Origin of the sequence: Sphingomonas parva (ex Maeng et al. 2020), assembly GCF_004564275.1 — a bacterium.
Lineage (GTDB): Bacteria > Pseudomonadota > Alphaproteobacteria > Sphingomonadales > Sphingomonadaceae > Allosphingosinicella > Allosphingosinicella parva.
This window is the reverse complement of the sequence record NZ_SPDV01000030.1, coordinates 1-92,952: the sequence shown is the minus strand read 5'-3', so window position 1 is coordinate 92,952 and position 92,952 is coordinate 1. Positions and strand designations below refer to the sequence as shown.

General features: G+C 67.3%; 87 protein-coding genes, 1 tRNA gene and 1 pseudogene. 43 read left to right on the top strand and 46 right to left on the bottom strand.

Translation table 11 applies throughout. The features are described from left to right. Nucleotides 1-277 precede the first annotated feature (277 nt). From E2493_RS15040 to E2493_RS14985, 12 genes are all read right to left on the bottom strand, one after another. A complete protein-coding gene (locus tag E2493_RS15040) occupies nt 278-703 on the bottom strand; it encodes a very short patch repair endonuclease (RefSeq protein WP_135088225.1) in 426 nt (141 codons plus the stop codon). A gap of 6 nt (nt 704-709) precedes the next feature. Beyond that, the gene (locus tag E2493_RS15035; RefSeq protein ID WP_135088223.1) at nt 710-6,235 is read right to left on the bottom strand and encodes an ATP-binding protein; all 5,526 of its coding nucleotides are present in this window, start codon (nt 6,233-6,235) and stop codon (nt 710-712) included. Then, nucleotides 6,232-7,752, bottom strand: coding sequence for a hypothetical protein (locus tag E2493_RS15030; protein WP_135088221.1), 1,521 nt, complete (start codon nt 7,750-7,752; stop codon nt 6,232-6,234). Before E2493_RS15030 ends, E2493_RS15035 begins: the two co-directional genes overlap by 4 nt. Then, nucleotides 7,749-9,740 (bottom strand): hypothetical protein, encoded by a 1,992-nt coding sequence (locus E2493_RS15025; RefSeq protein ID WP_225421513.1) that lies wholly within the window; start codon nt 9,738-9,740, stop codon nt 7,749-7,751. Before E2493_RS15025 ends, E2493_RS15030 begins: the two co-directional genes overlap by 4 nt. 123 nt (nt 9,741-9,863) lie before the next feature. Next, complete coding sequence (locus tag E2493_RS15020; protein WP_135088217.1) at nt 9,864-11,189, bottom strand: DNA cytosine methyltransferase; 1,326 nt, start codon at nt 11,187-11,189, stop codon at nt 9,864-9,866. A gap of 637 nt (nt 11,190-11,826) precedes the next feature. Beyond that, nucleotides 11,827-12,735 carry a DUF6615 family protein gene (locus E2493_RS15015; protein ID WP_318531708.1) on the bottom strand — a complete coding sequence of 303 codons (909 nt, stop codon included), beginning with the start codon at nt 12,733-12,735 and terminating at the stop codon, nt 11,827-11,829. 311 nt (nt 12,736-13,046) lie between these two features. After that, nucleotides 13,047-13,634, bottom strand: a complete 588-nt coding sequence (locus E2493_RS15010; protein WP_135088214.1) for a hypothetical protein — start codon at nt 13,632-13,634, stop codon at nt 13,047-13,049. A 146-nt stretch (nt 13,635-13,780) separates the two neighbouring features. Further along, on the bottom strand, nt 13,781-14,191 hold the full coding sequence (locus tag E2493_RS15005; protein WP_225421512.1) for a MobA/MobL family protein: 411 nt from the start codon (nt 14,189-14,191) through the stop codon (nt 13,781-13,783). A gap of 208 nt (nt 14,192-14,399) precedes the next feature. Beyond that, nucleotides 14,400-14,915, bottom strand: a complete 516-nt coding sequence (locus tag E2493_RS15000) for a hypothetical protein (protein WP_135088210.1) — start codon at nt 14,913-14,915, stop codon at nt 14,400-14,402. Nucleotides 14,916-15,096: 181 nt separating this feature from the next. Next, nucleotides 15,097-15,975 carry a plasmid partitioning protein RepB C-terminal domain-containing protein gene (locus E2493_RS14995; protein WP_135088208.1) on the bottom strand — a complete coding sequence of 293 codons (879 nt, stop codon included), beginning with the start codon at nt 15,973-15,975 and terminating at the stop codon, nt 15,097-15,099. Next, nucleotides 15,972-16,868, bottom strand: coding sequence for a plasmid partitioning protein RepB C-terminal domain-containing protein (locus tag E2493_RS14990; protein WP_135088206.1), 897 nt, complete (start codon nt 16,866-16,868; stop codon nt 15,972-15,974). The genes E2493_RS14995 and E2493_RS14990 overlap by 4 nt, the downstream gene beginning before the upstream one ends. Continuing rightward, nucleotides 16,865-18,427, bottom strand: a complete 1,563-nt coding sequence (locus E2493_RS14985) for a recombinase family protein (protein WP_225421511.1) — start codon at nt 18,425-18,427, stop codon at nt 16,865-16,867. Before E2493_RS14985 ends, E2493_RS14990 begins: the two co-directional genes overlap by 4 nt. Before the next feature lie 130 nt (nt 18,428-18,557). Here E2493_RS14985 and E2493_RS14980 point away from each other — a divergent pair, with 130 nt between their 5' ends. Continuing rightward, nucleotides 18,558-18,872, top strand: a complete 315-nt coding sequence (locus tag E2493_RS14980; protein WP_225421510.1) for a hypothetical protein — start codon at nt 18,558-18,560, stop codon at nt 18,870-18,872. A 171-nt stretch (nt 18,873-19,043) separates the two neighbouring features. Here E2493_RS14980 and E2493_RS14975 read toward each other — a convergent pair whose 3' ends face one another. Then, nucleotides 19,044-21,302 (bottom strand): relaxase/mobilization nuclease domain-containing protein, encoded by a 2,259-nt coding sequence (locus tag E2493_RS14975; RefSeq protein WP_135088202.1) that lies wholly within the window; start codon nt 21,300-21,302, stop codon nt 19,044-19,046. Then, nucleotides 21,299-21,601, bottom strand: coding sequence for a hypothetical protein (locus E2493_RS14970; RefSeq protein WP_225421509.1), 303 nt, complete (start codon nt 21,599-21,601; stop codon nt 21,299-21,301). Before E2493_RS14970 ends, E2493_RS14975 begins: the two co-directional genes overlap by 4 nt. A 1,096-nt stretch (nt 21,602-22,697) precedes the next feature. On the opposite strand from E2493_RS14970, the gene E2493_RS21575 reads away from it, so the two are divergent. The 4 genes from E2493_RS21575 to E2493_RS14950 all read left to right on the top strand — a co-directional run bounded on the left by E2493_RS21575 (nt 22,698) and on the right by E2493_RS14950 (nt 25,498). Beyond that, entirely contained in the window at nt 22,698-23,219 is a 522-nt protein-coding gene (locus E2493_RS21575; RefSeq protein ID WP_191993007.1) for a hypothetical protein, read from the top strand. Then, a complete protein-coding gene (locus E2493_RS14960; protein ID WP_135088198.1) occupies nt 23,212-24,219 on the top strand; it encodes a P-loop NTPase family protein in 1,008 nt (335 codons plus the stop codon). Before E2493_RS21575 ends, E2493_RS14960 begins: the two co-directional genes overlap by 8 nt. Nucleotides 24,220-24,273: 54 nt before the next feature. Further along, nucleotides 24,274-25,227, top strand: a complete 954-nt coding sequence (locus E2493_RS14955) for a hypothetical protein (protein ID WP_135088196.1) — start codon at nt 24,274-24,276, stop codon at nt 25,225-25,227. A gap of 76 nt (nt 25,228-25,303) precedes the next feature. Beyond that, nucleotides 25,304-25,498, top strand: a complete 195-nt coding sequence (locus E2493_RS14950; RefSeq protein WP_135088194.1) for a helix-turn-helix transcriptional regulator — start codon at nt 25,304-25,306, stop codon at nt 25,496-25,498. Nucleotides 25,499-25,502: 4 nt separating this feature from the next. Here E2493_RS14950 and E2493_RS14945 read toward each other — a convergent pair whose 3' ends face one another. After that, entirely contained in the window at nt 25,503-26,798 is a 1,296-nt protein-coding gene (locus E2493_RS14945) for a tyrosine-type recombinase/integrase (protein WP_135088192.1), read from the bottom strand. Nucleotides 26,799-27,732: 934 nt separating this feature from the next. After that, nucleotides 27,733-27,822: transfer RNA gene (locus tag E2493_RS14940), tRNA-Ser, on the bottom strand. A 112-nt stretch (nt 27,823-27,934) separates the two neighbouring features. On the opposite strand from E2493_RS14940, the gene hspQ reads away from it, so the two are divergent. From hspQ to E2493_RS14915, 5 genes and pseudogenes are all read left to right on the top strand, one after another. Continuing rightward, entirely contained in the window at nt 27,935-28,330 is a 396-nt protein-coding gene (gene hspQ, locus E2493_RS14935) for a heat shock protein HspQ (protein ID WP_135088190.1), read from the top strand. Nucleotides 28,331-28,495: 165 nt separating this feature from the next. Next, a pseudogene (gene rplU / locus E2493_RS14930) lies at nt 28,496-28,855 on the top strand (50S ribosomal protein L21); the annotation flags it as partial. A 209-nt stretch (nt 28,856-29,064) separates the two neighbouring features. Then, nucleotides 29,065-29,334, top strand: coding sequence for a 50S ribosomal protein L27 (gene rpmA, locus E2493_RS14925; RefSeq protein WP_135088186.1), 270 nt, complete (start codon nt 29,065-29,067; stop codon nt 29,332-29,334). Between the two features lie 170 nt (nt 29,335-29,504). Beyond that, nucleotides 29,505-30,071, top strand: coding sequence for a GNAT family N-acetyltransferase (locus E2493_RS14920; RefSeq protein ID WP_135088184.1), 567 nt, complete (start codon nt 29,505-29,507; stop codon nt 30,069-30,071). A gap of 60 nt (nt 30,072-30,131) precedes the next feature. Next, nucleotides 30,132-30,557, top strand: coding sequence for a hypothetical protein (locus E2493_RS14915; RefSeq protein WP_135088182.1), 426 nt, complete (start codon nt 30,132-30,134; stop codon nt 30,555-30,557). On the opposite strand, the gene E2493_RS14910 is transcribed toward E2493_RS14915, so the two are convergent. Beyond that, nucleotides 30,548-31,381: a metal-dependent hydrolase gene (locus E2493_RS14910; protein ID WP_135088180.1), complete on the bottom strand. Its 834-nt coding sequence runs from the start codon at nt 31,379-31,381 to the stop codon at nt 30,548-30,550. The genes E2493_RS14915 and E2493_RS14910 overlap by 10 nt on opposite strands. A 43-nt stretch (nt 31,382-31,424) precedes the next feature. On the opposite strand from E2493_RS14910, the gene E2493_RS14905 reads away from it, so the two are divergent. Genes E2493_RS14905 through E2493_RS14895 form a run of 3 tightly spaced genes read left to right on the top strand, consistent with a single transcriptional unit; the run spans nt 31,425 to nt 33,985 of the window. Continuing rightward, nucleotides 31,425-32,018: a TetR family transcriptional regulator gene (locus E2493_RS14905; RefSeq protein WP_135088178.1), complete on the top strand. Its 594-nt coding sequence runs from the start codon at nt 31,425-31,427 to the stop codon at nt 32,016-32,018. Between the two features lie 9 nt (nt 32,019-32,027). Continuing rightward, nucleotides 32,028-33,062 carry a GTPase ObgE gene (gene obgE / locus E2493_RS14900; protein ID WP_135088176.1) on the top strand — a complete coding sequence of 345 codons (1,035 nt, stop codon included), beginning with the start codon at nt 32,028-32,030 and terminating at the stop codon, nt 33,060-33,062. Then, a complete protein-coding gene (locus tag E2493_RS14895) occupies nt 33,047-33,985 on the top strand; it encodes an SDR family oxidoreductase (protein ID WP_225421508.1) in 939 nt (312 codons plus the stop codon). The genes obgE and E2493_RS14895 overlap by 16 nt, the downstream gene beginning before the upstream one ends. Before the next feature lie 34 nt (nt 33,986-34,019). On the opposite strand, the gene E2493_RS14890 is transcribed toward E2493_RS14895, so the two are convergent. Together E2493_RS14890 and E2493_RS14885 are read right to left on the bottom strand one after the other, a co-directional pair. Beyond that, a complete protein-coding gene (locus E2493_RS14890; protein ID WP_135088174.1) occupies nt 34,020-34,229 on the bottom strand; it encodes a hypothetical protein in 210 nt (69 codons plus the stop codon). Nucleotides 34,230-34,250: 21 nt separating this feature from the next. Then, on the bottom strand, nt 34,251-34,778 hold the full coding sequence (locus E2493_RS14885) for a hypothetical protein (RefSeq protein ID WP_135088172.1): 528 nt from the start codon (nt 34,776-34,778) through the stop codon (nt 34,251-34,253). 268 nt (nt 34,779-35,046) lie between these two features. Between E2493_RS14885 and E2493_RS14880 the strand changes: the two genes are divergently transcribed. Next, the gene (locus tag E2493_RS14880; RefSeq protein WP_135088171.1) at nt 35,047-35,247 is read left to right on the top strand and encodes a DUF465 domain-containing protein; all 201 of its coding nucleotides are present in this window, start codon (nt 35,047-35,049) and stop codon (nt 35,245-35,247) included. A gap of 172 nt (nt 35,248-35,419) precedes the next feature. Further along, a complete protein-coding gene (locus E2493_RS14875) occupies nt 35,420-36,490 on the top strand; it encodes a glycosyltransferase (RefSeq protein WP_225421507.1) in 1,071 nt (356 codons plus the stop codon). On the opposite strand, the gene E2493_RS14870 is transcribed toward E2493_RS14875, so the two are convergent. From E2493_RS14870 to E2493_RS21320, 6 genes are all read right to left on the bottom strand, one after another. Beyond that, complete coding sequence (locus tag E2493_RS14870; protein WP_135088167.1) at nt 36,477-37,391, bottom strand: lysylphosphatidylglycerol synthase domain-containing protein; 915 nt, start codon at nt 37,389-37,391, stop codon at nt 36,477-36,479. The two genes, E2493_RS14875 and E2493_RS14870, sit on opposite strands and share 14 nt — an antisense overlap. Then, nucleotides 37,388-38,128 (bottom strand): class I SAM-dependent methyltransferase, encoded by a 741-nt coding sequence (locus E2493_RS14865; protein ID WP_135088165.1) that lies wholly within the window; start codon nt 38,126-38,128, stop codon nt 37,388-37,390. The genes E2493_RS14870 and E2493_RS14865 overlap by 4 nt, the downstream gene beginning before the upstream one ends. Before the next feature lies 1 nt (nt 38,129). Beyond that, the gene (locus E2493_RS14860) at nt 38,130-39,767 is read right to left on the bottom strand and encodes a hypothetical protein (protein WP_135088163.1); all 1,638 of its coding nucleotides are present in this window, start codon (nt 39,765-39,767) and stop codon (nt 38,130-38,132) included. A 1-nt stretch (nt 39,768) separates the two neighbouring features. Continuing rightward, nucleotides 39,769-40,761 (bottom strand): glycosyltransferase family 2 protein, encoded by a 993-nt coding sequence (locus E2493_RS14855; protein WP_135088160.1) that lies wholly within the window; start codon nt 40,759-40,761, stop codon nt 39,769-39,771. Between the two features lie 202 nt (nt 40,762-40,963). After that, the gene (locus tag E2493_RS14850) at nt 40,964-41,212 is read right to left on the bottom strand and encodes a hypothetical protein (protein WP_135088159.1); all 249 of its coding nucleotides are present in this window, start codon (nt 41,210-41,212) and stop codon (nt 40,964-40,966) included. Nucleotides 41,213-41,295: 83 nt separating this feature from the next. Beyond that, nucleotides 41,296-41,460 (bottom strand): hypothetical protein, encoded by a 165-nt coding sequence (locus tag E2493_RS21320; protein ID WP_167737555.1) that lies wholly within the window; start codon nt 41,458-41,460, stop codon nt 41,296-41,298. 191 nt (nt 41,461-41,651) lie between these two features. On the opposite strand from E2493_RS21320, the gene E2493_RS14845 reads away from it, so the two are divergent. The 3 genes from E2493_RS14845 to E2493_RS14835 all read left to right on the top strand — a co-directional run bounded on the left by E2493_RS14845 (nt 41,652) and on the right by E2493_RS14835 (nt 45,290). Beyond that, on the top strand, nt 41,652-41,900 hold the full coding sequence (locus tag E2493_RS14845; RefSeq protein WP_135088157.1) for an acyl carrier protein: 249 nt from the start codon (nt 41,652-41,654) through the stop codon (nt 41,898-41,900). A 23-nt stretch (nt 41,901-41,923) separates the two neighbouring features. After that, nucleotides 41,924-43,165 carry a serine palmitoyltransferase gene (spt, locus tag E2493_RS14840; RefSeq protein WP_225421514.1) on the top strand — a complete coding sequence of 414 codons (1,242 nt, stop codon included), beginning with the start codon at nt 41,924-41,926 and terminating at the stop codon, nt 43,163-43,165. Between the two features lie 115 nt (nt 43,166-43,280). Continuing rightward, the gene (locus tag E2493_RS14835; RefSeq protein ID WP_135088153.1) at nt 43,281-45,290 is read left to right on the top strand and encodes an ATP-binding protein; all 2,010 of its coding nucleotides are present in this window, start codon (nt 43,281-43,283) and stop codon (nt 45,288-45,290) included. 10 nt (nt 45,291-45,300) lie between these two features. On the opposite strand, the gene E2493_RS14830 is transcribed toward E2493_RS14835, so the two are convergent. After that, nucleotides 45,301-46,209, bottom strand: a complete 909-nt coding sequence (locus tag E2493_RS14830; protein ID WP_135088151.1) for a hypothetical protein — start codon at nt 46,207-46,209, stop codon at nt 45,301-45,303. Between the two features lie 127 nt (nt 46,210-46,336). Between E2493_RS14830 and E2493_RS14825 the strand changes: the two genes are divergently transcribed. Beyond that, nucleotides 46,337-47,548, top strand: a complete 1,212-nt coding sequence (locus E2493_RS14825; RefSeq protein ID WP_135088149.1) for an MFS transporter — start codon at nt 46,337-46,339, stop codon at nt 47,546-47,548. A 227-nt stretch (nt 47,549-47,775) separates the two neighbouring features. Here E2493_RS14825 and E2493_RS14820 read toward each other — a convergent pair whose 3' ends face one another. After that, complete coding sequence (locus E2493_RS14820) at nt 47,776-48,750, bottom strand: diacylglycerol/lipid kinase family protein (protein ID WP_135088147.1); 975 nt, start codon at nt 48,748-48,750, stop codon at nt 47,776-47,778. A 5-nt stretch (nt 48,751-48,755) separates the two neighbouring features. Beyond that, nucleotides 48,756-49,253 carry a DUF2141 domain-containing protein gene (locus E2493_RS14815; RefSeq protein ID WP_135088145.1) on the bottom strand — a complete coding sequence of 166 codons (498 nt, stop codon included), beginning with the start codon at nt 49,251-49,253 and terminating at the stop codon, nt 48,756-48,758. A gap of 272 nt (nt 49,254-49,525) precedes the next feature. On the opposite strand from E2493_RS14815, the gene E2493_RS14810 reads away from it, so the two are divergent. The 3 genes from E2493_RS14810 (at nt 49,526) to E2493_RS14800 (ending at nt 51,344) form a co-directional block, all read left to right on the top strand. After that, nucleotides 49,526-50,215, top strand: a complete 690-nt coding sequence (locus tag E2493_RS14810) for a L,D-transpeptidase family protein (protein ID WP_225421506.1) — start codon at nt 49,526-49,528, stop codon at nt 50,213-50,215. 212 nt (nt 50,216-50,427) lie between these two features. Next, nucleotides 50,428-50,997, top strand: coding sequence for a manganese efflux pump MntP (locus tag E2493_RS14805; RefSeq protein WP_225421505.1), 570 nt, complete (start codon nt 50,428-50,430; stop codon nt 50,995-50,997). A gap of 140 nt (nt 50,998-51,137) precedes the next feature. After that, nucleotides 51,138-51,344, top strand: coding sequence for a hypothetical protein (locus E2493_RS14800; RefSeq protein WP_135088143.1), 207 nt, complete (start codon nt 51,138-51,140; stop codon nt 51,342-51,344). A 395-nt stretch (nt 51,345-51,739) separates the two neighbouring features. On the opposite strand, the gene E2493_RS14795 is transcribed toward E2493_RS14800, so the two are convergent. After that, complete coding sequence (locus tag E2493_RS14795) at nt 51,740-51,982, bottom strand: hypothetical protein (protein ID WP_135088141.1); 243 nt, start codon at nt 51,980-51,982, stop codon at nt 51,740-51,742. A gap of 218 nt (nt 51,983-52,200) precedes the next feature. On the opposite strand from E2493_RS14795, the gene argC reads away from it, so the two are divergent. From argC to E2493_RS14765, 6 genes are read left to right on the top strand one after another with little or no spacing between them, the layout of a single operon-like run. Then, nucleotides 52,201-53,202 carry an N-acetyl-gamma-glutamyl-phosphate reductase gene (gene argC, locus E2493_RS14790; RefSeq protein WP_135088139.1) on the top strand — a complete coding sequence of 334 codons (1,002 nt, stop codon included), beginning with the start codon at nt 52,201-52,203 and terminating at the stop codon, nt 53,200-53,202. Further along, nucleotides 53,199-54,359 carry a bifunctional glutamate N-acetyltransferase/amino-acid acetyltransferase ArgJ gene (gene argJ, locus E2493_RS14785; RefSeq protein ID WP_167737554.1) on the top strand — a complete coding sequence of 387 codons (1,161 nt, stop codon included), beginning with the start codon at nt 53,199-53,201 and terminating at the stop codon, nt 54,357-54,359. Before argC ends, argJ begins: the two co-directional genes overlap by 4 nt. Next, nucleotides 54,356-55,225 (top strand): acetylglutamate kinase, encoded by an 870-nt coding sequence (argB, locus tag E2493_RS14780; protein WP_135088135.1) that lies wholly within the window; start codon nt 54,356-54,358, stop codon nt 55,223-55,225. The genes argJ and argB overlap by 4 nt, the downstream gene beginning before the upstream one ends. Then, nucleotides 55,222-56,085, top strand: a complete 864-nt coding sequence (argF, locus tag E2493_RS14775; protein WP_225421503.1) for an ornithine carbamoyltransferase — start codon at nt 55,222-55,224, stop codon at nt 56,083-56,085. Before argB ends, argF begins: the two co-directional genes overlap by 4 nt. 14 nt (nt 56,086-56,099) lie before the next feature. Next, nucleotides 56,100-56,573 (top strand): arginine repressor, encoded by a 474-nt coding sequence (gene argR / locus E2493_RS14770; RefSeq protein WP_167737553.1) that lies wholly within the window; start codon nt 56,100-56,102, stop codon nt 56,571-56,573. Between the two features lie 37 nt (nt 56,574-56,610). Continuing rightward, on the top strand, nt 56,611-57,846 hold the full coding sequence (locus tag E2493_RS14765) for an argininosuccinate synthase (protein WP_135088129.1): 1,236 nt from the start codon (nt 56,611-56,613) through the stop codon (nt 57,844-57,846). A gap of 50 nt (nt 57,847-57,896) precedes the next feature. Here E2493_RS14765 and E2493_RS14760 read toward each other — a convergent pair whose 3' ends face one another. Next, complete coding sequence (locus E2493_RS14760) at nt 57,897-58,733, bottom strand: EamA family transporter (protein ID WP_135088127.1); 837 nt, start codon at nt 58,731-58,733, stop codon at nt 57,897-57,899. Between the two features lie 66 nt (nt 58,734-58,799). Then, nucleotides 58,800-59,783 (bottom strand): class II fructose-bisphosphatase, encoded by a 984-nt coding sequence (gene glpX, locus E2493_RS14755; protein WP_135088237.1) that lies wholly within the window; start codon nt 59,781-59,783, stop codon nt 58,800-58,802. Nucleotides 59,784-59,867: 84 nt separating this feature from the next. Between glpX and E2493_RS14750 the strand changes: the two genes are divergently transcribed. The 5 genes from E2493_RS14750 to murA all read left to right on the top strand — a co-directional run bounded on the left by E2493_RS14750 (nt 59,868) and on the right by murA (nt 64,986). Beyond that, nucleotides 59,868-60,233, top strand: a complete 366-nt coding sequence (locus E2493_RS14750) for a hypothetical protein (RefSeq protein ID WP_135088125.1) — start codon at nt 59,868-59,870, stop codon at nt 60,231-60,233. Nucleotides 60,234-60,297: 64 nt separating this feature from the next. Next, complete coding sequence (locus tag E2493_RS14745) at nt 60,298-62,082, top strand: PHA/PHB synthase family protein (protein WP_135088123.1); 1,785 nt, start codon at nt 60,298-60,300, stop codon at nt 62,080-62,082. Between the two features lie 123 nt (nt 62,083-62,205). Then, entirely contained in the window at nt 62,206-63,015 is an 810-nt protein-coding gene (locus E2493_RS21315; protein ID WP_167737551.1) for a phasin family protein, read from the top strand. Nucleotides 63,016-63,220: 205 nt separating this feature from the next. Then, nucleotides 63,221-63,574: an ATP-dependent Clp protease adapter ClpS gene (gene clpS, locus E2493_RS14730; RefSeq protein ID WP_167737550.1), complete on the top strand. Its 354-nt coding sequence runs from the start codon at nt 63,221-63,223 to the stop codon at nt 63,572-63,574. Between the two features lie 128 nt (nt 63,575-63,702). Next, nucleotides 63,703-64,986, top strand: coding sequence for a UDP-N-acetylglucosamine 1-carboxyvinyltransferase (murA, locus tag E2493_RS14725; protein ID WP_135088117.1), 1,284 nt, complete (start codon nt 63,703-63,705; stop codon nt 64,984-64,986). Between the two features lie 204 nt (nt 64,987-65,190). Here the strand turns inward: murA and E2493_RS14720 are convergent, their stop codons facing one another. From E2493_RS14720 to E2493_RS14710, 3 genes are all read right to left on the bottom strand, one after another. Then, on the bottom strand, nt 65,191-66,393 hold the full coding sequence (locus E2493_RS14720; RefSeq protein WP_135088235.1) for a DUF445 domain-containing protein: 1,203 nt from the start codon (nt 66,391-66,393) through the stop codon (nt 65,191-65,193). A gap of 109 nt (nt 66,394-66,502) precedes the next feature. Then, nucleotides 66,503-69,580, bottom strand: a complete 3,078-nt coding sequence (locus E2493_RS14715; protein WP_135088115.1) for an efflux RND transporter permease subunit — start codon at nt 69,578-69,580, stop codon at nt 66,503-66,505. A gap of 11 nt (nt 69,581-69,591) precedes the next feature. Then, nucleotides 69,592-70,818 (bottom strand): efflux RND transporter periplasmic adaptor subunit, encoded by a 1,227-nt coding sequence (locus E2493_RS14710; protein ID WP_135088113.1) that lies wholly within the window; start codon nt 70,816-70,818, stop codon nt 69,592-69,594. A 200-nt stretch (nt 70,819-71,018) separates the two neighbouring features. On the opposite strand from E2493_RS14710, the gene E2493_RS14705 reads away from it, so the two are divergent. Beyond that, complete coding sequence (locus E2493_RS14705) at nt 71,019-71,288, top strand: GlsB/YeaQ/YmgE family stress response membrane protein (RefSeq protein WP_135088111.1); 270 nt, start codon at nt 71,019-71,021, stop codon at nt 71,286-71,288. Nucleotides 71,289-71,372: 84 nt separating this feature from the next. On the opposite strand, the gene trpA is transcribed toward E2493_RS14705, so the two are convergent. From trpA to trpD, 4 genes are read right to left on the bottom strand one after another with little or no spacing between them, the layout of a single operon-like run. Next, nucleotides 71,373-72,170, bottom strand: a complete 798-nt coding sequence (trpA, locus tag E2493_RS14700; protein ID WP_135088109.1) for a tryptophan synthase subunit alpha — start codon at nt 72,168-72,170, stop codon at nt 71,373-71,375. Further along, entirely contained in the window at nt 72,167-73,339 is a 1,173-nt protein-coding gene (gene trpB / locus E2493_RS14695; protein ID WP_135088107.1) for a tryptophan synthase subunit beta, read from the bottom strand. Before trpB ends, trpA begins: the two co-directional genes overlap by 4 nt. Next, entirely contained in the window at nt 73,339-74,742 is a 1,404-nt protein-coding gene (gene trpCF, locus E2493_RS14690) for a bifunctional indole-3-glycerol-phosphate synthase TrpC/phosphoribosylanthranilate isomerase TrpF (protein WP_135088105.1), read from the bottom strand. The genes trpB and trpCF overlap by 1 nt, the downstream gene beginning before the upstream one ends. Continuing rightward, nucleotides 74,735-75,802, bottom strand: a complete 1,068-nt coding sequence (trpD, locus tag E2493_RS14685; protein WP_135088103.1) for an anthranilate phosphoribosyltransferase — start codon at nt 75,800-75,802, stop codon at nt 74,735-74,737. The genes trpCF and trpD overlap by 8 nt, the downstream gene beginning before the upstream one ends. A 341-nt stretch (nt 75,803-76,143) precedes the next feature. Here trpD and E2493_RS14680 point away from each other — a divergent pair, with 341 nt between their 5' ends. After that, a complete protein-coding gene (locus E2493_RS14680; RefSeq protein ID WP_225421501.1) occupies nt 76,144-76,860 on the top strand; it encodes an SIMPL domain-containing protein in 717 nt (238 codons plus the stop codon). 66 nt (nt 76,861-76,926) lie between these two features. Here the strand turns inward: E2493_RS14680 and E2493_RS14675 are convergent, their stop codons facing one another. Further along, nucleotides 76,927-77,181, bottom strand: a complete 255-nt coding sequence (locus tag E2493_RS14675; protein ID WP_135088231.1) for a GlsB/YeaQ/YmgE family stress response membrane protein — start codon at nt 77,179-77,181, stop codon at nt 76,927-76,929. A 252-nt stretch (nt 77,182-77,433) separates the two neighbouring features. On the opposite strand from E2493_RS14675, the gene E2493_RS14670 reads away from it, so the two are divergent. Continuing rightward, nucleotides 77,434-77,868 (top strand): hypothetical protein, encoded by a 435-nt coding sequence (locus E2493_RS14670; protein WP_135088100.1) that lies wholly within the window; start codon nt 77,434-77,436, stop codon nt 77,866-77,868. An 81-nt stretch (nt 77,869-77,949) separates the two neighbouring features. Next, nucleotides 77,950-79,029: an MBL fold metallo-hydrolase gene (locus E2493_RS14665; protein ID WP_225421500.1), complete on the top strand. Its 1,080-nt coding sequence runs from the start codon at nt 77,950-77,952 to the stop codon at nt 79,027-79,029. 25 nt (nt 79,030-79,054) lie between these two features. On the opposite strand, the gene E2493_RS14660 is transcribed toward E2493_RS14665, so the two are convergent. The 5 genes from E2493_RS14660 to E2493_RS14640 all read right to left on the bottom strand — a co-directional run bounded on the left by E2493_RS14660 (nt 79,055) and on the right by E2493_RS14640 (nt 82,974). Continuing rightward, on the bottom strand, nt 79,055-79,978 hold the full coding sequence (locus E2493_RS14660) for a diacylglycerol/lipid kinase family protein (protein ID WP_135088096.1): 924 nt from the start codon (nt 79,976-79,978) through the stop codon (nt 79,055-79,057). Between the two features lie 159 nt (nt 79,979-80,137). Then, a complete protein-coding gene (locus E2493_RS14655) occupies nt 80,138-80,530 on the bottom strand; it encodes a VOC family protein (protein WP_135088094.1) in 393 nt (130 codons plus the stop codon). Further along, nucleotides 80,530-81,099 carry a DUF3617 domain-containing protein gene (locus tag E2493_RS14650; protein ID WP_135088092.1) on the bottom strand — a complete coding sequence of 190 codons (570 nt, stop codon included), beginning with the start codon at nt 81,097-81,099 and terminating at the stop codon, nt 80,530-80,532. Before E2493_RS14650 ends, E2493_RS14655 begins: the two co-directional genes overlap by 1 nt. A 60-nt stretch (nt 81,100-81,159) precedes the next feature. After that, entirely contained in the window at nt 81,160-82,305 is a 1,146-nt protein-coding gene (locus tag E2493_RS14645; protein WP_191993006.1) for an aminotransferase class V-fold PLP-dependent enzyme, read from the bottom strand. 156 nt (nt 82,306-82,461) lie between these two features. Further along, nucleotides 82,462-82,974 (bottom strand): DUF3617 domain-containing protein, encoded by a 513-nt coding sequence (locus tag E2493_RS14640; protein WP_135088090.1) that lies wholly within the window; start codon nt 82,972-82,974, stop codon nt 82,462-82,464. 68 nt (nt 82,975-83,042) lie between these two features. Here E2493_RS14640 and uvrB point away from each other — a divergent pair, with 68 nt between their 5' ends. The 6 genes from uvrB (at nt 83,043) to E2493_RS14610 (ending at nt 88,107) form a co-directional block, all read left to right on the top strand. Further along, nucleotides 83,043-85,247 carry an excinuclease ABC subunit UvrB gene (gene uvrB, locus E2493_RS14635; protein ID WP_135088088.1) on the top strand — a complete coding sequence of 735 codons (2,205 nt, stop codon included), beginning with the start codon at nt 83,043-83,045 and terminating at the stop codon, nt 85,245-85,247. Nucleotides 85,248-85,414: 167 nt separating this feature from the next. Further along, complete coding sequence (locus E2493_RS14630) at nt 85,415-85,804, top strand: OmpA family protein (protein WP_135088086.1); 390 nt, start codon at nt 85,415-85,417, stop codon at nt 85,802-85,804. A 327-nt stretch (nt 85,805-86,131) separates the two neighbouring features. Further along, nucleotides 86,132-86,530, top strand: a complete 399-nt coding sequence (locus E2493_RS14625) for a ribosomal maturation YjgA family protein (RefSeq protein ID WP_135088084.1) — start codon at nt 86,132-86,134, stop codon at nt 86,528-86,530. Beyond that, nucleotides 86,527-86,925 carry a hypothetical protein gene (locus tag E2493_RS14620; RefSeq protein ID WP_135088082.1) on the top strand — a complete coding sequence of 133 codons (399 nt, stop codon included), beginning with the start codon at nt 86,527-86,529 and terminating at the stop codon, nt 86,923-86,925. Before E2493_RS14625 ends, E2493_RS14620 begins: the two co-directional genes overlap by 4 nt. Nucleotides 86,926-87,092: 167 nt before the next feature. Further along, the gene (locus tag E2493_RS14615; protein ID WP_135088080.1) at nt 87,093-87,617 is read left to right on the top strand and encodes a hypothetical protein; all 525 of its coding nucleotides are present in this window, start codon (nt 87,093-87,095) and stop codon (nt 87,615-87,617) included. A 139-nt stretch (nt 87,618-87,756) separates the two neighbouring features. Next, nucleotides 87,757-88,107, top strand: coding sequence for a DUF4440 domain-containing protein (locus E2493_RS14610; RefSeq protein WP_135088078.1), 351 nt, complete (start codon nt 87,757-87,759; stop codon nt 88,105-88,107). A 174-nt stretch (nt 88,108-88,281) separates the two neighbouring features. Here the strand turns inward: E2493_RS14610 and E2493_RS14605 are convergent, their stop codons facing one another. Together E2493_RS14605 and E2493_RS14600 are read right to left on the bottom strand one after the other, a co-directional pair. Next, the gene (locus E2493_RS14605) at nt 88,282-89,514 is read right to left on the bottom strand and encodes an NAD(P)-dependent alcohol dehydrogenase (RefSeq protein WP_318531707.1); all 1,233 of its coding nucleotides are present in this window, start codon (nt 89,512-89,514) and stop codon (nt 88,282-88,284) included. Between the two features lie 231 nt (nt 89,515-89,745). Then, nucleotides 89,746-92,265 (bottom strand): DUF305 domain-containing protein, encoded by a 2,520-nt coding sequence (locus E2493_RS14600; RefSeq protein ID WP_225421499.1) that lies wholly within the window; start codon nt 92,263-92,265, stop codon nt 89,746-89,748. Between the last annotated feature and the right edge of the window lie 687 nt (nt 92,266-92,952).

The following is a 92,952-nucleotide window of genomic DNA, read 5'->3' as shown; positions in this document are numbered from 1 at the left end:
GGCCGCGCCGTCAGGCGCGGCCCACATGCTGTTGAACCTCTGACCGCTGCTCACCGGGCGCTACGTTCGGGCCTAGTCCGTTGACCACTTCTCGGACATTAGGGGCCCCTCCCCTGCTGCCCCCCTCATCTTGTGGCGGGATAGGTGGCAAACAGTATACGGACAGGTAAGATCCGGCGGACGTGCCCCACCGAGGGAACAAGCGGGCAATCGAGTCGACTAGCCTCCTGCAGCTCTGCCAACCGGGCCGCGGCCTCCTCGCCGGGATCCGCGATGGTCATCCCAAATGCCCGATCTCGCCCGCAATGCGCCGTGCGGCAGCGTCGGCCTTGTACGGAGACCCAAGCTCGCATTCCCACACGACGATTACCCTCCAGCCTTCCGCCTCTATGGCAGCGACATTCCTCGCATCCCGCTGGACATTCCGGTCGAACTTCTCCTGCCAGAAGCCAGTGTTGCTCTTCGGGGTCGTCGCGACCTTGCAGCCGCTGTGGCGGTGCCAGAAGCAGCCGTGCACTAGGACGACGGTCTTGAACCGCGGGAGCACGATGTCAGGCTTACCTGGCAGGCGCTTGTCATGGACGAGGAAGCGAAGGCCCAGCGCGTGCAATGCCTTGCGGAGCGATAGCTCGGGCGACGTATCCTTGGACCGGATGCGCGACATTCGCTCCGATCGTTGCTCTGCAGACAGCGAGTCGGCCATCCCAGCCTACCTTTCGGCTACTTCCCGGGTCCGCATCAGCTCGAAGAAAGGATAGCCCCGGATTACCTCGCCACCGACGTCGAACGACTTATAGAGGCACTGGTGGTTGCCCAGCCCCTTGATGCGCTCGGCCATCTCGGCGGCACTAGCGGACAGGCCCAGCGCAGACAGCTCGGTCGGCGTAACGTTCGGCACCTTATGCACGAACCAGGTGAGCAATGGCTCCCGATAGTCGGTCCCTCCGGCCTTAAAATGACGCAGGTACTGCGATGCCAGGATGACGCCCGTCCCGAACTCGCGCCCCTGGAGCAACAGCTTCCGCAAGACATCGAATTCGTAGCGCATGATGTTGTCGGCCTCGTCGACAAGCAGGTAAGAGTCGATGGCCCGGAGTTGTGGATCTTGCCCGATGAAAGGTCGCTTGGGCGTGCGCAGCATGTTCTCGTAGAACATGTTCAGCATCACGGCGACCAGCACGTTCTTGCTGTGATCGTCCTGACCAAGCGCATCGAGCGCAATCACCACCACACCGTCCAGGAAGTTGTCGAAGGGCACTATCCTGGACTGGTCCTCTTCGAAGATCTCCATATCCAACATGTCACCAATAATCGACATCGGAGAGTCTGGCTTGCCCTCAACGATCTCGTGGTAAGCCTCATGCACCTCCCGCAGAGTGGGCGAAACGCCTGGCGCCGCGGATCGATAAGCCTGCCTCACAGCTTGCTTCAACTTCTCGCGCTGGACGGTGCCGATCCCGGAGTAGATCTTGCCAAGCACGTCGGCGAAGAACCGGAACCGGTCGAACCAAGGCGCCGGGACATCCCCGCTGGTCCTGGTGTCAAAGAGGTTGAGGGGAATCCGATGCGGGCGGATCACGCGTGCGCCCGTCGCGGCGACAAAGTCGTCGCTGCTGTAGTCTCGCTTGTAGTCGAATATCAGAAACCGCGGCCGGTGCCCCCGGTTCTCTGGTCCCGATGAAGCGATCTGCGCGATTAAGGACTTGAGCAGTTGCGTCTTGCCCGTGCCAAGGTCGCCGACAACGCCGATGTTGAGCTGGTTCAGCCGGGTGTCCGAGATATTCAGCGCCAGATCGCGCGGTTGGAACCCATCAATCGTATGGCCAACGTTGAGGATGACGCCCTTCCCGGCAACCTCGACGGCGGCTGCGCGCGCGAAGCCTTCACGCTGCTCCACTGGCTCCCTCGGCGGCGGGCTATCCTCCTCATCTCCGGACACAGGGACAGTCTCCTCTCGCGCCACGGCGGGCTCCTCGGCGTCCTTCGTGACCACTAAGGCAGTGGGCATAGGATCAGCTTCGGCGGCCAGCGTTGGCTGCTGCTCGAATGGCACGGGCGTCGCCGCGCCCGGAAGGAGCTGCCAGTCGCGGAGGCGCAAGCGGACCATCTCGTAAAATGCCGCCGCGTCACCGGCGACGACCTTGCCTGCGTCCTCTCGACCAACGACCATCGATTCCTCGAAGCCGTCGCCATCAAAGTCCTGTGGCTTGCTTGCAGGAGTGTCGTCGAGGATCATGAGCCTGCCGCGTGTGTCGACCTCGACGCATTCTTTTCCGCTAAGGATCGCGGTGGCAATACGCTCGTGGAACTCTGACCATCTGGCGGCATGTCCTACGACATCCGGGTGTTGACTGTAGACCCGGAGCCCAAACCCGATGACGGAGAGCAACAGGTGCTGGTAGGCAAGGGTCCACAGCCGGGGTTGCCCTGCGGGCTGCATAGCGACGAGCAGCGATGACAACGCCTTCGCCTGGTCAAGTGCGGCCAGCGCCTCGCCCTTCCCGAAGCGAGACGTCGGCCGGCACTTGACCTCGACTGGCGTGACCTTGATGCGCACAGTCCCACCCGACAGGTCGATACCTACCACGAGCAGGTCGGGCCTGAGTTGCGACAAGTCACCCCCGTCCCTGCCAAGTGCCTTAGACAAGTCGGCGATGTACCCACGGAACGGGTCAACCGGCACAACGATGGCTATAGTGGGGTCTTCGGCGGTGCCCCCGATAACGTGGAGCAGCCCGTCGCCTTCGTGCTGCTTGCCCCGGAAGCGATCCTGCAGGATCCTCACGCCGACGAAGATGCCTAGATCGCCGGTGGCGCCCGCATCGTCGCCGGCGAGCCCCTTTATCGTGGGAATGCCGCGGCGAGCGACCTCGAGCAGGACGTCCTCAACCTTACTGGAATCGAGACTGCCACATCCCGGGAGCCGCCCCAGAGCCTGCGACAGGGCGTCCCTGTCGGCGTCAGTGACCTGCGAGAGCAGGTAGTACCCGTTCGTGTCACCGGCGCGGTGGGAGTAGGAGGGAAGGTCAAAGTCCCAGAGGTAAGCGCCTTCCAGCCAGCCACCTAGGAAGCACGCTGGGTCGATGGCGGCCGATGAAACCGCCACAAAGTCGGTCTGCCGCTCCCTGAGCATGTGCTGCACCTCGTGCACATTCGGCGCGAACTGCAACCCGGAGCGCACAGCACCCATGTTCTCGACCGCAGACAGGAGCGAGGCGACTTTATCAGGAAGGACGTCCCCTGTCGGATCCGGCGCAACTGACTGTCTGGATTCGGCAAGGAAGGAGCGCGGCAGCTGCCGTCGTACGCGATGCCGGATCATCCCCCCCATCCCGAGAGGCGTGCGCCCTTCCACTCGCTCCGAGCGGGGCTCCGACATATCAAGTTGTGCGATAATTCCGAGGTCGGGCACGGCTCCGTCCGGTTGCTCGAGATACCAGCGCACGCTGTCCGCGGTGTCCTCGGATAAGTTCGAAATCGTCGCATCGTCCGGACGGACGCCAGACGGGCGCTCGTCGAATATTTCCACGAACCTCGGGCCCATAGCCAATGACCTTGGTCGCCGCGCATCCACCTGGAACCGCGCCGTGCACCAGTCAACGAGGCCTTGGTTGCAAGCATCCGTGGCCCCGCCGGCACTTGAGACGGCAACGGCGACGACGGGCTTTGCCGCGAGCAAGTCCGAGACATCATCAAGGGCGCGCCGCACTTGCGCTGCGCTGAAGCCAACCGAGATCCCGCCAACACTGATGCCAAAGGAATCACCAAACGGCTCCGCGAGCGAGCGCTCCGGCAGCTGCTCGAGCGCGCGGCCGTTCCACAGCACCGACCAGTAGTCGCTGCCATTCTCGACGGAGAGGAAATCGACTTGGTCGACGCCCGCGGGGGATTGCAGGTGAAGTGAGATGATGTCGGGAACGCAGTCGGGGTCGAGCACGCTGGCTGCCGGGCAAGGCTTCCCCGCCTCGTCTGCCTCAGACAAGATGCGCTGCGCAACGACATGCCAGCCGACCCGCAGGGGGTGCATCGGCGAAAGCATGATAGCCACGGGCTCCCTAGCTAGGCTGCGCCCGCTCCCGTCCAGGGATGTAATCGCAAGGACGTCGGACCAGCTCGCGATTTCGGGGTCAGTGGAAAGCCACGCGTGGTAAGCACCCACATACTGCTCGATGAGAGCGGCGAAATGCTCGTCGCGCAATGCCCATTCACCAAGCCGCGCGGTCTCGAACACACCGGACTGGTCGCCATCGCCACGAATGCGGCGGGCTATCTCCTCCCGGGCGTCCAGGAACTCGGCGGGAGGGTTGAACTCGTGGGGCGCAGGGCGTGGGTCCTGGATGAAGGAGCCGCGCGACAGCACGGGCCCATTGCCGGTGCCCCAGCTTGGTGGCGACCAATGGTCGCCATAGTCCTCTGCGAGCACGATGGGTTGGTACGAGGTCCGCACCGCGTCGCTTGCTAGGATCCAGTCCTGAAGCATCGTGGATCGCACTGCCCGATTGACCGGGATAGCGGCCTTGGCATCAAAGCTCTCCAACTTGCGGCGATTGGCCTTGATGAGCCGCTCGAACTCGCTTCGGCACCCAACCTCCGGGACATCCTCGCAGGTGATAAACGTACGGGATGCCTCCCGCACGGAGCTGCCGGACTTGTCCACGCGCGAAAAGGCAACATCGAGCTGACAGTTGCCTTCGGCCTCGATCTCTGCCCGGTACATCTCCGGCGTCGCTTGGCGGAGCGCGATGGAGACCGGCACACCCGCGTTGCCGTCGGGCTGGTCAACCGTAACCTGCCCTGTAGCATCGAGCGATGTGCCGGGTGACACGAACACTAGCAGCTCGTACCTGCCGGCCCCTGGAAGAGTCAGGCCGGACTCCCACTCGGCCGCCGCCTTGTTGCCACGCCGGGACGGCCTGCGAGGCGGCGAGAATTTCCTCGCAAGCCGACACACAACCACGACTCCGGGTTGCCAGTTAGCAAGCGAAATGACCTTCATGGAGCCTGGCTTGAAGTTGTCTGCAGTTGCCTTGTAAGTCAGAGGCAGCTTGTGGGACGGCGGGCTTGCGTCGACCAGCGTGTCGCCCCGGTCAGCCGCGACGGTGCCAACCAGCCCATTCCCGGCTGCTGGCGTGCGGTTGACCTCGATGGTTGCGTGGCTCGAGTCCCCGCCTTTGGTGTTGAACTGGAGCTCGACCTCACTGGCGACCACTGCCGGCATGCCCTTGCCAAGGTCAGCGAGGGCATTTGTGCAGGCCATGCCAATGTCACCAGCGGATGAGGGCTCCTCTGCGAGGAGCTCCGTCCACTTCTCGACGTCAAGCGCAGCCCACCAGCCCGGCACCGCCGGCATCTCCAGCTGGCTTGCAGGACGATAATATGCTGGGGTTGCTCGTTCGAATGTGGTGGCGACCTCGCAAGTCTCGCGAACCTGTTGCAGGAAGCCAGCCAAGTGTGCCTGATCCTCCGCCGTCGCGCCTTCAGCCAGACGCTCGACGCTCCGGCGGAACCCCTCCGTCATCGCCTCCGCGATGCTCCTGAGCGTGCCCAGCTGCTCCTTCGCCGAGATGCCGCCACTCCGCATCGGCGGGACACCACATGCCAAGCTGATGGCATCGCCGGGCTTTAGCGCTGTCGACTGGGTAATCGAGAACAGCCGCGAAAGGAGCCTCCAGGCGCCTTCCCGCGGCGCGGTGCCGGACTCTACTTCGTCGGCCGCCCGCGCCCCGGCCTCAATTAGCTGCCTAGCCTCGTCGGCTTGGAGGTCAGGAACCCCGGCCTCGGAGATGGCTCGCACGACCAGCTCTTGCACGAAGCTATCGTCCCACCAAGCGTCGAATGTCGCGTTTCCGCCATTGTTGCGCTCGGCGACACCAAACTTCCCCGTTGTGGTATCGACCGATAGGATCTTGTGCTCGCCCGGGGGCAAGAGCGCGACATAGCTTGCATGACCGGGCGTGTTGCGGAGGCGGAGCAAATGATCCTCGTCGCACCACCCTGATTGGCCGAGGCTCGGATTGTTTCCGGGCACGTGGTCTTTTGGTACCTGCAGGAGCACCGGCATGTGAGCCGGCTGGCCGCCGTCGGGCGTACGTGCGAGCTCGTTGAACACCTCGGCCATGAGCTCATGGGGTGGCCCAAGGAACACGAGCCGGAGTTCACGCGCCGGACCGGACCTTGCCGTGGCACCGACTTGGAGCCGAACGCGATCTGCAAGGATGGTCGCGAGCTTGTTCATTCAGCGCCTCCCGCCGCCACCGTCTGGCGGAAGGGGGGGACGAGCAACATGCCGCTTTCGGCATCCGGGCTATCCAGAACTAGCCCAAGCATGCGGAGTTGGTGGCCGAGCTCGTTCTGCGGGATCTCGCGGTGATCCATCGTCACGCCGTATCGGCCAAGGTGCTGGGCAAGCCGATGCACTGAGCGCGGCCCCCCCGCCCCGGACAACGAGCAATGCACGAGCGCAATTGTCGCGACCGGGCCAAGCGACACGATCCAGGGGCTGCTCGAGTGGGCGCCGCGCTTTCTCAGAATGTAGCCTTGGTCATACCCGCGAAGGCGCGGGTTTGCGGTCAGTCGCTGCTGCAGGCTATAGGTCACAAATTCATCGATGTTTTTCCCGACTCCTCGGCGGCACAGCAGCGTCCTCGTTTCCCTATCGATTAGGTCCTCGACGGTTTCGCGCACCTCGGCCGCAAGCCTTCCGCTGCCCAGGTCGCGGACCTGCGCACATGCGTTCGCCAGACCCCGCGCCGACCCAAGAAGGTCCGGCGCAGCGGCGTCAGAGCCATGCAGCGCCCACAGGACCGCATTGATCCCGAGCCGGGCCGTAAGATAACGTGATATGCTGTCCCGGATGCCGGGCAACGGCCTGCTGGAAAGGGGTAGGAACGAGAATTGCTCCGGGAAAACGCGGCCGAGCGCAGCTTCCTCCGTGGCGGGCCCCGCACCGCGCAAGGCATCGGACAGGCACGCCCAAACCCGGGAATGCACCTCGCACAACCACATCACATGCGCGACCGTCCCCAGCCGGAGGATCGCCTCGAGCAAGCTCGTCCACTGCCGTCGGGTGAGCATGTCCTTTGCAGCGATGATCGAGTTGAGATCCTCGACGAACTGGCGGGCTGGAAACGGACGGGCGCCTACCTCGGGGCCGACAGGCAAGCCATCGGTCGGCGCCGGGATAAATGTCCAGCTGGGCTCGGGGAGCCACGCCTCGACCTCGGACTGAAGGAAGCGCGCGAATACATCGTCGCCATGGCCGACAGTCAGGGCATCGAACAACCCGCGCCACGTCGCTTGGGCGGCCGCGACGTCTGGCGAGCCCAGCCAAATCATTCGCCGCACGAGGGTTCCGGGCGTCCATGGGTTGCCGTTCAGTCGCGGGGAACCCGAGAACAGGGCCACCTGCGGCACGAGCGGAGTTACCTGGAGGAAGCGCTTGGCAGACTGGTTCGGGCGCTTGGGACTCTCCAGCAGCGAATTGAGGAGCGTGTCAAAGCCGTCGGCGTCGAGCGCACCCTTAGTCGACGGGTTCTTCTTCTCGCGCTCCCTTCGGATGAGGCCCTGCAGCCTAGTTCCTTCGGAAGGAACTAATTTTTCCTCCACGCCTGGCAGTCCGATCACCCTGTAGAGAGACGATAGCACGACCTCGGAAGTGGAGTTCTCTGGAGCTGGCGTCATTGCAAACGCACCGCTCCTGTATGCAGGGTGCGACTTGGCCCAGGGGGAGTCTCGAAACTCGGCGAAGCTCACCGTCGTGCGCTCCCACCTACAACCCCGAAGCCGGAACGCCGTTGCTCGATCGTGACCCCATTCCCCAGGCGTATCTCGGCACGCCGCAAGACAGAGGAATCGCGCACGATGGGTCCCGCGAGCCGAGCGCTTGTCGTATCGAGGAGCGCAAGGACGGACCGCGGGAGCGAGGCGTTGGACATTCCTCGCTTTATGTCCTTGACCGCCTTGAACAAGTCGTACGTCAGGGCGACGTCTTGTGCAGAGCTACCCTCGCCAACCTCCAGGAACTTGAGGGGCGCGTCAGGCCTGCCTTCGCGTGCCGGGCTAGCCGGTTGCACATGCCGCCTCGGGACGACAAGTAGGGCTTGAACGGTCGAGGGCGGCAGGGGCTGGCCAAAGGTGGTCGTCAGCGACACCTCGAAGTCTTGATTCTGGTTCAGGAGGAGTTCGATCTCCCGGGCTACTTCGAACACGCCGTCATCGAGCCTGTCCTGGACGACGTCCTGAAACTCCTGGAGCACAGGCGCGTCGAGCACCGTCATCGTCCTGACGCCGATCGACCTTCGCACGAGCCGGCACGCGAAGTCTCGCACGAGCCGCTGGATCCTGGTGGCTGTTGCCGGTCGCTTCTTCCGGACGTCCTGGCGCGAGAGGAACGTGTCGAGCTCGGCTAGGCGACGCAGCAACTCAACTTCCATCGCGGTGATGATCCGCGACTTGCGCACATACTCGAGCCCCTCGCCGACGGAGCGACTGAAGCGCGTGTCGATGTCCCGTAGACGATAGCTGGTGCTACGGCTCACCTCGACTACGGTGTCAGGTCTCGCGAGGGCGGGATCGAGCAAGCCGGCAAAATTATCTAGCAGCCCGTCGATCATCCCGGGTAGGTATGGCGACCGCCGCGTTGTTAGAAACCACTGCAACCCCATTGCAGTGTTGTTGTCTTGGAGCTGGAGCTCCTTGATGTCCCGAAGAAGGGAAGGACCCGCCTCGCGGTCCCACAAGTGGAACAGGGCTTGGTGGTACTGGGCGGCCACCAGCTCGAAGATGGCGGCCGACGTCCTTGGCGAAGGCTTCGCGTTGCGCACCGCCTCGTCGTCTGCTGCAGCCAGCCGCGCGGCCCAGGCGCAGGGCATAAGGTCCGTGGCGCGCGTCTCGTGGCGGTGACCGGCAAGCAGGTACGAGACCAACGAGAAGAGGTCGCGAAAGCTCCAGCGCTTGCCGCTGCCAAGCTCGTACCACCTCAGCATCGAGAGGATAGCAGCTTCCTCCCTTGGGTGCGACAGCAGCTCTCGGCTAGTGCAGAACGGGCAGCGCACGCCAGCCTCGCAGGCGTGCTGTGCGGGCCACAAATTTGGATCGATGGCATGGCGGAGCACTTGCCCGGCCGGCGAGAGCTTCCCCTCCTCGATCGCCACGAACAAGGACTCCATGTCCATTGGCCAGGCGACAACTTGGGGATAGCCCTCGAGAGGCCAGCACGAGGGCGCGTTGGGTAAGAGACTGACGGAGTGGGTGACGCGCTCGACGAGGGCACGAGGTTCCGCCCGGCCACTCTCGGTGGCAGCAATGAGTGCGTCGTCGAGCACCCCGCGGTTCACGCAACAGAGATAGAGCCCAGCCTGATTATCTGCGCAAGCGGATTCAAGGTCGTCGAGGAGCAGTTCCGCCGCCGACTTCCCAGCTCCGTCGGAAACAAAGGAAGCATCCTGCACGATCGACAACGACCATGCCTCGCGCCGCGGGCTCAAGAGCTTGCCGGCGTCTACCCTGACCAGCCTGACTACTTTCCCATCGGCAGGTCGGAATGCATCCGAAAGCTCCTGGGTGAGAGCTCCGTCGGCGTTCAACGCGGCATCAAGCCAACCCATCGTGCGTTCGATCGCCTCGGTCTTTCCATTCCCCGGGCCACCCACGAGGAGAACCACGCGAGGCGTACCCGGGACGCCGGCACCGACGTCGCTGCACCAGCGCTCGAGCTTAGCAAGCAGGTGAGTCTTGAACACCTCTTGTCCGCCAGGACGGCCGCTTGCTTCGTCGAACGGGCGACGCACCCCTCCTGACCGATTGCCGGCCCAGTCGAGCAGTTGCGCCGGGAATTGCGCTCCGTCCCGCTGAGTCGCCATGCCTTACCTCGTCGCGACCTTGGCTGGCTGCTGGCTATCTTGGCCGAAGACGACCCGGGTGACCTCGATCTCGGAGAGCGCCATTCCAAGTGCTTTGCCAATGGCCCGAGCCAAGTACGGTGGGACGGCATTCCCGACTTGAGTGTATCTCGGGCATTCCCGCGTCCGGCGATCGCCCCCGGTCGTGTACTTTCCCTTGAACTTGAACCAATCGGGAAAGGACTGAAGCCGCGCGCTTTCGCGTACTGTGAGGATGCGTGGCTCAGAATAGTGCAGGACATCATCCGGCAAGGTCGTAATCGTCGGCGCCGGGCTCTCTCCGGACATCGGGTAGATCCGATGCTTCTTGAGCCCGTAGCTGCGGCGGGACTCGTCGTCCATTCGAACGCCGCGCCGGCACTCTGCAAGGATGCGACCGAAGCGCTCCTTAACGTCGTCGCGGTGCCTTGCCAGACGCATGCTGTCGGGGGGCGCGTCACTTCCAACCCGCATCAGCTCCTGGAAGCGAGAGCGAGCTTCCCCACGGGTGGCTTCCATGAATCCGCGAGCCGACTCTGGATCCTCGCACGGCCGCAACACGGAGTTCGCGGTCTCAAGGTCGGATATGGCGGCAGACGCCGAGACTGTCTCCCCAAGCCCTAATTCGAGCAACTGGGCCTCGCGATGCTCCTCGAGAAGCGCAAAGACCCGCGCGATACCGCCATCCAGCCACTCTGAAAGCTCCTTGCGAACACCAATCGCAATCAGCCGGGAGCGTCGCTGCGGCACGCCGAACCGCGACGCGTCAACGAGGACGGCCTCGACCTCGTACCCGATGCCATCGAGGCTCCCCGCGAGCTTGTCGTAGAATGAGTGCTTGTTCGGTGCGGGGCCAAAGGGAATCTCCACGACATTTGCGCGTCGGTGAACGACTCGCATTCCCGGGACGTTCTCCAGAATGAGTGCGGCTGGCCTGATCGCATCGACCGCCTCTACATACTTCTCGAACAGCCGGTTGCGTGGGTCATCCTCGATGCGGCGCCCTGCAAAGCTGAAGCCCTGGCAAGGCGGGCCACCCGCGAGGACGTCAACGTTGCCACGCAGCTTGCGCAGCTGCGCCGTATGGCGTTCAAGCAGTTCGTCGATAGCCCACGCACGCTGCTCCAGCCAGGCCGGCCATTCGAACGCGTAATGTGGAAGGGAGGAGTTGGAGGCGAAATTGGCAGCGAACGTCTCAAAGGCCATCGGGTCGCGCTCGATGGCAAACAGACCACGCATGCCGGACATCGACAGGCCGAGCGACAAGCCCCCACATCCAGAAAACAAATCTACAAACCTACGCGTCTTCATTCTAGCAATTCATCCGATCCTGGCGTGACTTAGCAGGGAGCCCAGAGCGAGATACCGGGCTTCGTTCTTCTTGTTTCCAGTGGATGACAACCTACCCCCGTCGGGCCAGAGGCATAGCAACGAATGCGGGCGGCCGCCATCGCTATCATGATCCCCGGCCTTTTGATGTCTCTCGATCACGGTCATGGAACAGGCACTCCGCGAAGCTATAATAGCGCCAAGGAGCCGAACATATCAAGAACAACATGATGCCGATCTTAGCCCATGCGCCCCGCTTGGCTCGGCATTACGCACGTCGATCTTCAATAGAGCCAGCCCGGTCGAGTCTCCCGAGGACCATCCAATCCCCTCTGCGAGCACGTCCCTCCCGCATGCTGAATCGCGCGGAAGCATGACGGGACGGCACGAGCTGAAGCCCTGCACCGATCAACCACCGAGTCGCGGCCCCTGGAGATGCATGCGCTTGGCGATCCCCCTCAACCCGCTCGGCGATGACCAGATGCTCGAGCGTGTCGAGAACTTCGCGCGGAGCCCCCAGCCCGCAACTTACAGCTCGCGCAGAGGAGGCGCTTCAAGACGCTCCGCTGCAAGGTATTCGATCCGACGGCGATTTCGGGTGACATCCCTCAGGTTAAGCCTAGCGCCGCCGTTCCCGTACGTCCTCGGCAATGGATGGTGTTCGGTCGTCATCGGTCCGGCCCGAAATGAATGTTACGACGGGACGCTCTAGCGACCGATCCACTCTTACAGGGGGGCCATCTGAAATACGTCGCCCTGGGCGGCGATCCGGAGACAATGTATCCGGTTCGGAGAGTATGCGCAAAATGACGTCCTCGTCTTTGGTACGGGCACTTCCCTGCCCTCGCGCTCCCCAGCTTGCCCGCAATGCCTCGGAAACGGCCCCCGGAGGCGGCACGCCCGCCCCTCCCCAGTCGCCGGCCGGACAGAGCAGGGCATCCAAACCGAACAGGTGCTTTCGCAGATGGCTAAGGCGCTTGTGATGCTTAACCGACTTGGGCGTAGCTGTTGCGGCGTCAAGTTTAGCCTGCATCTCCCCAGCGATATCGGTGGCGAACGCAAGGTTCACCCCGCTCACGGTTGGACCACCGCTCGCAAAATAGGGGTCTTCAACGACAGACTGATGATTGTAGAACATGTAGAGAGGAACCCACGGATCGGGCGCGTCCACCAAGGTTTTGAACTGGTAGTCGACTGAAGTATGAGGCTTGTGCAGAAGTTCGTGATAGGAGCGGTGCGCGACCTTTGTCATGGTCTTCCCGTTGAACATCGCATTGAGCCGCTTGGCTTGAATTCTCAGGTGGAGCTCACGACTGGTCTCCACGTGCCAAAACCGGAGGTCGATATCTCCTCCGGTTTCCGCCTCGACCGGGTACTCGATGACCAATTCCGGGCCCGCAAAAGCCGCGAGGGCACCTGTGAAGATATCGGTCATCGTCTCTTCGCGAAACCTCCCCCTCTTGAGGTTCGCTTCTCGATCAAGAAGGCGGCCGATTAGAAGCGGCAACCTAGTCGCGAGATCACACATCGTCGTCGACATACCTCGCCTGCTTCCTTTCTGGCGGCCCACCAGCGTCTCGTCGATCTAATCCGAAGCAGAGTTAGCAGGCTGGGCGGGTGACGCAAACGTGCCGCGCCGCCGTCCTCTACTTGGACCAGCTGCCCGAATGGGCGGTAGCAATCGCAAGTCCCATGCCTTGCGGGTCGGGTAGACCGCTCCCCAACTTGGGATGTAGTAAATTGCCGCAGTGCCAATTGAGCCCTCGTCGGCTCAAACGGGGCGCCGCGAACTGACAGCTTGAACCGCCGTCAAATAATTCGATACGGGCTCGGCAAACATCAACGGCTCGGCTTGCCACCCCAACCCAGCAACACATTACCATCCTTGTCACGCGGGATCCCGTCTTCACCCCAGAACGGCAGCCCCGGAATACCCTCGCGGCCCGCCTTCCGCTCACGCCAATGCCAAAGATCGAGCATCTCCACGGAGAGAGCCTCGACGTCCGCCAAGATCCTCTCGAGCGGGTATCGGGCGAGGCCCATGACCCTGGCGTAATAGATGATTTCCGACTGGCTTAGCGGATCCTTCCTGGCATCAGCAGACGCGTTCTCGGGTGAAGGCTGAATATCGCTCTCGCGCTCCTCAGCTAGACTGCCCCCACGAGGCTCCGGCCGGCCGTAGACATGAGCAGCGCGAAGGACACGTTCGAGCAGGCGCCAGACACTCTGCCGCCGATCATGCGCCGGAATTTCGACGGTCTTGTTCATCTCTGCAATATTGAGCGACGGGTCACCGCGCTCGTGGAGCTCGGCACGGTAACAATGCCCCTCCCCATCGCGCCCGCAATTAGCGATTGTCGCCTTGGCGAGCACCTCCTTTGCCTCCTCGAGACCGTACGGCCACAATTCCACCGTCACAACGAGCATGTTTAATTTCCTCCTTTCAACTCTTCATGCCCAGAGAGCCTCGTAATTGCTTATGTCCTGGCACGGTTTTCCTGCCGTCGCTTCGCACCAAAAACCCGGGCCGTTCTTCACGGCCCGGGCTGTTGGCGCTAGAGGCGGGATACCGCTCAGCGAGCCTTGTCGGCGCGCCACGCCTTCCATTCGGATTCCATGATCTCGCGACCGGTGTCGCGCGCCAGCGGGCCGAGGAACGCGCCGAATCCGCACGGCCCCAGTTCCCTCGCAAGCGCCATCACATGGACGTGCGGCGGCCCTTCCTTCCCAGCGCGCGCCGGTACGTGCATGGCGAGCACCACCGCCAGATTGCGGTCGAGCACAAGGCGCTGGTACGAAAAGCCTCGCGTGAGTTCCCAGGCTTCCTGCAGCGACAGCGACGGCGGCTCGGCGATCGTCTCCGGGAAGCGAAAGCTGGTGATCACCACCAGGTCCTTCATCCCATCCCAGGCCTGTTGAGTGTAGGCGCGGCAGAGCGCCTCAGGATCCAGATAGTCGTAGCTCGCGTGCGACGGGAGCAGCACGTCTGAGCGGAAGCAGCTCGGCCGCGGCCAAGGTACTTGCGGATCATCAGGCCGGCCGACCGGCACGAGACGGCGGAGCACAGCAGCACTCGCCGTCGTGGAAGCACCAGCTAGCACGCTGCGCACCACGCCGAACACCACATTGCTGTCGCTGCCCTGGACCGGGAAATAGTCGAGGCCCGGGGGCACGGATTGCCATTTAGCCATATCAGAATGCCCCCGGCAGGATCGAACGACCAAGCTGCGCTTGGGCTGCGGTGACGCCTTCTCGCCGCTGCTGCCAAGCGGTGTGAGCAATGTCGAACTCCAGTCGCAGCCCCTCGTAGCCCAGCGCAACACTGCACCCGGTGCCGTTCGGCACGAGCCAATATCCGTCATCGGGATCGAACGAGAGCACCATGTCACCGAACAGCATCCCGTTCCCGTCAACGTGGACGAGCACGTCGAAGGTGGCTGCCGTACGGGCATTCATTTCCTGGTCGTAGCGCATGAGGAGCACGTCGGCCGAAGTCCGCGTCGCGGCATCGAACATCTGCGGCCTGAAGAGCGGCGCCATGCAGCAGGTGCTGGCGAGGATCAGCCGAGCATCGTGCAGGAAGATGGCACCAGCCGGCAGACCGCCGAGCGCCTTAGCGCCGCCCTTCCTGCCGACCGTCTGCAACAGGAAGGACATCACCCGCTGCGTTCGGCTCGAGATGATGTAGTCGGTATCGGTGAGATACATGCGTGAAACTCCAAGGGTGTGAAAGCCCACTGGCTAGTGAGCCCTAATCCTTCCCTTGAATTTCATCACTCTCGGGAAGTCGCTCTTCCCGCACCTTCTCCTCGCTATTAAGCCGTCGATCGGCTGCCCGCCTCCTGTGGCTGCTGCGTTCCGCCGCTGGGCTTGCCTTGTTCGCTGCAGATCACGCCGCGATCTGCGATTCAGCGAGCTTCTGGAACTCGGACAATATTTCTGGGTGGCACTGCGCCAGATAGCCCACTACCCGGGCATTGCCCAGAAGACGCCCAACGTAACCGAGAGCCAAGACCAGATCGAGGTGATCGGCGCCATAGTCGCGCTCAATTGCTTTGAAGTTGAGCTGGAGCTTTTCCGACTCTTCCTGCATCAAAGCAATCTGGTCATCGGTTAGGCCACTAATCGTCTTCTTACGTTTGTGGGCAAGAAGCCGATCAGGTGTCGCCGCGACGAGCGACTTCGCATATGAGAGCGTATAGCGATTCATCGCGACCATCAACTGGGCTGCCTCGAGCTGCCGTTCGGGCAGCATCCTGCGAAGCTCACGGAAGGCATTGAGCGGCACGTGCTTGTCGCGCAATAGTTCGGCGACGTCCGGCGCAATTCCTTCTAAGAGCCGGCGCCGGCTGCGAACGCTAGCGATGTTGAGATTGAGGGCACGGGCGAGACGCTCCTCAGAAACACCCTTTTCGATGGCCGTAAGAATCATCCGGTGTTCCTGGATGATCGCCAGCCGATTGATCCGTTTGTTGTAGGTATACGCCTCATCGTCGGTAGAGATGAGGCACACGACAGCGCCGACACCCTGTTCCTTCAGGATCTCGACGCGAAGATGGCCATCCAACAGATGAAAGATGTCCGGCTCACCCGCATCGCGAACGACGACCGGCGGCTCGATGATGCCAACCTCGCGGATAGAGGCAGCAATTTGCGCGTACTTCACGGACTTGCGCACATGGTCTGCGACAGCCCGGAGCGGCACGATTTTGTCAATCGGTATCCGCAGGCTCGACGACTCGAACCCGAGCTTCAGCTTGCCCTTCATCCATCTTCCCCAACGAGTTCGGGGATGCGCTGCGCGAGTCTGGCCGGCACGCTGGCAAGTTGCTCTTCCTCAAGGATCCCAAAAAATGCCTCGTCCTCAATGAGGCTACGGATGGCCTCGGTGACGAACGCGAGCCGCGCCTTAGCCATCTCCGACCTCCGAATTAGAGCTCGTTTGCGCGCGGCGTCCTCTTCGTACGCTCGCACGAGCGCCTCGGAGGAAAGCGGCTTGGCGACGCGGTGCGGCTCGGTCCTGAGCTTCTTCCCTCGCCTCTTTCGCGCTTCGACCACGCGGCGGGCAGCAACGAGCTTGCGTCCTCGGAGGAGATTATCCTCGTAAGCGGTCTGCAGCGCATTCTGAACCTCGGCGTCATCGGCGTCTGCAATGCTGACGGCCACGGTTATCGGCATCGCGCCCGATTCCACCGCGCGGAGAAGCCTCTCCTCCCCCTGAGCGAGCAGCTTGCTCACGCCGTTCACATACTCGTAGGACAGGCCGGTCTTCTTTGCGACCTCTGCCGTAGCGTATCCTCGTTTCCGCATCTCGCCGATGTCCTGGAGGAGATCGAGAGCGCGATGCTGACGGCGTGCACAATTCTCCACGAGGCTGGAAACAAGGCAATCCTCTTGGTCAGCGGATACGATCAGCGCAGGTACCTCAGCATAGCCAAGGCTCCTGCAGGCTTCGAGCCGACCCTGCCCACACACAAGATCGTAGAATATCTCCTCACCCTCGGACCGGCGCGTGACCGTGATCGGCCGCTTGAGACCAACGAGGGCGATGTTTTCAACGATCTCGTTGAAGATCCGCCTGTTTCGAACACGTGGATTGATCACGGCCACACGATCGATCGGGATCATCTCAACTTGCTGCGCGGGCGTCGATCCGGTCATGCTGCCCTCCGAAGCAAGAATCGCTCCGCCATCTCGTAGAGCATGGCGAGCGACTGGAAGCGGTACGCGTCCAACGAGAGACCGTTATGCTCGCAGAGCATGAGCACCGCCTCGCCCATGTCTAGGCGTGGGAGCAGGTAATAGTCCTTAGCGACCTTATTCTCCCTATCCATTCTCACGATGATCGTGAGATCCGGTTTCAAGGCCTGATCGAGGATGACCTTCCAGCGCGTCGTTCCTGACGGCATTTGGCGGCAGCGCACGACGACTAACGAGGCCGTGAACTCGACGTTCACGCGAAGGAGATCCGTCTTCTCGTCCTGCGAGACCCGCCCGCCTGCCAAGCAGATGCCCTTGATCACCTCGGCCACCACGGCCGGGTGCATCCGCCGCAACTCCCGGTTCACCTCCAGGTATCGATAGTCGTGTGCTGGGCTGAAGCCGACGAGCGTGTAGGCGCGAAGCAGGCTTCCAAACCTCGATCGGTACGCGCTGCTCGAGGGACAGCATTCGACTTCATCAATGATCAGCCCCGACAAAGATCCTTGCGTTCGAAGCACTTCAGTCAGCCGTTGGAGCATCTCGTCGTTAGAGAGTCGTTCCGACCGGGCTGCGATGAGCGCCTGGACCCGTGCAAAGTCCGAAGGATCGATGATCGCGTCAAAGACCCCGTCGCTTCTTACCCAATCCTGCGGCGGGTTCTCTCGACGCGCCTGCTTAAGCTTGAACGACGTCCGGGCCCAAACGTTGTTACCAATGTACTTCTCATTGATCAGCAACTGGTGGACAGTGCCGCGCGTCCACGGTCGGCCAAGATCAGTTACGATGCCGCGCCGGTTCAATATGCCAGCAATTTCGCGCTCTGACCGGCGCTCCTCAAGAAAGAGATGGTAGACCTCGCGGACGGTCCTGACCTCGGGCTCTGGCCCGGCTACGAGCACGACGCGATCAGTGGTGATGCTCTTATGCTCGCCAGGAGCGAGTTCCCCCTTTCTCATGCCGTTGTGGTCAACGAGCACGCGCCTCATCCCGAAGCCGGCAGGGCCGCCCTGCCGGAATCCCAATCGGATCAGGTTCGCCTGCCCAGCAAACACCTTCACGGAGAGTTCGCGGCTATATTCCCCGGCCATTGCGCGCTTGACCGTCTTAATGATCGAGGAGCCGATGCTCCCGTCGTTCTCGAACTGCTCCGCGCAGTAGTGAACCGCTATACCTGCCTTTTTGCAAAGCAGCTCGATCGCAGCCGCTTCGTCAGGATCTTGAAAGCGCCCCCATCGGCTGACGTCATAAACAAGGACAGCAGAAAAGTTAGCAGATCCACGCTGAATATCTTGAAGTAGTTTCTCTAAGGCGCCTCTTCCTTTCAGGCTTAGGCCGCTTTTCCCCTCATCTGCATATGTTTTTACAATGGAGTACCCGCGGGCCTCGGCATAGCGTCGAATCGCTTCTGCCTGGTTGTCCGTCGAGTATTTCTGGTGCTCGGTTGACATCCGTACATATTCGGCGGCTGGCGTCCCGCGGCGCTGCTCCGCATTTTCTGGCGTGTCCCACTTGATCATGGCCGACCTCGAGTTGCAACAGGCGACCCCACCGACTCATGGGTGGCTTTAGACCAGCGGAGCACGAAAGATGTTTCGGAAAACAGGTAATCGGTTTCCGCGAGGACTGGGGGCGGATGAACCCTATGCCGTGGCGATAGCAGATGCGCTGCGAACGGAACTCGGCGAGAGCCATCGCGCCACGAAAACCCTGATGAGGTGGACGGGTGCGAGCGACCGAACAGCCAAGAACTGGCTCACCGGTAGCTTCGGACCGAGCGGCGAGCACCTCCTAATGCTGGCGCGAGAATCCGACTCCGTGCTAGCGACGGTCCTCGCGCTCGCAGGACGCCATCAGCACCTCGTCGGAGCCGAACTGCTGAGAATTCGGCAGAGTCTGCTGTCAGCATTGGAATTGATCGATCGGCTGTTGAACTTGGATCGGGCGAACGGTACGCCCGATTGAGTTGAACGAAGAACCGCGTCGAAGCACTTGACTAAATGCCCGTCGGCCAGCTTGCGAACATCGACAATTTCACTCTGGCAGCATCGTGAGGTCGACCAAGGCGATCTCAGGCCACAGACGACCCGCCGGATCGGACGACAGAGCGTACACCGACCTCGGCGGCGCCATGGCCTACCCTAATCCCCGCCCACCCTTCCCTTGGTGCATTGCCATATCCACGACCGAGATCCCTTCTTCTGCGTGCTCGGTGGAGAATGTCGTCTGCCGAGATGCTTCTTTCGTCGAGTGATGGAGCTCCTTTCGCTGTGACCATTCCTGGGCCGCCTGAGCGCGCGCTTCAGCCAACTCCTTATTCCTGCCAAAAATGGCTTCCCTCACCTCTCGGAGCATCGACATGTAGTCATGATCATGCTCGGCGAGGATGGCCGGCCACCTTGTCGCGCGGGCAAGCGGAAGCAACTGTACAATCTCCGCGTGCTGCTCCGGAAGCAGGCCGCCCATTCGGTGCAGCTGGTGAGCCCAATCGCTGAGCATCTTCTTTCGCTTCGCCTCCAGGAACTCCTGAACCTCGGGGACATCGTCGAACACCGCATGTCGCCCGAGCCCCTGGATGCGCTCGTCCAGCTGATCTCCCTCCGTGACGATCTCCAAAGGACCAGTCCGCCCCGTCGCCGGGGAGTCATCGGGGGCTTGTCGCCTTCGCAACGGAAGGCCAGGATAATCATCGAGGAACTTGATCGCGTCCCTAAGTCTCGTCCGGCGAGCAGGGTCCTGCGCCAGATCTGGGGTTCGGATGGGCGGGCGAACGGGATCGGAGGTGGTAGAACTGGTCTTCACCGCTCGGGCTCGGCGATCGTCTCCCACCTCGACCAACAACGGCCTTCCATCGGATCCGACCGCAACGATCCCCAGTGACCGAGCCCTCTCGGCGGACAGTCGAATGAACTCCTCCGGTCCTTTGACGACGACCCGTCCCCAGCGCTCGGCGCCGATGCGCAATGCTTCATCGATGGCGTCGCTCCGGTGTGTCGCGTGCACCACAATGACCACACGATGGTCGGTGAACAGGGGTGTTCCTTCGCCGCCCCGATACTCGGTCGCCCAGCCGACCTCACGAGCATCAAAGCGAGCCGAGGGACCCCAGGATCGTTCCAGGCCACCCAGATCGGCGGGCAGCAGAAGAGAGGGTGTGAGAGGCGGCTGGGGCAGAGCGGGCCGCCCAGCCGCTCGCCACGCCTCCTCGGTCAGCCGCTGGGCAGTGCAGCATTTCATCGACCGCTTGAACGCCTCGCTTAGGCTCTTCTTGGCGACCTGAGCTTCGGCTCTGATCGCTTGCTGCAGCGTTTTGGTGCGACCTCTCGAAACTGCCTTGATGGAAGCGGCGACCCACTCGTCCAGGCGCTGGTACTCTTCGTCTCGAGACCGGCGCAGCTGCAGGCGCTGTTCCTCCAAAGCGTTGCTGTAGGAGTCATAGGCAGGCTCGTGGTTGCTGGGCGCAGGTTCGAACGGTCCGAACTTCTCCTCCAGGGAACTGCGCGAGAGCGCCCTGTGCACCTCGGACGCCTTGACGGACTTGTCGTTGAACGTGACCCGCGCGCCGCTCCCGGCGCGGTCATAAGCGAAGCCCATTTGCTCGGCTGCGGCGTGGAACTCGGTCCAGGACGTCGCCTCCTCGGCCGCGGCGAGGAAGCTCGCGCGCATGCGCATCAACTCAGGGGCAAGGCGATTGTGTTTCTTGCCCAGCGCTTTGTACCAGTCACTGATGTAGCGGCCGTTGGCGTCCCGGACCATGATTTCGGAGTCTCTGTCATAAACAGCACCGTCGCGGGCAACGTAGAGCGCGTTCGCCTCAGGGGATCGGCCCTGGCGTTCCTCGATCAGAGCCATAGCCTGGTGCATGTCGTCCACGAGCCACTCACTGCCCGCCGCCATACCCGTGGCGGGATCGACCCGAACGATCGACAGGTGCAGATGCGGGTGCTGCGTATTCGAGTGTTCCGCCCAGATTACCTGGCAACGGCTGAGACCGAGCGTTTCGAGCAGGATGGTGATCGCCTCCTCCCGCTGATCGGGCGACCATTGCTCACCCTCCCGGAGGCTAACGATGATGTGGACGAGCGCGTTGCGCACGCGCGGTGCCCTCGCCGCCACCGCGATCATCTCGGTCTGCCAGTCCTCGAGAGTCTCGCCGATCAAGTTTCGAGCACCGTGGGCCTCGACCTTCTCGCCCGGCTCAATCCCGGCGGTTCTGACGGCCAGCGCGTAGTCCGTGAGCGACAGGATATCGCCGCTCTGCTGGCCGATGAGGGCGTACGGATCCGCATCGACGATGTACCGCGTCAGCGCGACGACGGTGCCGCCCAGCTTCTGAATCCGCCCTTGAAGCGCCCGTCGGGCAGCGCGATTCATGAAGATGACCTTGCAGATCACCGGAACGCCTCTCGTGCGGGAAGCGTGAGTTCCCGCACCAGCTTTCCAAGCTCCGCGATCAGGTCTGGAGTGGCCTCGCCGCCGTCTCGCACCATCCGCTCGATTGCGATGAGACGCCCGAGAGCGGCCAAGGGCAGAAACTCCTCCGGGTCCTCGTGGTCCAGGAGCGAGCCTATGAAGGCCGAGCGGCTCATGCACGCCACTGCAGCACGGGCTTCAAGACGACGGACAATCTCGACCCGGAGGCGGATCGTAACGGTCTCGGTCGCCTCAGCCGCCGTCTCCTTCCTCTCCCTCACTGCACTCTCTCCGGCTGCGAGAAGGCCCCCCGCCGAGCAGCACTTCGACGGCCATGTGTACATGGCCCATCCTGCTCCCTTTTTTCCTCGTCCATTCCGGGTAGGCGGACCGCCGGCCCGGAGTCACCGAGCCGTTCAAGATACGGATCAATCAGAAGGGCTGATCCTCCGACAGCAGTCGGGCGAGCGGCGGTCGCCAGAGCGGCCGGCACGGCGGTCCTCAGCCAACAGCCACAGCGGCGGGTATTCGGAACTGGGGCCGTCAAGATATCCAGCACTCCCGGTGCATCGGGGTGACGCCCGGTCGCTCGGTCAACCCACCACGCCCCCGGTGCGTACGGGACCTCTCTGGCGACAGCCAACGAGGCACCACTTCTGGCCTCCAAATGATCAAGCGCCCGCCGCAGGAGCGGAGTTTTGCCGTCGCCCCGTCGGGCGAAGCATCGGGCGCGGCGGATAGATCTGGAGGCGGTCGCTACCGGCTTCTCCGGGGGACACGACGGGCCTGCCGAGGGAAGGAGGCGCCGGTCCGAGGGACGCCTCCGCGGCCGACTTCCACCCGCCCCCGAAGTGGCAAGGCACCCGATGGGAGGAGAACAGCTGTGGGGAGCGCTTGATCGCCCCGCGTGAAACTTGACCGCCGGCACGCAGGGGCCACGCCGGGGAGCTGCTGGCAGCCGAAAGAGGGGCAGGCGGCCGACGCGCCAGCCGATCGGATGAGGATGGCACGTCGGCCTCAAATCCCGAGCGACGACGGTCGCATGGTTGTCGAGAAAGCGGCCAAAGCGCGACCGAGATACCCGAGCTTGCGCGCTCACACGGAAAGACGCAGCGCGTGGCCTTGCAGACGGTCGTCCCTCCGGCGCGGAAGCGGCTAATGCCCGACCGCAGGTCCGCTCTCGAAGACCCGCGAAGTTATCACTCTCGCTCATCCGAAGATGTGAGCGCAGAAACTCTTTGATTGATCAACTACCACGTTGTGCAATGATAATCAGAATCTGTCACTCAACACCATCTTGGCCCAAGTTCTACCAATGGACTTCGACATCTGGCTCCTAACATCTGGCGGCTGTACTCACGATTCAGGAGGTAATTCATGGACAAGCTGAACAGCTGGCGTCGGGAGGCGGATCGAAAGCTCGCCGCACCCGTCACGCGGACGCGGGCCATCGCGTCCGTCATCGGAAAGGTGGAGGACCGTTTCGAGGCAATCTATGACGCGCGGAAGCGTGGCATGCCTTGGAAAGTCATCGCGGCAGCGCTTGAGGACGGGGAGACGCTCAAGGTCGATGCGGTGGAAAGCGCCGTCAAGCGGCTCTGCAAGGAACGCGATCTCCCGGTCCCGAAGAAGAAGGGCGCAGCTCGGCAGGTCGCGGCTGCGCATTCAGCTCCGGCTCCAGCTCCGAGTCCCGCTTCAGCTCCGGCCAAGGCTCCGGCTCCGGCTCCGGCTTCGAAGACGGCTCCCGCCCCTGCTCGCAAAAGTGCCGTCCTCACTGGTACTGCGGTCAAGGCTAGCGACCCGTCCGTAACCGAGGTCCGGGAAACCTCGTCACCGGCGCAATCTCAAACGTCACTCTTCCACGCAGTGCCAGAGCGGTGGGTCGACGATGGTGAATGATCAGACCCCCGCCGCTGCCAGCGATGCATTGTCGAACAACCCGGCACGACTTCCGTCGGCGGCCACCCTGTTCGGGAGCGATGCCAGGCGCACCCCACAACAAACCATTTTCGTGACGATGACGCCGAAGGGCGGCGCCGGGAAGACCGAGACGGCCGATGCGCTGGAGGCACTGGCTTCGCTCGGCGGCCGAGAGTGCCTCCTGGTCGACGTTGACGACGGGAACCGGGGATTGGGACGGCGTGTCGGCTCGGAGGAGGTGGTCAAGATTCCGTGGACGACCTCAGCGACCGACGCCGCGGCCTGGATCGAGCGAGATGCCGCCACCGCGCAGTGTCTGATCTTCGATCTCGGGGCTGGCATCGACAGTGCGGAGCTGCCTGTGATGGCCTTCCTGTGTTCGACTTGGCGTATCCTTCGCGACCGCGGGGCTCGCATTGTCTTCTGCGCGGTCGTGTCGACCAATGCCCCGACGTCGACATTTGTCCAGCGGATCGACCGAAACTTCGGAATGCTCGGAGACGTCCTTATCGTGTGCAACAATCAGGACGGTTCGAAGGCCTTCCCTGAGGAACTCGCCGCACGTCACGAACCCCAAATCGATTTGGGTCAGTTGCCGGCAGGCATTCAGGCAGTTCGCCTCTCGCGCCGGGAACGTCTCAGCGCAGTGCTCCAGAACCCGCAGCCTGAATATCAATTCGCCAGCGCCATGATGGCTCGGCGCATTCTGAACTTCGCGGTTCAGGCCCCCATCTCAGACTTCGCCGGACCTGAGGCGCTTCGAACCTTGGAAGAGGCAGCCAGCCGGGGGCCTGGTCGTATATTCTCGGTAATCCGCACTCGAGCGCACGCCAGGGATGCGGTGATCACTCAGAACGCTCGCGCTGCCGCGGCGGAAGATGCGCTATTGCTCCCGCAGCTGGATGATGCCCAAATTCTCGCAGCGGCGAAGGATTTCCGGCGTGAAGTCCCGGCGCTCCGCAGATTGCTGCGTTCGTGAAAGGTTCTCGCAACGCCTAGGCTTGTACCATGGTACCTTCCCCGGGACGGTACCATGATAGATAAGCGACGCCCTCAAGAGACAGGCAGCCTGACCACGTACCAGTTTTACAAACTGCACGCGGATGTGGAGGCGGCCAGGGAACTCGTCTCACAGGATTTCGTCACGAAAGCGTTCAAAGCGGGCGCGCACAAGCCACGTGGCCGTCAGTCGCCCGGGGCGGAGGGGCAGGCGCTGCCCGCGGAACTGATTAGCTGGATACTGAGAGAGGGGCGCACTCGCGTGGCAATTGCGTGCGACGCTTACATCCTCGCCAGCCATTGGCGCCCGGAGCGACCCGACGATACCTCATTCGTTAGATTGATCGAACAGATCCACGCGGGAGCCCGGCAGATCGATCTCGCCGCCACCGCGCTTGCCAATCAGATCCGGCAGCACAGGCGGGAAACAGGAGAACTCGATCACGTCAGGAAGGACGCCTTTCTGACACTCACGATCGCTCTGAACGACGGGTACGCCTTCTACGACGATCTCGATGGGATACCTTACGAGACGATGCCCGGCGATGCGGTGGCGGATGGCGAGCGTGTCTTCCAGCACGGGCTCGACAACTGCCGGCGACTTGCCCACGCGGCCGAGGAAGTCCTGGCCGAACACAGGCGCACGGCTGCGATATTGCGGCAAAGAGGTGAGCGGGTGCTCGCGATGAAGAGCGGGCGCCGTCCAAATCGGCTGCGCGCCGAGTTTCTCGGAGACCTGGCGGCGATATACCAGGACGGGCTTGGAAAGTTGCCTTCGGCCAACCGAGGGAGTGAAGCCAACGAAGGCGCCCTCTCGCCCTTTGCCCGCTTCGTCACCCGGATCTTCGACAAGTTCCAGGAGCCGCAGATTCGGACGATGCTGGCGGATCCTCAGCCTACTCCCTCTATCGATGCGATAGAGACGGCACTGAAGATGTGGATTTCGTCTTCACGCGATGAAGATTATAAGGCGAAATCAGCGGCTTAGGAAAAACTCATTTCCCTGCGTTTATTCGGACGGGCCACCAAGGCGAGAATGGGCTCCTCAGCGAAAGGAGATCAGAATGAAGCCTACGGTACCAGCGTTCATCAGCATCAAGGGAGTGGCGGCAATGGGCAATGTCAGCGTCTCCACCGCTGGTCGCTATTCCGGTCAGTCAGACTTTCCGGAACCGCGCTATTTCAGCCCTGGGAAGAAGGTTTGGATTTCGGAGGAAGTGCGCAATTGGTTCTTGGACCGTCCGCGCTCTCGCAGATAGTCCGTCACACACGTCCACGCCGCCGCCCTTCCACAACGGCGGCGGCGCTGGACGCCCCCTTCAGCAAGCTCTCTGCCCAGATCGCTGCCAGCTCCCAGCGACGATTCATGAACATCGCGCGGTTGTAGCGAAGCTCGCTCGCCGAGATCCCCGCCGGGACATGCGCCAGCATCAGGTCGATGACCATACGATCGTTCTCCAGCCCCTGCGCGTTGACCCACTCATTCATCAGCGTCGAGAACGTCGCGCGCCAGCCATGCGGAACATGGATTCCGCGCAGGCCTTCGCGCAGATACAAATAGCTCAAGGCGTTCTCTGACATCGGCCTCAGGATCGAATGACCGCCCGAGAACACGTACTCGCTGCCGGAGCTGAACGCATAGGCCTGCCGCAGGACCTCGACAGCTTCGGGGACTAGCGGGACCTGGTGCTCGAAAGCCTGATCATCGCGCAAGGCAAGTTCCTGCTTCATCTTGCCTGCCGGTATCTTCCACATGGCCATTCCGGGCGTCGAGTCGCCCTTCAGGTCCACCCCCTGCAGTTCGTCCCATTTCAGCCAGCGGATCATTCCCGGGCGTTGCGCGGTCAGAGCGAGGAACCGAGACGCGAGCTTCACAGTCGGCGTGGCTTCCGCTGAATCGGTGGCCGCAAGAACCTTCCGAGCGCGCTCGATCGTGGTCACCGCCGGCCAGCGACGGCCGGAGGGCTTCGCCTCGAGCACCTTGCCAAGGGACGCGGCGGGATCGAAGCCAGCGCGTCCGGCAGCGATGCCGTAGACGAAAACCGCGGAAATCCGCTGACGGAGCCGATGCGCGGTTTCGATAGCGCCGCGTTTCTCGACCTTCTGCAGCGTTGCGAGGACAAGAGGCGCGCTTATCGAAACGACAGGCAAAGCGCCAAGGTCCGGGAAAACATCGCGCTCGAGGCTCTCGAGGACGTCCGCAGCGTGGACCGGCTTCCAACGCGCCTTCTGCTTTCCGTACCACTCGCGGGCGAGGAGCTCGAACGTGTCGGCGGCCGACACACGGCTCGCCAGAGCGGCTCGCTTCGCTTCGATGCTGGGATCCTTGCCTTCCCGCAGGAGGCGCTTGTCGTCGTCGCGCATCGCGCGAGCCTCCTTGAGGCCAAGCTCAGGATAGCTCCCGAGAACGCGCTGCTTCTCCTTGCCGCCAAACCTGTATTTAAAGCGCCATGACCGATGCCCGCTGGTAGAAACGTGGAGCAGCAACCCTCCGCCATCAGCAAGCTTGTAGGCTTTTTCACGGGCCTTGGCGCCTCTACACTCTGCATCGGTAAGCATTCTATTTCCTTAAGATCCAATCATGACCTTAAGTATCCAGAAGCTTTCGTATACCCTGCTAGGCATTCTTGGCGATACTTACATTTCTCTGACATGCATCAACCAAGCCTGAGGTCTCCTGGCGCTAGATGAGGTAGCCTGATCGACGCCCAGGAACGCATCGGCCGGCCGACCACGTAGGTCGCTGTGGCGCACAAGATCTTGGATTCGGGATACAGGGTCTTACGCGGGAGAGCCGCTAAAAGTCTGAGGGCGGTAGCGGAGATCGGAGGGAAGCGTAGCGCCGTCAGGTTGGATCCGTTCGAGAGGTAAGAAGCACGGGCAGCGGACCCGCAGATGAGCGGAATACACCCGCGGAATCCTGTGGATTCTCGGCGAGGAATTGCATGATTGTGCGCGTGAGGACGCGGTATTGCTGACGGCTGTAACGCGTGGTGCCACCCCCATAGGAGTGGACGGACGCGAATGGAACGATGGCGAGGGACTGGCGATGGCGGAGGCATTCATAGTAGCTGTCGGGCTCGTACTCGGCCGAGTCATGCCCCACCTTCCTGCCATTATCTGGGCGCTACGCTGCCCCGCCGATAGCCCCCACTTCAGGCATCCGCCGCCGCCGCGGCGGCTCTTCAAGCGCTGAGGATTCGCAGACGCGACATAGGAGTCTAGTCTAGCCTCCGACCTTCGAACCGCAGCGCAGCGGCCCTTGCCGATGTCCGCTTACCGGCCTCCCCGACACTGGTGAAGCGATCTCCGGTACTGGGTCGCGAGCTCAAGGCGGCCGATGCCCCCAAATGGGCGGAGCGTGCCCCCACCCGTGCCACCGTTTGGGTGACTATGGCTGACAAGAATCGACGTCGCCTGAACGAGAATGCGCCTGTTCCCCGAGAGACGGCACGACGATCCACGTCGATTGGAGGCGCTTGATCAGGAGAAGTGGCGGAGAGGGTGGGATTCGAACCCACGGTACCCGTGAAGGCACAACGGTTTTCGAGACCGTCCCAATCGACCACTCTGGCACCTCTCCGCGAAAGGTCTGCCGCCGGTTCGGCGGGGTCGACGGCGGGGCGCTTAGCCCAGCGATCCGCGCTTGCCAAGGCTCGGCTTGCGATTTTGCGGACAATACCTAGATTGGCGGCATGCAGGGTTTCCAGAATTCCCCGTCCGATCTGGACGGCGGCGCCACCGTCTCTCCCGTCGCCGCTCCCGCCGTCTCCCACGCCGAGTTCACCATCGGCGACGTCGTCCGCCACCGGCTGTTCGACTTCCGCGGCGTGATCTACGACGTCGATCCGGTCTTCTCGAACAGCGAGGAATGGTATCAGGCGATCCCGGAGGACATCCGTCCGGCCAAGGACCAGCCTTTCTACCACCTCCTCGCCGAGAACGGCGAATCGAGCTACATCGCCTACGTCAGCGAGCAGAATCTGCTGCCCGACGAGAGCGACGAACCGGTCGACCATCCCGAGATCGCCGGGCTGTTCGACGATTATGCCGCGGGCCGCTATCGCCTGCGCCGTGAGCGCACCCACTGATCGGGCGCGCGGCCGCGGCGTCCGCACGCGGGGCCGAAATTAGGGCGCGCGCTTGGTTGACATGACGCGCCCCTCCCTGTAGCAGCCCTCAACTCTCCTGCGCGGAGCCGTCGGCCTCGCCGATTCCGCTTGCGGGAAAAAGCTGGAAGGTAGTTGAGACAAGCCATGTTCGCAGTCGTGCGCACGGGCGGCAAGCAGTATCGCGTTGCCGCTGGAGACAAGATCGTCGTTGAAAAGCTTGCTGGCGAGGCAGGCGACACCATCACTTTGGGCGACGTCCTGCTCGCGGGCGAAGGCTCCGAGCTGCGCGCGACTGACGGCCTCACCGTCTCCGCCGAGATCATCGCCCAGGCGAAGGGCGAGAAGGTGATCGTCTTCAAGAAGCGCCGCCGCCACAACTACCGGCGCAAGAAGGGCCACCGCCAGCAGCACACGATCCTGCGCATCGTCGGAATCGGCGACCAGAAGGCCGCCGCCAAGCCGAAGGCCGCCAAGAAGGCTGCCGCCCCGGCCGAGGCTCCGGCGGCCGCCGAGACCGCGGCGCCGGTCGCGGCCGAGGCGCCGGCCAAGAAGCCGCGCGCCAAGAAGGCCGACGCCAAGGCGCAGGCGCCGCTCAAGACCGAGGGGGCCGAGAGCCCGATGACCGACACCCCGGTCGCCTCGAAGAGCGATTCCGAGTAAGAGACAATCGAATCGCCGCTGGCGATGACGAGTAAGACGAAGGCAGAGTAGAGATGGCACATAAGAAAGCAGGCGGCTCCTCGCGCAACGGTCGCGACTCTGCGGGCCGCCGTCTCGGCGTGAAGAAGTTCGGCGGTGAGCAGGTGCTCGCCGGCAACATCATCGTGCGTCAGCGCGGTACCCGTTGGTACCCGGGCGCCAACGTCGGCATGGGCAAGGACCACACCCTTTTTGCGCTTACCGAAGGTCGAGTCTCGTTCCGCGACGGGAAGCTCGGCCGCAAATACGTGTGTGTGGACATGATTAGCGAAGCAGCGGAATAACGGGCCACCGATAAAGGGTCGCCCGTCCAGGGGTGGCCCAAGGTGCTCAGTTGAGAACCGTTCGAGGGAGAGGGGTCACCCCCTCTCCCTTTTTGTTTCTCCCTCGAAACTGTCACCGGCCCGTAACCCGTGGGGGGTAGCGGCCGGCAAGGGGAAGAGAGGACGAGACCATGTTTGCACGGACGGAAAGACTGGCCTTGAGGCCCGGCTGGGCCGAGGACGCCCCCGCCCTGTTCGCCGCGGTGGCCGACGAGGCGATCGTTCGCAACCTGGCCAGCGCGCCCTGGCCGTACACGCTCGCCGATGCCGAGGCCTTCCTCGCCGCCGAGCGCTGCCTGACCGCGCCTTCGATGCTGATCTTCCGCCGCACGCTCGGCGCGCCGCAGCTCGCCGGCGCGATCGGCTTCGGCCGCCGCCCCGACGGGGAAATGGAGTTCGGCTATTGGATCGCGCGGCCCTTCTGGGGGCTGGGCTATGCCACCGAGGCCGGCCGCGCGGTGATCGCCATGGCCCGGGACAGCCTGCGCCTATCGCGGATCCAGGCCGGCCATTTCGTCGACAATCCCGCCTCGGGCCGGGTGCTGCAGAAGCTCGGCTTTCGCTCCGCGGGCGTCGTGCAGCGCTACAGCGCGGGCCGGCGCGAGGCGGCGCCGTGCCGCGAGTACGAGTTGATCCTCGATTCGGGCGAGGCCGCGGCCGCGGACGATTGCGTGGCCGACGCGCGCATGGCGGCCTGAACCCTCCCCTTCCCCCTCCCGCGGCTTCGGGTTAGCCTCCCCGAAACCGTGGGGGCGGGCATGAAATCTCTTCTTCTTCAGACCAAAAGCGAGAAGGCCGGCACGATCGACGGCCTCAACCTGTTCTTCGGCGCGCTGCTCGGCGCCAATCTCGGCACGCTCGGCCGGATGCCGCTCGGCGACTATGTCGAGCTGGTGATCTTCCTGTCCGCCGCCGTCGTCGGCCTCCGGCTGATCTCCACGTCCGATCGGCGGCTCCTCGCGCTCGCCACCCTCGCCCTGATCGGCATCGCCCTCGTCCTGCGCTTGAGCTCGGGCGATTATGCCGAGGCGCTCAGCACCGGCGATCTCCAGCGGCTGGAGGCGACGCTCGCCATCTGGGTCGCCTTCGCCCTGCTGGTCGAGGCGGCGCCGACCTACACGCCCGTGGCGCCGGCGCAGCCCACTGCGCCGCCGGACGCCGAACAGCCCGATCGTCAGGCGTAGGCCGGCTTCGCCTCCTCGGCCTGGATCAGGGCGCGGTCGTCGTGGTTCCACGGGTGGAAGCGCGGCAGGAAGAAGCTCAGCCAGGCGCCCATCACCTTGCGCATCATTCCCGGCCGGACGAACGAGAACCAGAACAGCCGCCACCATGCCTTCGGGCCGGTGATCCCGTCCTGGCGGAGCAATTCGAGCGCGCCCTTGGCCCGGTCGACGAGGAAATGCTCGGTAACGAGCAGCATCACCCGCGCCTTGATGCTCCAGCGCTTGAAGCGGGTCATTCCGCGGGTGGCGTGCAGCCAGGTGTCGTAGGCGACGCCCTTATGCTCGATCTCCTCGACCGCGTGCCAGCGCCACAGCGCCGCAGTCTCCGGATCGGCGTCGCGCAGGTGCGCGGGATCGGCGAGCAATTGGTGCGCGAGCATGGCGGTGAAATGCTCGAGCGCCATGGTCGCAGCGAGGTTCACGATCGGGTGACGGGCGCGGATGATCGCGAGCCGCTCGTCGACCACCCGGACGAGCTCGGTGAGATCGTAGCCGGCGTCGACCGCGCGCTTGTTGAACGCGACATGCTCGCGGCTGTGCATCACCTCCTGGGTGGTGAAGGCCCTGATGTCGGCGGCGAGCTTCGGATCGGCGCCCTCGCGATAGGCGCGGACGCTCTCGACGAAGAAGGCCTCGCCTTTCGGGAAGGTCGCGGAAAGCGCGTTGTAGAGGGCCGTCCCGACCGGATCGCCGCCCAGCCACCAGCGGTCGGTCTTGCTGCCGCGCCCGAAGCGCTGGTCGCGCGGCGTGATGGTGAGATCGGAGGGTGTCGCAACGCTCGCCATGCTGTATCTCCTTGGCCATGACCCATGCCCGTTACTTACACTGATGTCAACAGTTCGCGCCCGCCTCTCACCCCAGGAAAGCCGTTCCGCCGCGCTCGAGGCCGCCCGCGCCCTGCTCATCGAGGCCGGGCCGCAGGCGGTGACGCTGAAGGCGGTCGCCGCGCGCATCGGCCGGACCCACGCCAACCTCCTCCATCATTTCGGCTCGGCCTCCGAGCTCCAGGCGGAGCTCGGCCGCTATCTGTCAGAGCGGATCACCGCGGCGATCGGCGATGCGGTGGTGCGCGCCCGCCAGGGCGAGGCCGATCCGCGCGAGATCGTCGACCGCACCTTCGACGCCTTCGGCCGCGAGGGGGCCGGCGCGCTGGCCGCCTGGATGATCCTTTCGGGCAATCGCGACGCGCTCAACCCGGTGCTGGAGGCGATCCACGATCTCGTCGACCATCTCGGCGCCGGCCACGAGGACCGCCCGGTGCACGAGACCACGCTCTGGCTGGTGCTGGCGGCGCTCGGCGATTCCCTGCTCGGCGAATCGATGGCGGCCGCGCTCGGCCTGCCCCCGGGAAGAGCACGCGACCTCGCGAGAGACCATTTACTCGCATCCATGGGTCTGGCGGCGGAGCCGCATCGCGCCTAAGTCCCCGCCATGCATTTCCTCGATCAGGCGAAAATCTTCATCCGCTCGGGCGCCGGCGGACCCGGCGCGGTCAGCTTCCGGCGCGAGAAGTTCATCGAATATGGCGGCCCCGACGGCGGCGACGGCGGCAAGGGCGGCGACATCGTGTTCGAGGCGGTCGAGGGCCTGAACACCCTGATCGACTTCCGCTACACCCAGCATTTCAAGGCGCCGCGCGGCAAGGGCGGGCATGGCCGCAACCAGACCGGCGCGGGCGGCAAGGACCTCGTCATCAAGGTGCCGGTCGGCACCCAGATCATCTCCGACGACCGCGAGCACGTGCTCGCCGATCTCACCGAGGCCGGTCAGCGCATCGTCTTCCTGAAGGGCGGCGACGGCGGCCGCGGCAACGCCAGCTACAAGACCTCGACCAACCGCGCGCCGCGCCAGCACGGCACCGGCTGGCCGGCCGAGGAGATGTGGGTCTGGCTGCGGCTGAAGCTGCTCGCCGACGTCGGCCTGGTCGGCCTGCCCAATGCCGGCAAGTCGACCCTGCTCAACGCCGTCACCAACGCCAACGCGAAGGTCGGCGCCTATCCGTTCACCACCCTCCACCCGAAGCTCGGAGTGGTCCGCCACAAGGGCCGCGAGTTCGTCATGGCCGACATCCCGGGCCTGATCGAGGGCGCGGCGGAGGGCGCCGGCATCGGCGACCGCTTCCTCGGCCATATCGAGCGCTGCCGGGTGCTCCTCCATCTGGTCGACGCGAACAACGAGGACGTCGCCGAGGCCTATCGGATCGTCCGCGACGAGCTCGACGCTTATGGCGAGGGCCTCGAGGACAAGATCGAGCTGCTCGCGCTCAACAAGGCCGACACGCTCGACGAGGAGCTTCTCGATGCCCTGTCGGACGAGCTCGAGGCGGAGGCCGGCGTGCGTCCGCTGCGCCTGTCGGGCGCGACCGGCGAGGGCGCGGAGGCGGTGCTCGACGCCCTGCTCGAGCACCTTCAGCCCGAGCAGAAGCAGGCGGAGGCGGACGAGACGGGCGGGTGGTCGCCGCTGTGAGGCGGCGCCGCGCGATCCGAACGCTCGCGATCACCGGCGGCACCGGCTTCGTCGGCACCCATCTGCTGCGCCTCGCGGTCGAGCAGGGCTTCGACGTGCGGGCGCTCACCCGAGGCTGGAAGCCGCCCGAGGACGAGATCGCCTGGGTCGAGGGCGCGCTCGACCGGCCCGACACGCTCGAGAAGCTGTGCGACGGCGCGGAGGCGGTGATCCACGTCGGCGGCGCCGTCAACGGCGGAGCGGCGCTGTTCGAGGCGGTCAATGTCGGCGGCACGGCCAACATGATCGACGCGGCGCGGCGCACCGGGGTCCGCCGCTTCATCCACGTCTCGTCGCTGTCCGCCCGGGAGCCCGGGCTCTCCGCCTACGGCCGCTCGAAGCTGCGCTCGGAGCGGCTGGTCGCCGCCTCGGGGCTGGACTGGACGATCGTCCGCCCGCCCGCCGTCTACGGACCCGGCGACCGCGACATGTTCGAGCTGTTCCGCATGGCCCGGCGCGGCGTCGTCGGCCTGCCGCCGGCGGGCCGCTTCTCCCTCATCCACGCCGAGGATCTCTGCCGGCTGCTGCTCGCCCTGCTCGACGATCCCGACAGCTGGTCGGAGATCTACGAGCCCGACGACGGCCGCGAGGGCGGATGGGAGCACCGCCATTTCGCGCGGACGGTCGCGCGCATCTACGGCCGCCGCGCCCTGGCGCTGTCGATGCCGAAGCCGGTGCTGCACATCGCCTCCGCCCTCGATCGCCTGGTCCGGCGCGGCAAAGCGCGGCTGACCGCCGATCGCGTCGGCTATCTCTGCCACCCGGACTGGGTCGTCACCGCCGAGCGCAAGCCGCCGGCGCGCCTCTGGACACCCGAGGTCCGCACCCCGACGGGACTCAAGGACACCGCCGACTGGTATCGCGAGCAGGGCTGGCTGCGCTGAGCTGCCGCCCGCGATGGCGCTCTATTCAGATGGTCTAGGCGGCCGCGCCCGCCATGTGCCGCGCCCGCAGCGATTGCCCCACTCTCGCACGCAGCAGGGCGGCGTGCTCGCCGCCGAGTCCGCGCGGCACCCAGCGCACCGCGTCCACATCGCCCTTCGACAGGCAGGCATAGACGACCAGCGCGGCGGCGTAGCTGCCGGCCAGCGACGGGTGATTGCCTTCGCGATAGAGGGAGAAGGGCAAGGGCTCGGCGAGCAGGTCCTCTCAGACCTGGGCCGCGTCGATCAGCTCGGCGCCGGTCTTCATCGCCAGACCTTTGTGGTTGCGCTCGATATTCTGGAAATGCTCGGGGCGGCTGATCGGGTCGTCCTCGTACAACGCCTCGCTCGCCGTCCAGCTGACGACGATCGCCGGCCGCGGCCTGCCGCCGCCGAGCAGCCGCGCGCCATAAGCGAAGAACGGACTGCCCGCTTCCAGCGCCCGGAATGTGCTTTCGGGCTGGACGAGCACCCGGTCCCAATCGCTCGCGGCGAGCAACGCCTGCGTCTTCGCGCTGCGCCAATGGTCCTCGAGCGAGGCGTTGGCGAAAGCCTTCATGGTGATGTCGTAGCGCACCTCGGAGCCGGCGGAATCGGCCATCTCCGCCACCATCGCCGGCAGATTGTTGGAGTAGGTATAGCTGTCCCCAAGCCAGAGGATGCGCCGCACCGGCCGAAAATCGAGCCAGCCGTTGGCCGCAACCGCAAAGCCCAGAGCAGTCAGCGCCAGCGCGACCAAGGCAATCGAGCGCATGTCCCCTCCCCAGTCGCGCGGCTCACCCGACGGATGGCCTACACGGCGGGAGTAAACGCCCGCTTTCCGTAAGACGCGCGGCTTGAAACCGGCGGCCCCCGCCCCATCTCGAGTCTGCGGGACCGGGCCCCTCTGGCGGCCGTTCTTCCGGGAACGATCGTGATGTCGGACCGCATCGGGTCAGCTCGATGCCGCTCGTTCGTATGAAAAGGCCGTTCCGCATCGCCAGCCGACCCGATCGATGACCAACCATCGATTGGAGAGTGGCATGAATATCATCACCTATCGCCTCACCCTCATCCACCGGAAGCTCGACGAGGAGATCTCGCGCGAGCTGAAGCGGAGGATACCGGACTGGATGCGGTTGCTGCGGCTCAAGAAGCTGCGGCTCGCGGTCAAGGATCGGCTCCACCGCCATGCGCCGCTTATGATGCGCCGGCCGGGTCCCGCGCTTCCCAAGCCGCTTTGAGGCAAAGCGGCTGCGAAACCCGCCCCGCGAGCGTCGACGATTCGGGTCGCCCATCATTGTCGTCGTCCACCGGCGCAAGGACATGGACGGAGGCGGCGGGTTCGGCCAACAAGGCGGCATGCGAGGGGCTCATGTGATCGCCTGGGGGGGTTATGACGAGAGCAAGCCGCGCGTGCGGCTTCTGCTCGACGCCCTTCGCCGCGTGGGTGCGCTCGACGGCGAGATCAACATCGCGGCATGGCGCGGGATTGAGGACAAGGCCGTCGCCGGGCGAGGCCGGCTGCTCAGGGCGGCGCTGACCCTGCTGGCCGCCTATCCCGCCGCGATGCTGAAGCTGCTGCGGGCGCCGCGCGGCGGCGCGGTGCTGCTGCCCTATCCCGGCATCCCCGACGTGTTTTTCGCCGCGATCGCGGCGCGGCTGCGCGGGCGCAGGATCGTCCTCGACGCCTTTCTTCCGCTGCACGACACGATCGTCGGGGATCGCGCCATGCTCCGGCCGCGCTCGCTGCCCGCGAGGCTGATCTGGCTGGCCGAGCGGATCGGCCTCAGGCTGGCCGACATCATCCTCGTCGATACCGACCAGCATGGCGATTTCTTCGCCGTCGAATTCGGCATCGATCGAAGCCGGTTCGAGACGGTGCTGGTCGGCGCCGAGCCCCTGTTTCGAGCGCCGGCGGGGCCGGTTCCGCCCCTGCCCGCCCCGGCCGGCAGGCCGCTGGTGCTGTTCTACGGACAGCTGATCCCGCTGCACGGGCTCGAGACGATCCTGGAGGCGGCGCGACGGACGGTCGACGCGCCTTTCCACTGGCTTCTGGTCGGGCGAGGCCAACAGGAGCCGCTGCTGCGCGCCGCGCTGGAGACAAAGGCGATGCCCAACGTCAGCTGGCTCCCCTGGGTCGACTATGCGGCGCTGCCGGCGCTGATCGGCCACGCGGATCTCTGCCTCGGCATCTTCGGCGCATCCGCCAAGGCCGGCCGGGTGATCCCGAACAAGATGTTCCAGGTGCTGAGCGCCGGCAAGCCGATCGTCACCCGCGCCAGCCCGGCGGTGGCGGCGCTCGCGGCGGAATTCCCGGACACGGTGATCACGGTCCCTGCCGCCGATCCGGTCGCGCTGGCCGAGACCGTCCGCCGCTGTCTCGCCGATCCGGCGCGCCTGCGGCCGCTTCCGCCTGCGGCGCTCGACGAGCTCGGCCCCGATCGAGGCGTCGCAAGCCTGCTGCGGCGCCTCAGCGGCGGCTGAGCACCAGGGCGACCGCCGCGCCGGCAAACTCGGCGGCGGTGGTCACCACCCGCGACAGCAGGGAGACGACCAGCGCCTCCGCCGGCCCGAGGTGGCTGGCGAGCACCAGCGCCAGCACGGCATCGCGCGCGCCGAAGCCGCCCGGGGCGATGATCACCAGGAAGCCCACCACCCAGGCCAGAGCATAGCCCCCCGTCGCGAGGCAAAGCGTGGCGAAGCTGAGCGGAGCACCCACCGCGCCGGCGAGCAGCCACACCTGCAGGCCGATCGTCACCCAGCAGGCGGCCGCCCAGGCCGAGGCGATCGCTATGCCGCGCCCGGTCAGATCCCGCTCGGTCCGAACGCGGGCGAAGGCGAGCAGGCGGCGCAGCACGGCCGGATGCAGCACCGGCGCGATCGCCACCACGGCTAGGCCGACCCACCAATAAGGCGCGAGCGCGACCGGATCGGCGAGCGGAAGCAGGACGAGCGCGAGCGACGTCCCCGTCGCGAGGGTCAGCACGAGCGTGATGACCAGCGTCGAGACCGTATAGCGTCGCGACAGCCCGGCATCGTGGCCCATCTCCGCAGCGGCGGCGAAGGTGAAGATCCCGCCGGGAAGATATTTGCCGATCTGGCTGAGAAAGAAGATGCGCAGCGCGGCCGGCGCCGTGATCCCGCTGCGCAGCTCGGACAGGACCGCTCGCCACACGGCGGCGGCGCAGAGCAGATGGAGCAGGCTGAAGCAGAGCGCCGCGCCGAGATCTGCGGTGGCGACTCGCGACAGGCCCTCGCTCACCTGATCGCGCATCGTCGCCAGGGCTGCGACGGCGGCGGCGACCGCAACGAGCAGGAACGCGGCTCTTGCCGGCCGGGACTTGAGCCCTGCAGCGATCGATGCCTGCGCGGCGGCGGCGTTCATGCGGTCTCGGCCGGGCGCCTGCCCATCGCGACCAGCGCCACGCCGCGGTTTGGGAAGACATGCTGCACGAGAAGGAGCGGGCGGATCACGACCTGCAGGGTCCGCCAGAAAAGCCCGGATCCGGGCTGGAGGAAGCGTCCGGACCCGGCGGTCCGCTCGTCGAAGCTCGCCCCCTGCGACCTCGCGAGAATGAGCTTTGCCAGCCCGTTTCTGAGCATCTCCAGCACCCAGCTGAGCGGACCGCCGTAGACGCGCACCGTGACGTCGACGAGACCCGCTTCGGTCATCAGCCTGGCCATGTCGGCCGGATCGTAGCGGCGATAATGGCCGGCCATCGCATCGGAGGCGCCGAGCCGCGATGCATAAGCCGGGGCGCTTAGGAACAGGGTGCCGCCCGGGCGCACGCGCGCGACCCAGGACGCCAGCGCGCCCTTGTCGTCGGGAAGATGCTCGATCACCTCGAAGGCACAGACGGTATCGAAGAGGCGGCCGGCGGGCAGATCGTCGGCGGTGATGTTGAGGATGGCGCCGGGCAGCCGGCCGTGCGCCGTGGCGAACGAGCGCCGATCCGGCTCCAGTCCCAGGAAGCTGCGGCTGCGCGCCGCCAGCCGCACCGCGAAGCCGCCCTGGCCGCAGCCGATCTCGAGCAGATCGCCGGGGCTGGCCGGCAACAGGCGGCGCACCATGTCCCAGCGCATCGCGGCGCCGATCGCCAAAGGCGGGAGGGATCCAGTCATGTCAGAAACCCGTGAAGAGGTCGCCGCCGGGCGGGGGCCCTGCGGGACGGTGGAGGTGGTTGCCCCAGCGGAGCGTCAGCCCGGCCGGAGCGACGGCGTCGTGCCCGCCGGCGGCGAGCGTCACCACGTCGCCGGGGCGACGCTGGATCCCGTCAATCCGCGCCGCGGCCGCGCTCTCGACGGTGTAAGGGCCGGAAGCGAGCAGCTCGAAGCGGAGCGGCGTGACGCTCGGCGGCAGGCGCTTGCCGAGCACCCGGATGGCGCCCCAATGCGGCACGAAATCGTCCCGCAGGACGGCGGTGTCCTGCGGAAGCAGGCGGCTCTCCGCCGATCCGGCGAGGGCCAGGCTGAGCTGCCGGTTGCCGGCGACGATATAGCGCGCGCCTCCGCGGGTGATCGCGTCCCGCATCACCGGCCGGCCGGCCGCACGATAATTCTCGATGCCCCAGCTGCTCATGAAAAAGCCTGCCTGGGGCGAGCGCGCCAGCATCGAGCAGCCGTCAATATAGGGCAGCGAGCCGGGAAAGATCGCGCGCGCGGCGGCCACGGTCGCGCGCTGACGCGCGAGCACATCGCCATCGACCGCGAGCGCGTGTCCGACCGCGCCCACGACCAGCCCGATCGCCAGCACCGGCAGGAGGCGGCGGGTGTAGGGCCGAGCCGCGGCAAGCGCCCACAGCAGGGAAGCCGGCGCGAGCATGAAGGCGAAAAAATAGGGAAACGCGTTTCGGTAGAAGAGCAGGCTCGCGAGCGGCAGCGCGAAGGCAAGCGCAATCCAGAGCCGCCGGCGACATGCGATCGCGGCGCCGAGGCCGAGCAGGGTCCAGTGTATCGGATTGCCGAGCAGGCTGCGGATGAAGTCGAGGCGCCGCGGAAAGAACTGGCCCTCGCCCAGCGTCTTCTGCGCACTGGCCGCGACCACCGCCTGCCCATCGCCTGCAGCGGGCAAGGCAGCCTTGTGGGCGAGGTAGAGCGATACGAACACGCAGGCGCAGGTGAGGCCGGCAATCGCGAGCCGGATCAGCGTGTCGCGCCGGTCCTCGCTCTTCGCCACGCGCCATACCGCAATCAGGCCGAGCAGCGGCAGGAAGAGCACCGCCTTGATCGTCACCACGGCGGCGAGCGCGACCGCGGCACCGGCACCGGCCGCAGCCGTCCAGCGCAGCCTGCCGAGCAGCAGCGCCGCCGCGCCGGTCAGCAGGAAGGTGGCGATCGGATCGTAGCGGAAGCTCGCGCCGTGCTTCAGCACGAAGCTGAAGCTGAGGAAGCACAGCGCCGCGAACAGCGCCGCTTCCCGTCCCGCGAAGGCGCGGCTGATGCGGAAGAGCAAAGCGGCGGTGCCCCATTCGATCGCGAGCATCGCGAGCCGCCCGGCGATGACCTCGTCGATCTCGCTCCCGAACGCACCGGCAAGCCAGCCAAAGAGATGAACGTGGAAGGTCTGCACGGGCGAGGCGAGGGTGCCGTTGCGATAGGCGTGAACGTCGGACAGGAAGCGGAACTCGTCCCAGTTGATCGGCTGGGCGAAGGCGAGGTGGAGCTGCAGCGCCGCGCACAAGGCGACGGCCGCCCAGATCGCCGCCGCCCGGGGCAGAGCGGAAGCCTGGCGAAAGCTAAGCTCCGAGCCGAGGGCGTTCATCTCACGCGCTGCGCTTGAGCGGCGCGGGCGCAACCGCCTGGCCGCGCTCGGCATCGAGGCCGGCCTCGATCCGGCGGACGCGCTCGAGCGTCGCTTCCAGCAACTGGCGGTTGCGGCCGATCAGATCGGCAACGATGCCGAACATGATCGAGATCACGCCAAGCATCAGCAACACGCCGCCCAGGACGAGCGACTGAACGTGCCCGCCGCCCTCGCCGACGGCGAAGAAATAGAGGAAGCGAACGATCGGCGCGAGGCCGGCCAGAGCGGCCAGCGCACCGGCCATCACGAACAGGCGAAGAGGATTGTACATCGCCCAGGCCCGCGCCATCGTGACGCCGGTGTTCAAGATGAAGTGCGGAATGTTGCGGAAGAGGCGCGACGGTCGCATCGGCGCGTTGGTGCGGATCGGGACCGAGACCACCGCCATCCTCTTGCCGCCCGCCTGGATCAGCATCTCGGTGGTGTAGGAGAAGCGCGAGGTGATGAAGATGCGCTGGGCGGCGGCGCGGCTGATCGCGCGGAAGCCGCTCACCGCGTCGGTCACTTCGGTGCGCGAGAGGCGCTGGACGACCGACGAGCCGAGCGCCTGCAGCCATTGCTTGCCCCGGCCGAAATGGGCGTTGGTGCGCACCTGACGATCACCGATCACGATGTCGGCGCGGCCCTCGAGGATCGGCGCGACCAGATCGGGGATGTCGCGCCCGTCATATTGATTGTCGGCATCGGTATTGACGATGATGTCGGCGCCGGCCGCCAGCGCCGCGTCGATGCCGCTCTGGTAGGCGGCAGCGAGGCCGCGGTTGGTGCGATGGCGGACGATGTGGTGGACGCCCCATTGCCGGGCGATCTCGCTGGTCCCGTCGCGGCTGCCGTCGTCGATCACCAGATATTCGATCGTGTCGATGCCGGCGATCTGCCGCGGCAAAGCGAGCAACGTCTCGGGGAGGGAGCCGGCTTCGTTGAAGCAGGGGATTTGGATGATCAGCTTCAAGGCGTTTGTCCCCGATGGCGGCCGCGACTGACCGTGGCCCGAGACTAGGGCTCCCATGGTTAAGAACAGGTTGCGATCGCTGCCGTCCGGCCGGCCGAGCCCCGGCGGGTGCGGGTGCGGGCGACTGCCGCGCTGCACGGATGCGCGCCCGGACCCCGCGGGCGCAGCGAGGCTCGGGCTCGACCTCGCCGCGCCGCCTCGGTCAGGCGCGCAGCGAGGCCGCCGCAGCCGCTTCGATCTCTTCGGGCGGCACCAGGGTCAGCAGCCGCTCGAGCCGCTCGCAATCGCCCTCGAGAGCCAGCGTCAGGCCCTCCAGCCGCGCTTCCGCCAGCGCGACGTCGGCGCCCTTCGCCTTCAGCGCCGCGATCTTCTCGATCTGTCGGCCGACGTTGCGGCGCCCCTCCAGCACGAGGCGCACGGCGCGCTGGAACTCGGGATGCAAGCTTTCCATAGCCGCTTCTTAGCATCGCCGCGGGGCCGGGCTGCGCTCCGCGCCGCAATTTTGTTGCCGCCGGTGCCGCGGCTCCGCGCCGGTCAGCCCTGCCGGCGCTCGGCGAGGAGGCGGGCGATGTCGGCCTCGCCTTCTTCCGCGATCCGCCGCAGCGTCCTGGCGGCATCGGCGTCGAGCGTCGCGCCGGCCAGCCTGCGGCACATTTCCGCCCGCGCCCGCATCTTCCTGATCAGTTCGTCCCGGTCCATCGGGCGCCGACTAGGCGTGCCGACGCCGCACGCGCAATGAGCATTTGTTCCGTATCCGTAACGCATACCGCGGCGCGCCGACGGCGCGCTCTGCGCTGCGTCGCCCGGGCCGTTCACCCGACCGCCGCGCCGGCGTCGCAATCCGGCCCAAATTCCTTGGCAGAGCGGCCGTCGGAACCTAAGGGACGGCCATGACCGACAGAGAAGAGACCTTCGCCAAGGTGCAGCAGCTCATCGAGCCCTTCAACAAGAAGGGCGCTCCGCTCACCGAAGCGACCACCTTCGCCGGCGATCTCGAGTGGGACAGCCTGATCGTCATGGATTTCGTCGCCTCGGTCGAGGACGAGTTCGACATCCTGATCACGATGAACATGCAGGCCGAAATCGAGACCGTCGGCCAGCTGGTCGACGCCGTCGAGCAGCTCCGGAACGACGGCTGATGACCGAGGCCGCCCGCACGCCGATGGATCCGGCCGACGAGACCGCCGTCGCGCCATCGCATGGCCGCGACCTGTTCTCGAAGTTCGACGCGCTGATCGCCGAGCGCGAGGCGCTGCTCGACACCGGCGTGCGCGATCCGTTCGGCCTGGTGATGGAGAGAGTGCTCTCCCCCACCCGCGCGGTCGTCAAGGGCAAGGAGACCATCCTCCTCGGCACCTACAATTACATGGGCATGACCTTCGATCCGGACGTCGTCGCCGCCGGCAAGCAGGCGCTCGACGAGTTCGGCGCCGGCACCACCGGCAGCCGCGTCCTCAACGGCACCTACCAGGGCCATCGCGAGGTCGAGGAGGCTCTGAAGGAATTCTACGGCACCGCCCACGCCATGGTCTTCTCGACCGGCTACCAGGCCAATCTCGGCCTGATGTCGACCATCGCCGGCAAGGAGGATTACATCATCCTCGACGCCGACAGCCATGCCTCGATCTACGACGGCTGCGCGCTCGGGAACGCCCAGATCGTCCGGTTCCGCCACAACAGCGTCGAGGATCTCGAGCGGCGGCTGAAGCGCTTGCCCGCCGAGGGCGGCCGGCTGGTCGTGCTCGAAGGCGTCTATTCGATGCTCGGCGACATCGCGCCGCTGAAGGAGATGGTCGAGGTCGCCAAGCGCCACGGCGCGATGGTCGTGGTCGACGAGGCGCACGGCATGGGCTTCTTCGGCGAGCACGGCCGCGGCGTGTTCGAGCAGGCGGGCGTCGCCGACCAGGTCGATTTCGTCGTCGGCACCTTCTCCAAATCGGTCGGCACGGTCGGCGGCTTCGTCGTCTCCAACCATCCCAAGTTCGAGGTGCTCCGCCTCGTCTGCCGTCCCTACGTCTTCACTGCCTCGCTGCCGCCGTCGGTGGTCGCCACCGCCGCGACCTCGATCCGCAAGCTGATGCACGCCGGAGACAAGCGCGCCCATCTCTGGGAGAACAGCCGCCGCCTCCACCAGGGCCTGCGCGATCTCGGCTTCACCCTCGCGACCGCCGAGGCGGAATCGGCGATTATCGCGGTGCTGCTGCCCGATCAGCAGACCACGGTGATGATGTGGCAGGCGCTGCTCGAGGCCGGCGTCTACGTCAACATGGCGCGACCGCCGGCGACACCGGCCGGGATGTACCTGCTGCGCTGCTCGCTCTGCGCCGAGCATTCGAGCGAGGAGGTCGGCCGCATCCTCGAGATGTTCGAGGTCGCGGGCCGCGCCACCGGGGTGCTCTCCTGAGCCCGGGCGGACGCCCGATCGCGCGCGTCCGCCTCCGCCCTGCCGCATCTCCGGCCGGCACCCTTCGCACTTTCCCGGTCTTTGCAGCCGCCCCGCGGCGGCCTAGAGTCCCCTGATGGCGGGTGAAGGACTGGACACGCCCGAGATCGGCGTCTCGGGCCGGGGACGCGGAGCGCTGGCGGCCGCCGGCGCGGTCGTCGCGACCCTCCTGCTCATCGCGCTGATGGTGATGGTCACCGGCTCGAACCGCGCGCGCGAGCAGGCGATCGCCTCGGAGCGGCACAGCTACGACGTGATGCTGCTCACCCGCAGTGCCGACGGCTCGATCGCGCGCGCCGAAGCGGCGCTCGGCCGCTACGTGCTCGACGAGGCGCAGCCGACCGGCACGGTCTATTACAACGAATGGGTGCTCGCCGAGCGCCAGATCGGCCAGCTCGAGCGGATGGTGCGCGGCGATGCCGACCAGCTCGAGCGGGTCAAGGCGCTGCGCGCGCTGTACCGCAAGCGCGCCACCGAGCTCGCCGCTGCGGCGACCGCCGCGGCCGCGAAGAAGGGCAGCGGCGGCATCTCGCTTTTCTACCAGGCGGGCATGTCCCCGACCGGGCCGGCGCTGCGCGGCAAGCTCTCCGAGATCGCCTCGGCCGAACGCAAGGATCTCTCCGACCGTATGGCCGCGACCGGCCTTTCCGGTGCGCGCGCCACCGAGCTCACCGAATGGCTCGGCTGGATCGCCGTGCTGATCGGCGCCGGCGCAGTCATCCTCGGCCTGCTCGCCTATCGCGCGATCAGCCAGCGGCTCGAGGCGATCGCGGCCGCCGATACCGAGGCGATGCGCGCGCAAAGGCTCGAGGAGGCGGTCCGCGAGCGCACCCGCGAGCTGGTCGACGCCAACGAGCGGCTGCAGGCCGAGGCGGCGGAGCGCGCTGCCGCCGAGGCGCAGCTCCGCCAGGTCCAGAAAATGGAGGCGGTCGGCCAGCTCACCGGCGGCATCGCCCACGATTTCAACAACATGCTGGCGGTGATCGTCGGCGGGCTGGATCTCGCCCGGCGGCGGCTGCGCAGCTCGAAACGCGAAGTCGAGTTCCACCTCGACAATGCGATGGAGGGCGCCACCCGCGCCGCCGCCCTCACCCGCCGGCTGCTCGCCTTCGCCCGCGCGGAGCCCCTGCTGCCGGTCTCCGCCGCGCCGTCCGAGCTGGTCGAGGGGATGCTCGACCTGATCGACCGCACGATCGGCGAGCGGATCAACGTCACCACCGATTTCCCCGCCGAGCCCTGGCACGTCCGGGTCGACACCAACCAGCTCGAGAACGCGATCCTCAACATGGCGGTCAACGCGCGGGACGCGATGGATGGCCAGGGACAGCTCTCGATCGCCGTCGACAACCTCGTCCTCGCGGCGGGCGAGGTCAACGCGCTCGCCCCTGGCGAATACGTCCGGATCAGCGTCGCCGACACCGGCGCGGGCATCCCGTCCGAGATGATCGAGCGCGTCTTCGAGCCGTTCTTCACCACCAAGCCGGTCGGCAAGGGCACCGGCCTCGGCCTCAGCCAGATCTTCGGCTTCGCGCGCCAGTCGGGCGGCGACATCACGCTGAAATCCACCGTCGGTGCGGGCACCACCGTCGCCATCTACCTGCCGCGCAGCGAGGAGACCGGGGAATTTGGCGGCGAGGTCCACGCCGCGCGCGCCGATGTCGAGGAACGGGCGGCGCCGCCGGGCACGCCGATCCTCGTCGTCGAGGACGATCCGCGGGTCAGCCGCGCCACCGTCGGCGCGCTCGAGGAACTCGGCTACACCACCATCGCCTGCGCCAGCGGCCGCGAGGCGATGGAGATCCTCGAGCGGGAGAGCGGCCTCCAGCTGATCATCACCGACGTGATGATGCCGGAGATGACCGGGCCGGAGCTGGTCCGCGAGGCGAGCCGGCGCTGGCCGTGGATCGCCGTGCTGTTCGTCACCGGCTATGTCGGCGAGGCCGGCGACGCCGAGGACCTCTCCGGCTACGATATCCTGCGCAAGCCGTTCACCGTCTCCGGCCTCGCCGCGGCGGTCGCCGCCGCGCTCGCCCACCGCGGCGGATCGTCCGCGAACGAAGCGGTCGCGTTCCGGTCCCGGGCGTGACGCCGATCCGTTAGCGGATCGCCCCCCGCCGCAGCAGCTTCGGCAGCAGAGTGACGGCGGCGAGCAACGGCCAGCGCCGCTGCCACGGCTTGATCTCGATCGCCGTCCCGGCGTGCCGGTTGATCTTCCAGGCGAGGTAATCGATGCCGCCGGCATAGGTGCCGCTCGCCTTGGCGAGACGGATCATGGTCAGCGCCTTGCCGGCCCGCCGCATCCGCGCCCAGCGCCGCAGCGCCCGCCGCCGCGCCTCCGGCGGCACTGGTGCGGCGAGCGCGATCCCCGCCGCGGCTAGAGCCGGCTCGCTGAACCTGCGGTAGCGCTCCGGATCGGCATCGACCACGGAGACGGCCCGCCCCTTGCGCTCGGACCTGAGCTCCGCCGAATAAGTGAGCTGGAAGCCGTGGCGCCAGAGATCGAGCGGATCGCTGCCTGCGAACAGCGGCCACGCCGCATCGAGCAGGGTCGGCGCGGCGCGCGCCACCGCCGCCACTGCCCGCCTTGCCGCCTCGTCGTCCGCGCGCCACACCAGGCGAGAGGGCTGGGCGAAGCGCGCCCAGACCGAGACCGACAGCGTCTCGGGCCCGTTCAGCCGCAGGAAGTCGGCCTCGCTCAACACCGCATATTTGGCAACCAGCCCCTCGTGCTCGAACGGGAAGACGTTCGGCGGAATCAGCCGGTTGGCCGGCGCCATCCAGCTCTTCCCATAAGCGGCCCGGTAGTCGGAGACGATCAGGTAGAAATCGAGCATCAGCCCTTCGAGCTGCTTCTCGCGCAGGCACGATCCGTAGAACAGCACCGCCCGCGCCGCCCCCGGATAGAAGGCGGCGATCGCCGCCGCCATCGCCGACACGCGCGGCTCCACCGGCTCGGCAAGCTCGGCGGCGACGAGGGCTTCCAGGGGTGGTGAGGCAGCAGCCATCCGCACCGCTTCGCGATACCGCACGGCCGCGTCAAGCGCCGCACCATTCCTCCCTGCCTTGACGCTACGGAACCGCGCCCTATCTCGCCTGTTGCACTGCAGCAGACCCCCTCCCCGGAGCCCCTCGATGTCCACCGCGCCGGCCGCGCGCCGTTCCGCGCCTCCCGCCCTCGTCCATTTCGCGCTGGCGATGGGCGGCTTCGCCATCGGCACGACCGAGTTCGCGACGATGAGCCTGCTTCCCTTCTTCGCGAAGGGCCTCGGCATCGACGAGCCGACCGCCGGCCATGTGATCAGCGCCTACGCCCTCGGCGTCGTCGTCGGCGCGCCGCTGCTCGCCGTGCTCGCGGCGCGCATGGCGCGGCGCAGCCTGCTGCTGCTGCTAATGGCCTTGTTCGCCGTCGCCAATGCGCTGAGCGCGCTCGCCCCGACCTACCAGACGATGCTCGTCTTCCGCTTCCTGAGCGGCCTTCCCCACGGCGCCTATTTCGGCATCGCCGCCCTGGTCGCCGCGTCGCTGGTCCCGCCCGAGCGGCGCACCCAAGCGATTGCTCGCGTGATGCTCGGCCTCACCACCGCCACTTTGGTCGGCGTTCCGTTCGCCAACTGGCTCGGCCAGGCGATCGGCTGGCGCTGGGGCTTCGGCGTGGTCGCCGCGGTGGCGCTGGCGACGGTGGCGATGATCTGGCTGGTCGCCCCGCACGACCGGCCTGAGCCCGGCGCCAGCCCGCTGCGCGAGCTCGGCGCCCTGAAGCGCGGCCAGGTCTGGCTCACTCTCGCCACCGGCGCGATCGGTTTCGGCGGCCTGTTCGCGGTGTACACTTATCTCGCCTCGACCCTGATCGAGGTCACCGGCGCCGGCGCCTCGGCCGTTCCGTTCGTGCTCGTCGTCTTCGGCCTCGGCACCACCGCCGGCAATCTGATCGTGCCGCGCTTCGCCGATCGCGCCCTGATGCCGACCGCCGGCGCTCTGCTGCTGTGGAGCGCGGTGTCGCTGTCGCTCTACACGGTCGCCGCGTCGAGCCTGTGGGCGATTTCGGCCGCCGTCTTTGCGGTCGGCGTCGGAGGCGCGCTCGGCACGGTGCTCCAGACCCGGCTGATGGACGTGGCCGAGGACGCCCAGAGCCTCGCCGCCGCGCTCAACCACTCGGCGTTCAACTTTGCGAATGCGCTCGGCCCCTGGCTCGGCGGCCTCGCCATCGCCGCGGGCTATGGCTGGACCTCGACCGGCTGGGTCGGCGCCGCCCTCGCGCTCGGCGGCCTCGCCTTCTGGGCCCTCTCCCTCTGGCACGCCCAGATCCGCCAGGCGCCTCTGCGCGAGGCGACCGCCAGCTGTTGAGCATCGTTCCTCCCTTGAAAGGGGAGGGGAACCGCGCGAAGCGCGGTGGAGGGGTGTCAGCGACTCCGAAGTGAACTCGGCCACGGAGTGACGCTGATGCGGAGCATCAGGGCGTCTGCTGCGACAAGTCGCTTGGGCTGCGGGGGGCGTCAACGCTGACACCCTCCGTCAGGCTTCGCCTGCCACCTCCCCTTGCAGGGGAGGGGTGAGATTAGTCTCTCGACTCGTTAAGCCGCCAGCCGCAGGAAGTGGACCGGGGGCGTCGGCTTGAGCACGATCGCCTCGCCCTCGCCGGCCTGGAAGATCTCGCCGTCGAGGATGACGTTGGACTGCTCGCCCTCGATCCGGATCTCGTCGCCGCGCTCGAGATGGACGCCCGAAAGACGGATCCTTCCCAGGGTGCCGCGGATCGCCGCGGTCAGCGCCCGCATCAGCGCCATGAAGCTGCGGTCGATGACGAGCAATTGCATCGCCCCGGTGCGCGCGCCGGCGCCGGGCATGTGGCCCTTGAACAGCAGCCGCTGCAGCGTCGTCACCATCAGCACCGCGAACTGGCCGTTGAGCTCCCCCTGCTTCAGCACCGAGACGCGCAAGGGCTTCGGCCGGACCGGGCCGATCTTTATCCGCCGCCCGGCCGCCACCGAGATGATGCCGAGCAGCAGGGCGAGGAAATGGGCGACGCTGTTCGGCAGGCCGAGCGGATAGATCTTGTGGCGGCAGTAGAGCATCGCATCGGCGAGGCCGGCGCCGCCGAGGAACATGCCGAGCACCGGCTTGCCGTCGGGCGTGCCGCCGGACAACGCGATCAGCTCGCGCCGGACGATGTGCGGATCGAGATCGGACCGGGCGATCTCCAGCACCCGCTCGAGCGCCGCCATCGGATCGCCGTCGGCACCGAGATCATGGGCGATGAGGTTGGTCTTGCCGTTGGGCAGCACCGCGACCGGGGGAGCGGCATCGCCGAAATGCCGGCCATTGAAGATCTCGGTCAGCGCCGCCTGCACGGTGCCGTCGCCGCCGTTGATCACCAGCACGGTCGGCTTCACCTTGGCGATCGTCTTCAGCGCCTCGCCGACCTGATCGGCGCGCTCGACCTCGTAATGGAAGATGTCCTGGTGCTCGGCGCAGAAGCTGCGCACCCGCGGCAGCAGCGAGCGGTTGCCGGTCGAGCGCGGATTGGAAAGCAGGGCAACGCGGGCCATCGAGGTCACCGTCCGATCGGGCCGACGGAGAGGCCGCGGCGATAGTTGAGCACGACGTTCACAGTTTTCACGCCGGAGCCGACCGCGAAGGCAACCTCGCGATGGGAGGGCTTGAGGTCGAGCAGCGAGATTCTGGGGTTGTTCGAGAAGCCGCCGCCGTCGTTCCAGCCCGACTTGCCGTTGGCGTCGGCATCGTGGCGGACCGCAATCGCATAGGTGCCGGCCTTCGGCACCGCGACGCAGACGTTCATCGCGCCCGACCGGGTCACCGGCAGGTCGATCCGGCGCAGCCACTTGCCGGTGGCGAGGAACTCGGCGGGATTGCTGCCGTAGAGCTGGACGCGGAGCTTGCCGATCCGGTTCTTGAAGCCGGTGACGCTGACCAGCACCGACGGCCGGTTGGCTTGGCAGGCGGCGGCGTCGGGGCCGAGCGCCGCCTGCGCGGACGCGGCCGGCGCGAAGGCCAGCGCCGCGGCGGCAAACGGAATACGCAGTCTCAACATCCAGCAGCCACTCCTCGAGGCGGTCGTTCCGGCACTTCGGCCGCGTTCGTACCATTCCCCTTTGTCGCTCTATTCCGAATGCTTGCGGCCAAATTGTGGTCATCGCGCGTCCAATTGGGGCGCTGGAGCGCCACCGTGCCGCCGTCTCGCCGCGTCTCCGGCATTATCGAATCCGTCCCGCCTGTCCCATCTCGCGACAGCGTCCCGAAAGGGGCTTGGCGGGACGAACCTCGCGGCGGCATGGACGTTCGGCGGGGGCAAAGGAGAGGACATTGCTCGAAGCGCGCACCAGTCGAATGTCGGCCCGGCTCTTCCTGTTCGGAGGGATGACGCTGTTCCTCGCCGCCTCGCCCGCGCCCGCGCCCGGCAATCACCGCGACGCGCCGCTGCGCGCCGCCGCGATCCGCGAGGCGCCGGCGCCCGCTCCGGCCAAGGATCCGCCGCCGGGCCTCCGCCTGCGCTCCACCGAGACCGCGCCCGTCGCGCCCGCGCCGCCGCCCGCGCGGCCCGATTTCACCATCCGCTCGATCCTCGCGCTCGACCATCCGCTCGCCCCCGGCGAATATGCCTGGAACGAGGAAGGCGCCCCGGCCGGGGCCGCGGTGATCGTCGCCGATCTGCGGGCGCAGATGCTCTACGTCTACCGCCAGGGCGTCGAGATCGGTCGCACCTCGCTGATCCAAGGCGACGTCGACAAGCCGACGCCGCTCGGCATTTTCCCGATCCTGCAGAAGAAGCGCCACCACATCTCGAATCTCTACGACGCGCCGATGCCCTACATGCTGCGTCTCACCTGGGACGGGGTCGCGATCCATTCGAGCGTGGTCAGCGACGACTACGCGACCCACGGCTGCATCGGCATTCCCGACGAATTCGCGCAGCTGCTGTTCGGCCAGGCGAAGCTCGGCGATCACGTGCTGGTCACCCGCGGCTGGGATGCCAACGGCCCCGGCCGCGCCTGATCGTTCGAGCGGAGCTCGAGCGTGAACCAGGCGCTCGACAATGCCTGATCGTTCGAGCGGAACTCGAGCGTGATCAGGCGCCCGACAACGCCTGATCGGTGAGGGGAGCGGCGTCGCTCCCGGCCGCCGGCGGGCCCGACGTCACTTCGCAATGGCAGCGAAAGGTTCGAGCGACTATAGGCGCCCCAGACGAGCCGGCGGGCGGGGATGACGTGACGATAGCGACATGGCTGATGTTGTTCGCGCTGGCTGGCGCGCTGGCGGCGGACGCGTTCGCGGTCGCGCTCTGCCAGGGCGCGGCGTCGCGGCCCGGCGTTCGCGATGCGGTGCGCATCGGCACCGCCTTCGGCCTTGCCCAGGCGGTGATGCCGCTGCTCGGCTGGGCGGCGGGCATCGCCTTCGCCTCGGTGATCCGCGACGTCGATCACTGGATCGCCTTCGGCCTGCTCGCTTTGCTCGGCCTCAAGACCCTGCACGAGGGCTTGCGGGGCGGCGAGGAGGCCGATTGCACGCGACTGTCCGGCTGGGCGCTGCTCGGCGCCTCGGTCGCGACCAGCATCGATGCCGCCGCCGCCGGAGTCACCCTGCCCTCGCTCGGCGCCCATGTCGTCCTCGCCTGTGCGGTGATCGGCGCGGTCACCCTCGCCCTGTGCGCCGCGGGCGTCTTCCTCGGCGCCGCCGGCGGGCAGCGGCTCGGCAAGAGAGCCGAGATCCTCGGCGGCCTCGCCCTGCTCGTCATCGGCACCAAGGTCCTCGTCCAGCACGTCTATTTCGGCGGCTGAGTCCGACTGCTTCGACATCTGCTTGACCGTCCGCGCCGGCACGGCTCTCGCCAGGGGCGCCCGCTCGCCGCCAACGCGGGTTCGTTGCAACCCCGGAAGGGTCGGCGCGTTCGAAGCGCCACGGCAACAGGAGATGGACGATGGCAGAACGCGAACGCGAAACGGTGGTGGTCGGGGACAGTGGCCGCGGCGGCGGCGGCACGATCGTGGCGGTGATCGCCGTGATCGCCTTGCTGGTCGTGTTGTTCCTGGTCTTCGGACGCGGCCTGATCGGCGGCGGCGAGACCAAGGAGATCAAGGCTGACGTGGACATTTCCGCCCCGAGCGGCGGCGGCTCCGGAAGCTGACGGAACCCGGCCTCGGCCGGGGACGTTGACCCTGCATCCGGTGGGCGGATGCGTAAGCGTCGGAAGAGGAACGGCTCCCGTCTGGTCACGCGGCGGGAGCCGTTCTCGCGTCCGGCCGATCCTGCCTGCGCCGCGCTCCCGACGCCTGGCGTGCGATCTTTACGCATCTGACGCCACATCGCGCATGGGATCTTCGCCGGTGATCGGTGGGTGCAAGCGCAAACGGGCCGCCCCGTGTTTTCCACAGATGGTTTCGCCGGTGCAGGGGAGTCATCGACGCGCCAACCGTCCGACGCGTTCTGTTCACCGGGCGGCCAGGGCCGGGGATGTTTCCCCCCACGAGCACATCTCCGGCCCGCCTTCCGTCTCCCCGATGAACCGCCGCGCTGCCGCGCTCAGCCAGGTTCGTTTTGTCCCGAAGGGCCGCGCCCGATCGGCGGACTATCGCCGGCGCCGCGCGCGTCGGATTCGGGAGGCGGCGCGCTCATCCCCGTAAACAAGGCCGCGCGCGCCCGCGCGTCATATTCCGCCGCCATGTCGGTCAGCACGCGTGCCGAGGTGGGATCGTTGCAGCCGCGCGCGAGCCTGCGGCATTGCTCGGCTTTCTGCCGGAGATAGCGGGGATCGTCGTTGTGCATGGTTCGATCGTTCGAGGACGAATCTCGCTAGCACCTTCTTGATGTAGATCAAGTTAATTGCCGCCTTCGATCTCCATTCTCGCCGTCAGGGGCCGCGACCGGATCGCGCGAGGCGAGCCAGCGGACGCGCCCGACGCGAACGGCTGATCCTGTCCGCCCGTCGCCTCATGGTGCGGTGGGTTGCATAACTATGCAGCTGGATGCATAGCGCCGCTCCCATGATTCGCGTTGCCATCCTCGGAGCCTCGGGCTTCGTCGGCGCGGAGCTGCTTCGGCTCTGCGCGTCCCATCCGCAGCTGCAGCCGGTGCGGCTGTTCGGCGACAGCCAGGCCGGCCTGAAGCTCGAGGCGGTGCACCCGCAGCTCGCCCTCGCCTTTCCGGGCCTCGCCGTCGAGCGCTTTGCGCCCGAGCGGCTCGACGGCGTCGATCTCGTCTTCGCCGCGCTCCCCCATGGCCATTCGCAGCGCCTCGCCGCCGAGATCATCGCGCGCGACCTCGCCTTCGTCGATCTCGGCGCCGATTTCCGGCTCGATACCGCCGAGGAGTACGAGACCTGGTACAAGGAGCCGCACCAGGCGCCCGAGCTGCTCTCCCGCTTCGTCTACGGCATCCCCGAGATCAACCGGGCGCGGATCCGCGGCGCGAAGCTGGTCGCCGCCGCCGGCTGCTACCCGACCTCGGCGATCCTCGCGCTGCGGCCGCTGATCGAGGCGATCGATCCCGCCTCGATCGTCGTCGACGCCGCCTCCGGCGTCAGCGGGGCTGGCAAGGGCCTGAAGGAAGAGACTCATTTCAACACGGTAGACGAGAATCTCACCGCCTACGGCCTGCTCACCCATCGCCACACCGCCGAGATGGAGATGGCGCTCGGCGGCCGGGTGCTGTTCACACCGCACCTCGCGCCGATGAACCGTGGCATTCTCGCCACCTGCTATGGCCAGGCGCACGGTCCCTGCGATCCGCTGGCACTGCTTCGGAACGCCTATGCCGACGAGCCGTTCGTCCACGTCTCGGAGCGGCCGCCCTCGACCAAGTGGACGCTCGGATCGAACGCCGTCCACCTCACCGCGCGCTACGATCCCCGCACCGGGCGGGTGCTGGCGGTCGCCGCGCTCGACAATCTCGTGAAAGGAGCCGCCGGCCAGATGATCCAGTGCGCGAACCTGATGCTCGGCCTCGACGAGACGGCCGGGCTGTCGACCGTCGGAATGTGCCCGTGAGCGTCACCGCAGCAGAGGGCTTCGTCGCCTCGGGCCTCCACGCCGGCATCAAGCCGCGCCGCTACGACATGGCGCTGGTCGCCACCGAGGATTGCAAGCCGGTGACCGCCGCCGCGGTCTTCACCCAGAACAAGTTCTTCGCGCCCCCGGTCGCGGCGTGTCGCGAGCGGCTGGCGGCGAACGGCGGCCGCGCCGCCGCGATCATTGTCAATTCGGGCAACGCGAACGCCGGCACCGGCGCCGCCGGCCGCGCCGATGCCGAGGCGATGTGCGAGGCGACGGCGGAAGCGCTCGGGATCTCGCCGGCCGACGTCCTCGTCTGCTCGACCGGCATCATCGGCAATCCGCTGCCGATGGACAGGATCCTCGCCGCCACGCCGAAGCTCGCGAAGAAGCTGAGCGTCGAAGGTGGGGCGGACGCTGCCAAGGGCATCCTCACCACCGACCACAAGGTCAAGGAAGCGGTGATCCGCGGCTCCACCTTCACGCTCGGCGGCATGGCCAAGGGCTGCGGGATGATCGCACCGAACATGGCGACGATGCTCGCCTTCCTGACCACCGACGCCGACGTCTCCGCGGCGGAAATGACCGCGATCCTGCGCGACGCCGCCGACCGCACCTTTAACACGCTCAACGTCGACGGCGCGACCTCGACCAACGACACGGTGATCCTGCTCGCCTCCGGCCGCCGCGGCCGGCCGGACAAGGCCGAGTTCGCCGACGCGGTGCACCGGCTGTGCGAGGACCTCACCTACCAGATGGCACGCGACGCCGAGGGCATGACCAAGATGGTCCAGCTCCGCGTCACCGGTGCGCGCTCGGACGCCGAGGCGCGTGCCGCCGCAAAGAGCATCGCCGAGAACAATCTGGTCAAGTGCAGCTGGTATGGCGGCGATCCTTATTGGGGCCGGCTGCTCGGCGCCGCCGGATCGGCGGGGATCGATTTCGAGGCGGAGAAGACCGCAGTCGCCTATGGCGGCATCATCGTCTCGCGTGGCGGCACCAACGCCGAGCACGACGAGGCGGCCGTCGCCGCCCACATGAAGAACGAGAAGATCGAGATCGAGGTCGCGCTCGGCCTCGGCTCCGGCCAGGCGCAGGTGATCGGCATCGATCTCGGCCCCGGCTACATCAAAGAGAACAGCAAGACCTCATGAACAGCCCCAACGACACCGCACGAGTCCTCGTCCAGGCCCTGCCCTACATCCAGCGCTTCCACGGCAAGTCGGTGGTGGTGAAACTGGGCGGCGCCGCGATCGATGCCGAGCTCGACCGCGCGCTCGCCCAGGACGTGCTGCTGCTGCGCAGCGTCGGCGTGCGCTGCGTGCTGATCCACGGCGGCGGGCCGCAGGTCGACGCGATGATGCGCCGGGTCGGCAAGGAGCCGGAGTTTCGCAACGGCCTGCGAGTCACCGACGAGGAGACGCTGGAGATCGTCCGGATGGTGCTGGTCGGCAAGATCAACCGCGACCTGGTCGGCACGATCAACCGCGAGGCGCTCGAGGATCCGGTCGCGGTCGGCGTCTCCGGCGAGGACGGCGGCCTGCTCCAGGTGACTCCGCGCGAATCCTCGCTCGGCTATGTCGGCGACGTCAGCCTGGTGCGCGCCTCGGTGCTGCATCGCCTGCTCGACGAAGGCCTGACCCCGGTGGTCTCGACGATAGGCGCCGACGGGAACGGCCAGCCCTACAACATCAACGCCGACGAGGCGGCCCGGGCGATCGCGGTGGCGATGGCGGCCGAGAAGATCGTCTATCTGACCGCCGCTCCCGGCCTGCTCGAGGACGTCGCCGACGAGAGCTCGCTGGTGCCGCGCCTCACCTCGGCCGAATTGCGCGAGCGGATCGGCCACGCCAGCGTCAGCGCCGGGATGATCCCGAAGCTGCAGGCCTGCGCCGATGCGGTCGATGCCGGCGTCGGCACCGCCCACATCATCGACGGGCGCGTGCCGCACGCTTTGCTGATCGAATTGCTCACCGACGAGGGCATCGGCACGATGGTGAAGAGGGAGAAGAGCTGGTGAGAGACCTTCTCACGATCGCCGCGCTCGGCCGCCAGGGGCTGGAGGAGATTCTCGCGCTGTCCGAGCGGAGCGACCTCGGCCGCCCGCTGGCGGGCAAGGGCGTCGCTTTGGTCTTCCAGAAGCCGAGCGCGCGAACCCGCAACTCGATGGAGATGGCGGTGGTCCAGCTCGGCGGCCACCCGATCTACATCCAGAAGGAGGAGGTCGGGCTCGGCACCCGCGAGAGCGCCGAGGACGTCGCCCGCACCCTCGCCTGCTATCACGAGATCATCGCCGCGCGGGTGATGGACCATCGCGATCTCGAGACGATGGCCGCGGCGACCGACACGCCGGTGCTGAACATGCTCTCCGACCGTTCGCACCCGCTGCAGGCGCTGGCCGATCTCCTCACCGTGAAGCAGCTGACCGGGCGCATCGCCGGCGCGAAGCTCGCCTATGTCGGCGACGGCGACAACAATGTCTGCCGCTCGCTGGCCGAGGCCGCCTCTTTGCTCGGCGCCGAGCTCACCATCGCCAGCCCGGAGGGCTATGGCCTGCCGGACCGTCTCGACGGCGTCACCCAGGTCAGCGACCCGGCCGAGGCGGTCGAAGGCGCCGAGATCGTCTATACCGACGTCTGGGTCTCGATGGGCCAGGATGCGGAGGCCGAGACGCGCCTCAAGGCGCTCGCCCCCTATCAGGTCGGCGAGGCACTGATGGCGCGCTGCACGAATGCGCATTTCCTCCACTGCCTCCCCGCCCGCCGCGGCGAGGAGGTCAGCGACGCCGTGATCGACGGGCCGCGCAGCGCCGTCTGGCGCCAGGCCGAGAACCGCATGCACAGCGCGCGCGGCGCGCTCGCCTGGATGCTCGGGGCCTGACGGACGAGCGCGCCGTGACCGACGCACGCTCCAGGCGGCAGAAGGCGATCGCCGAGCTGATCCGAGCCGCGCCGCTGGCGAGCCAGGAGGAGGTCACCGCGCGCCTGCGCGCCCAGGGCTTCGCCGTCACCCAGGCGACGATCTCGCGCGACCTCGACCGGATGGGCGCAGTCAAGGTCAAGCGCGGCGGGGTGATGAGCTACGCTCTGCCCGACCAGATCTCAGACAGCGACTGGGCGGCCTCGCGCCTGCGCAAGATCGTCTCCGAATGGGTCCATTCGGTCGAGGCGGCCGGAAACCTGCTGGTGCTGCGCACCCCGCCCGGTTCGGCCCATCTGGTCGGCCTCGCGCTCGACCAGGCGAAGCTCCCCGAGATCGCCGGCACGATCTGCGGCGACGACACCCTTTTCGTCGCGCTGCGCGACGGCGTTCAGGCGGCGGCGGTGGAGGCGCGCTTCCGCCACCTCGCCGGTGCCGCCGCGCGCTGACCCGCTCCACGCCATCTCAGAAGACAGGACCGAGACAATGACCCTCCCCCACCCCAAGAAAGTCGTCCTCGCTTATTCCGGTGGCCTCGACACCTCGATCATCCTCAAGTGGCTGCAGACCGAATATCGCGCCGAGGTCGTCACCTTCACCGCCGATCTCGGCCAGGGCGAGGAGGTCGAGCCGGCGCGGCGCAAGGCCGAGCTGCTCGGGATCCGGCCGGAGAACATCTTCATCGAGGACGTCCGCGAGGAATTCGTCCGCGATTACGTCTTCCCGATGTTCCGCGCCAACACGGTCTACGAGGGCCAGTATCTTCTCGGCACGTCGATCGCCCGGCCGCTGATCGCCAAGAAGCAGATCGAGATCGCGAGGCGGGTCGGCGCCGACGCGGTCTGCCACGGCGCCACCGGCAAGGGGAACGACCAGGTTCGGTTCGAGCTCGGCTATTACGCACTGGAGCCCGACATCCGCGCCGTCGCGCCGTGGCGCGAATGGGAGTTCGGCAGCCGCGAGGCGCTGATCCGCTTCGCCGAGGACCATCAGATCCCGATCGCCAAGGACAAGCGCGGCGAATCCCCCTTCTCGATCGACGCCAACCTCCTCCACTCCTCGTCGGAAGGAAAGGTGCTCGAGGATCCGGCGGTCGAGGCGCCCGAATATGTCCACCAGCGCACGATCTCGCCCGAGGATGCCCCGGACACGCCGACCGTGATCGAGATCGGCTTCGAGCATGGCGATCCGGTGTCGATCGACGGCGAGATCCTCTCGCCGGCGGCTTTGCTCACCCGCCTCAACCAGCTCGGCCACGACAACGGCATCGGCCGGCTGGACCTGGTCGAGAACCGCTTCGTCGGCATGAAGTCGCGCGGCGTCTACGAGACCCCCGGCGGCACGATCCTGCTCCCCGCGCACCGCGCCATCGAGTCGATCACCCTCGACCGCGGCGCCGCCCACCTCAAGGACGAGATCATGCCGCGCTACGCGAGCCTGATCTACAACGGCTTCTGGTTCTCGCCGGAGCGCGAGATGCTGCAAGCGCTGATCGACAAGAGCCAGGAGTACGTCACCGGGACGGTGCGGATGAAGCTCTACAAGGGCAATGCCACGGTCATCGGCCGCGAGAGCCCGCTCGCGCTCTACGACCAGGATCTGGTGACGTTCGAGGAAGGTTCGGGCAGCTACGACCAGCGCGACGCCGCCGGCTTCATCAAGCTCAACGCCCTGCGTCTCCGCATCGGCGCCAATCGCGCCAAGAAGGCGCAGCGCGGCTGAACAACGGACCAATGCCTCCCCGTCGCCGCAGGCGATGGGGAGGATTGGCGCTACAGCCGGATCAGCACGATCCCGGTACCAATCAGCCCGGCGGCGAGCCAGCGGCGGGGGCCGACCCGCTCGCCGAGGAACAGCGCGCCGATCAGCAGCGCGAACAGCACGCTGGTCTCGCGCAGGGCGGCGACCAGAGCGAGCGGGGCCTGGGTGAAGGCCCAGATCGCGATCCAGTAGGAGCCGAGCGACATCGCCCCCGTGGCGAGGCCGGGCCGCCACGCCGCCGCCACGGCCTCTCCGATCGCTCTCGGGCCGCGGACGACCGTGCCGGCCGTCATCATCGCCAGCCCGTCGATCACGAACAGCAATAGGGCGAAGCCGGAGACCGATTGGGCGAGACGTGCGCCGATGCCGTCGGCCATCGTATAGCCGGCGGTGAAGCAGGCGGTGCCGAGCGCCCAGGCGAGCGCCCGACGGCTCGCGCCGCCGCGCCCGCCGCCCGCCATCAGCAGGATGCCGCCGGCGATCGCCGCGATCGCGGCGTAGCGGCCCGGCGTCATCGTTTCGCCGAGCGCGACCAGGCCGACGTCGGCGACGATCAGCGGCGCCGTGCCGCGCGAGACCGGGTAGACTTCGCTGAGGTCGCCGTGGCTATAGGCCCGGATCAGGAACAATTTGTAGCCGGTGTGCAGCGCCGAGCCGAGCAGCAGCCAGGGCATGGCCGCGGCCGCGGGCGGCGCGAAGAAGGGGGTGAGGAGGAGCGCGATGCCGCTCTGCATCAGCGCCATCACCAGCATCGACGCGAATCGATCGAGGCCGAGCTTCACCACCGCATTCCAGCTCGCATGGAGCAAAGCGGCGAACAGCACGGCGAAGAAGACCGGCGCCGTCACGGCCGGTCACGCAAGGGAGGCTCGGCCCGGATCGCTGCCTGCGCCTCCCCCCTCACCGCGTCTCGGCTACTCGCGCGCGCCCGGTTCGTGGCGATGCTCGCCGCGAACCCAGCGCACCGTTCCGGTCGAGGCGCGCATCACCACGCTGTCGGTGGTGACCATGTTGCGGCGCCGCTTCACGCCCGACAGCAGCGAGCCGTCGGTGACCCCGGTCGCCGCGAAGATCACGTCGCCGCGGGCGAGATCGTTCAGATCGTAGATGCGATCGAGATCCTCGACGCCCCAGCGCGCGGCGCGGCCCCGCTCGGCGTCGTTGCGGAAGACGAGCCGGCCCTTGAACTGGCCGCCGACGCAGCGTAGCGCCGCCGCGGCGAGCACGCCTTCCGGCGCGCCGCCCTGCCCCATGTAGACGTCGATCGTGGTGTCCGGATCGGTGACCGCGATCACCCCGGCGACGTCGCCGTCCGGGATCAGCTGGATGCCGCAGCCGACGGCGCGCAGCTCGGCGATCAGCGCCGAGTGGCGCGGGCGATCGAGGACGCAGACGATGATCTCGGCCGGATCGACGCCCTTGGCGGCGGCGACGGCCCGGACGTTCTCGGCCGGCGACTTGTCGAGATCGATCACGCCCTCCGGATAACCGGGGCCGACGGCGAGCTTGTCCATGTAGACGTCGGGGGCATTGAGCAGGCAGCCCTCCTCGGCGATGGCGAGCACGGCGAGCGCGTTGGGGCCGGCCTTGGCGGTGATCGTCGTCCCTTCGAGCGGATCGAGGGCGATGTCGATGCGGGGGCCGCTGCCCTGTGCCGCGCCGACCTTCTCGCCGATGTAGAGCATCGGCGCCTCGTCGCGCTCGCCCTCACCGATCACGACGGTGCCGTCGAATTCGAGCTGGTTCAGCGCCTCGCGCATTGCCTCCACGGCGGCATGGTCCGCCGCTTTCTCGTTGCCGCGTCCGACGAGCTTCGAAGCCGCGACCGCGGCCGCCTCCGTCACGCGCACCATTTCCAGCACCAGCACGCGATCGAGAACGTGGCTTGCCGTGACCATCTGATCTGTCATCCTCTCTAATGCCCCCAAGGGCCGCGATAGGGGAGGCCTATGGCAAAGTCGAGGATGGTAGCCTTAACAGCGTTGCCCCTTTCGACCTTTCCCGCGCCTGCCGCCGCCGATCCGCCGGCGATCAGCGCCGAAGCGGCGATAAGCCGGCAGCGCGATCAGCTCCTCGACGGAAGTGGGATCGGCTGCCGGAGGGGCGGCGACGAGGAGATCGTCGTCTGCGGCAGTCGCAACGACGATCGCGAGCCTCTCGCGGCCCAACGGGTTCCCGGCGAGCGGGTCCACCTTCTTCCCAGCGAGCCGCCCTCGGCCCTCGCGGCGATGAGCGCGGGCGAGCGAAGCTGCGCGGAGAGCCGCGCCTGCGGCGCGACGATCGATTTCCTCAAGGCCGGGAAGGTGCTGGTGAAGATCGGCAAGCACATCCTCGGCGACGACGATTAGCGGCAGCGCTGCGGCTGGCACTTTTCCGCCGTTTGCTTGTATTGAACGGGGGAAGAGGACCGCCATGACCGACCAGAAGACCGCGGACAAAGGCTTCGCAACCCCGCCGCTCCTCAGCCTCGAGGAGATGCAGCACTGGACGTGGGTGATGGGCCGCGCCCAGCAATTGATGATGGAGCATGTCGCCCGCCAGTTCGGCGAGGCGAAGCCGCCCGAGCCGGCGGCGCTCGCCCAGCAGCTGCCGTGGATGAACATGTTCCCGGATCCGGCGAAGCTGGCGGAGCAGCAGGTCGCGCTTTGGACCGAGGGGATGACGCTGTGGCAGCGCGCGCTCGGCTTCGACGGCGGCAGGAGCGAGCTGGCGGAGAAGGCCGATCGCGACAAGAGGTTCAATGCCCCGCAATGGCAGGACAACCCTTTGTTCGACATGATCCGCCAGAGTTATCTGCTGGTCTCCGAGCGGCTGCTCGGCTCGGTCGACGCGATCGAAGGCATCGACTCGCGGCAGCGCGAGAAGCTCCGCTTCCTCACCCGCAGCTTCGTCGACGCCATGGCGCCGTCCAACTTCGCGCTGACCAATCCCATGGTGATCGAGCGCGCGATCGAGACCAAGGGCGAGAGCCTGCTCAAGGGCCTCGAGAACATGCTGCGCGATCTTTCCAAGGGGCAGCTCACCCACACCGATCCGACTGCCTTCGAGGTCGGGCGCAACATCGCCGTCACGCCCGGCAAGGTGGTCAAGCGCACGCCGCTCTACGAGCTCGTGCAATATTCGCCGACGACGGACGAGGTGCACGAGACGCCGCTGATCATCTTTCCTCCCTGGATCAACCGCTATTACATCCTCGATCTCAACCCGAAGAAGAGCTTCATCCGCTGGGCCGTCGAACAGGGGCTGACCGTCTTCGTCGTCTCGTGGAAATCGGCCGACGAGAGCCTCGCGAGCACCACGCTCGACGATTATGTCGTCAACGGCCAGGTCGACGCGATCGACACGGTGCGGGACCTGCTCGGCGTCGAAAGCGTCCACGCGATCGGCTATTGCGTGGCGGGAACGACCCTGGCCTGCACCCTCGCCCTGCTCGCCGCCCGCGGCGAGGCGGACAAGGTCGCGAGCGCCACCTTCTTCACCGCCCAGGTCGATTTCTCCGAAGCGGGGGATCTGAACCTGTTCGTCGCCGACGAAACGCTGCAGCTGATCGAGCAGATGTCGGCCGACAAGGGCTATCTCGACGGACGCTACATGGCGGCGACGTTCAACATGCTGCGCGGCCGGGACCTGATCTGGAATTATGTCGCCAACAATTACCTGCTCGGGGAGGATTACCCGCCGTTCGATCTGCTGCACTGGAACGGCGACACCACCAACCTCCCGGCGAAATGGCACCAGGCCTATCTCCGCGACTTCTACCGCGACAACAAGCTGGTGACCCCAGGGGCGATCACCGTGGCCGGCGTCCCGATCGACCTCGGCAAAGTCCGCACGCCGAGCTACGTCCAGGCCGGGCGCGAGGATCATATCGCGCCGGCCCACAGCGTCTGGAAGATCACCGATCATTTCTCGGGGCCGGTCCGCTTCGTGCTCGCCGGATCCGGCCACATCGCCGGCGTGGTCAACCCGCCGGAGGCGCAGAAATACCAGTATTGGACGAATGGTGCGAAGGTCTCGAGCCTCGAGGAGTTCGTCGCCGGCGCGACCGAGACCAAGGGCAGCTGGTGGCCCGACTGGATCGGATGGATCGGCGCGCAGTCCGAGCGCAAGGTCCAGGCCAAGGGCGCGCGGCAGCCCGGCGGAGGCAAATTGAAGGCCTTGGAAGACGCACCCGGCAGCTACGTCAGGGCGCGCTGATCCGGATTGCGCCGGCGTCCGCCGACGTCGAACTCCGCTCGATTTGTGCAGCGCACAAAATTGCTTGAATCGGCGCGCACGATGCCTTATGTTGCGATGCAGCAAAGGGCTGAGGTGATCGATATGGCTGACGAGAACACCAAGATCGAAGCAACCGTCGACGCGGCGACCGCCGCACCGGCCGAGGCCTCGCAGCCGGCCGAGATCGCTGCTCCGCAGCCGGAACCCGCTGCCGCTCCCAAGGCGGCGGCTCCGGCGCCGAAGCCGGCGCGTCGCTCGGCGCCTCGGCGCAAGGCTGCTCCGGCCAAGGCGAGCCCCGCTCCGGCCGTGGCCAGGAAGGCCGCCAAGGGCGGAACCAGGACGAAAGGCCCGACCAGCGCATCGCGCAAGCCGGCGCCGAAGAACACCGCTCCGGCGGCGGCCGCGGCCGCCCCTGCCGGCGCCAAGACCACGATCCAGACCAGATTCACGAACGAAGGGACCAAGACCATGTTCAACGACACCAACAATGTTGCCGAGCGCGTCCAGGCCGTCTTCGGCGACGTCAACGAGCGCGCCAAGAACACGATCGAGCGCAACACCCGCATCGCCGAGGAGCTGACCGAGCTCGGCCGCGGCAATGTCGAAGCGCTCGTCGCCTCGACCAAGGTTGCCGCCCGCGGCGTCGAGACGATCGGCCAGGAAGTCGCCGAGTTCGGCCGCAAGAGCTTCGAGGACGCCTCGGCGGCCCTCAAGAGCCTCGCCGAGGTGAAGTCGCCGACCGACTTCTTCCGCCTGCAGGGCGAGTTCGCGCGCAGCCAGTTCGACGCCCTCGTCGCCGAGAGCTCGAAGCTGAGCGAGACCGTGATCAAGCTCGCCGGCGAGGTCGCCGAGCCGATCACCAATCGCGCGACCGTCGCTGCCGAGCGCGTCCGCACCGCCGTCGCCCTCTAAGCGACTGCAACCGAATAGAGGCGGTTCGTCCCGTGGGGGGCGGGCCGCCTCTTTCGTTTCCGCGCGCGCGGTACGTCAGGCGTTCCCTTTGTCCGTGCCCTGGCCTAAAGGCCGCGGAACCCGCCGGGACGTGCGACATTATCGGCTGCGGCAGGAGCGAGACCCTTGCCGGGAAAGCGCCCGGTGCAATATTTAGTGCATGCTTATGTCCTGGGACGAACACACGATCACGGCCGCCGGCGAGCGGAAAGGCGACGATGAGGGCACCGGCCTTGGCGTCGCGACGCGCACCCGTACCCGCACCAAGACGCCGTCGCCCTACAAGGTGCTGATGCTGAACGACGATTACACCCCGATGGAGTTCGTCGTGCTCGTCCTGCAGCGCTTCTTCAAGATGGGGATAGAGGACGCGACGCGAGTCATGCTCCAGGTCCACCAGCGCGGCGTCGGAGTCTGCGGCGTGTTCAGCTACGAGGTCGCCGAGACCAAGGTCGCCCAGGTGATCGACTATGCGCGGCAGAACCAGCATCCGCTGCAGTGCACGCTGGAAAAGGCCTGACACCCGTCTCTCGCGCGGCTGACCGGCCGGCGATCGCCCGCTACCAGCTTTCTCCACCGGACCTGCGGCCCTTACGGGGTCCCAAGCGGCCACTTGCGTGCGCACGCCAAGATATTAAGAGCCCGACGATGGATCGCATCATCATCCGGGGCGGCAAGCCCCTCAACGGCCGCATTCCCATTTCTGGCGCGAAGAACGCAGCCCTGACGCTGCTGCCCTGCGCGCTGCTGACCGACGAGCCGTTGACGCTGCGCAACCTGCCGCGGCTCGCCGACGTCGACAGCTTCGGCCATCTTCTGAACCAGCTCGGCGTCTCGACCACGGTCGAAGGCGCCAAGCCGGACGAGTTCGGCCGGGTGATGACGCTGCGCGCGTCGAGCATCGTCTCGACCGAAGCGCCCTATGACATCGTCCGCAAGATGCGGGCCTCGATCCTGGTCCTCGGTCCGCTGGTCGCACGCGAAGGCGAGGCGACCGTGTCCCTGCCGGGCGGCTGCGCGATCGGCATGCGACCGGTCGACCTGCACCTCAAGGCGCTCGAGGCGCTCGGCGCCGAGATCGAGATCACTTCGGGCTATGTGAGGGCCATTGCGCCGAAAGGCCGGCTGCAGGGCGGCACGATCAGCTTCCCCTTCGTCTCGGTCGGAGCGACCGAGAACGCGCTGATGGCGGCGGTGCTCGCCGAAGGCACGACCGTGATCGAGAATGCGGCGCGCGAGCCGGAGATCACCGATCTCGCCAAGTGCCTGATCGCGATGGGCGCCGAGATCGAGGGCCTGCGTACCGACACGCTGACCATCCACGGCAAGGACCGGCTGCACGGCGCGACCTATTCGGTCATGCCGGACCGGATCGAGGCGGGCAGCTATGCCTGCGCTGCGGGCATTACCGGCGGATCTCTCGAGCTGGTCGGCGCGCGCAAGGAGACGATGCCCTCGATCCTCTCCAGCCTCACCGATGCGGGCCTGATCGTCGAGGACACGGCGGACGGCATCCGCGTCAGCGCCGACGGCGGGCTGAAGCCGCTGTCGATCTCGACCGCGCCCTATCCGGCCTTCCCGACCGACATGCAGGCGCAGTTCATGGCGATGCTGACCCTCGCCGAAGGCACCAGCCTGCTCACCGAGACGATCTTCGAAAATCGCTACATGCACGTTCCGGAGCTGCAGCGGATGGGCGCCGAGATCGACGTGCGCGGCCGCTCGGCGGTGGTGAAGGGCGTGCCGGCGCTGCACGGCGCTCAGGTGATGGCGACCGACCTTCGCGCCTCGATGAGCCTGGTGCTCGCGGGGCTCGCGGCCTCGGGCGAGACCCAGGTCCACCGCGTCTACCACCTCGACCGGGGCTACGAGCGTCTCGAGGAAAAGCTATCGGCGGTCGGCGCCGATATCGAGCGCGCCAGCGACGGCTGAGGGGATTTCTCCTCCCCTGCAAGCGGAGGTGGCGCGCGCAAGCGCGACGGAGAGGTGTCAGCGGCTTCGTGTAAGGCTCGGCATCGGAGCGCCTGGACGCCCCGCGGCCTCCATAGCGAACGACCCTGCCTCGCGTAGAGATCGGTGCTGACACCCCTCCGGCAGGCTGCGCCTGCCACCTCCCCTCGAAGGGGAGGAAGGGAGTCAGGCGAGCAGTTCGATGCTGTGGATCAGCAGGCCGACGAGGCCGCCGACCAGAGTGCCGTTGATCCGGATATATTGCAGGTCCTTGCCGACGGCATTCTCCAGCCGCCCGGTGATCGTCCGCGCGTCCCAGCCGCGCACCGTCTCCGAGACGAGGGTGACGATGCCGCTGCCGTAAGCGGCGACCACGCCGACCACGCTGCGCCGGGCGAACTTGTTGATCGCGCGCTTGAGCCGCGGATCCTGCTGGACGGTCTCGCCGAGCTGGCGCAGCGCCTCGCCGAACTTGCCGGCAAGCACCGTGTCCGGATCGCGGGCGGCGCGCAGCAGCGCCGCGCGGCTGTTCTCCCAGAGGCCGCCGACCCAGTCGTTGACCGACCGGTTGGCGAGGATCTCGTTCTTCCAGCCCTCGACCTTCGCCTTGGTCTCCTCGTCCCACTGCATGTCCCAGGCGAGGGCGGCGAGCCCCTCCTCCGCTTTCTCTCGAAGCGGATGGTGGGGATCCACGGCCATGTCGATCGTCAGGCGCCGCAGCCCGTCGATGATCGCGTCTGCGAGCTTCTCGTCCAGGCCGGCGAGGCGGATGATCCAGCCGGCCTTCTGATGCACCATCGCGCGGACGATGTCCTCGTTCGCGTCGAGCGTCCGGCCCGCCCAGGTGACGATCGAATCGAGCATCGGCACGTGCCGTTCCTCGGTGATCGCCGCCTCGAGCGTCTTGCCGAGCAATGGCGAGACGTCGAGCGTCCTGAGGCGGGAGGCCACCGCGGCCTTCACCATACCGCCGAGCCGCTCCTCGTCGAGCGACTCCAGGAGGCTGGCAAGCAGCCGCGAGGCGCCCTCGCGCAGACGTCCCTCGGGCGGCGGATTGGCGAGGAAACGGCCGATCGCGCCGGCGATGTCGACGTTGCGCATCCGCCTCGCGACCACCGACGGGATCAGGAAGTTGTCGCGCAGGAAGGAGGCGAGCGTCTCGCCGATCCGGTCCTTGTTGCGCGGGATGATGGCGGTGTGGGGGATCGGCAGGCCGAGCGGGTGACGGAACAGGGCGGTGACCGCGAACCAATCGGCCAGGCCGCCGACCATCGCGGCCTCGGCGAAGGCCCGGACGAAGCCCCAGCCCGGGTGCAGGTGCTGAAGCGACGTCGCGAGGGCGAAGACCCCCGCCATGGCGACCAGCATGAAGGTGGCGAGCAGCCGCATGCGGCGATAGCCGGCGACCGCCTGGCCGTTGCCATTAGTGGAGAGACGCAGCGGGGACGGACGACCGGCGGGGTTCATTGCCCCACCAATCGTCCGCTCCGCTTTTTGTTCACTCGGCAGGCTGCTGCGCCGCCGGAGCGGGGCCGTGGTCCTCCGGGCCTCGATAGGTGATCAGCCGGCGAGTGTAGCGGCCCAGCCGCCGCTCGACGCCCAGGGCGAGCGAGAAGGAGGCCGGCACGATCACCAGGGTGAGCACGGTCGAGAGGATCAGGCCGCCCATCACGGTGATGCCCATCGGCGCGCGCCACGAGCTGTCGCCGGACAGCGAGATGGCGGTCGGCACCATACCCGCGACCATCGCGACCGTGGTCATCACGATCGGCTGGGCGCGCTTGTGGCCCGCGTCGATGATCGCGGTGAACTTGTCGACGCCCTTGTCCATCTCCTCCAGCGCAAAATCGATCAGCAGGATCGAGTTCTTCGCGACAATGCCGATCAGCATCAGGATGCCGATGTAGACCGGCAGCGAGATCGGATTGCCGGTCGCCATCAGGGCGAGCGTGCCGCCGAGCGGAGCGACGAGCAGCGACGCCATGTTCACGAACGGCGGCATGAAGCGCTTGTAGAGCAGGATCAGCACCGCGAGCACGAGCAGGATGCCCGCGACGACGGCGATGATGAAGTTGGTGATCAGCTCGCCCTGCCACTTGCTCATGCCGGATTCGATGCGGTTGACGCCGAGCGGCAGGTTCTGGAGCGTCGGCAGCGCCAGGATCTTCGGCATCGCGTCGCCGCTGACCTTGCCGGGGGCGAGATCGGCGCCGACGGTCACGCGCCGGACCTGATTGATCCGCTCGATCCGGGTCGGACCGGCGCCGAAGCCGATGTCTGCGACCAGCTTCAGCGGAACCGAGCCGCCGGTCGTGGTCGGCACCGGCAGGTTCTGGATCGTCGAGAGCTTCTGCCGGGCGTTCTGGTTCAGCGCGACGCGGATGGGGATCTGCCGATCCGAGAGCGAGAAGCGGGCGCTGTTCTGATCGATGTCGCCGAGCGTCGCGATGCGGATCGCCTGGCTGAGCGCTCCCGTCGTCACGCCGAGGTTGGCGGCGAGATCGAGGCGTGGGCGGATCGTGATTTCCGGCCGCTGCAGATCGCCCTGGACGCGCGGTGCCGTGATCTCCGGGATCTGCTGCATCTCCTCGGCGAGCTTGTTGGCGACCACCTGCAGCTTGGCGGGATCGTCGCTGCCGAGCGTGATCATGATGTCGCGGCCGCCGCCGAACTGCGAGCGGAAGGAGACACGGGCATCGGCGATCTGCTGCAGCTGCGGCGCCACGGCCCGCTCGATCTCGGTGCTTTCGCGCTCGCGATCCTCCTTGAGGCGCGCGGTGACGTTGGCACTGCCGACGTTGACCCGGGCGTAGATCGACTGGACCTCGGGTACCTTCTTCAGGATTTCCTCGACCTGGCGCGCCACGGCGCCGGTCTGCGGCACCGTGGTGCCGGGCGCCATCTCGATGTTCGCGGTGATCAGCTCGGCATCGTTGGCCGGCTGAAAGGTCTGCGGGATCATCATGAACGTGCCGATCGTCGCCACGAAGGCGAGGAAGCCGCCGAGCACCGCGACCCAGCGGTGGCGCATCGTCCAACGCAGCACCGCCATGTAGACGTCCATCAGCCAGCCCTCGCCGTGCGACGCATGGCCTTTCGACTTCAGGAAATAGGCGGCGATCATCGGCGTGATCATGCGGGCGACGGCAAGGCTCATCAGCACCGCAACGACGACCGTGAAGCCGAAGTTCTTGAAGAACTGACCGGCGATGCCCGGCATCAGGCCGACCGGCAGAAACACGGCGACGATCGACATGGTGGTCGCGAGAACGGCGAGGCCGATCTCGTCGGCCGCGTCGATGGCGGCCTGATAGGCCGATTTGCCCATGCGCATGTGCCGGACGATGTTCTCGATCTCCACGATCGCATCGTCGACCAGCACGCCCGCCACCAGGCTCAGCGCCAGCAGGGTCATGCTGTTCAGCGTGAAACCCATCAGATCCATGAACCAGAAGGTCGGAATCGCCGAGAGCGGGATGGCGAGGGCCGAGATCGCGGTCGCGCGCCAGTCTCGCAGGAACAGGAAGACGACGATGACGGCGAGCAGCGCGCCTTCGAGCATCGCATCGCGCGCCGACTTGTACTGCTCCTTGGTGTATTTCACCCAGTTGGTCAGCTGGACAAACTTCACGTCCGGATTGCGCTTCTCGAGCGCCTTCAGCTTCTCGACGGCGCCGTCGAACACCGAGACGTCGGATTCGCCCTTGGCGCGCTGCATGCCGAAGCTCAGCACCTGCTGGCCGTTCTGCGTCGCATAGCCGCGGCGTTCGGCATAGAGGTCCTTCACGTCGGCGATGTCGGCGAGCTTCACGCTGCGGCCGTTGCCGATCGAGATCTGCGTCTGGCCGAGCTCGAAAGCGTTCTTGGCGTTGCCGAGGACGCGGACCGACTGTTCGGAGCCGGCGATCTCCGCGCGCCCCCCGGCCGCGTTGAGATTGACCGCGCGCAGCTGCTGATTGACCTGGCTGGCGGTGATGCCCAGCGCCTGCAGCTTGGCGGGATTGAGGATGACGCGGATTTCGCGGGAGACGCCGCCGCGGCGATCGACGCCGGCCATGCCGGGGACGGAGAGCAACTCCTTCGAGACGGTGTTGTCGACGTACCAGCTCAGCTGCTCGAGCGTCATGCTGGTCGAGACGACGGCGTAGCTGGCGAGATCGTTGCCGCTGGTATCCTCGCGCATGACCTGCGGCTCGAGGATGCCCTCGGGAAGATCGCCGCGGATCTGCTGGACCGCGTCGCGGATGTCGTTGACCGAGCGGTCGATCGGCGTGCCGATGTCGAGCTGGACGACCGTCGTCGAATTGCCTTCGCTGACGTAGGAGGTGATCTCGTCGACGCCCGAGATCGAGCGCACCGCCGCCTCGACGCGCTGCGCGACCTGGGTCTCGAGCTCGGTCGGGGCGGCGCCCGGCTGCGAGATCGAGATGATCGCCACCGGGAAGTCGATGTCCGGATCGTTCTGAACTTCCATCCGCATGAAGCTGACCAGGCCGGCGAGGCTCAGAGCCAGGAAGATGACGAGCGGCGAGACCGGATTGCGGATCGCCCAGGCGGAGATGTTGCGGAAGTTCATCGCTTCGATCCTTAGCGGGCGGCCGCGGCGCGGACGGGGATGACCTTCTGCCCCGGATTGAGGAAGGCGCCGGCGGACTGCACCACCCGCTCCGTGCCGTTCAGGCCGGCCATGACGGCGACGCCCTGATCGGAGACCTCACCGACGGTGATGTCGCGGCGGACCGTCTGGTTCTTGTCGTCGAGGATGTAGACGAAATTGCCCTTGTCGTCGCTCTGCACGGCGCTCTCCGGCAGCAGCGGCGCGTCGAAAGCGCCGGCCCGGATGGTCGCGCTGGCGAAGCCGCCGGGGCGCAGGACGCTGTTGTACGCCACCGCGATTCGGGCGTCGCCCTGGCGGGTCTGCGGATCGATCATCGGCGCAACCTGCCAGACACGGCCCTGGAAGCTCTGGCTCGAGCCGACGGGAGTCACCGTTGCCGGAACGCCGACCGACACGCGTGCGAGGTCCTCCTGGCTCAGGCGGGCACGCAGTTCCAGCTCGCCGCCCTGGGCGATGCGGAACAGCGCGCCGGAGCCGCCGCTGACCACCTGGCCCGCTTCGACGTTGCGGGCGAGCACCAGGCCGGCCGCGGGTGCGCGAACATCGAGGCGGCCGATGCGGGCGCGGGCGGCGCCGAGCTGGGCCTGGGCGACCCGAACGCGGGCGTTCGCCGCATCGCGCGTGGCGAGGCGCCGCTCGACGTCGGCCTTGGAGACGAAGCCGCGCGAGACCAGCGCCTGCGCGCGCTCCAGCTCCTGCTGGGCGAGGCGGGCGTCGGCGCGGGCGACCTCGATCGAGGCGGCGAGCTGCTGCGCCTCCTGCGACTGGACGGAGCGCTCGATGACTGCGAGGGTCTGGCCGGCGCCGACCCACTGGCCGGGCTCGACGAGTACGCGGGTGACCATGCCGCCTTCGCCGGCGATGCCGACCGGCATGTCGCGGCGCGCTGCGAGCGAGCCGGTCGCGCTGATCTCGCGCACGACCTGCTGGCGGCCGGGAACCATGACGCTGACGCGAGGCATCTGGCCGTTGCCCGGTCCGCCCGGCGCCCCGCCCTCGACGTTCACGGCGACCTTGGTCTCGTCGCCGGCCGGCTTGCCCCGACCGAACAGGAAGACGGCGACGACGATCAGGACGAGCGCGGCGGCAGCGGCCAGGATGATGTTCCGACGCTTGCGCCGGCGCGCGAGCGTCACGTCGTCAATCTGCTCGACCTCGAGAGCGTCGCTGCTCCATTTACCCTGCTGCACGTTCATCTCTTTTCATTCCCCAAAACCGCGTGCGGCGCCCCGCTTCAGCCACTGTGTTAGCTGAATAAGTCACTCGCCTCAAGCCAAAACTGCCCGGCGCGCCCCCTGCGCCAGCGGAACCCCGCTTTACAGATTTTGTTGGAACAAGACCATCGTGCATAAGAGCCGGCGCCGATTACGCCGCAAAATGGGCAAGGGAGGACTAGATGAACCTGATGAGCGACTATGGCTTTCTAGGGTGGATCATTATCGGCGCGCTGGCCGGAATCATCGCAAAAGCGATCATGCCCGGCAGGGATCCGGGCGGCTGCATCGTCACCATTCTCCTCGGCGTCGCCGGCGCCTTGCTCGCCGGCTTCATCGGCAATGCGGTCGGCTGGTACCGCCAGGGAGAGGGCGCGGGATTCATCGCCGCGATCCTCGGCGCGATCGTGATCCTCTTCATCTATCGCCTGATCGCCAACCGGCGCACCTGAGCCGCGGCCGGAGCTTGAACGCCTGAGGTGGAAGCCCCCTGCGCTTCCACCGAAAGCGTGAACAACGGCGCTTCTCCCCCGGGCCTAACGCCGGGTCGCGGCCTTCATCCCGGCGACGAATCCGCGGACCGCTTCGGCCTCCCCGCCGCGATTGTCGGCGATCAGGCGGACGATCGCCGATCCCGAGATCACGCCCGCCGCCCCCGCCTCGATCGCCGAGGCGACGTGGTCGGGTCGGGAAATGCCGAAGCCGAACACCGGCGGCGGCGCGCCGAAGGCTCGAAGCGTGCCGAGAAGCTGCGAATGCGCGAAGCGCACCTCCTCGTCCGCGCCGGTGACGCCGGACCGGGCGACGCAATAGGTATAGCCCGCCCCTTCCCTGGCGAGGCGGCGGAGGGTCTGCTCCGGCGTGTTCGGCGCCGCGATCAGCACCGGGGCGACGGCGGCGGCGCGCGCCGCCTCAAGATAGGGCGGGGCTTCGAACAGCGGCACGTCGGCGACCAGAACGCTGTCGACGCCGGCGGCGCGGGCGGCGGCGTAGAAGGCCTCCCGGCCCCGCGCGACGACGATGTTGGCATAGGTGAGCACCCCGACCGGGATCTCGGGATGCCGCGCCCGGAAATCGGTGAGAAGCGCAAAGCAGTCCGCCGGCGTGACGCCGCGGCCGAGCGCGCGCACCGCGGCCGCCTGGATCACCGGCCCGTCGGCCACCGGATCCGAGAAGGGAATGCCGACCTCGAGCATGTCGGCGCCGCCTTCGACCAGAGCGTCGAGAATGCCGGCGCTGGTCTCCAGATCCGGATCGCCGAGCATGACGAAGGCGCCGAACGCCCCCTCCCTCTGCGCGTCGAGGCGGCGGAACATGGCATCATAGCGGCTCATGCGGCATCTCCCGCGAGGAGGCGCTGCGCCTGCTCCATGTCCTTGTCGCCGCGGCCGGAGAGATTGACGACGAGGATCGTCTCCTCCTGCGCCGCTTCCGCCATGTTGAGGGCATGAGCGAGAGCATGGGCCGATTCGAACGCGCAGACGATCCCCTCGGTGCGCGCGAGAAGAGCGAAGGCCGCGAGCGCCTCGCGATCGGTGGCGCCGACATATTCGGCACGGCCGCTGTCCTTGAGAAAGGAATGCTCGGGACCGACCGCTGGGTAATCGAGGCCGGCGGAGACCGACCAGGTGTCGGCGACCTGGCCGTCGCGATCCTGCAGGAGGTAGGTCTCAGAACCGTGGAGGATGCCCGGACGGCCGCGCAGCAGCGTCGCGCCATGCTCGTCGCCATCGATGCCGCGGCCGCCGGCCTCGACCCCGATCAGCCGCACGCCCTCGTCGTCGACGAAATCGGCGAACATGCCCATGGCGTTGGACCCGCCGCCGACACAGGCGATGACGGCGTCGGGAAGCCGCCCCTCTTCCTCGAGGATCTGGGCGCGCGCCTCCTGGCCGATGATGCGTTGGAATTCGCGCACCATCAGCGGGAAGGGATGCGGTCCGGCGACCGTGCCGAGGAGATAATGGGTGTCCTCGAAGCTGGCCGTCCAGTCGCGCAGCGCCTCGTTGACCGCGTCCTTCAGCGTCTGGCCGCCGCTCGTCACCGGGATCACCTCGGCGCCCATCAGCTGCATGCGGAAGACGTTCAGCTTCTGCCGCTCGACATCGTGCGCGCCCATGTAGATCCGCGTCTTCAGCCCGAACAGCGCGCCGGCGAGCGCGGTCGCGACCCCGTGCTGGCCGGCGCCGGTCTCGGCGATGATCCGGGTCTTGCCCATCCGCTTCGCCAGCAGGGTCTGGGCGAGCACCTGGTTGGTCTTGTGCGCCCCGCCGTGGAGCAGGTCCTCGCGCTTCAGATAGATGCGAACGCGGGCATTGCCGAGATTGCGGCAGCGGGTCAGCGGCGTCGGGCGGCCAGCATATTTGACGAGGAGCTCGTCGAGCTCGGCGCGGAACGCCTCATCCTTCTGCGCATCGACAAAGGCCTGCTCCAGCGCCTCGAGCGCCGGCATCAATATCTCCGGAACATAGGCGCCGCCAAAGGCGCCGAAACGGCCGTTCATCAGCACGAGCTTGCATCCTTTCTGACCGGCAGCCGCAACGCCTCGAAGAAGGCCTGGAGCCGGCCGGCATCCTTCCTGCCCGGCGCCATCTCGACGCCCGAGCTCACATCCAGGGCATAGGCCCCGACCTGCGACGCCGCACGGGCGTTCGCGGGCTCGAGGCCGCCGGCGAGGATCGCCCGCGGCAGATCGGCGCGGCCGGCGAGCCGCTCCCAATCGAAGGCAACGCCGGTGCCGCCCGACCCGCCGCTGCGCGCCGTATCGAACAAGGTACGGTCAGCCCCCAGCCGCGGATCGGGAACGTCCGCGCCGACTGCGGCGGCGGCCCAGATCTCCACCTCCGCAGGCAAGTGGGCGCGCAGCGCGCGGATATAGCCGGCGTCCTCCTCGCCATGAAGCTGGACGGCATGGAGGCCGAGCGCCAGCGCGGCATGGGCGACCTGCGCCACCTTCTCGTTGCGGAACACGCCGACCGCCGGGATTCCCGCGGCCGCCGCAATCTCATGGGCTTGGCCGACGCTGACCGCCCGCGGCGTGTGGGGCACCATGATCAGGCCGGCGAACGAGGCGCCGTTCAGCGCCGCCGTTGCGGCGTCGTGCGGATCGGTGAGGCCGCAAACCTTGACCCGGCCGAAGGTCAGCGCGCGGGCGGCCAGGGCCGGATCGGGCGCGCCCATCAGCGAGGACCCGACCAGAAAGGCATCGGCGTGCGCCGCGAGCCGCTCGACGTCGGCCCTGCTCTCGATCCCGGATTCGGCGACGAGGATCCGGTCGGACGGCACCAGCGGCGCGAGCCGCTCGGTGACGGCGAGATCGACCTCCAGCGTCTTCAGCTGCCGGTTGTTGATGCCGATGATCTCCGCATCGAGCGCGAGGGCGCGGCGAACCTCCTCCTCGGTATGGGTCTCGACCAGGGCGTCCATGCCGAGCCGGCGGGCCTCGGCCATGACCGCGGCGGCCTCTTCATCCTCGAGAACGGAGAGCATCACCAGCACGGCGTCGGCGCCGTGGAGCCGCGCCTCGGCCACCTGGCGCGGATCGACGACGAAATCCTTGGCGAGGATCGGCCCCGAGAAGGCGCGGCGCACCGCCTCGAGATCGGCATAGGAGCCGCCGAAATAAGGCGTATCGACGAGCACGCTGATCGCATCCGCGGCGCCGCTATAGCCCCGGGCGATCACCGCCGGATCGGCGCCGGCGCGGAGCACGCCCTTCGAGGGCGAGGCCCTCTTCACCTCCATGATGAACCGCGCCCCGGGAGCGCGCAGCGCAGCCTTGAGGCTGCGCGGCGTCGGCTCGGCGCGTCCGCGCAGCTCGTCCAGCGAGATGCCGGCGAGCCGCTCGGCAACGTCGACGCGCTTGCGGGCGACGATTTCGCCCAGCACACCACCCGGATCAAGCATTGGTCACCTCGACATAATCAACGAGACGACGATATGCCGCCCCGCTGCGCAGGGCCTCGAGCGCGAGCCCGGCACCCTCGCCGAGCGTCGCGGCGAGGCCCGCCGTGAACAGCAGCGCCCCCGCGTTGAGCGCGACGACGTCGGTCTCCGCCTCGTCGCCCCTCCCCTCGAGCACCGCCTTCATCCTTCCGGCATTCTCCTCGGGTGCTCCGCCCTTCAGCACCTCAAGCGGACGGCGCTTCATGCCCGCATCCTCGGGCGTGAGGGTGAGCGCGTGAAGCGTGCCGCCGGCCAGCCGCATGGCGCGGGTCTCGCCATGCAGCGCGATCTCGTCGAGACCGGCGCCGTGGACCACCAGCGCCTGCTCGACACCGAGGGCGTCGAGAGTGAGCGCGACCGGCTCGATCAGCCGCGGATCGGCGACGCCGAGCAATTGCACCCGCGGCTCGGCGGGGTTCAGGCACGGCCCGAGCACGTTCATGATCGTGCGCACCTTGAGCGCGCGCCGCACCGGGCCCGCGTGGCGGAGCCCGGGGTGGTAATGCGGCGCGAACAGGAAGCAGAAGCCGGTCTCGTCGAGCGCGCGCCGCGAGACCGCGGCACTGACGTCGATCCGGGCGCCGAGCTGCTCGAGCACGTCGGCCGAGCCGCAGCGCGAGGTCACCGAGCGATTGCCGTGCTTGGCGACCGGCAGGCCGGCGGCCGCGGCGGCGAAGGCGGCGGCGGTCGAGACGTTGATCGATCCCGAGCCGTCGCCGCCGGTGCCGCAGCTGTCGGCGAACAGATAATCGGGCCGCTCGAACGGCTCGTCGGCCGCGCGGAGCGCCCGCGCCGCGCCGATCAGCTCCTCCGGAGTTTCGCCCTTGAGGCGGAGGGCGATCAGCATCGCCGCGATCGACGGTTCGGCGAGGCCGCCCTGGACGAGCGCGCCGAATAGGTGCCGCGCCTGCTCCCGGTCGAGCGAATGGCCGGAATAGAGGGCGGCCAGCGCCGTTTCGACGATCTCCTCGCGGATCTCGTCGGGATCGGCTGCGAAAGCGGCATTGCTGGTGGGCGGCATGGGTGAGTCCTGGAGCTGGGTCGTTTCCGGGAAATGGCGCGAAAAAAGAAAGGCCCGCCGAGGGCGGGCCTTGCTTCGGAGTTCGGACTAGGACGTCCTCTTCACCATCGATGCACGCGCGCCGCCGCCGAGGGGGTTTCCCACCACCAGCGCCATGCAAGAGCGATCGTCGGCATCGTCATGCTCCTCAAGTCGCCTCTAAACGGCGCTTCGTCAACCGCCTTTTCGCCGATGGTGCGGGAATGACCGAGCCGCGGCGTCGTTCAGAAACGATGCAGGCGCGCTCGCGTTAGCATCTTTCGGGTCCGAAACGTGGACCTCGCATTCGAGGAGTTCTTTCAATGATGCGTTCCCTGTTGATGGCGTCCGCCGTGGCGCTGTCGGCGCTGCCCCTTGCCGACGCGCACGCCCAGACGGCCCTCCCCGTCCAGACGATCACCGGCACGCGCCTCGACGTCGTGGCGACCGGCGAAGTCACGCGGGTGCCCGACATCGCGCAGGTCAGCACCGGCGTGATCACCACCGCGCCGACTGCCACCGCAGCGCTGGAGCAGAATGCCGCACAGATGCGCCGGGTCCGCGACGCGCTGCGCCGCGCCGGCATCGCCGATCGCGACATCCAGACCAGCGCGATCAATCTCTATCCCGATTATCGGCAGGACGAACGCGGCGGAAATCCGCAGCTGATCGGCTATCGCGCCCAGAACGAGGTGACCGTCCGCTTTCGCGATATCGCCAATACCGGCAAGATCCTCGACGCCCTCGTCGCCGAGGGTGCCAACCAGATCAACGGGCCGATGCTGTCGATCGACAAGCCGGAAGCGGCGCTGGACGAGGCGCGGGTAAAGGCGCTCGCCAATGCCCGGGCCCGCGCCGAACTCTACGCCCGCGCCGCGGGCAAGCGCGTGGGCCGGATCCTGTCGATCAGCGAGAGCGGCGGCGGCATTCCGGGGCCGGTCTACGGCCGGGTCGCCAACATGCGCGCGGAATCGACCAAGATCGATCCGGGCGAGCAGTCGCTCAGCGTCTCGCTGACGGTGAGCTTCGAACTGGAGTGAGATGAAACGAGAGGGGCCGCCCGGACGGATCCGGACGGCCCCTCGCTTGCCAACCGTGCGGTCTGCTTAGCGCAGGCTGCGACGGGTGAAGAGGTTGACGATCGCGAGCAGGATGATCGCGCCGAGCAGCGAGACGATGAACGAAGTAACGCTCAGGCCTTCGTTGATGTCGCCACGGCCGAACAGCAGGCCGCCGAGGAAAGCGCCGACGATACCGACGACGACATTGAGCAGGACGCCCTGCTGAGCGTCGCGGCGCATGATGATGCTCGCGAGCCAGCCGATGATGCCGCCAATGACGAGCCACACGATAATCGAAATGGGATCCATGACTTCCCTCCTGTTACTAGCCGACGAACCGGGCTGTTCGTGCGGCGGTCTGCGGGTAAGACGCTTGATTGAGGCTCTTGTTCCTGCCGAAACGATCTCCGGTGCGCGAGGCGAACCGGTCGGGCGTCCGGCAAGGGGCGGTTTCTCGTTGGCGATCAGCGGCTTGGCCGACGTTCCGGAAGCCGCTGCCCTGTACTTCGTCGGCGGCCGCTCTAGTTTGGCCGCAATCAAGCCGGAGTCCCCATGCGCATCTTCCTCGCCCTCCTGCCTCTCCTGATCGCCGCGCCCGCGGCAGCCGCCCCCGAGCTCGGCCAGCGCACCGGCCAGCCCGAACAGCTCTTCTCCGGCATCGGCGAGGGGACCTCCGACTCGGCTCTCGAGGCCGAGATCGCCGCGGCGGCGGCGCATCCGCTCGGCTCGCTCGCCAACCCGGTGCGGGTCGGCGGGCCGGAGGGCGAGCGCGCCTATATCGCCCGCCTGCGCTGCGCCGATGGCAGCCGCCCGCAGATCGGCGCCCGCGCCGACGGCGGCGTCGGCGGCTTCGGCTCGGTGGTGAGCGTCTATCCGCTCGATTGCGGCGCGGCGGCGCCGGGCCGGACCAGCCTGATGCTCGACATGTACCACGAGGAGCATCGCGAGGACCGCGCTCCGGCAGGGTTCGCGATCGTCGCTCGCTAAGGGCCGTCTTCCCTTGCAAGCGACGGAGGGCCGCACGACCGCGGGCTTGCACGCCGCCGTGCGGCCTTTATGTCGCTGGCGATGCGTGCGTTTCTCCGCTGGGCCGGAACGGTCCTTCTCTTCACCATGGTCGCGATCTGCCTGGCACCGAGCGTCGCGATGCCGTTCCTCGACCGCATCTATTACGAGGGGCCGGCGAGCGATCATTTCGACGGCGCCCGTTTCTTCAACCCCGGGGTGAAGGCGGCAAGCCACGGCCGCGGCGGGCCGGCCACCTATCTCAACCGCTGGATCAAGGGCGACCAGCGCGCGGCCTGGCCGGAACATGTGCCGGTCAGCCCCAGCAAGCCGCCGGTCCGGGTCGACGGGCAGCGAATGCTGGTCACCTGGGTGGGCCACGCCACGGTGCTGGTCCAGACCCAGGGGCTCAACATCCTGACCGATCCCGTCTGGTCGGAGCGCGCTTCGCCTTTCTCGTTCGCCGGACCCAAGAGGGTGCGCGCGCCCGGCGTGCGCATGGCCGACCTGCCGAAGATCGATCTCGTCCTGATCAGCCACAACCATTACGACCATCTCGACCTGGCGACGCTGAAGCAGCTCTGGGCGCGCGACCGGCCGAAGATCGTCACCGGCCTCGGCAACGATACGATCCTGCGGACCGAGGGCATCGAGGCGATCGCCGCCGACTGGGGCGAGGAGGTGCCGATCGGGCCCGCCGCCGGCGTACGGATCCTGCGCAACCACCATTGGAGCTCGCGCTGGGGCGTCGACCGCAACCGCGCCTTGTGGTCGGCCTTCTCGGTGCGGCTGCCCGGCGGATCGATCTTCTTCGCCGGCGACACCGGGATGAGCGACGGCCGCTGGGTGGACGAGGCGGCGACGCGCGGCCCCTATCGCCTCGCCATCCTGCCGATCGGCGCCTACGCGCCGCGCGACTTCATGAAGAACCACCATGTCGATCCGGACGAGGCGGCGGCGATCTTCGCCCGACTGGGCGCCAAGCACGCGCTCGGCATCCACTGGGGGACGTTCCAGCTGACTTTCGAGGCGATCGACGAGCCTCGCCAGCGGCTCGAGGCGCTGAAGCGGACAGCACGGGGGCGGATGGACGGCTTCGTCACCAGCGAGGCCGGCCAGAGCTTCGAGGTGCCCGCCGCCTGATGCATCGTCGTCGGCGGCGGCGGGCTCAGCCCTCCCTCGCCTCGGGAACCGGCGCGACGATGACGAGGTCGCCGGGCCGGATGCGGTAGCGGAGCGGGGTCGCCAAGGTCAGCGTCTCGCCGTCCAGCGACAGGGTGAGCGCGGGCCGCTCGGAGGCGATGTCGATGGTCTCGGCGCAGAGGGTGAGGAAGTCGCGCTGCTGGTCGAGTCCACCGAGCAGGCCGCGCAGCCCCGCCCAGAGCAGGTGCAGCCGATTGCGCGCCCGCACCGCGTAGAGGCAGAGCTGCCCCCGGTCGAGCGCCTCGCGGCGGCCGAGCGCGAACAGATCGACGCGGTAGCGGTTGTTGCCGACCATCAGCAGCGGGGTGCGGAGCGGCAGGCCGGCGCCGGCGGCGCTGACCAGCAGGCGGCGGCGATGGAAGGAGCGGAGAGCGCGCAGCGCCGCGCGCAGCATCGCCAGGCGCTTGCCGTGGCCGGTCCTCGCCTGCTCGGCGTCACGGAAGCGGACCATCTCCGGATAGAGGCCGAGGGCGCTGTTGTTGACGAACACCCGGCCATTGACCTCGGCGACGTCGACCCGGCGGCGATGACCGGCCGCGATCACCGCGATCGCCGCATCGAGATCGAGCGGGATTCCGGCGTCGCGGGCGAAGTGATTGAGCGTGCCGAGCGGCAGGATGCCGAGCGGCCGGCCGGTGCCGGCGAGCGCGCCGGCGGCGGCGCCGATCGTGCCGTCGCCGCCGGCCGCGACGAGCACGTCGCATCCCTCCCGCCGCGCCGCCGCCGCGCAGACCTCGTCGAGATCGCGCGGGGCGACGATCCGGATCTCCGGATCGATGCCGTGCACGGCGAAGGCCTCGTGCAGGCGGGCGGCATCGGCCTCGCCGGCCGAGCCGCCGCCGCGGTTGACGATGACGGCGATCCGAGGGAGGCGGTCAGGCGGGAGCATGGCCGGCGGATCCAGCACCGAGGCGAGAGACGCCGTACGCCACGTCGGTACCGGAGGGGGATCTGCAGAGCGGCGCAGGCGCGGCATCGCCTCCCCCACACCCGGCCTCTCCCGTGAAGGGGAGAGAGGCTTGCCGCATCCTCCTCGCCATCCGCACCCTCAGCCCGGACCGATGCAGAAGACGCAGAGCTTGTTGCCGTCGAGGTCGCGGAAATAGGCGCCGTAGAAGGCGTGATCGCCTTCCGGGCCGCGAAGGCCCGGCGGTCCCTCGTCCTTGCTGCCGAGCGCCATCGCCCTGGCGTGGACGCGATCGACCTTGTCGCGGGCATCGACGACGATCGCCGCCATGGTGCCGTTGCCGGGCCGCGCCTCCCCGCCGTCGTAGGGGCGGGTGACGGCGAGGCCAGGCGCGCGGGCGCCGGTGCCGTACATGGTGAAGCCGTTCTGCGGAAACTCCATCACCCGCCGCGCGCCGATCTCGGCGAGCAGAGCGTCGTAATAAGCGCGGGCGCGATCGATGTCGTTTGTGCCGACGGTGGCGTAGCCGAGCATCAGGCCTTCTCGCTCGCCGGGCAGTCGCCGATCCGCTTGCCGGTCGCCTTCGTTTCCATCTTCATGCCGGCGCCGTCGGGACCCTCCGTGTCCATCTTCATCCGGACCTCGTAGCTCTCCGGCTGGAAGGTGCCGTCGACCACCATGGTCATCCTTCCCTCGCCGGTATCGCCGGTGCAGACGACCTTGCCGCTGATCCGCCCGCTCCGCGCCTCGAATCCCTCGCTGGTGCAGTTCTTGTCCTTCTTGCCGGTAAAGACGTTGGCGTCCGAGCGGTTCGCTTCCTCCTCGGTGATGCACATCACGGTTTTCGCGTTCGCCTGGCTCTTCCTCATCATCTCGGCGACTTCCTTCGGCATGCCCGGCATGTCGACCTCGGCCGTGACCTCCCACTGGCCGGGGCGGAGCTTGATGTCGCCGCCGACCGCGCCGTTGCTCGAGTGGCCGCCGTCCTTCCTCGCCGCGGCAGTCTCGGACGAGGCGTTGCCGCCAGCCTTGCTCTCGCCGCCGCCGCCGCATGCCGCCAGCGCGAGCACGCTCGCGACCGCCAGTGGAATCCGGATGATCATGATCTGCCTCCCCTCCTGGTCTTCATCCTCCCTGTCGCCGCAGGCGATGGGCAGGGGAGCTTACCCCCGTTCGGCCGCCGACACCAATTGCTCGAGCAATCGGTCGACATCGGCGTCGTGATTGTAGAGGTGCGGCGTGATGCGCATCGTATCGCCGCGCAGGCTGACATGGACGTCGGCGGCGGCGAGGCGGGCCTCGATGCCTTCGGGAAGGCCGCCCGGGAAGCGGACCGAGAGGAAGTGCGGGGCGCGTCCGGGGCGGGCGTGGATGCCGTGTGCGGCGAGCGCCGCCTCGATCCGGCCGGTCATTGCGCCGAGCGTCTCGGCGATGTCGGCGACGCCCCAGTCGATCAATTGCTCGAGCGCGGCGCCGGCGACCGGGAGAAGGGCGAAGTTGGAGCGCTCGCCCATGTCGAAGCGGCGGGCGCTCGGCTCGAGTTCTTCCGAGTAGCCGGCAAGGGTGCGGAAATCGCGCGCGCCGCGGCGGGTGATCCAGCCTTCCTCGAGCGGCCGGCCTTGCTGGTGGCGCGGCGCGACGTAGAGGAAGCCGAGCGAATAGGGGCCGAGCAGCCATTTGTACGAGGCGCTGATCCGATAGTCGGGATCGACGGCGGCGAGATCGAGCGGCAGCGCACCGGTCGACTGGGTGGTGTCGAGCACCAGGGTCGCGCCGACGGAGCGGCAGCGCCGGGCCACCGCCTCGACGTCGATGACGGTGCCGTGGACCCAATGGGTGTGCGGCGAGACGACGAGGGCGGTATCGCCGTCGATCGCATCGAGCAGGGCGGCGCTCCAGTCGCCACCGTCCTCCGGCTGCGGCACGGTGACCACCCGCGCCTCCGCATCCCTGGCGAGCGCCCGGGCGGCGTAGATGCCGGAAGGAAAATCGTCGGCCAGGGTGACCACCGTCTGGCCGGGGGCGACGCGGACGTTCCGCATCACGGTGGCCATGCCGTAGCTGACCGAGGGGACGATCGCGACGTCGTCGGGCGCGGCGCCGATCAGCCGGGCATAGAGCGCGCGGACGCGTTCGGATTCATCGAAGAAATGCTCGGCCCGGATGTTCCAGGGGTGCCGCTTGCGGTTGAGCCCCCTCTCCCCCGCTTCGGCCGCCGCGAGCAGCAGCGGCGCCATCTTGGCGCAGTCGAAATAGGCGACATGCTCGGGGATGTCGAAAAGGTGACGCTGGCAGGGGATCAGAGGCATCCTATCCTCCCTGCGCGCGAAGCGCGTGGGGATGGGGACCAGCCGAAGGCTGGTGGAGGGGCCGGGCAGAGCGGCAAATAGCTCCCGGCCCCTCCACCGCGCTTTGCGCGGTCCCCCTCCCCATGAGGCTTTGCCTCACGGGGAGGACGGCCACCCTCATGCCGCCTTGGCCGGGGCGGCCTGGCAGGCGGGGCCGGTGCGCTTCGCGACGACCTTGCGGCTCATCGAGAAATCGCCGTCGCCGGGCAGATAGGAATTGGTGTCGACCGTGCCTTCGAAGCTGTCGGCGGTCGAGGTGCCGGAGACGCTCATCTGGATGTCGCCGCTCACCCCTTCACGCTTGCAGCTGAGCTGGGCGTTGACCCGGCCTTCCTTGATGTAGCTGGTCGAATAGGTGCAGTCATAGCCTTCGCCGACCAGCAGCGCCGGCGCCGGCTTGCTCTCCTCGCCCGCGGCGACGCAGGCCGCCCCGGTGACCTTGTCGCCGACCGCGGCCTTCACCGCGGGGGTCTTGCCATCGGTTGAGCGGAAGGCGGTGGTCTCGAACGTCGTTTCCCACTGCCCCGCGCCCGGTGCCGCCGGGGCCGCGGCGGTGTCCTCGGCCTTCTTCTCCTCGCCGCCCGAACAGGCCGCGACCAGGCAAAGCGACGCCAGCATCAGTCCACGCATCAGGTAACCCCCCTTGTTGTTGTGGCCGGAAACTAGCGCGCGCCGGAACGAATGACCATATGTGTGCCATGGGCATCATCATCAGGACCGGCCTAGACGAGCCGGAGACCGGCCAGGACTTCGTCCCGCATCGGCCGCAGCGGCCGGAGAAGGCCGAGGGCGGCCGCCGCTTCAAGCTCGTCTCCGATTATTCCCCGTCCGGCGACCAGCCGGCGGCGATCAAGGAGCTGACCGAGGCCGCGCTGCAGGGCGAGCAGACCCAGGTGCTGCTCGGCGTCACCGGATCGGGCAAGACCTTCACCATGGCTAAGGTGATCGAGGAGCTGCAACGCCCCGCGCTCGTGCTCGCGCCCAACAAGATCCTCGCGGCCCAGCTCTACGGGGAGTTCAAGAGCTTCTTTCCCGACAATGCGGTCGAGTATTTCGTCTCCTATTACGATTACTACCAGCCCGAAGCCTATGTGCCGCGCTCCGACACCTACATCGAGAAGGAAAGCTCGGTGAACGAGGCGATCGACCGGATGCGCCACTCGGCGACCCGGGCGCTGCTCGAGCGCGACGACGTGATCATCGTCGCCTCGGTCTCCTGCCTCTACGGCATCGGATCGGTCGAGACCTATTCGGCGATGACCTTCAGCCTGAAGAAGGGCGAGACCGTCGACCAGCGCGAGGTGGTGAGGAAGCTGGTCGCGCTGCACTACAAGCGCAACGACCAGGCGTTCGGCCGCGGCAACTTCCGGGTGCGCGGCGACAATCTCGAGATTTTCCCGTCGCATTATGAGGACATGGCCTGGCGGATCGTCTTCTTCGGCGACGAGATCGAGGAGATTGTCGAGTTCGACCCGCTGACCGGCAAGAAGATCGCCGCGCTGGACTATGTGAAGGTCTACGCCAACAGCCACTATGTGACGCCGGGACCAACGCTGAAGCAGGCGATGGAGGCGATCAAGCACGAGCTCGCCGAACGGCTGAAGGAGCTGCAGGCGGAAGGCAAATTGCTCGAGGCGCAGAGGCTCGAGCAAAGGACCAATTTCGACCTGGAGATGATCGCCGCGACGGGCAGCTGCGCCGGCATCGAGAATTACTCGCGCTTCCTCACCGGCCGCCTGCCCGGCGAGCCGCCGCCGACCCTGTTCGAATATCTGCCCGAGAACGCCTTGCTGTTCGTCGACGAGAGCCACCAGACGGTGCCGCAGATCGGCGCGATGGCGCGCGGCGACCATCGGCGGAAGATCACGCTGGCCGAATATGGCTTCCGCCTGCCGTCGTGCATCGATAACCGGCCGCTCCGCTTCAACGAATGGGACGCGATGCGCCCGCAGACGGTCGCCGTCTCGGCGACTCCGGGCGGCTGGGAGATGGAGCAGACCGGCGGCGTCTTCGCCGAGCAGGTCATCCGCCCGACCGGCCTGATCGACCCGCCGGTCGAGATCCGGCCGATCGAGGACCAGGTCGACGACCTCATCCACGAGGCCAAGGAGACGGCGAGGAAGGGCTATCGCACGCTGGTGACGACGCTGACCAAGCGCATGGCCGAGGATCTGACCGAGTTCCTCCACGAGGCCGGCCTCCGGGTCCGCTACATGCACTCCGACGTCGAGACGCTGGAGAGGATCGAGCTGATCCGCGACCTGCGGCTCGGCGTCTACGACGTGCTGGTCGGCATCAACCTGCTGCGCGAGGGGCTCGACATTCCCGAATGCGGGCTGGTTGCGATCCTCGACGCCGACAAGGAAGGCTTCCTCCGCTCCGAGACGTCGCTGATCCAGACGATCGGCCGCGCCGCCCGCAACGTCGAGGGCAAGGTGATCCTCTATGCCGACCGGATCACCGGATCGATGGAGCGCGCGCTCAACGAGACCAACCGGCGGCGCGAGAAGCAGGTCGCCTATAACGAGGCGCACGGCATCACGCCGACGACGATCAAGCGCAACATCTCGGACATCATCGCCCACGTCTCCCAGCGCGACGGCGTGGTGGTCGACACCGGCGACGACGACCGGCCGCACCTCGTCGGCCACAACCTCAAGGCGTACATTGCCGACCTCGAGCAGAGGATGCGCAAGGCGGCGGCCGACCTCGAGTTCGAGGAGGCCGGGCGGCTGCGCGACGAGATCCGCCGGCTCGAGGCCGACGAGCTCGGCATCCCCGATCACGAGAAGAAGGCGCCGCTGCTCGGCAATTCGACCGAGGGCAAGCCGGGGACGCGCAAGACGCGGTTCGGCAAGCAGCAGCAGATGCGGATGAACAAGAGGGCCGGCGGGCGCCGCTAGACCAAGATCGCCTCGGCCTGAATCAGCCTGAGGCGTGAGCAACGTGGCAAGCTTCGGCGATCTCCCCACGCCGATGCTGCATCGCGCGCCAATGATGGGCAAGCACCGCCTTGCGCTGGCGAGAGGCGGCGGCCATCGTTTCTACTCGGGAAACTGGAGACGGTCGGATGGCCTTGAGCTTCATTCTCGCCGCGCTTGCACAGGCGGCAGCGGCGCCGGCGCCTGCCGCGCCGATCTGGTGCGATCCGTTCATGGTGTTCTTCGACGAGGGCACGAGGATGAGCCCGCAGTCCCGCCAGGTCATCGCCAACATCGCTTCCGCGAAGCATCAGGTTCGATCCCACATGACCGTGAGCGGCCACGCCGATGCGCGAGGGTCAGAGGCCTACAACCTCCTGCTCTCGCGGCGCCGCGCGGAGGCTGTGAAGGCGGCGCTGGTCGCCGCGGGCGTGCCCGGTTACAGGATCAGGGTGGAGGCTTTTGGCGAGACCAGGTTGCTGATCGAGACCGAGGTCGACAGGCCGGAAAACAGGCGCGCTGAAATCTGCTTCTATTGAGCTTCGCAGCCGCCGGCGGATCACCCGGCGTTGCGCCCTTGCGGACAGAAAGCGGGGTGAGCGGGTAGTCCGTTGCCGCCGCTCATGCCGCCCTCGGTCCCGGCGAGCCGGCCTCGCCCCCTCGATATCGAGTTCACCCTGGCTGGATGCAGCCGGCCGTCTCCGCGAATGGCGCACCGCGGATCCCGCCGCGCGATCACGACCACCAGCCTCCGCTCGGCAAGGAGACAAGCGAGATTGCCAGCCGCGCCGGATCGGCCGTAATCACCGCAGATCGTCCAGCCGGCGGGGACCGGCGCGGGCTCGGGATCGTAAGGGGGGCATGAGATGACCGGGCGACGCGGCCGTTACGCCCTGCTCGCCCTCGCCGTGTTCGCGCTGGAGGCGGCGATCGCCCTGTTCGTGCGCGACCGGCTGGTCCGGCCGCTGGTCGGCGACGCGCTCGCCGTCGTCCTCGTCTATCTCGCCCTGCGCGCCGCGACCCGGCTGCGGCCGGCGGCGGCGATCGCTCTCGCTCTCGTTACCGCCTTCGTCATCGAGGCCGGCCAGCTGCTCGGCCTGATCGATCTGCTCGGCCTGAGCGACAATACGGTGGCGCGCGTGGTGCTCGGCGCGCAATTCGATCCGCTGGACCTGACCGCTTATTGCCTCGGCGCCGCCGGCATCGCCGCCGCGGAGGCCGTGGCGGCGAAGCGGACGCGCCGCGTTCAGCGAGCGTCCGCATGAGCGCGCGCAGTGCGAAGCGCGCGCACAGGCTCGGGCTCGTCCTCCTTGCGCTGGTCGCCGGGCTGCTGCTCGGCCGGGCGGCGCTGGCATATTACCGGAACGTCTCGATCTGCCTGATCCCGCCGCACATCGTCGGTCCTTCGGAGCGGATCGAGAAGGTTGTGCGCCACTACCGCGCGCATCCGAACGTGCAGCATCCCGGGCTCGGCGCGATGGATCCGCGGGACTGCTGCACGGTGGCGCGGAATCTCCCGGTCGAAGAGCGCGTGACCTTTTGGTCGACACTCAGCGGCCGGCAAAGCCAGATCGTCGGCACCGATGTGCGCGGGCCTGCCGGCAATTTGCTCAACGTGCCGACCGACACGTGCGGTGAGGTCGTGGTGCGGGAGGATTGAACCAATGATCGAGGAAGCGCCGGACTCCTTCACCGCAGGCGGAGCGCATCATGGGGATGAGTGCCGGTCGACCTGGACTCCCGCGTTCGCGGGAATGACGAAGGGGAACCGTAAGCTCACCTCCGCCCGCGATGGACGGGCTCCTCGTCCCCCGGTAGTTTCGCGCGATGCGCGTCTTCCTCCTGGCCCTGCTGATCGCGACCACCGGTGCGGCCTCGGCCAGCGAGCCCTTCGCCTCCGAGGAGGACGCCGCGCGCGCGGTCGCCGAGCTCGGACCGGCGTGGCGCGATCAGTCCGCGCCGCCGCAGGATTTCGCGTCGCGGATCGATCCGTCTCCCGCGATGGCGCTGGTCCGCCAGTCGCCGCGAAAAAGGCGGCTGTTCTACGCCGGAAAACGCGCGGTAGATCTCGAATGGAACCGGGCCGGCGCGCTCGATCGCATCGGCCTCTACGATCCGGGTTGCTGGCAGGGTGACCGCCGGCGCGCTTTCTCCATCCTGCTCCGCCACGTCGGCGGCGACGCACGCAACCTGCCGCTCCTGGTCAGTGCGGCGACACATGTGTTCGACGCCGACCACCTGCCAGGGCTGACCATCGGCGTCGCACCGCAGCGGACGATCCACCTCCGGCGGACGAGCCGGACCTCTGGCTGCAGCATCGAGATGCGCCGGGAAACGAACCGCGCGATCTGAAGGACGGCACGCGCTGGATTCCCGCTCGGCAGCGCAGCGAGATTGGCCCTTCTCCGTCCCGACGCCTCGCCGATACGCGTACTGTGGAAGCCGGAACGCCCGCTCCGTTCCCGCCGTTGGTGCGGCGAGAGGTACCGCGATGAATGACGATCTGTTCCGCATCGAGGAGGGCTTCTGGCTGAACGGGGCCGAGCATTTCCGCACTTATCTCGAAGAGAGATGCCTGCTCGCGTTCCCGCAGGCGAGCGAGATGCATGGCGTGTTCGACCGCGAGGCGGTGGCGGCGACGGCGACCCCGTCGAACCGCTGGCGCGACCTGACGATGAGCGAGCGGCAGGTGCTCGATCTCGGCGAGACCGCGATCCTCAGCTACCGCGCCGCCGTGAGCCGGGCCGACGGCGAGCGGTACCGGGCGCTGGTCAGCTCGGCCTATGTCCGCCGCGGCGAGGGCTGGAGACTTGCCTTCCACCAGCATTCGCCGCTCGCCTGAACGGGGGGGCAGTGCCCGCCGTGGTGGGCGGCAACGCGGGCGCGGCGGCGGGCTCCACCCCGTTCGCGCCTGTCGAAGGGCCTCTCCTTCCCCTGAGGCAGGAAAGAGGGCTCGGCACGCCCGGCCCGAACGGGTTCGACGCATGCTCGACGGCGTCGAACTGGTCGCTGGCCGTCAGCCGTGCGGGTCTTCGCCCGGGTGGTCCTGCGCATGGATCTCGGGATCGTCGATGCGGCGGCCGGCGGCGACGATCTCTTCCGCCTGCGCGCGCAGGCTCTGCATGTCGATGACGTAGCGGAAGCGCACGTCCCTGCCCTTCACCCGCTTCAGCGCCTCGTTGATCTCGTCGATCGGAATGATCTCGATCTGCGGGCGAACGCCGGTGCGGGCGCAATGATCGAGCACCTCCTGGGTCTCCTCGATGCCGCCGATCAGCGAGGCCGCCACCGACAGGCGCTTCTTGGCCAAAGTCATGTTGTCGATCGGCTTGTTCGGCTCCAGCGCGCCGACGAGAACGATGGTGCCGTCCTGGGCGAGCAGCTCGGCGAACTGATCGACGTCGTGCTCGTAGGGGATGGTGTCGAGGATGAAGTCGAAGCTCTCGGCATGGACCGCCATCGCGTCCTTGTCGGTCGAGACGATCACGCCGTCGACGCCGAGCGCGCGCGCCGCCTCCTCCTTCTCCGGGGTCTGGGTAATGGCGTAGACTTCGGCGCCCAGCGACCTGGCGAGCTGCGCGCCCATGTGGCCGAGGCCGCCGAAACCGACCACGCCGACCTTGTCTCCGTCCCCGACGTCCCAGTGCATCAGCGGCGAGTAAGTGGTGATGCCGGCGCAGAGGATCGGCGCCGCCTCGGCCGGATCGATGCCGTCGGGGATCGAGAGGACGAAGTCCTCGCGGACGACGATGCGATCGGAATAGCCGCCATAGGTGTTGGTGCCGTCCGGCTTCATCGGGCCGTTGTAGGTGGCGGTCCAGCTCTTCGGCCCCTCGCAATAATTCTCCTCGCCCGCCTTGCACGGCGGGCACGCGCCGCAGCTGTCGATCATGCAGCCGACGCCGACCAGATCGCCCTGCTTGAACCTGCGCACCTCATTGCCCGCACGGGCGACGCGACCGACGATCTCGTGGCCCGGGAGGCAGGGGTAAACGGTGTTGCCCCAGTCGTTCTTCAGCTGGTGGAGATCCGAGTGGCAGACGCCGCAGAACAGGATCTCGATCTCGACCTCGTTGGCCTTCGGATCCTCGCGATCAAACAGCACGGGCTTCAGCCTGGAGTGCGCGCCCTTGGCGGCGTAACCGATCGATCGCATTGAGAGCACCTTTCGCAAAGGGGCGGCGGCGCGCCGCGCCGTCACCGAGTCGAGGAGCGCGCCGGCCGACGCGCCGGCCAGGCTGTGCAGCATCCGCGATCCTGAGGGTGGCGGGACAACCCGAGGGCCGCGGCGTTGTTCCTGATACGGGCCAAGTGCCGTACGCCGCCGTCCGCGGCGCCGTGGGCACGGGCTCGCCGAGGCGCGCACCGGCGCGCGGGGCCGGCGCTGCACGCGAGGAGGAAGGAAGGGCGCCGCGTCCCCGCGCACAAGGGCAACCCCCTGCCCCCTCCAGCAAGAGCCGAAGGGGGTGCGCGGGTGCTTCTAGCGCAGCCTGGCGGCGACGGCCGTAAGGGTGTCACGCAGGGCGGCGACGCGGCGGGTGGCGGCGGGGTCGCCGCCGGTGACGGCGAGGCCGGTGCCGAGCGCCTCGAGCCGCGTCGCGAGGGCGCGGTCGCGGCGCTTGGCGTCCACGCGCGTTTTCGCCTGGCCGAGCGCGGCCTGGAGGTCGGCTAGCGTCGCGACGGGCAGCGCGTCGGCGCGGGCGAGCTGGTCGACATAGGCGAGCGCGACGACCGGATGGGCGGGCCAGGTCACGGCGAATTGCTGCTGCGGATTGAACAATTCGCCCTGGTCGGCGAGCGCGGCGGCGGCGATCTCGTTGGCGCTGAGCTGATCGCTCGGGGTCAGCTCGAGCACGTCGAGGCCGCGGGCGATCTCGGTGCCGTAGATCCGGCCGCCGTAATAATAAGACGACCAGAAGCCGCCGAGCAATTCGTGCTTCTCGTGCAGCGGGCCGCGATCGAAATAGGCGATCTCGACCGGCCGGCTGCTGTCGGTGAAGTCGAGCACCGAGATGCCGCCCTGGTACCAGGCCTGGACGAAGAGGTCGCGGCCGGGGACCGGCACGACCGAGCCGTTGTGGGCGACGCAATTTTCCTGCTCGCCCTGCGCGGCCGGGAGCTTGTGATAGCCGCGGAACTCAAGTTTGGTGCCGACGATGTCGTAGATCGCGTCGGCGCCCCAGGTGCGCCGGTCCTGGACGCGGCAGCGCGGCCGCCCGCCGCCGCCCCATTCGTCGGTGAACAGCACCTTGGTGCCGTCGTTGTTGAACGTCGCCGAATGCCAGTAAGCGAACGAAGGGTCGGAGACCGCGTCGATCCGCTTCGGCTTCCGCGGATCGGCGATGTCGAAGATGATGCCGTTGCCCGAGCAGGCGCCGGCGGCGAGCTTCCTCGACGGGAAGACGGTGATGTCGTGGCACTGATCGGTGCGCGACGTCTCCTGAGTGTCGTCGCCATGTTTGCCGCCCTGCCACAGGCCGGCGAGGCGGCCGCTCGTGGGATCGGCGAAGACGGCGGGGCTGTCGATGATCCGGGCGCGCGACGGATCGGCGAGCGGAATCTCGACCACGTCGATGCGGAACAAAGCGGTGCGGTCGTCGCCCGGGATGTTGCCGACGCAGCCGGCGAGCTCCTTCGCGTCGCGGACCGAGGACGTGCCGGAGACGTAGACGATCACCGCGTCGCGCGCCGCGGGATCGGAGACGACGGAGTGGGTGTGCGAGCCGCGGCAGGTCTGGACCTGGCCGACCTGGACCGGGCGGCGGGGATCGGCGATGTCGAAGATGCGAAGGCCGCGGAAGCGCTCCTTGCTGACGTCCTCCGAAATGCTCTCCATTCCGCAATCGACCCGGCCGCGGGTCTGCTCGACCGACATGATCAGCAGATTGCCGACGATCGACACGTCGCCCTGTCCGCCGGGGCAGACCACCGAGCTGATCAGGACGGGCGCGGCGTCGCGGCCGAGGCGGTAGAGATTGAAGCCGTGGTAATTGCCGACCGCGAGCAGGTCCTTGGAGAAGGCCATGTCGGTGTTGGCGAAGCTGAGCAGAGGCGAGCGGGTGCCGAAATCGGGATCGGACTTGGCGTCGCGCGCGGCAGCGGTGGGCGGCGTGGCGGCGGGCGTGGCGGTCGGCGTCACGGCGGCGTCGGCGCCCTTCGCCGGCTTGACCGGCGGCAGGCCGGCCGGGTTGCGCGGATCGAAGAAGCCGGTCGGCTTGGGCAGGCTGGCGACCAGCTTCATGTTCCTCGCCGCCTGGCCGGCATCGCGGAAGCCGGCCTTGAGCCCGGTGCGCGGATCGGGGGAGAGCTGGCCGAGGATCGCCATCATTCGCGCGATCTCGGCCTTCTGGTCGTTCTTGACGTCGGTGGTGAAGGCCTCCAGCACCGGCTCATAAGCCGAGCCCGGCCGGTCGAGCAGATGCTCGGTCATCTTCAGCGCGCCGTCGTGGTGCGCGATCATGCGTTCCAGGAACATGCGTTCGAATTCGGGGCCGGTGGCGGCGGCGAGCGCGGCCATCTGCTCGGGCGTCGCCATGCCCTCCATGCGGGAGTGGGAGCCGGCGGCGGCATGCATCGCATGGGCCGCGTGCGGATCGGGCGCGGCGGCATTGGCGGCGGCCGGCTCCGGCACCTGCTGGCCGCGCTCGCGCAGCCAGTTCTGCATGAAGCGCATCTCGTCGGCCTGCGAGGCGGTGATCCGGGCGGCGGCGTCGCGCAGGTCCTGCCGGCTGGTCCGCCCCTCGACCAGCGCCGCCATCTGCACCGCCTGGTGATGGTGATGGATCATGTCCTGCATGTAGCGCACGTCGTCGGCCGAGAAGCGCGTGTCGGCGACCCGCACCGCCTCCTGCGCCGTCAGCCGCTTCGGCGGCTGCCCGGGCGCGCCCGGCTGAAGGATCGGCACCTCCTGCGCGAGCGCCGCGGCGGCGGGAAGCGCGACGAGGCCGAGGGCGAGCGAGGAGAGCAAGCGGCTGCGGGCGGAGCGGAGGAAGTTGGACAAGGCGAGACCCCCTGGATGCGTGTGATGCGGGAGGGCTAGCATGGGTCGGGCCGGAGGTGGAATGGGAATTGGGGGCAACCAGCGGCGACCACTAAGCGCGATTTCGCGACGTCGCCGGACGGGAGCGGTGTTCCCGAAAGCCGACATAGCGTCAGGATGAAGGAAGGTCCGCTCCGGACCTCATCTGCGGGCACTCAGAGCCGGACGGTCGATCGTCGGCTATCGGGTACATGATTGGACGTTCTGCGGGTCGCGGTGCGAACAGCAGTCTCGGGCGGGTAACCGGACGAGCGAAATGAGCTCCGGCGCAGCAGATTACGACCGGAACCGACCCATAGACGACATTGCTCCCCATCCAGCACTTGCTGGAGGGGGTGGGGGGTGGCTCTTCTTCCTCCTGCGCTGCCTCAGCGCCAGAGAAGCCTAAGAAGAACCACCCCCAGCCCCTCCACGAAGTCGTGGAGGGGAGGATTTTTGGCATCGGACCGGCAGCAATCCACCCTCTCCAGCCGATCGTCTCGCGCTCGTGTCGACGACGGGTGCACGAAAGGAAAGCTGATGGGGTGGACGCCCCCCGACGGCATCGATGTGCCAAAGTGGAGGTGTTGAAACACCACTGAGGGAGGCGTCCGTGTCGGAAGTTACCACAATCGGTCTGGATATCGCCAAGAGTGTTTTTCATGCGCA

Coding starts and splice junctions, on each gene's coding strand:
- E2493_RS15040 (WP_135088225.1), bottom strand. CDS start 703: ATGGCCGACTCGCTGTCTGCAGAGCAACGATCGGAGCGAATGTCGCGC.
- E2493_RS15035 (WP_135088223.1), bottom strand. CDS start 6,235: ATGAACAAGCTCGCGACCATCCTTGCAGATCGCGTTCGGCTCCAAGTC.
- E2493_RS15020 (WP_135088217.1), bottom strand. CDS start 11,189: ATGAAGACGCGTAGGTTTGTAGATTTGTTTTCTGGATGTGGGGGCTTG.
- E2493_RS15015 (WP_318531708.1), bottom strand. CDS start 12,735: ATGTGTGATCTCGCGACTAGGTTGCCGCTTCTAATCGGCCGCCTTCTT.
- E2493_RS15010 (WP_135088214.1), bottom strand. CDS start 13,634: ATGCTCGTTGTGACGGTGGAATTGTGGCCGTACGGTCTCGAGGAGGCA.
- E2493_RS15000 (WP_135088210.1), bottom strand. CDS start 14,915: ATGTATCTCACCGATACCGACTACATCATCTCGAGCCGAACGCAGCGG.
- E2493_RS14995 (WP_135088208.1), bottom strand. CDS start 15,975: ATGAAGGGCAAGCTGAAGCTCGGGTTCGAGTCGTCGAGCCTGCGGATA.
- E2493_RS14990 (WP_135088206.1), bottom strand. CDS start 16,868: ATGACCGGATCGACGCCCGCGCAGCAAGTTGAGATGATCCCGATCGAT.
- E2493_RS14985 (WP_225421511.1), bottom strand. CDS start 18,427: ATGATCAAGTGGGACACGCCAGAAAATGCGGAGCAGCGCCGCGGGACG.
- E2493_RS21575 (WP_191993007.1), top strand. CDS start 22,698: ATGGACAAGCTGAACAGCTGGCGTCGGGAGGCGGATCGAAAGCTCGCC.
- E2493_RS14955 (WP_135088196.1), top strand. CDS start 24,274: ATGATAGATAAGCGACGCCCTCAAGAGACAGGCAGCCTGACCACGTAC.
- E2493_RS14950 (WP_135088194.1), top strand. CDS start 25,304: ATGAAGCCTACGGTACCAGCGTTCATCAGCATCAAGGGAGTGGCGGCA.
- E2493_RS14945 (WP_135088192.1), bottom strand. CDS start 26,798: ATGCTTACCGATGCAGAGTGTAGAGGCGCCAAGGCCCGTGAAAAAGCC.
- hspQ (WP_135088190.1), top strand. CDS start 27,935: ATGCAGGGTTTCCAGAATTCCCCGTCCGATCTGGACGGCGGCGCCACC.
- rpmA (WP_135088186.1), top strand. CDS start 29,065: ATGGCACATAAGAAAGCAGGCGGCTCCTCGCGCAACGGTCGCGACTCT.
- E2493_RS14920 (WP_135088184.1), top strand. CDS start 29,505: ATGTTTGCACGGACGGAAAGACTGGCCTTGAGGCCCGGCTGGGCCGAG.
- E2493_RS14915 (WP_135088182.1), top strand. CDS start 30,132: ATGAAATCTCTTCTTCTTCAGACCAAAAGCGAGAAGGCCGGCACGATC.
- E2493_RS14910 (WP_135088180.1), bottom strand. CDS start 31,381: ATGGCGAGCGTTGCGACACCCTCCGATCTCACCATCACGCCGCGCGAC.
- E2493_RS14905 (WP_135088178.1), top strand. CDS start 31,425: ATGTCAACAGTTCGCGCCCGCCTCTCACCCCAGGAAAGCCGTTCCGCC.
- obgE (WP_135088176.1), top strand. CDS start 32,028: ATGCATTTCCTCGATCAGGCGAAAATCTTCATCCGCTCGGGCGCCGGC.
- E2493_RS14885 (WP_135088172.1), bottom strand. CDS start 34,778: ATGCGCTCGATTGCCTTGGTCGCGCTGGCGCTGACTGCTCTGGGCTTT.
- E2493_RS14880 (WP_135088171.1), top strand. CDS start 35,047: ATGAATATCATCACCTATCGCCTCACCCTCATCCACCGGAAGCTCGAC.
- E2493_RS14870 (WP_135088167.1), bottom strand. CDS start 37,391: ATGAACGCCGCCGCCGCGCAGGCATCGATCGCTGCAGGGCTCAAGTCC.
- E2493_RS14865 (WP_135088165.1), bottom strand. CDS start 38,128: ATGACTGGATCCCTCCCGCCTTTGGCGATCGGCGCCGCGATGCGCTGG.
- E2493_RS14860 (WP_135088163.1), bottom strand. CDS start 39,767: ATGAACGCCCTCGGCTCGGAGCTTAGCTTTCGCCAGGCTTCCGCTCTG.
- E2493_RS14850 (WP_135088159.1), bottom strand. CDS start 41,212: ATGGAAAGCTTGCATCCCGAGTTCCAGCGCGCCGTGCGCCTCGTGCTG.
- E2493_RS21320 (WP_167737555.1), bottom strand. CDS start 41,460: ATGGACCGGGACGAACTGATCAGGAAGATGCGGGCGCGGGCGGAAATG.
- E2493_RS14845 (WP_135088157.1), top strand. CDS start 41,652: ATGACCGACAGAGAAGAGACCTTCGCCAAGGTGCAGCAGCTCATCGAG.
- spt (WP_225421514.1), top strand. CDS start 41,924: ATGGATCCGGCCGACGAGACCGCCGTCGCGCCATCGCATGGCCGCGAC.
- E2493_RS14835 (WP_135088153.1), top strand. CDS start 43,281: ATGGCGGGTGAAGGACTGGACACGCCCGAGATCGGCGTCTCGGGCCGG.
- E2493_RS14830 (WP_135088151.1), bottom strand. CDS start 46,209: ATGGCTGCTGCCTCACCACCCCTGGAAGCCCTCGTCGCCGCCGAGCTT.
- E2493_RS14825 (WP_135088149.1), top strand. CDS start 46,337: ATGTCCACCGCGCCGGCCGCGCGCCGTTCCGCGCCTCCCGCCCTCGTC.
- E2493_RS14820 (WP_135088147.1), bottom strand. CDS start 48,750: ATGGCCCGCGTTGCCCTGCTTTCCAATCCGCGCTCGACCGGCAACCGC.
- E2493_RS14815 (WP_135088145.1), bottom strand. CDS start 49,253: ATGTTGAGACTGCGTATTCCGTTTGCCGCCGCGGCGCTGGCCTTCGCG.
- E2493_RS14800 (WP_135088143.1), top strand. CDS start 51,138: ATGGCAGAACGCGAACGCGAAACGGTGGTGGTCGGGGACAGTGGCCGC.
- E2493_RS14795 (WP_135088141.1), bottom strand. CDS start 51,982: ATGCACAACGACGATCCCCGCTATCTCCGGCAGAAAGCCGAGCAATGC.
- argC (WP_135088139.1), top strand. CDS start 52,201: ATGATTCGCGTTGCCATCCTCGGAGCCTCGGGCTTCGTCGGCGCGGAG.
- argB (WP_135088135.1), top strand. CDS start 54,356: ATGAACAGCCCCAACGACACCGCACGAGTCCTCGTCCAGGCCCTGCCC.
- E2493_RS14765 (WP_135088129.1), top strand. CDS start 56,611: ATGACCCTCCCCCACCCCAAGAAAGTCGTCCTCGCTTATTCCGGTGGC.
- glpX (WP_135088237.1), bottom strand. CDS start 59,783: ATGGTCACGGCAAGCCACGTTCTCGATCGCGTGCTGGTGCTGGAAATG.
- E2493_RS14745 (WP_135088123.1), top strand. CDS start 60,298: ATGACCGACCAGAAGACCGCGGACAAAGGCTTCGCAACCCCGCCGCTC.
- E2493_RS21315 (WP_167737551.1), top strand. CDS start 62,206: ATGGCTGACGAGAACACCAAGATCGAAGCAACCGTCGACGCGGCGACC.
- clpS (WP_167737550.1), top strand. CDS start 63,221: ATGTCCTGGGACGAACACACGATCACGGCCGCCGGCGAGCGGAAAGGC.
- murA (WP_135088117.1), top strand. CDS start 63,703: ATGGATCGCATCATCATCCGGGGCGGCAAGCCCCTCAACGGCCGCATT.
- E2493_RS14720 (WP_135088235.1), bottom strand. CDS start 66,393: ATGCGGCTGCTCGCCACCTTCATGCTGGTCGCCATGGCGGGGGTCTTC.
- E2493_RS14715 (WP_135088115.1), bottom strand. CDS start 69,580: ATGAACTTCCGCAACATCTCCGCCTGGGCGATCCGCAATCCGGTCTCG.
- E2493_RS14710 (WP_135088113.1), bottom strand. CDS start 70,818: ATGAACGTGCAGCAGGGTAAATGGAGCAGCGACGCTCTCGAGGTCGAG.
- E2493_RS14705 (WP_135088111.1), top strand. CDS start 71,019: ATGAACCTGATGAGCGACTATGGCTTTCTAGGGTGGATCATTATCGGC.
- trpA (WP_135088109.1), bottom strand. CDS start 72,170: ATGAGCCGCTATGATGCCATGTTCCGCCGCCTCGACGCGCAGAGGGAG.
- trpB (WP_135088107.1), bottom strand. CDS start 73,339: ATGAACGGCCGTTTCGGCGCCTTTGGCGGCGCCTATGTTCCGGAGATA.
- trpCF (WP_135088105.1), bottom strand. CDS start 74,742: ATGCTTGATCCGGGTGGTGTGCTGGGCGAAATCGTCGCCCGCAAGCGC.
- trpD (WP_135088103.1), bottom strand. CDS start 75,802: ATGCCGCCCACCAGCAATGCCGCTTTCGCAGCCGATCCCGACGAGATC.
- E2493_RS14680 (WP_225421501.1), top strand. CDS start 76,144: ATGATGCGTTCCCTGTTGATGGCGTCCGCCGTGGCGCTGTCGGCGCTG.
- E2493_RS14670 (WP_135088100.1), top strand. CDS start 77,434: ATGCGCATCTTCCTCGCCCTCCTGCCTCTCCTGATCGCCGCGCCCGCG.
- E2493_RS14665 (WP_225421500.1), top strand. CDS start 77,950: ATGCGTGCGTTTCTCCGCTGGGCCGGAACGGTCCTTCTCTTCACCATG.
- E2493_RS14660 (WP_135088096.1), bottom strand. CDS start 79,978: ATGCTCCCGCCTGACCGCCTCCCTCGGATCGCCGTCATCGTCAACCGC.
- E2493_RS14655 (WP_135088094.1), bottom strand. CDS start 80,530: ATGCTCGGCTACGCCACCGTCGGCACAAACGACATCGATCGCGCCCGC.
- E2493_RS14650 (WP_135088092.1), bottom strand. CDS start 81,099: ATGATCATCCGGATTCCACTGGCGGTCGCGAGCGTGCTCGCGCTGGCG.
- E2493_RS14645 (WP_191993006.1), bottom strand. CDS start 82,305: ATGCCTCTGATCCCCTGCCAGCGTCACCTTTTCGACATCCCCGAGCAT.
- E2493_RS14640 (WP_135088090.1), bottom strand. CDS start 82,974: ATGCGTGGACTGATGCTGGCGTCGCTTTGCCTGGTCGCGGCCTGTTCG.
- uvrB (WP_135088088.1), top strand. CDS start 83,043: ATGGGCATCATCATCAGGACCGGCCTAGACGAGCCGGAGACCGGCCAG.
- E2493_RS14630 (WP_135088086.1), top strand. CDS start 85,415: ATGGCCTTGAGCTTCATTCTCGCCGCGCTTGCACAGGCGGCAGCGGCG.
- E2493_RS14625 (WP_135088084.1), top strand. CDS start 86,132: ATGACCGGGCGACGCGGCCGTTACGCCCTGCTCGCCCTCGCCGTGTTC.
- E2493_RS14620 (WP_135088082.1), top strand. CDS start 86,527: ATGAGCGCGCGCAGTGCGAAGCGCGCGCACAGGCTCGGGCTCGTCCTC.
- E2493_RS14615 (WP_135088080.1), top strand. CDS start 87,093: ATGCGCGTCTTCCTCCTGGCCCTGCTGATCGCGACCACCGGTGCGGCC.
- E2493_RS14610 (WP_135088078.1), top strand. CDS start 87,757: ATGAATGACGATCTGTTCCGCATCGAGGAGGGCTTCTGGCTGAACGGG.
- E2493_RS14605 (WP_318531707.1), bottom strand. CDS start 89,514: ATGCTGCACAGCCTGGCCGGCGCGTCGGCCGGCGCGCTCCTCGACTCG.